Raw genomic sequence first — 115,343 nt, 5'->3', positions numbered from 1 at the left:
GAATACGGTCTGATCGCCGCTCTCATCGCGCTCGCCATCATGGTCGGCGCCGGCTCGCTGGGCGACGCGCTGAACGCGAAGTTCAACGGGATCGCCACTTCGATCAACAATTCGTAACAGATCACGAAGTCCGGTCGTTTTCCAGAACAGGGCCGCCTCACTGGCGGCCCTGTTTCGTCGTACCGGCAGTTTTTCAGCTCGCAACCTCATCAATCGTTAATCGAACATGTCTAAGCTGGGCTAGGCATAGTTGACCATAGGCCCGCGCCGATGCTTGAAGCCCTGATCTTCGTCGTCTTTCCGTTCTGCATGCTCTTTGCCGCGATCTCCGACATGCTGTCGATGACGATCGCCAATCGCGTGCCGGTGCTGCTTGTGGCCGTCTTCGCCCTGGTCGCGCCGCTGACGGGCATGGACTGGGCAACCTATGGCTGGCATTTCGCCGCCGGCGGCCTGGTTCTCGCCGTAACCTTCGCTCTGTTCGCGCTCGGCGGCATGGGAGGCGGCGACGCCAAGCTGCTGGCCGCCACCGCCATCTGGATGGGACTGAACATCCATCTCATTCAATATCTCGTAACCTCGACATTCATCGGTGGCCTGCTGACGCTCGCCATCCTCGTCTATCGGAAATCGCCGCTTGCGGCCGTCACAAGCCACAATCCGTTTCTACGCCACTTCGCCGACGAGACATCAGGCGTTCCCTATGGCATCGCGCTTGGCATTGGCGGGCTGCTCACCTTTCCGAACTCGCCGTTGATGGCGTGGGCGCTGGCAAGGCTGGCGGCTTAATTCTCGCCACCATCCTTCCCTCGTCAGGCCAGCCTTCCCTTCTTCGATTTGGCGTTTGAGCAGGCGGCTCGGCCGCCTTTTTGCGGGGCCGGACCGGATGCCTCAAATTTATGTAAACCTTAAATTAATCACGATCGTAAGTATTAAATTAACCTTGTTTTGACGATTGCCGATGCAAGGTCCGGCTTGGCTACGTGGATTTGCCAAGACAAGGTTCGGACAGATGCCAGCATCCCGACTGATCATTCTGGGCGTGGCGGTGGCCGCGGCAGGTGGCGCAGGATATGTCGCAAAAAACATGGCCACGGCTCCGCCGCCTCAAATCGTCGATTCCGGCCCCAAGGCGCCGGCAATCGCGCTGCAGGACGTGCTTGTCCTGTCCGGCGATGTGCCGATGGGCAGCCCGCTCGAGAACAACATCAGCTGGCAGTCCTGGCCGGCCGACGGCATCAACGCGAATTTCATAACCCGCGCCGCGGAGCCCGAAGCGCTTGAGAAGCTGGAAGGCGGCGTCGCCCGTGTAGCGATGTATGCCGGTGAGCCGTTGCGGCGCTCCAAGCTGATCGGCGAGGGACAAAGCTTCATGTCGTCGATCCTGCCCTCCGGCATGCGGGCCGTTGCCACAGCCGTATCGGCCGACACTTCGGCCGGCGGCTTCATTCTTCCCAACGATTTCGTCGACGTCATCATGACCCGCAGAGCCGATGCCGCGGGCGGCGGCAGCGGTTTTACGACCGAGACCATCCTCAAGAACATTCGCGTCCTGGCAATCGACCAGACCATCCAGGAGGACGAGGAAGGCAAGAGGACCAGGGTCGGCCAGACCGCGACACTGGAGCTGACATCGCAGCAGGCGGAAATCATCACCGTCGCCCAGCAGATGGCGGATCGCCTGACATTGGCGCTGCGGTCGATCAGCGACACCCAGGAGAAGAATCTGGACGAGGCCGACTATCTTGTTTCCGGCAATGGGCGGCGCGGCACGGTGCGATTGATCAAGTCGGGCGAAGTTTCCGAAGTGGGAGCAAGGCAATGAGGCTAAACGCTAGACTGCCGGTCGCCCTGGCTGCGGCTATCGGACTGTTCCTCCTTGGGACGAATGCGCAAGGCCCCGTCGAGGCGAATGCGGCAGGCAGGAACGCCGAAGTGTCGGCTTCGACCGCCACCCAGCGCGTCAAGCTCGGTCTCAACAAATCGGTGGTCATCGACCTGCCTAGCGATGCCTATGATATTCTCGTCGCCAACCCGGCGGTCGCCGATGCGGTGACCCGCACCGCCAGGCGCATCTATCTGTTCGGAAAGGCGGTGGGCGACACCAACATCTTCGTGTTCGGCCCCAATGGCGAACAGATCGTCAGCCTGGATCTGGCAGTCGAACGCGACGTTGCCGGGCTGGAAGACTATATTAGGCGCTTCATCCCATCATCGAGCATCACTGTCGAATTGCTGAACGACAACGTCGTCCTGACCGGAACCGTGGACACTCCCCTGGATGCCAAGCGCGCGGTCGATCTGGCCACCATCTTCGTGTCCGGCGGCGAAGCGACCACGGGACAATATTCGCAGACCGCCTCCGGCGGCTCGGCCGAATCCGGTGTCGACATCGACAATCCGGATTCCGAGCGTCGCGTCAGCCAGATCGTCAACCTCTTGCAGATCATCGGCGACGACCAGGTGACGCTGAAGGTGACGGTCGCGGAAGTCAGTCGCTCGGTGATGAAGCAGCTGGGCGTCAACCTGATCGGCAACGGCGACAGCAATGGCATCAGTTGGAGCGCATTGAGCAGCCCTGCATACGGATTGGGAAAGCCACTGTCGCAATATTCGGGAGCTGCGATCGGCGGCAGTTCGCTTCAGGCGTACATAAACGCCATGGAGCAGAGCGGCGTCATGAAGACACTCGCCGAGCCGACGCTGACCGCGGTTTCGGGCGAAAAAGCGACATTCAAAGTCGGCGGCGAATTCAATCTCATCACAAGCCGGACGAGCAACGTTTCAGAAGACAACATAACGGGCCAGGTTACTTACAGCAATGAAAAGCTCGAATATGGAATTGGCCTCGAATTCCAGCCTGTCGTGCTCTCGGCGGGCCGCATCAGCCTTAAGGTGAGAACGTCGGTTTCGGAGCCTACGACGGAAGGCGCCACAGTGCTCGAAGCGGCCGGTGACTTGCCCGGCACCACTTTGCTGTCGATCCGAAAGCGACTGGCAGACACCACCGTTGAACTGCCTTCCGGCGGTTCGATGATGATCGCCGGCCTGGTTCGGGACGACATCAGGCAGGCGGTCGCCGGGCTGCCCGGGCTGACCAAGATCCCAGTGCTTGGCACGCTGTTCCGCAGCCGGGACTTCGTCCGCAACGAGACCGAGCTGGTCATCATCATCACGCCTTATTTGGTGAAACCGGTGACGCGCAACGCTCTTGCCAAGCCGGACGACAATTTCAACGCCGCCAGCGATGGCGCCGGCATGTTCCTAGGCCGTGTCAATCGCGTCTACGGCACCATGCAGACCGACAAGCCCAACGGCCGTTATCACGGCGTTGTCGGCTTCATCTACAAGTAAGCGGGGAAGCGGACATGTCTCAGTCAGCGTTGAAGCCCAGGACGGTCACCGTAGCGGTGCGGTCCGGCCGTTCGCGGATCTGCCGGCCGGCCATTCCGATCCTGGCGGTTGCGGTCGCGGCATTGCTGGCGGGCTGCGCCAACCGGGACAGCATCACGGTCGGCGCTGTTCCGGACGACTATCGCACCAACCATCCGATCGTCATTGCCGAGAAGAACCTGAAGATCGACCTTCCGGTCGGCGCCGGCGATCGCGGCATGACCGGGTCACAGCGCGACACGCTTCTGGGCTTTCTGGACGGCTACGACAAGAGCGCCGCTCCGACCCTGACGATCTCGATCCCGAGCGGTTCGGCCAACGAGATCGCCGCGACCGCGGCCGGTCGCGATTTCGCCAGACTTGCGATTGCCAGCGGCATCAGCCGGAACCGGATCGTCATCACCACCTACCAGTCGGTTTCGGCCGAAGCGTCCGCGCCGATCCGCGTCGCCTATGTCTCGGTGAAGGCGCAGACCGACAGATGCGGGCGCTGGCCCGAAGACCTGCTGCAGACCTCGGAAAACAAGCACTATGCCGATTTCGGCTGTTCGTATCAGAACAATCTTGCCGCCCAGATGGCCAATCCGACCGATCTGCTCGGGCCGCGTAAACAGACACCCATCGATGCCGAAAGGCGTGACGTCGTCATTGATGGCTATCAAAACGCCCCGTTCTATTCGCCGATCCCGGCAACAGAAGTCGACTACTGATCGATCGCAGGTTGGAGCACGCGGACATGAGCAATCTAGCCTACGACACGGCGGTAGATGGCGGCGAAACCTCGCAGCAGGATGTCGCCGCCATGCAGGCGTTGCGGCCGATTCCGCGCATCTCGATTCAGGCATTTTGCGAGACCGAGGGCGTTGCCAATCCGGTCGAGCGCGCCGGCGAGGATCGTCGCATGGCGAAGGCCCATCTGAAGGTTCATATGGGCGGCGTCGCCACCGCCATCGAATTCTATCAATCGGCGCCGACGCCGAACCTGATCCTGCTGGAATCGCGCAGCGAGCCGACGCAATTGCTGGAGCAGCTCACGCAGCTCTCCGAATATTGCGATCCGGCCTCGAAGGTCGTGGTCATCGGCCACTACAATGATGTCGGGCTTTATCGCGAGCTCATCCGCTCCGGCATTTCCGAATATGTCATCGCGCCGGTGTCGATGGCCGATATCGTCAGCGTGATATCGTCGATTTTCGTTGATCCGGAAGCCGAGCCGATCGGCCGCTCGATCGCCTTCATCGGCGCCAAGGGTGGCGTCGGCTCCTCGACCATTGCCCACAATGTGGCTTGGGCGATGTCGTCGCTGTTCAAGTCCGAAGTGGTTGTCGCCGATCTGGACCTGGCTTTCGGAACGGCCAACATCAATTTCGATCAGGATCCGGCGCAAGGCATTGCCGAAGCCGTTTTCTCACCGGAACGCATCGACGAGGTCTATCTCGATCGGCTGCTTGCCCAGTGCGCCCAGCATCTGTCGCTGCTTGCAGCGCCTTCAACGCTCGAGCGGGTCTACGATTTCGATCCCGACGCTTTCACGCAGCTTATCGACACGGCGCAGCGCAGCGTGCCGCTTCTGGTGCTCGATGTTCCGCACGTCTGGACAGGCTGGACCAAGAGCATACTGGTCAAGGCCGACGAGATTGTGATCACGGCGACGCCGGAACTGGCCAATCTGCGCAACACCAAGAATCTGGTCGACATGTTCAAGCGGCTTCGCCCGAACGATCCACCGCCGAAGCTGATCATCAATCAGGCCGGCGTGCCAAAGCGTCCGGAGATTGCGTCATCCGACTTCGCCGACTCGCTCGGCCTGTCGCCGATGTCGGTTATTCCCTTCGAGCCGCTGCTGTTCGGAAACGCCGCCAACAACGGGCGCATGCTCGGCGAAATGGATGCCAAGAACCCGGTTGTCGGCACGATCAACGAGATTGCGCATGTGCTGACCGGGCGCAGCGAAATCAAGGCAAGAAAGAAAGCGGGCCTCGGCAATCTCCTTGGCAAGCTCTCGCGCAGCAAGAAGTGATGCTTTCGGAGCGGGATTGGTAGTCGATCATGTTTGGTAAAAGAGGCAGCGACGACGGCAGCCGGTTCACCCCGGAATTCCGTCAGCCGGCACCTGCGCCTGCCGCGCCGGCGGCAAACCCTGCAGAAACGTCGGTTCTTGCCAAGCCCGCACCGCCGCCGTCGCTTGGCGCGTCTGCTGCGCCGCCCGTGCGCCGTGCGGTCGAGGCGCCGCCATTGGCGCCGGAGCCGAAAAAGGTCCAGCGCCAAAAGAGCGAAACCTACTACGATACCAAGAGCCAGGTCTTTTCCGCGCTCATTGATACGATCGACCTGTCGCAACTCGCCAAGCTCGATCCCGAAAGCGCACGCGAGGAAATCCGCGACATCGTCAACGACATCATCGCGATCAAGAATTTCGCGATGTCGATCGCCGAGCAGGAAGAACTGCTCGAGGACATCTGCAATGACGTGCTGGGTTACGGGCCGCTGGAACCATTGCTCGCCCGCGACGAGATCGCCGACATCATGGTCAACGGTTCCAAGAACGTCTACATCGAGGTCAACGGCAAGGTCGAGCAGACCGGCATCCGTTTCCGCGACAACCAGCAGCTCCTCAACATCTGTCAGCGCATCGTCAGCCAGGTTGGCCGCCGCGTCGATGAATCGAGCCCGATCTGCGACGCACGCCTTCCCGATGGCTCCCGCGTCAACGTCATCGCGCCGCCGCTCGCCATCGACGGCACCGCGCTCACCATCCGCAAGTTCAAGAAGGACAAGCTGACACTCGACCAGCTGGTCAAGTTCGGCGCCATTTCGCCGCACGGCGCCGAAATTCTCAAGATCATTGGACGCGTCCGCTGCAACATCGTCATTTCGGGCGGTACCGGTTCCGGCAAGACCACGCTGCTCAACTGCCTGACCAATTATATCGACCGCGAGGAGCGCGTCATCACCTGCGAGGACTCGGCCGAGCTGCAACTGCAGCAGCCGCATGTCGTACGTCTGGAAACCCGCCCGCCCAACCTGGAGGGTGAGGGCGAGGTGACCATGCGCGACCTGGTCAAGAACTGCCTGCGCATGCGGCCCGAGCGCATCATCGTCGGCGAAGTGCGCGGACCGGAGGTGTTCGATCTTCTGCAGGCGATGAACACCGGTCACGACGGCTCGATGGGCACGATCCACTCGAACAGCCCGCGCGAATGCCTGAACCGTATCGAATCGATGATCGCGATGGGCGGCTTTACGCTGCCGCAGAAAACCGTCCGTGAAATCGTCGTCGGTTCCGTGGACGTGATCATCCAGGCCGCACGCCTGCGCGACGGATCGCGGCGCATCACCCACATCACCGAGGTGATCGGAATGGAAGGCGACGTCATCATCACGCAGGACATCGTCCTCTACAACATAAAGGGCGAGGACGTGAATGGCAGGCTGCTGGGTGAGCACGTGTCGACAGGTATTGGGCGCCCGCATTTCTGGGACCGCGCCCGCTACTATGGCGAGGAACAGCGCCTCGCCAACGCGCTCGAGGCGATGGAGAAACGCGCTGACTGATGCATTTGGAGGCGTAGGGGCCAAGGTCGATGTTCGGGATTGACGGCACCGTATTGGCATTCATCGTGCTCGCCGGCTTCAGCGCCGGCGCGGTGGCCTATGCTTTTCTGTTCAAGCAGATCAGCACCGAGAAGCAAGTCGGCAGGCGGCTTGAAACGATCAAGACCGCCGAGACTGATCATGCAGTCGTCAAAGCCGCGCGCGACCGTACGGCGGAAGCAACCAAGCGGCGCAAATCGGTTCAGGATTCACTGAAGGACCTCGAACAGAAGCAAAAAACCAACCAGAGTGTCGTCAAAAAGCCGCCACTGAAGGCCCAGATTCGCCAGGCGGGCATGAAGATGTCGCTTGAGCGCTTCTATCTCTACTCGGCGGTTTGCGGCGTCGTCCTGACGTTTCTTGCCTATTTTACCGGCGCGCCGCTTTATGTCTTGCCCGGTGCGCTGCTGGTCGGCGTCCTCGGCCTGCCACGCTGGTTCGTCTCGTTTTGCCGCGCCCGCCGGGTGAAGGCGTTCCTCAACGAATTTCCGAACGCGCTCGACATCATCGTGCGTGCAGTCAAATCCGGCCTGCCGCTGAACGACGCCGTCCGCCTGATCGCCAACGAAGCCCCTGAACCGGTCAAGACCGAGTTCCGCCGCATCGTCGATTCGCAGCAGATGGGGCTGTCGATCCCCGACGCCAGCATGCGTATGGCCGAAACGATGCCGTGCACGGAAGCGAGCTTCTTCGGCATTGTCATCCAGATCCAGTCCCAGGCCGGCGGCAATCTTTCCGAGGCGCTGGGCAATCTTTCGCGCGTGCTTCGCGACCGCAAGAAAATGAAGGCCAAGGTCCAGGCGCTGTCCATGGAAGCGAAGGCGTCCGCCGTGATCATCGGCGCGTTGCCGTTCGTTGTCGCCTTTCTCGTCTACCTGACAAGCCCGAACTACATCATGCCTCTGTTCACCACCAGCGTCGGCAATCTGATCCTCGGCTGCTCGGCGGCCTGGATGTCGATCGGCATCCTGGTGATGCGCAAGATGATGAACTTCGAAGTTTAGGATTTCGAGCGTATGACTGAGAACGTCGTCAAGACCCTTACCGACCCGGCGTTCCTGATTGCCTTGCTGGTCGGCATCGCGGTGTTTGCGACCGTCTTCACGCTGCTGCCTGCCTTTGGCGGAAACCAGCTCAAGGCGCGCATGAAATCCGTGGCGCTGGAGCGCGACGAATTGCGCGCCAAGCAGCGTGCGCGGCTTGCCGTCGAGGCCGATCGCCGCCGCAAGGGCCTGCGCGAGGAACAGTCGATAGGCATGCGCAATATTGTCGATCGGCTGGACCTGAGGCGCGCCTTGGCCGATGAAGGCACCTTGCAGAAACTCAAGGTGGCTGGCTTTCGCGGGCAGAATCCGCTGACGCGTTTCCTTTTCTTCCGTCTGGTCCTGCCCTTTGTCGGCTTTGCCCTGGCAGCGATGTATCTGTTCGTGCTCGGGGGTTTGCCGGAGCAGCCGCCTCTCATCAAATTGTTCGTGTGTATCGTCGTCGCCTATGCCGGTTTTTACGCGCCGGTGCTCTATGTCAACAACCGCGCCACCAAGCGCAAGCAGTCGATCCAGATGGCGTGGCCGGACGCGCTCGATCTGATGCTGATCTGCGTCGAATCCGGCATGTCGGTGGAGGCGGCGTTTCGCAAGGTCGCGGACGAGATCGGCACGCAATCGGTGGCACTTGCCGAAGAGTTCATCCTGACCAATGCCGAGCTTTCCTACTTGCAGGAACGCAAGCAGGCTTACGAAAACCTTGCAAGCCGCACCGGCCTGGAATCGGTCAAGTCGGTGTCGCAGGCGCTGGTCCAGGCCGAGCGCTACGGCACGCCCGTGGCGCACGCGCTGCGCGTGCTTGCCGGCGAAAGCCGCGACATGCGCATGAACGCTGCCGAGAAGAAGGCCGCGGCCTTGCCGCCGAAGCTCACCGTGCCAATGATTCTGTTCTTCCTGCCGGTGCTGTTCGCCATCATCCTAGGCCCCGCCGGCATCCAGGTGAGCCAGCGCGGCATCTTCGGCGACCAGCCGACATCGAGCAGCCAATAGCCAAGGCGACAATACATGCGAAAGCCGCGATGCTGATGCAACGCGGCTTTGTATTTCCGGCATGTGATGAATTGAGGGAACTGGCCGGTTCGAAGCAAGGCCGGCGTAGTTAGTTGGTGGCAGGCTTTGCCTTGTCCTGGTCCTTGAGCTGGCTCCAGGCGTTCTGCTGGGCGAGCATCTGGCGAAGGTAAGCCACGTTCGCCTGCGCCTGGTCGGGCGAGAGCTCCTGAGAAGCGATTTTCTCGGCCTCGTCGAAACGGCCCTGCAGACCGACGACTAGCGCCAGGTTCTGGCGGACGCGGCTGTCGGCGTTCGGCTGCTGGGCGGCCGAGCGCATATAGGTTTCAGCCGTGCGCAGATCACCTTCCAGCACATAGGACATGCCGAGATTTGAAAGGATCGAAGGTTCGTTCGGCTTGAGGTCAAGCGCCTTGCGGTAATTCTGGCGCGCCTCGTCTCTCTGGCCAAGCTGGTCGAGAATCGCCGCTTCCGCCGACACCAGCTTCCAGTCGGGATATTCCGGTGTCTGCGCGCGGCGCACCGCGTCGAGCGCCGGCTCGAACTGCCCATTGGCGGCCAGTGCCTTGCCATAGGCGGCGAGGACGTCGCGGTCCTTCGGCAGGGCGATCGCCAGTTTGCGCATCACGGCGAGCGATTGGTCGGCGTCTCCATCCATTTGCAGTGCCGCGGCATAATTCGTCGCGATCCGCTTGTCGTTGGGGTTCTTGGCGTAGGACTGACCGAGCGCGATCGTCGCCTTGTGCAACTCGCCGGTCGACATGGTTTCCAAGGGTTTGCCGCTGGTGCGTCCGATCGAGCCGGTTGTCAACTTGCTGGTCCCGCAGCCTGCAACGCTTGCAGCGAGCGCTATTATGAGCGCCGTGGTGATCAGCCGCTTCCCCGTGGCGTTCGTCATGCGCTTGGTCGGCATCTGCACCAGGGCCTCCATTCGTGTACGTGGCCATTGCATGGCCATCTTCCCTCCCGCAGAAATATTCTGTTAACCCTAACGGACAGTTAAAAAAGCGCCGACTCGGAACCCGGAGGCCATCGAATGCCAGTCGAACTCATCGAGGGAAAACTGAAGACCACGCTGCCGGTTCACCTGGTGGCGAAGGATAGACTGGATTCAGCGGGCCTTGCCTCGTCCTCGCTCGCCTGGGCCAAGGCCAACGGCTTTTCCGGTGAGGCCGGCAGGACGCTGATTGTACCCGACGAAAACGGCGCGCTTGCCGGCGCCCTGTTCGGCACGGGCGATGGCGAAGGCGCGCTTGCCATCGGTGCGCTGGCGAGAGCCTTGCCCGAAGGCGACTGGCATTTCGCCTCGGCACCCGCCGAACCGGAATTGGTGGCCGTCGCACTGGCGCTCGGCGGCTATGTCTTCACCCGCTACGGCAAAAAACCCGGCAAGGCGCTGCGTTTTTCGCTGCCGTCCGGCGCCGATGCGGCGCGTGTTCGACGAACTGCCGAAGGTGTCTTCCTGACGCGCGATCTGGTCAACACGCCGACCAGCGACATGGGACCTGAACAGCTGGAGCAAGCGGTGCGGACGCTGGCCAGGACGTACAAGGCCGAAGTGTCGGTGACCAAGGGCGACGATCTGCTCAAGAACAACTTTCCGATGATCCATGCCGTCGGCCGCGCTTCCGTCGGTGCGCCGCGGCTGATCGACATGACATGGGGACCGAAGAACGCCCCGAAGGTGACGCTGGTCGGCAAGGGCGTCTGCTTCGACACCGGTGGCCTCGACATCAAGCCGTCCTCGGGCATGCTCCTGATGAAGAAGGACATGGGTGGCGCGGCCAACGTATTGGGCCTCGCTTCGATGATCATGGCCGCCGGGCTGAAAGTCCGGCTGCGTGTGCTGATCCCGGCGGTCGAGAATTCGATCGCCGGCAACGCCTTCCGGCCCGGCGACGTGCTGGTGAGCCGCAAGGGCATCACCGTCGAGATCGGCAACACCGACGCCGAGGGACGGCTGGTGCTGGCGGACGCTTTGGCGCTGGCAGACGACGACGAGCCGCAGCTGCTGATCGACATGGCGACCTTGACCGGGGCTGCGCGCGTCGCGCTCGGTCCCGATCTGCCGCCTTTCTACACCGGCGATGAAGCGCTGGCGTCCGACCTGACGGCGGCCTCTGTCGCAGTCGAGGATCCTCTGTGGCGCATGCCGCTGTGGAAACCCTATGACGCAAAGTTGTCGTCGAAGATCGCCGACATCAACAATGTCACGTCAGACGGTTTCGCCGGCTCGATCACTGCGGCGCTATTCCTGAAGCGCTTCGTTGAGAGGACCGCCGCTTGGGCGCATTTTGACATCTTCGCCTGGAATCCGTCCGATCGTCCGTACGGTCTCGTCGGCGGCGAGGCGCAAGGCATCCGCGCGCTGGAAAGGGTCATCTCGAAACGCTACGCCTGACGCTAGCGGTCCGACAGGAAGGTATCGAGACTGAAACGGAACCGAAACAATTTTCCGCCATGCTGGCCGGATGTCGATTTCGATGCGCCCGAGCCAGGCCTTGCGACTGTGGCAGCAGGTGACGCTGTCTCAGGTGCGCGACGACGCACCGGACCTCACCATGCGCCAGACAGCGATCCTGTTCACCATCTATCTCGATCCGCCGCCGCACACGGTGCGCGGGCTCGCCGCCCGCCTCAATGTCACCAAGCCGGTGATCACCCGCGCGCTCGACACAATGGGCGCGATGAAGCTGGTGTCGCGCCATCGCGATGAACTCGACAAGCGCAACGTGCTGGTCAAGCGAACCGTAGAAGGTGCTCTCTTTGTCGAGCGCTTCGGCGATGTTATCATCGCCAGAGCCCAGGAATTGCCCATCTGACCGAAACGCCATTCTGAACGAGTTGCCGATTTGACCGCCAGGGATGCTCGCCTTCACGCCTTCCGTTCCGATCTCGCCGATGCCAGGCTGGAGGGCGAGGTCGCCGCCGATCGCTTCGTCGCCGGGCGGCCAGCGCGGGTTTCAGCCGCAGTGGCCGATATCCGCAAGGCGCCGCGGCCGGATGCCGGCGTCAACACGCAAGCCCTGTTCGGCGACGATGTCCTCGTCTTCGAAGACGCTGAGGGCTGGGCCTGGATCCAGGCCGAACGCGACGGCTATGTCGGCTATGTCGCCGACACCGTGCTAAGCGCGCGGGACCATGCGCCAACCCATGTCGTCTCCGTGCCGCGCACTTTCCTCTATCCCGGACCGGATTTGCGGCTTCCGCTGAGCGGGCACCTGTCGATGGGATCGGCGGTGACGGTGGCGGGCGCGACAGAAACGCGCGGCACGCATTATGCGCTGCTGCCGTCCGGCGAGGCTATCATATCAGGCCATCTCAGGCCTCTAGGAGAGCCGGCTGCCGACTATGTCGCGGTCGCGGAGGCTTTTCTCGGCACGCCCTATCTGTGGGGCGGCGCCTCCGGCTTCGGCATCGATTGCTCCGGCCTCGTGCAACTGGCGATGCACATGGCCGGCAGGCAAGTGCTGCGCGATTCCGACATGCAGGCGGCGACCATCGGCGAGCCACTCAACCCAGGGCCGGATTTTGCCGGGTTGCGGCGCGGCGACCTGGTGTTCTGGAAAGGCCATGTCGCTGTTATGACCGACCCAGAAACGATGATCCATGCGAACGGCCACACCATGCTGGTCTCGCGTGAAGGGTTCAAGGACGCTGTCGCCCGCATCGGCTACCTCTATGGCGGCCCGACAGGGTTTCGCCGGCCGTAGCGCAACAGCGGCCCTTCTCAAGCGAGGGGGAGGCGCTTCGATCACCTTTTGTTCTGATTCTTCTTGGCGATTGCGCGCCGCCGCGCTACCTCTGGCAGGTGACAGAGCAGCCGCGCCTTGCCGATCAGAATGCCGCCGTGCACTTGCCCGAGCCATTCCTCAAATGGTTCGCGGAAAAAGGTTGGTCGCCGCGCGCCCATCAGATCGAGCTGCTGGCAAGGGCCCGGGCCGGGCAGTCGGTTTTGCTGATCGCGCCGACCGGCGCCGGCAAGACGCTGGCCGGATTCTTGCCCTCGTTGACCGAGCTGGCAGGCCGGCCAAGGAGAAGGCCGGGACAGGCTCATCGCGGCATCCATACGCTCTATATCTCGCCGCTGAAGGCGCTGGCCGTCGATATCGAGCGCAATCTCGGCAGGCCGGTGGAAGAAATCGGCCTGTCGGTTACCATCGAGACTCGCACCGGCGACACGCCGGCGCACAAGCGCCAGCGGCAAAAGCTGGTGCCGCCCGACATTCTCCTGACCACGCCCGAGCAGCTGGCGCTGCTGATTGCGGCGCCCGACGCCAGGCGCTTCTTCGAGGACCTGCACTATGTCGTGCTCGATGAACTGCATTCACTGGTGACGTCGAAACGCGGGCATCTTCTGGCGCTCGGGCTGGCGCGGCTGCGCAGCTTCGTGCCCGGCCTGCAGACGATCGGCCTGTCGGCAACGGTCGCCGAGCCCGACGACTTGCGCCGTTGGCTGGTAAGCCAGAATCCACCCAGCGCGATGGCAGGTCTGATCACCGTTGCCGGCGGCGCCAAGCCCGACATCTCCATCCTCGATTCAGAACAGCACGTGCCGTGGTCCGGACACTCGGCCCGCTACGCCATTCCCGAAATCTACGAGGCGATCCAGCGCCATCGCACGACGCTCCTGTTCGTCAACACACGCAGCCAGGCAGAGCTGCTGTTCCAGGAGCTGTGGCGGGCAAACGAGGACTCGCTGCCGATCGCCCTGCATCACGGCTCGCTCGATGTCGGTCAGCGCCGGCGGGTCGAAAAGGCGATGGGCGAGAATGCACTGCGCGCCATCGTCGCCACTTCTACGCTTGATCTCGGTATCGACTGGGGCGACGTCGATCTGGTCGTGCATGTCGGCGCGCCGAAGGGCGCGAGCCGGCTGGCGCAGCGTATCGGCCGCGCCAACCACCGCATGGACGAGCCTTCGAAGGCCATCCTGATCCCGGCCAACCGCTTCGAGGTGCTGGAATGCCGGGCGGCGCTCGACGCCAACTATCTCGGCGCCCAGGACACGCCGCCGCTGGTCAATGGCGCGCTCGACGTGCTGGCGCAGCACGTGCTGGGTTGCGCCTGCGCGGCACCCTTTGACGCCGACTTTTTATTCGAGGAGGTGCGCGGTGCCGCGCCCTATGCCGAGCTGGAGCGCGCAACCTTCGACCGTGTCATCGATTTCGTCGCCACCGGGGGCTACGCGCTCAAGAGTTACGATCGCTACGCTCGCATCCGAAAGACAAGCGGTGGGCTGTGGCGCGTCTCGCATCCGCGCATCGCCCAGCAGTACCGGCTGAATGTCGGCACCATCGTCGAGATGCCGGAGCTGAATGTGCGCTATGTCAGGCAAGGGCGTGGCCTTGCCGGCCGCGGCGGGCCGGTGCTCGGCAAGATCGAGGAGTATTTCGCCGAGACGCTGCGCCCCGGCGACAATTTCATGTTCGGCGGCAAGGTGCTGCGCTTCGAGGGCATTCGTGAGAACGAGTGCATCGTCTCCAATGGCGCCGGCGCCCGCATCATCGTACCGTCCTATGCCGGCGGAAAGTTCCCGCTGTCGACCTATCTCGCCGACCAGGTGCGCGGCATGCTGGCCGATTCCAATCGCTGGCAGGCGCTGCCCGAACAGGTCGCCGACTGGCTGAGGTTGCAGAAGGAAAAATCGGTGCTGCCGAAGCGCGGTGACCTGCTGGTCGAGACCTTTCCGCGCGGCAACCGGCACTACATGATCGCCTATCCGTTCGAAGGCCGGCTCGCGCACCAGACGCTCGGCATGCTGCTGACGCGGCGGCTGGAGCGGGCAGGCGCGCGGCCGCTCGGCTTTGTCGCCACCGACTATTCGCTGGCCGTCTGGGCGCTGGATGACATGGCCTCGCTATTCAAGGCAAAGAAGCCTTCTCTGACTGCCCTGCTCGATGAAGACATGCTGGGCGACGATCTCGAAGCCTGGCTGAACGACAGCTGGATGCTGAAGCGCACCTTCCGCACCTGCGCTGTAATCGCCGGACTGATCGAGAAGCGTTTCCCAGGGCAGGAGAAGAGCGGGCGGCAAGTGACGGTGTCGGCCGATCTGATCTACGACGTGCTGCGCAGTCACGAACCGGACCATATACTGCTGCAGGCGACGCGGACGGATGCGTCGGCCGGCCTGCTCGATGTCAGCAGACTTGCCGAGATGCTCTCGCGTGTCCGCGGTCGAATCGTGCATAAGCATCTTGAGCAGATTTCGCCGTTGGCCGTGCCGATCATGCTGGAGATCGGCAAGGAATCGGTGAATGGCGGCGCCAACGAGACGCTGCTGATGGAGGCGGCGGATCTGGTCGAGGAGGCCATGGGTCCAGGAATGAGCTTGGTTTGATATGAATTTCGCGGCGAGGGCATCGGCATTCGCGGAGGCCGACCGGGTCGGCATCGCTGATGAGCGCGCGGTCTGTGATCCGCGCGGCGTGCTCTATTTCCCGGAGCTTCGGCTTCTGGCGGTGTCGGACCTGCATCTGGAAAAGGGCTCGTCCCTGGCACGACGCGGCGCGCTGATCCCGCCTTACGATACGGGCGCGACTTTGCTCCGATTGCAGGCAGTGATTGCCGATTATCAGCCGGCGATCGTCATCAGCCTCGGCGACAGCTTTCATGATGGCGGCGGCGCCGAGCGGATGCATTCGAGCTTTCGCGAACGGTTGGAAGGGCTGATGGCTGGCCGCGACTGGTTCTGGGTCGCCGGCAATCACGACCCGGATGCGCCAGCCGACCTGCCCGGCGAGACGGTGCGCGAGCTGGCCGTAGGCTCTCTCGTATTCCGGCACGAGCCTTCGGCGGTGAGGGTGGAGGGCGAGGTCGCCGGCCATCTGCACCCTTGCGCCCGCATCGTGCAGCGCGGCCGCTCGGTGCGGCGACGCTGCTTTGCCGGCGATGGCGGCCGCATGATCATGCCGGCCTTCGGCGCCTATACCGGCTCGCTTAATGTGCTCGACCGCGCCTATGCCGGGCTGTTCCGCCGCGAAACGCTGATGGCCTATATGCTCGGCGCTGAGCGCATCTTCGCGATTTCCCACGCGATGCTGCGGCCAGGCTGAGCTGGTCTACCTGCCGTAGTAGAGGGTGACGGTGTGCTTGGCTTCGGCAAAGAACAGCCAGCGTTCGACCAGCATGCCGGCGAATTGGACGATTGCTGCTATTGCCGACAGCACCGCCGCATAGGGCCATGGCAAGGCGAACGCGGCAATCAGCAGCAAGACGGGCGCGGCGAAGGCCAGCACTTGTGTGATCTGGCGCAGCCGCGCCTTGTGCTTGCGCGCGACGCGAAAGCCCATCTCCTTGAGCAGATAGTTTTCCTCGGTGTGCGGCCATTCCAGCGACCGCACCGTACCGCCGGCAAGCCCGGTCGCGGTGTTGGCGTTGGTCGGGATTTCCAGCCCGTCATTGTATCGCCAGGTTGCCAGCTTCCAGCCCCAGCCGAGCAACGTCAGCAGCACGCAAGCTGCCAGAAGGATGGTCGAGCCGAGGGCGAAACCCTGCAGCAGCGCGTTGAGAAGCACGCTGCCGCTCATCGCTGAAAAGATCAGATAGCCGGGCAGAGTGAAGCGGCTGTGCCACTGGGCGATCGGCTTCAGCGATGCATAGATCATGCCGGTGGTGCAGACGGTGGCGACCGCGCCGACCGCAGCCAGCAGCCCGGCGACGGCCACCCAGCCGTTTGTGCGGCCGAGGAACACCCAGCCGATGGCGAACAGTCCCGCCGGCACGAAGGTCGCGACCGACGCAATGCCTTCGCGTGACAGCCACGAACTGCGCCATTGCGAGAATGCCCGCCAGGCACGTTCGGGCCGGCCGAGATGGCCGGCCGACGACAACAGGCCGGCCGAGATCAGGCCGAACGCCAGGCCCATGCCGACGAGGCCGAGCCAGAAATCGGGCGGGACAAAACCTTGCCCGGCCAGCACGCCGAGCAGCGCAAGCAGGCCGTAACCGGCGCCGGTGGCGGTGGTGAAAAAGACGACGGAGAAGGCTGGATGCATGGAGGCGCTGGTCAGTGCGAAAGCATGCGGTCGACCCAGCCGAGGAAACCGCCTTCGGCCCGCACCGGTTCGAGCGCCGGCGCCGGCACCGATGCCGCACGCTGCGTGTGGGCGCGCGGCGGCAAATATTTGTTGGTCGGGTGATAGCCGAGTTCGGGCATCAGGTCGACACCGCCGCGCTCGGCCACCAGTTGCGAGATCGCCGACGCCGGGTCGCCGAGATCGCCAAAATGCCGCGCGCTGGTTGGACAGGCGGCGACGCAGGCCGGCACGCGGTCTTCTTCAGCCAGATTGTCGTTATAGATGCGGTCGACGCACAACGTACATTTCTTCATCACGCCGACATCGGTGTCGAATTCGCGGGCGCCATAGGGGCAGGCCCAGCTGCACAATTTGCAGCCGATGCACTTGTCCTCGTCGACCAGCACGATGCCGTCCGAGGCTCGTTTGTAGGAGGCTCCGGTCGGGCAGACGGTGACGCAGGCCGGCGTCTCGCAATGCAGGCAGGAGCGTGGGAAATTGACCGTGCGCCCGCCCATCTCCGTGATGTGCTCATAGCTGTGCACGCGGTTGAACCAGACCCCGTCGGCATCGCCGCCGTAGGGATCGATGTCGGTCAGCGGCGCCATGTGGCCGCCGGTGTTCCATTCCTTGCAGGCGGTAACGCAGGCCTGGCAACCGACGCAGGTGTCAAGGTCGATGACGAGGCCGAGCTTTTTGTCGGTATGGGCGGGGAGACAGGTCATGGTCTGGCGGCTTCTCTTTCCCGGCGAAACTCGGCGCCGAAACTGAGCTTGTCGGGCGAGGGTTCGAAATGCGGCGGCTGCCGGAAGCGCTCGAACTGCGGTTCGGTGAAGCCGGCTTCTTCAGCCGCGCATTTGACGATGCGGACACGCAGGTCGAACCATGCCGCCTGGCCGGTGACCGGGTCGGAATTCGAGTAGCGTTTACCATTGGCATCGGCAGAGGTCTGGTCGCCGATAATGTGATTGAGCAGGAAACCGCGGTTGGATTCGGCGGCGTCGTCCTTCAGCCCCCAGCTGCCGCGCCGTTTGCCGATGGCGTTCCAGGTCCAAACCGTATCCGCGTTGACGCCGTCGACCAGCTTGATCTGTCCCTTGACCTTGCCGTTGATGCTCTCGATCCACACCCAGTCATCGTCGACAAGGCCGAGGCCGGCGGCGGTCCGGTTGTGCACGAACAGCCGGTTCTGGCTGGTGATCTGCCTGAGCCAGGCGTTCTGCGAGCCCCAGGAATGATACATGTGCATCGGTCGCTGTGTCAGCGCGTGCAGCGGGTATTTCTCGAGGTCGACAGCCGCCTCCTCGAAGGGCGTGTACCAGAACGGCAGCGGGTCCATATAGGTCTCGATGCGGCTGCGCTCCGCCTCCGGCGGCAGCACCCGCCCATGGCCGCGCGCGGCGAGGCGAAACCGCTGAATCGGTTCCGAATAGAGCTGGAAGACGATCGGCTCGGCTTTCGGGATGAAGCCCATGTTCTCGGCGAAGTCGAGATAGGAGCGGTTGGCCATTTTGTAGTAGCGCTGGTCGTCCGCAAAATCATGGTGCCAGAAGCCGCCATTGTCGATGTAGCGCTGAAGCTGATCAGGATTGGCCTCGCCTTTGCCGATCGAGGTTCCGTCCTTGCCGCGCCAGCCGGCGAGCGGGCCGATGCCCGGCGTGCGCTCATGATTGACGATGTAATCGGCATAGTCGCGGTATTTGGCCGAGCCGTCGTCGTCGACGAAGCCGGGCAGGCTGAGGCGCGCGCCGAGCTCGATCAGCACCGTCTGGAACGGCCTGACATCACGATCCGGCTCGACGACGGGATGGCGGATGGCGTCGCCCGGGCCGTCGGCATGGCTGATCGGCCGATCGAGCAGGCTGATGCAGTCGTGACGCTCGAGATAGGTCGTGTCGGGAAGCACGAGATCGGCGAACGGCACGGTCTCGGAATAATAGGCGTCGGAATAGATGATGAAGGGGATCTTGTAGTTTCCGGCCTCGTCGCTGTCGGTCAGCATCGCCATCGTCTCGACGGTGTTCATCGACGAGTTCCAGGCCATGTTGGACATGTACATCATTAGCGTATCGATCCTGTAAGGATCGCCGGCCCAGGCATTACGGATGACCGTGTGCATGAGCCCGTGTGCTGCCAGCGGCGCATCCCAGGAATAGGCCTTGTCGATACGGATCGGCGTGCCGACGTCGTCGACCAGCAGATCCTCCGGGCCGCAGACGAATCCAAGCGGCATGCCTTCGAGCGGCGTCATCGGCCTGACGTCCTTGCCCGCCGGCTTCGGCCCCGGCGGCGCCGACCGCGGATAGGGCGGCTTGAAGCGAAATCCGCCGGGCACGTCCACCGTACCCAGGAGTACTTGGAGCAGGTGGATGGCGCGGCAGCTATGAAACCCGTTCGAATGGGCCGAGATGCCGCGCATCGCGTGCATCGACACCGGCCGGCCCTTGATCGTCTCATGCCGGCGGCCGGCCCAGTCGGTCCACTCCACCGGCAGTTCGATCGCCTGTTCGAAGGCGACATGCGCCAGTTCGGCGGCGGTCCGGCGGATGGTGTCGGCGGGGACGCCGCAGCGTTCGGCGACCGCATCGGGAGAATAGCTCTCCTGCAGATAGCGGTCGGCAACGAGCTGGAAGACCGGAACGCAGCGGCGGCCATCGACCTGGAAGTTGCCGGTCAGCGCCGGCTTTGCGTCGGTATCGGTGACGCTGACGGGCACTTTCGCCACCCTGTCCCAGGCCAGCGGATTGCCGTTACCGTCGCGTGCGAACAGCCCATCGTCGGCAGCATTCGGCTCCTGGATGACGAGGACATGAGCATTGGTGTAGCGCAGCAAATAATCGAGATCGACGCGGCCGGCCTTCAGCAGTTCATGGATGAGGGCTAACACGAACAGTCCGTCGGTACCGGGCCGGATGCCGATCCAGTCATCGGCAATGGCGTTGTAGCCGGTGCGGCACGGATTGATCGAGACCACCTTGGCGCCGCGCGCCTTGAGCTTGCCGAGACCGATCTTGATCGGATTGGAATCATGGTCCTCGGCAACGCCGAACAGCATGAAGTATCTCGTGTTGTCCCAGTCGGGTTCGCCGAACTCCCAGAACGAACCGCCGATCGTATAGAGCCCGCCGGCCGCCATGTTGACCGAGCAGAAGCCGCCATGGGCGGCGAAATTCGGCGTGCCGAACTGGCTCGCCCACCAGCCGGTCAACGATTGCGACTGATCGCGCCCGGTAAAGAAGGCGAGTTTCTTCGGATCGGTCCGGCGGATTTTCGAAAGTCGTTCCGTCGCGATTGAGAAAGCCTCCTCCCACTCGATCTCACGAAATTCTCCCGAGCCGCGCGGACCTGTGCGCAGCAATGGTTTCTTCAACCGGGCCGGACTGTAGTGCTGCATGATGCCGGCACTGCCCTTGCCGCACAGCACGCCGCGATTGACCGGATGGTCCTTGTTGCCGTTGATGTAGCGGACCTTGCCGTCCTTGATGTGGACGTCGATGCCGCACCGGCAGGCGCACATGTAGCAGGTGGTCTTGGCGATGCTGTCGGAGATATCGGGCGAAGTATCGACGCCATCGCCCTCGTCGGGCGCGCGCGTGTCGGCAAGCGACCGTTGGGACGGTGCGGAATTGGCGCCGCGCAGCGGTCCGTGGCTCATGATCTGCTTTTGTGGTCCGAGTATTTGGCTCGCGTTTTCGGCCCGGGGCCGCGCATGTAATGCTCTTCCGGATGATAGCCGTTGCCGGTGAGCCGCCGCCGCAAGCTGCGCGTCCAATGGGAAAACAGGGATTTGAAGCGCCTGATCACTTTCTGCCTTTTGCGGACTGGCCGCGATATTTTTCCAATTTCCTGCAAAAACTTAGAACAAAATGATCGATCTGTCTAACAAGTTGCTCTTGTAATTCCAATCGAATTTCTTTCTTAATTCTCTCATGACCCTGGACCAATTGCGGATCTTCGTTGCTGTCGCCGAACGAGGACACATGACCAAGGCAGCCGAGCTGCTGGGTATTTCCCAATCGGCCGCCTCGGCCGCCATCCGCTCGCTCGAACGGCAGCATGGCGTCCAGCTATTCAACCGGGTCGGTCGCAACATCGAGCTGGCGCAGACCGGGCGCCGGTTCCTGCCCGAGGCCAAGGCCGTGCTTGAACGGGCGACTGCCGCCCACGACGTGCTGGAGCACGTCTCGCAGACGATCACCGGCAGCCTTTCCATCGCCGCCAGCCAAACCATCGCCAGCTACTGGCTGCCGCGCCGGCTGGCCTCCTTCCACGAGGCCTATCCCGCCGTCAGGCTGAGCGTGACCATCGGCAACACCAGGCAGGTTGAGACCACCGTACTGGACGGTACGGCTGATTTTGGCCTGGTCGAGGGGCGCACTGATTCGGACATATTGCGGCGCGCCAAGGTCGATGTGGATCGCCTGATGCTGGTTGTGGCGCCTTCGCATCCCGAGATCGCTGAAGTCTCGCGCGGGCATCCCGATATCAGCGAGCTCCGCTGGATCATCAGGGAGGGCGGGTCGGGCACCCGCGAGGTGCTGGAAGATCTTGCCCGCCGCGAAGGGATCTCGTTCGCGGAACTGCGAATATTCCTGGTGCTGCCGAGCAACGAGGCGGTCCGTCAGGCGGTCGAGGCTGGCGCCGGCGCCACCATCATTTCGGAACTCGTTGTCGAACGCGCCGTTGCCGAAGGCAGCTTGCGTTCCGTGCAGATCGATCTGCCGAAACGTGATTTCGCCATGATCACGCACCGTGACCGGCAGGCAAGTCTGGCCCAGATGGCGCTCAAGGCGCATCTGGGCGCGAAGGCCGGCGAGACCGTCCGCGGGTAAGCCGGGTCAGCCGAATTTCCGCTGCGCATCGAGCGCCAGCCCAAGCCCGACCGAGCCGAACATATCCCCTTCGATGACGGACGCCTGCGGCACCAAGGCTAATATCTGCTGCCTTGCCAGCGGGATGGCGGTCGATCCGCCGGTTAGGAACACCGCGGTGATGGCGGACGGTTTCACCTGCGCGTCGCGGATCGTCTCGCCAACCGTCGCGGCCACCCGTTCGATATCCCTGGCAATCGTGGCCTCGAGCCCGGCGCGGGAAATTTCTGCCGCGAAACTCGCTCCGGGCAGCGCGACTACGACATCACCAGAACGTTGCTGCGTCAGCGCGATCTTGGCCCTCTCGACCAAAGCGGCCAGCGCGTGCCCGTAACGATGCTCGACGATGTGGATGAAACGGTCGACCAGGTCGGCGCGTTCCGCCTCGTAGCGGATCTGGCGCAGATGCGTCATCGCCCTGGCGGTGTAGACCAGATTGATGCGTTGCCATGTCGCCAGGTCGATGAAGTAGCTGGCCGGCAAGTTGCGCTTGCCGTCCTTGGTCGGCGAGAGGTAGCCGAGCTGCGGCATCACATGGGTGATGCTCAACAGCCGATCGAAGTCGGTGCCGCCGATGTGGATGCCTCGGCTCGCCAGGATGTCGTCCTTGCGATCGAGGGAGCGGGCGCGCTGCGGCGAGACCCGCACGATCGAGAAGTCGGACGTGCCGCCGCCCATGTCGACGATCAGCGCCAGTTCTTCCCGCGTGACCTTCTGCTCGTAGTCGAGCGCCGCCGCGATCGGCTCGAACTGGAAGGCGATATGCTTGAAGCCCTGGGTGCGGGCCGCGTTTTCGAGTTCACCTTCGGCCTTGGCATCGGCCTCGGCATCGTCGTCGACGAACTGCACGGGACGACCGAGCACCACGCTTTCAACCGTGTCGTCCGCATCCTCTTCCAGCCTTTTCCTGAGATGGCCGACGAACAGACCAATGATCTCGGTGAAGGCGATCGATCGGGACTTGATGCGCGTCTTTTCATGGACAAGCGTACCGCCGAGTACGCTCTTCAGCGAGCGCATCAGACGACCATCGATGCTGTCGGTATAGTTGGCGATGGCGCGGCGCCCAAAATAGGTGCGGTTGTCCTCGAAGTTGAAGAACACCGCGCTCGGCAGCGTCACCTGACCGTCTTCCAGCGCCACCAGCCGTGGCTGCCCGTTCCTGACCACGCCCACTGTGGAATTCGAAGTGCCGAAGTCGATACCGCCGAATGCTGATCGCATCGTGAAGCCTGTATTCTGATTGTGGGGGAGCGACAGCTCGTGTCCGGTCGGGCCGGCGTCGCGGTCTAACCCATGAGCCCCAAAAGGGGAACAACCTTTCGCAAGGGGGCTAGTCCTTTCGGAAGACCAGTCTTCCGAGCCAGCCGGTCAGCATGGCCAGCGATACAGCGAAGACGCCGTAGAGAAAGGAATAATCGTGGGCGACGCGGAAGATCGACTGTTCGAAACCGGATTTGCGGATTTCGAGTTGGGCGGAGCTTTCCTTGATGAACAGGCCGCTCTTGAACAGGAACGCGCGTGCCTTGTGGGTGCCGACCGGAACATTGGGGGCAAGCCTGACGGTGGCGCGGAACAGGTTCTGCGACAGGAACTGCACGCCGCCGACGTTCACGCTGTAGAGGCCGGTCGCCGTCTTGCGCTCGCGCAGCGCCGCGGTGAATTCCTGGACTGTCGCCGGATTGTCGCCATCGTCGGCAGGCTGCATGTAGATGTTGGCGGCGCCGAGCGACAGTTGCTTGTAGCTGTTGGGGTCGGTGACGTCCTGAAGTGGGCGCGTCGTCGCCACCGAATAGGACACCGGCACGTTCTCGAAGGTCTCGGACTCCAGATTGATCCAGATGCCGAGCACCCGGTCCTTGCGGCGCACGACGACCGGCCGGGCCGGACCCTCAAGCACGACGATGATGTCGTAGCGCCCTTGGCGCGCGACAAGCGGGTCGGCATTTTCCAGTGAGCCGAAGATGGTGAGGTCGGCGCCGGAAAAGCCGGCGGTGATTGAGACATGGTCGGTGGACAGGCCGATCTGGATGTTTTCGGTAACCGGCGTCTGCGCTTTTCCCGGTGACGCGGCGGCGAACAGCGACAGCGAGGCAGCGGCCAGGAACGCTCTCAAGCACGCCATCAGGTCGGGTCCACGCCGGACAGCGAGTAGAGGCTGGGAGGCGTCACGAACAGATCGATGGCGAGCCGAATGGCGACCGCCAGAACCAGCAGTGCCAGCAGAGCCCTGAGCTGCTCGCCACGCAGCCTTTGGCCGGCCTTGGCGCCGTATTGCGCGCCGGCGACGCCGCCCGCCATCAACAGGAAGGCGAGCATGACATCAACCGTCTGGTTGGTGGTGGCATGGACCAGCGTGGTGTAGGCTGAGGTGAAGATGATCTGGAACAGCGAGGTGCCGATGACGACGTTGGTCGGCACTTTCAAGAGATAGATCAGCGCCGGCACCATGATGAAGCCGCCGCCGACGCCCATGATCGACGACAGGAAACCGATGCCGGCACCGAGGCCGAGCACCGGGATGACGCTGACGAAAAGCTTCGAGGCCCTGAACCGCATCTTCAGCGGCAAGCGGTGGATCCAGTTGTGCTGGCCGGATTTCTTCAGCACCGGCGCCGCGCCGCTGCGCGTGGCGCGCAGCGCATTGACGCTCTCGACCAGCATCAGCCCGCCGACGGTGCCGAGCAGCACGACATAGAGCAGCGAGATGAACAGGTCGAGCTGGCCGAGCCTGCGCAAGAAACCAAAGACAAAGATGCCGCCCGTTGAGCCAACGATGCCGCCTGCCAAAAGCACACCGCCGAGCTTGAAGTCGAGCGTGCCGCGCTTCACGTGCGACAATGCGCCGGAGAAGGAGGAGGCGATGACCTGGTTCGCGCCGGTAGCGACCGCGATCGCCGGCGGAATGTTGTAGAAGATCAGCAGCGGCGTGATGAGGAAGCCGCCGCCCACTCCGAACATGCCCGAAAGGAAACCCACCGCCGCGCCCATGGCCAGCAGCACGAAAATGTTGACGGAAATTTCCGCGATCGGGAGATAGATGCCCACCCGTCAGTCTCGATCAGTTTGCCTCTCGACGAATGCAACCGTTGCGGGCATTTCGCGCCTAAAAGCCTATCTCGTTCTTGCGCCGGCCGGGCGGCGAAGTCAAACCTCGCCACGCCGCCGAAACAAAAAACAACTCAATCAGTTAACAGGCAAATGTGTGGCAAAGGCGTCGCGGAAACGACGCATCTGACGTTATTTGCGCGCAAGCAGCGCCTTGACCAGTTTTTCGTCGACCGCGCCCGTCGGCTTCAAGTCGTTGTCGGTCTGGAAAGCCATGATGGCATCCTCGGTTTTCTGGCCCATCACGCCGTCGGCATTGCCGGCCTCATAGCCGTTCTTGTTGAGAATGCGCTGGATGTTCTGAACGACCTTCTTCATGTCGACGCTGGCGGTTGTCTGCGGCGTGCCGTCCTGCCACGATTCGGGAATGTCGGCCGAATTGGCCGCAGGATCGAGCGGCTTCGCCTTCCACAGTTCGGCGGCGGTACGGGCGCGTTCGAGCTGCTCGGGCTTGAGCGCCCTGGCGATCTCGTCGCGCTTTGCCGCCGCATCCTTGTCGCCGGTCTTGGCAACGAGCGCGAACCATTTGTAGGAATCTTCGAGATTCTGCTTCATGCCGACGCCCTTCGCCGCCAGGATGCCGAGATTGAATTGGCTGTCCTTGACACCGAGATCGGCGGCCGCCTGGAACCAGTGCGCGGCCGATTCATTGTCGGTCACGCCGTCCGCAGCCATGGCAAAGAGCACGGCGAGATTGTGCATGGCGCTGGCGTTGCCTTGCTCCGCGGCGAGCTGGTACCACGTCTTCGCCTTCTTGACGTCGCGCGCGACGCCGGTGCCCTTCTCATAGAAGTTGCCGATGCGGTATTCCGCCGGCGCGAAGCCGAGCTCGGCGGCCTTTTCATACCATTTGGCGGCCGCTGCCATGTCTTGCTTGACGCCGCGCGATTCGGCGTAACGCGAGCCGATCTCGAACAACGCCTTGGCGTCGCCGCCGGCCGCTGCGTCACGCAAGGCAGCCGGGCCGGCATCGGCTGGGATGTCGATCTTGGCAGCGGCCGCCGTCGTCGAAGCATCCGCGGGCGTGACCGTGCCGGTCATGTCCGGGGTCGCGGGCGTGGCGGCCGGCGCTGTGGCCATTGGCTCGGTGTCCGCAGCCGTCGGGCCCGCATGTGCCGAGGCTGTCACGTTCGCCGCCGCCGGATCGGGCGACGCCGTTGGAGTGATGGGCGCAGGAACAGGTTCGGCCTCGGGTCCGATTTCCATCGGCGTTTCGGCGTCCGGCGGCGCGGCGAGGGCGGTCTGCGCCGGCATGTCGTCTTCGGTTACCGATTCGGACGGCTCTGCCTGCCGGACGACGCGGGCCGGCGCGCTGTCCTGCGCTGCAGTTTGCGCGTCCGTCTTCGGCTCGCTGGCGGTACCGGCCGACGCGGTTTTCGCTGGCTGCGCGGCCGCGATCGGCGCCGCATCGTTGCTCGCCATTTCGACGGGGTCGGAGAAAAAGGCCGCGCCCAGTTGCAGGCCGGCGAGCGCCAGCATGACTGCGGCGGCCGCCATCAGGATCGGCTTGCGCCGCGCCTTGAGCAGGTCGCCGATCCTGAGCGCCTTCACCGGGCCGCTCATCTTCGATTGCCGCTTGAGAGCGTCGGCCTCGGCGGCCGCCGCTTGCGCCGCGCGTCTGGCTGCGGCGATGAAGTCGGCTTTCGATGCATCGGCACTGCCGGGCCTGACCGGCGGTCCGCGTTCGTCGCGCACGCGTTTCAAGATGGCGTTGAGGTCGGGTGGGCCGGAGCCGGGCTCCAGCGGCCGGTTGGCAACCTTCGGATCCAGCGGCTCGTCGAGATCGACGCTCGGTATCTCGACATCAGGCGCCGAGCCGGCAAGCGGTGGAACGTCTGCCTCCTTCTTACCCTTGAAGACGCGCGCCAGTCCGCCGAGCATCGACTTCCGGCCGCCGGGCTGCTCACTTTTCTCCGTCACAGTATCCGAACCAAGCGCCGCCATGGCCGCGGCCGCAGCGGCTTCGGCCGGCGTACGCGTGCCCGGTTCGCTACGCGAACCTGGTTCATTGCGCATGATGGCCGTGGCATGGCTGTCGAGGTCGGCCATGTCACCCGTCAGCGGCAATGGCTGGTCGATGTCCATGGACGGCGCGTCACGTACGGCCATCTTTGACGATCGCGCGCCGCGCCAGCTGTCCGGCTCGGCCGATTGCGTATTAAGAAGTTCGCTCACCGCGTCGGTCGGCTCGCCGGTTTCCAGTGAGCCCAGCCGGTCGACGATCTTGAGCAGGGTGTCGTGGATGGCCTCGAAGGTCCTCGAATTGCGCTCGTCGGAACGGCGCGTCAGTGATTCGAGCGTCTTCAGATCCTGGGCGAGGCCAGAAACGGCCGCCGTGTTGGCACTGGAGTCGGCCAGTGAGCGGACGGCGCTCTCGGCTGCCTCGCGCGCAGCGCTGAGGATGGAATCGCGGGTGCCAGCCAGCGACTTCTCGATTTCGTCGAGACGAGGGCTGATGTCCTCGAATTCCGGCAATGGCGTGCCGGGCTTCGAAAGATGCGCCGACAGAGCCGCGACTTGCGTCTCCAGGCTGCGGATCAGGGCCGGGTCGATGCCGGCGACTTGTGCCGCCGATGAATCCAGCCGGCTTGAAATATCTTCGAGGCGGCCTTCCAGGCCACGGATCGCCGCTTCGCTTGCGGAATCGGGAACGCGCGTTTCCATGCGCTGGGCCAGCGCGCTGAAGCGGGCGTCGATGGCATCCATGATGCCGGCGCCGTCGATCTGCGGCATGCGCTGGTCCAGCCTGTCGACGACTTCGTCCAGCCGGCGCTCGAGATCACGAAACAGCAAGTTGCCTTGTTCGATCGCGTCGCCTTGGCGGCGCTCCATCATGCCGGACAGCACGTCGAAACGTTGCTCCAGCCCCTGGAAGATATAGTCGGCATCCGGCATTGCAGGCGCCCTGTCGATCTTGTCGGCAATGAGCGCGATCTGCTTGTCGAGACGCTCCATCGCCTGCTCCGGCAAATTGGCCCGGCCGGCAAGATCGTCGACCCGGCTCGACAGCATGTTGAGGCGGTCGATGACCTCGCCGCTGGGGTGAACTTGCGTGACTTCCTCGATCTGCTGGGCAAGCGAGGCGATCCGCTTCTCGATGCGTTCGAAGGGTTCGGGGTCGAATGAATTGGCCTGCGCGGCGACGGTGGATGCGACGATAGCGCGGGAAATCTCGTCCAGCCGCTCGTCGATCATACCGAATGTGCTGCTGCCGCGATTGTCCTGCTGCCTGGCGAAATGATCGACGGCGCTGGCAAGCGTGCGGACCTTCTCTTCGATCGACCGCAGCGACAGCGACTCCGGCAAATTGTTGACGGCGTTGCTGATCTGCTCGAGCCGGTCGGTCAGAATCGAAAGACCGGGTGCGTCCGACCGCTTGCGGTGATCGGCATCGACACGATCCTCGAACGCGGTCCAGCGGCGGTCGAAATCGTCCCAGCGGCGGCCAACCGCCTGCACGCTCTCCTCGCGCGCCAGCGTGTCGAGCGCGGCCTTGACCTGCTCCAGTTCGAGCCGGAGCATGTTGACGCTTCTGTCGTCGCTCCTTTCGGCCAGAGTCTGGATGGCGCCGGAAAGCCGCTCAAACTCGACGCCGAGTTCGGCGCTGCCTTTGCCGCCTCCCGATTGACCACCCGGCTCGGCGCTTGCCTGGAAAGCCCGCTCGATGTCCTTGCGCAGCGCTTCGAATTCGCGCTGCAGGCCGGCGGTCATCTGGTGGCGCAGTTCCTCGCGCAGGCCGCGCAATTCGCCGGCGATCTTGCCGACCACGGCGACGCCGTCTTCTTGGCCGCGCACACGGTCGATATCGCGGGCGATCGCCTGGTAAGTCTGGTCAAAGGCAGCCGGCTCCGGGCTTTTCGGCGGCTGCGCCGGGCGCGGATCCTCATAGGGCCGGGCGCTGGCATAGCGCGGCTCCGCGCTCGGCCGGCGCGAATCGGGACGCTCGCTCAGGTCCTCGCGCGTCCGCTCCAGCCGCTGCTCCAGCGTTTCCAGGGAACGGTTGAGCTGTTCAAGCGTGGTGTGCGGCCTGCGCTGCCTGCCGACGTTGAGTGTATCGAGATAGGACCGCTTGCTGTTCATCGATGCGCCCGTTCAGAATTACTGCTGGCTTATGACCAGTTTCCCAAAGTCCTGCCGGAAACGAAGGCGGCCGCGCGGCTTGCTGCGGTGGAAGACGAGCTTCCCGGGTTTCACCCACGCTCCGAAAAACCGTGAAAAATTCGCTACAGGATAAACACGGGTAACCGACATGCGCACATTTCGCCCAACGTGGTAAACAACGCGTTAACCAAGCTTAAGAAGTTGCAACGTTGTTGGCGGGCTGCCTAAGCCCCGCCGGGCCATGCGCTGGCGGATGCGGCAAAAAGTTCCTCCCCCACAACGCCCTTGCTTCGTGAGGCGGCTATCGGTATAGAATTGACGTAAACGTAAAGGTGCACAGACTGTGCCGTTTGCGATTTGTTTGTTGAAACCACGAGTGGAAGCACGCCCCCGCTTCCGCTCAGGCGACGCAAGGTCCGGGACCGCGGCGCCACCAGATGGGGAAAGCCAGTGACCATGAAACTTGTTTCGCCCGGCGAAGCCGCGGCCAATACCAATGACATGTCTGACAAAGCCGGCGAGGATCTTGTCCGCATCGGCGAGATGGCCAAGAAATACGGAGTAACGCTGCGCACGCTGCGTTTCTACGAGGACAAGGGTCTTCTCACTCCGCAGCGCGACGGCTCGACCCGTCTCTACACGCGACGCGACAAGGCTCGGCTGAAGCTGATCCTGCTCGGCCGCAAGGTCGGATTCTCGCTGCGCGACGTCAAGCAGATGATGGATCTGTATGACCCGACTGGCTCCAACACCAAGCAGTTGCGACTGGCGCTCGACAAGTCGGAGAAGCAGCTTGCCCGTCTGCAGAAGCAGCGGGCGCTGATCGACGATGCCATCAACGAGTTGAGCAACTCGATGGCGGCGGTGCGTCAGATGTTGATCGAACGTTCGGCGCCGCAGGCCAGCGCCGCCGGATAATTCGGCCTCGCCGGCTTCCGGTGAACGGCCTTCTGACGAAAGAGAGCCGCGGGGCGTTGGCCGCGCGGCTCTTTCTGCCATCCGGCTGCGTCGGGATGAATACACATTTCAATCGTTCCGCACTGGCTTCAATGGTGTAGCGCCGCTACGCTCGCGGGTGAGGCCCGGAAAAATTTGCGACATCGAAAAATTGACGTTTACGCAAACGTCAACTTTTGCTATCCCGACCTGAACATTGGTCCGCATGCTGTCCCTGATTCATTTTTTGGGGCTTGATTTCGGAGCCAAGGCCGCATGGTGGAGGAAACGCATGCCGATCTACAGGGCGCCGGTCCAGGACACGCTGTTCGTGCTGAACGAGGTGCTGGGCTACCAGCGCTATTCCAATCTTCCCGGATTTTCCGACGCGACGCCGGATGTGGTCGAGGCCATCCTCGCCGAAGGCGCCAAGCTCGCCGAAAACGTCATGCAGCCGCTGAACCGCGTCGGCGATATGCAAGGCTGCGTGCGCCATGACGACGGTTCGGTGACGACGCCGAAAGGCTTCAAGGAGGCCTTCGACCAGTATCGCGAAGGCGGCTGGATGGGGCTGGCCGCACCCGTCGAATTTGGCGGCCAGGGCCTGCCTTACGCGGTGCATACCGCTGTTTCCGAATATATGATTTCGGCCAACATGTCGCTGATGATGTATCCCGGCCTGACGCAGGGCGCGATCGCGGCGATCATTACCCATGGCACCGACGAGCAGAAGGCGACATGGCTGCCGAAGCTGGTCGAGGGCATCTGGACCGGCACCATGAACCTGACCGAGCCGCATTGCGGCACCGATCTCGGCCTGCTGCGCACCAAGGCGGTTCCCAATGGCGACGGCACCTACAGGATTTCAGGCCAGAAGATATTCATCTCGGCCGGCGAGCACGACATGTCGGACAACATCGTCCACCTCGTGCTGGCCCGCATCGAGGGCGCACCGGGAGGCGTGAAGGGCATTTCGCTGTTCATCGTGCCGAAGCTCAAGCTCGATGCGTCCGGCAATCCGGGCGAGAAGAACACCGTCTCCTGCGGCTCGATCGAGGAGAAGATGGGCATCCATGGCAATTCGACCTGCGTCATGAACTATGACGAGGCGCAAGGCATGCTGCTCGGCGACGCCAATGGCGGGCTGAAGGCCATGTTCACGATGATGAACGAGGCCCGGCTCGGAGTCGGCCTGCAAGGGCTTTCTCTGTCGGAAGTCGCCTACCAGAACGCTGTGTCCTATGCCAAGGATCGCCTGCAGGGCCGCTCGCTGTCCGGGCCGAAGGCGCCGGACAAGAAGGCCGATCCGATCATCGTCCATCCCGACATCCGCCGCAGCCTGATGACTATGAAGGCCTTCAACGAGGCCGGCCGCGCGCTGGCGCTGTGGACGGCGATCAAGTCGGACATCGCGCACCGTGCCAGTGACGACAAGGACCGCCAGGCCGCCGACGACTACACCGGCCTGATGACGCCGGTGGTCAAGGGCGTGCTCACCGACAAGGGCTTCGACCACGCGGTGATGGCGCAGCAAGTGTTCGGCGGCCACGGCTATATCGAAGAGCACGGCATGAGCCAGTTCGTACGCGATGCCCGCATCGCCATGATCTACGAGGGCGCCAACGGCATCCAGGCGCTCGACCTCGTCGGCCGCAAGCTGGCCTTGAATGGCGGCCGCGCCGTGCAGGCCTTCTTCAAGGAGGTCGGCGAGTTCTGCGAGGAGAACCGCACTGATGAGAAGATGGCGCCCTTCACCAAGGCGCTGAAGAAGGGCCTCAACGATCTGCAGGCGGCGACGATGTGGCTGATGCAGAACGGCATGGCCAAGCCCGACAACGCCGGTGCCGCCTCGACCGACTACATGCATCTCTTCGGCTTGGTGGCGCTGGGCTATATGTGGGCGCAGATGGCCAAGGCAGCCGGGGCGAAATTGGCGAATGGCGCCAACGGATCTTCGGCCTTCTACGACAGCAAGCTGGTGACGGCGCGCTTCTTCATGGAGCGGATCATGCCGGAAACGTCGGCGCACCTCGCCCGCATCTCCAGCGGCGCGGACACGCTAATGGCGCTGCCGGCGGAAGCGTTCTAAGCTCGACGTTCCCCTCCCCCTTGAGGGGAGGGGAGCGTTGGCGCGGGAGAAATAGCATGACCAACCCCGCCGAAATCCTCGGCCTCCCCAAACCCGCCTGGGCGGCGGACGAGGTGGGCATGCTCTACGACATGGCGCACCGCTTCATGTCGGAAGAGATCGCGCCGCGCTATGAAGAGTTCGAGAAGAACGAGATGGTCGACCGCGAGAGCTGGCTGAAGGCAGGTGCGGCCGGTCTGCTTTGTGCCTCGATGCCGGAGGAATATGGCGGTTCGGGCGGGACATTCGCGCATGAGAGCGCCATCATCGAGGCGATCGGCCATGTCGGCGTCGACGGTTTCGGCATTGGCTTGCACAATTCGATCGTCGCCCCTTACATCCTCCACTACGGCTCGGAGGAGCAGAAGAAGAAATGGCTGCCGAAACTGGCGACCGGCGAGTTGATCGGCGCCATCGCCATGACCGAGCCCGGCGCCGGCTCCGACCTGCAGGGCGTCAAGACGCGAGCCGAGAAGGATGGCAACCAATACAAGGTCAACGGCTCGAAGACCTTCATCACCAACGGCCAGCTCGCCAACTTCATCATAATCGTCACCAAGACCGATCCGGAGAAGGGCGCCAAGGGCACTTCGCTGATCGTCATCGAGACCGACGAGGTGGAAGGGTTCGAGCGCGGCCGCAACCTCGACAAGATCGGGCTCAAGGCCAACGACACGTCGGAACTGTTCTTCAACGATATGCGCGTGCCGACCTCCAATCTGCTCGGCCACGAGGAAGGCCAGGGCTTCGTCCAGCTGATGCAGCAATTGCCGCAGGAGCGGCTGCAGATCGGCACCGGCGCCATCGCCATGATCGAGCGGGCGCTGGCGCAGACCATCGACTACGTCAAGGAGCGCAAAGCCTTCGGCAAAGCGATTATCGAATTCCAAAATACCCAGTTCAAGCTGGCCGAACTGAAGACCGAAGCGACCATCGGCCGGGTCTTCTACAATGACTGCGTTGCCCGCCATATCGATGGAGGCCTCGACCCGGTGACGGCCTCGATGGCCAAATACTGGCTGTCCGACCTGCAGGGAAAAGTCGTCGACGAATGCCTTCAATTGCATGGCGGCTATGGCTACATGAATGAGTATCCGATCGCCCGCATGTTCCGCGACGCCCGCGTCCAGCGCATCTACGGCGGCACCAACGAGATCATGAAATTGCTGATTGGACGCTCTCTCTGAGAGACTTTCAGCAAACCAAGGAGCAAGAAAATGGCCGAAGCTTATGTCTATGATGCCGTGCGCACGCCGCGCGGCAGGGGCAAGAAGGATGGCTCGCTGCACGAGGTGCCGGCGGTGCGGCTCGGCGCCAAGGTGCTCGAGGCGATCCGCGACCGCAATGGGCTGGATACCGGCACCGTCGACGACATCATTTTCGGTTGCGTCGACCCGGTCGGCGAGGCGGGGTCTGTTATTCCGCGCGCCGCCGCCTTCGAGGCGGGCTACGACACGAAAGCGCCCGGCATGCAGATCTCGCGCTTCTGCGCCTCTGGCCTGGACGCCATCAATTTCGGCGCAGCCAAAATTGCGCAAGGCGCCGACGAGATTGTCATCGCCGGCGGCGTCGAATCGATGTCGCGCGTCGGCATGGGCGCATCCGGTGGCGCCTGGTTCATGGACCCCTCCGTTGGCCTGCCGGGCTGGTTCGTGCCGCAGGGCATCTCGGCCGACCTGATCGCCACGAAATACGGCTTTTCGCGCGACGACGTCGACGCCTATGCGGTCGAGAGCCAGAAGCGTGCTGCCAAAGCCTGGGGCGAGGGCCGCTTCAAGAAATCGGTGATCTCGATCAAGGACCAGAACGGCCTGACCATCCTCGACCACGATGAGCACATGCGGCCGGCGACCGATATGCAGTCGCTGGCGGCACTCAACCCGTCTTTCGTCATGCCCGGCGAAATGGGCGGCTTCGATGCCGTCGCGGTGCAGAAGCATCCCGAGGTGGAAGAGGTCAACCACGTCCATCACGCCGGCAATTCGTCCGGTATCGTCGACGGCGCGGCGGCCGTTCTGCTCGGCTCGAAAAAGGCTGGAAAGACGATCGGCCTGAAGCCGCGCGCGCGCATCCGTGCATTCGCCAATATCGGTTCGGAACCGGTGCTGATGCTGACCGGTCCGGTAGACGTGACCGAGAAGCTGCTGAAGCGCGCCAGGATGAAGCTGTCGGACATCGATCTGTTCGAGCTCAACGAGGCTTTCGCCTCGGTGGTGCTGCGCTACATGCAGGCTTTCGATATTTCGCACGACAGGATCAACGTCAATGGGGGTGCCATCGCCATGGGCCATCCGCTCGGCGCCACAGGTGCGATGATCTTCGGAACGGTGCTGGACGAACTTGAGCGTCGCGACCTCGATACCGCGCTGGTGACGCTCTGCATCGGCGCCGGCATGGGCACCGCAACGATCATCGAACGCGTCTGACGGGAGAGAGACCGATGAGCTATACCAATTTCACGCTGGACATCGACGCCGACGGCATCGCGCTGGTCACCTGGGACATGCCCGACCGGTCGATGAACGTTTTCACCGAAGAGGCGATGCTGGAGCTGAATTCCATCGTCGACAAGGTGGCGAGCGATGCAGCAATCAAAGGCGCGGTCATCACCTCCGGTAAGGATACGTTTTCCGGCGGTGCAGACATCACCATGCTGCAGAAGATGCTGTCGAAGTTCGCAGCCGACAAAGCCAAGGACCTGGACAAGGCGACCAAGGCGCTGTTCGACAATGCCGGTTATATGACCGGCCTGTTTCGCAAGCTGGAAACCTCAGGCAAGCCATGGGTGTCGGCGATCAACGGCACCTGCATGGGCGGCGCGTTCGAGCTGTCGCTTGCTTGCCATGGTCGTGTCGCGGCCGATTCCGACAAGGTCAGGATGGCGCTCCCCGAAGTGAAGATCGGCATCTTCCCAGGCGCCGGCGGCACCCAGCGCGTGCCGCGGCTGACCGACCAGCAGCAGGCGCTGCAGATGCTGACCTCCGGCCAGACGCTGTCGCCGCAGAAGGCCAGGTCGATGGGCCTGATCCACGAGATCGCCGAGCCGCAAAAGCTGGTCGAAACCGCCAAGGCCATGATCAAAAATGGCTTGAAGCCGGTGGCGCCGTGGGACGAGAAGGGCTTCAAGCTGCCCGGCGGCCCGATCTATTCGGTGGCCGGCGCCAATCTGTGGCCACCGGCCATCGCCATCCTGCGTCGCGAGACCTATGGCAACTATCCTGCTGCCGCCGCCATCCTGAAATGCGTCTATGAAGGCCTGCTGGTGCCGTTCGACACCGCTTTGCGCATCGAGCAGCGCTATTTCACCGAGATCATGCAGACAAGAGAAGCGGCGGCGATGATCCGCTCGCTGTTCGTGTCGCTGCAGGAACTGAACAAGGGTGCGCGCCGCCCGGCCGGCGTGCCGGAAACCAGGTTCAAGAAGATCGGCGTGCTCGGCGCCGGTTTCATGGGCGCCGGCATCGCCTTTGTTACGGCCAAGGCCGGCTTTCCGGTGGTGCTGCTCGACCGCGACATGGAAGCTGCCGCCAATGGCAAGGCGCATTCGGACAGCTTGATCTCGGATCAGGTCAGGAAGGGCCGCGCCAAGCCGGAGGACAAGGACAGGCTGCTGTCGCTTATCACGCCGACGGCCGACTATGCCGACCTCGCAGGCTGCGACCTGGTGGTCGAGGCGGTGTTCGAGGATTCGGGCGTCAAGAAGGACGCCACCGAAAAGGCGGAGGCCATGCTGAAGCCGGCGGCGGTCTTCGCGTCGAATACGTCCACCATCCCGATCACGTCGCTGGCGAAGAATTCGGCGCGGCCGAAGAATTTCATCGGCATCCATTTCTTCTCGCCGGTCGACAAGATGATGCTGGTCGAGATCATTTTGGGCAAGAAGACGGGCGACAAGGCGCTGGCCACAGCGATCGACTTCGTCCGCGCCATCAAGAAGACGCCGATCGTCGTCAACGACACGCGCGGCTTCTACGTCAACCGCTGCGTGCTGCGCTACATGTCGGAAGCCTACAAGATGCTCATCGAGGGCGTTCCGGCGCCGATGATCGAGAATGCGGCGAAGGCCGCCGGCATGCCGGTCGGTCCTTTGGCGCTCACGGACGAAACAGCGATCGACCTCGCGCAGAAGATCATGAAGCAGACCATGCGCGATCTCGGCGAAAACGCGGTCGACCCGAAGCAGATGGCGCTGATCAACACGCTGGTCGATACTCATGGCCGCTTTGGCCGCAAGAACGGCAAGGGTTTTTACGACTATCCGCAAAAGCCTGCCAAGAAGAAGTTGTGGCCGGGCCTGAAGGATCTCTATCCGCAGTTGGCGCCTGAAAAGGTCGACTATGAGGAACTGAAGCAGCGGCTCCTGGCCACCATTGCATTGGAGGCGGCCCGGGTGATGGAGGAGGGCATCGTCACCGATCCGCGCGAAGCCGATGTCGGCTCGATCCTCGCCTTCGGCTTCGCGCCCTTTACCGGCGGTGTGCTGTCTTACATCGACGGCATCGGCGCAAAGAAATTCGTCAAGATCGCCAAGGGTCTGCAGAAGAAGTACGGCGCCGAGTTCAAGGCGCCGAAGCTCCTGCTCGATATGGCGGAAAAGGGCGAGACTTTCTACGAACGCTTCGATCCCTATGCCAGGAGTGAGGCCAAGAAGGCGGCGTGACGCCGCCTTCTTGGTGGACAAGATCGCGGCCACCGGTTAGAACAGAAAAGGTATTTTTTCCTGTTCTGAAGGAGAGCAAAAGTGCTCTCGCATGACCGCGTATGGGCCGCAATCGATGCTCTCGCCGAGCGCTATTCGCTCTCGGCCTCGGGGCTGGCGAAGCGTGCGGGCCTCGATTCGACAGCCTTCAACAAGTCGAAGCGGCTGTCCTCGGACGGGCGGCCGCGCTGGCCGTCGACCGAATCGCTGGCCAAGATCATTGAGGCGACGGGCGCCTCGCTCGACGAATTCACGGGACTGGTCGAAGGCCGGGGCAAGCCCGGCCCCGGACCCCTGCCCGCACGGCGGTCTTCGGTGCCGCTGCTCGGCTTCGCCCAGGCCGGCGCCGGCGGTTTCTTCGATGATGCCGGCTTTCCGGCGGGGCAGGGCTGGGACCTGATCGAGCTTCCGGCACAGGCGACCGGAACCTCCTATGCGCTGCAGGTCCAGGGCGATTCCATGCTGCCGCTGTACCGCAACGGCGACGTGCTGATTGTCGAGCCGGGCGCTGCCACCCGCAAGGGCGACCGGGTCGTCGTCAAGACCAATGCCGGCGAGGTGATGGCCAAGGTGCTGGACCGTCAGACGGCGAAGTCGATCATGCTGGTCTCGCTCAATCCCGATCACCCGGACCGCGACATCCCCATGCGCGATGTCGAATGGGTGGCGCGGATTGTCTGGGCAAGCCAGTAAGGGCCGCCGGTGCGCCCGCTTCATGCAGCCGCTGCGGTGTCGACGATCCTGGTGATGGGGGCCGCCATCGCCGCCGGCGGCCGCGCCGTTCTGCATGACGAAAACAGCCGTGTCGCAGCTCGAGCGCAGGCCGGCATGGCGGCGCAATCCGAAGCGCCTGCTATATCAGCGATCCCGCGACCCAAGGCGGCGAGGCCGGAGGCGCATTCCAGGGCCATCGATCCCGAGGTCGTCGCGCCGCCGCAGCTTCAACCCGAAGAGCTTGAACGGGTCGAGCCGCGCGCGCCGCTGAGTGATCTGGCGCTGGCCAGACCGCCCAAATCGAAAATGCCCGACGACTGGAACGGGACAAAACTGTTCCAGCCGATTGCAACTGCCGCCGGTGTGATCGAGGCCAAGGGCTACTCGGTCGCGGTTTCGGGTATCGACATCGTCACGCAGGACGAGACTTGCGCCGACGGCGGCAAGTCCTGGACGTGCGGCAGCCGGGCGCGAACGGCGTTCCGTGCTTTCCTGCGCGGCCGGGCGGTGGTTTGCGCGGTGCCGCCCGAAGGCGGCCGCGACCTGATCGCCGCCGAATGCCGCGTTGGCAACCAGGATGTCGGTCAGTGGTTGATCGAAAACGGCTGGGCGCGCGCAGCCAAAGGTGGCCCTTACGTCGAGGCCGGCGAGAAGGCGCGTACGGCGAGGAAGGGCATTTTCGGGCCGGCGCCCAGTCTCTCTGGCCTGCCTCCAGCACCAGCCCCTGTCGCGGCAACGCAGCCGTCGCAGCCGATTCTCGATCCGTCTGCGACGACTACGCCGCCAACCGAGACGACGGCTACGCCGCCAGCTGACCAGCCAGTGCCTTCTGAATGAGCGCGCGGGTTTCTGCGATGCCGTAAAGGGCGGCGAAGGAACCGAAGCGCGGGCCGCGCTCCTGTCCGATTAAAACCTGGTAGATCATCTGGAAGAAGGCGACGGAGACGCCCGGCCCGCCCTCCGGGCTCTGCTTCGAATGGTCCTGATAGCGTTCGATCTTTCGCGCAACGTTGAGGGCGGCATTCTGGATCACCTCGCCATCGGCATCTGGCGGCAAAGCGGCGAGCGCGTCAGAGAGTTTCGTCAGCGCCTCGCGCTCGACCGCGTCGGCGGCCCGATACACCTTGGCCGGCTTCACGAAATCGTCGAAATAGCGGATCGCATACTCGGCCAGCCGGTCGAGCTCGGGATGGGTCTTCGGCGTCACGCCTGATGTGTGGCGCGAAATGAACCCCCACAGCACGTCCTTGTTCTGGGCGTTCGAGGCACTGACCAGATTAAGCAGCAGCGCGAACGACACCGGCAGGTCGACGACAGGCGGGTTACCGTCATGCATGTGCCAGACGGGATTTCCCAGCCGCTCCTTCCACTCCTGCCGGCGATAGGCGGACAGAAAGGCGTAATACTCGTCCACCGCCTTCGGAATGACGTCGAAATAGAGCTTCTTGGCCTGCCGCGGCCGCTGGTACATGTAGAGCTCGAGGCTTTCGGTCGGCGCGTAGGTCAGCCACTCGTCTATGGTCAGTCCGTTGCCCTTCGACTTCGAAATCTTCTGGCCGTTTTCGTCCAGGAACAGCTCATAGACGAAATGCTCAGGCGCGCGCCCGCCCAGGATATTGCAGATACGGTCGTAGATCACCGCATTCGTTTGGTGGTCTTTGCCGAACATTTCGAAGTCGACGCCGAGCGCCGCCCAGCGCATGCCGAAATCCGGCTTCCACTGCAGCTTCACCCTGCCGCCGGTTATGGGCAGCGTGGTTTCGGTGCCGTCATCATCGAAGGTGATAGTGCCGGCCTTGGCGTCGACATGCTTCATGGGGACGTAAAGCACGCGGCCACTTTTGGGGGAAATCGGCAAGAACGGACTGTAGGTCGCCTGACGCTCCTCTCCGAGCGTCGGCAGCATCACGTCCATAATCTTATCGAAGCGTTCGGCAGCGCGCAGCAGAACGTCGTCGAAACGGCCAGCCTTGTAGTATTCCGTCGCGCTGGCGAACTCGTAGTCGAAGCCGAACGTGTCCAGGAAACGGCAAAGCATTGCGTTGTTGTGGTCTGCGAAGCTCGCATAGTCGCCGCCGAAAGGATTGGGGACGGACGAGAGCGGCTTGTGCAGGTGCGGCTCGAGTGCGGCGCGATCGGGGACGTTGTCCGGAATCTTGCGCATACCGTCCATGTCGTCGGAAAAGCACAAGATCTTGGTCTTGACCGTGTCCCGGGTAAGGACGCGGAAGGCGTGGCGCACCATCGAGGTGCGTGCGACCTCGCCGAAAGTACCGATGTGCGGCAGCCCCGACGGACCGTAGCCGGTCTCAAACAGGACGGTCTCGGGAAAGTCAGTGTCTTTGTAGCGCTCGACGATCTTCCTGGCTTCCTCGAACGGCCACGCCTTGCTTTCAGCCGCTGCCGCAAGCACCTCGGGATTGAGATCGATGATGTTTGATCCCGCCATGTCACTGTTTTCCAAATTGTTCGCCGGCATCGCCGCAAATAGGGGGCCGGAAGAGATTTTTTCCACCGGTCTCTAGGCGTGCCTGCCGTAGGCGTCAACGATCGCGGCTCTTTTTCCTTGCAGCGTCGGTGCCGCGTTCCTAACTTCGGAGCCCGTTTGAGGAGTTTTAAATGTCGTTGCCGCCGCATGAAGCCCTGATCTATCTGATGGTCATCACCTCCGCGTCCGATCGCGACATGACCGATGTCGAACTGGCGCGGATCGGCGACGTCGTCCGCTCATGGCCGGTGTTCGAGGACTTCGACAATGACCGGCTGGTCGGCGTCGCCCAGGACTGCCAAAAGATGCTGCACGAAAAGGACGGGCTGGAAGGCGTTTTGGCGCGCGTCGCTGAAGCACTGCCCGAACGCCTGCTTGATACCGCCTATGCCGCAGCCTTCGAGGTTGCGGCCGTCGACCTCGAAATGCGCTTGGAGGAGGTGAGGGTGCTGCAGCTTATCCGTCGCCAGCTCGATCTCGACACGCTCACCGTCGCAGCCATCGCCCGCGCCGCCAAAGCCCGCCTTCGCACGCTGACTTGATCCGGGCCCTGAAGGGTCAGAAGAAGCTGACCGGACCGGATCAGAAAAAACTGACCGGACCGGATCAGAAAAAACTGACCGGGAAATAGCGCAAATAAAATTCGGCGAAGATGCCCTTCACTGAGATCTGCTGCAGCGCGTAGTTGAATGCCGCGGCCAGCGCCGGATCGTTGGCCCTGGTGGCGATGGCCATTCCCGAGCCCAGATATTCTGGCGCCAGATAGGGGCCGCCGGCGAAGCGGCAGCATGCTGCGGCATCCGAACCGCCCAGCCAGAAGGCGAAGCGCATGCCGTCGCCGAAGGCGGCGTCGACCTTGCCGGCCTTAAGATCATCATAGAGTTCTTCCGGCCGGCCGAAGGGTACGACCTGAACGGTGCTGAAATAATCGCGCAGCATGCGCTCATGCGCGGAGCCGGCCACCACGCCGACGCGCCTGCCGCGCAGCCTGTCGAAGATCGGTTCCGCGAGCGCCTTTGTCTTCGGCATGATGAAGCGTGCCGGAAACTGCAGGTAGGAGCGCGAGAAGGCATATTTCGACCGCGACTCCGGCGTGGCGGCGATGCCGGCAATGATCGCTTCGCCTTCGCCCTTCTGCAGCGCCCCTTCGAGCTCGGCCCAGGGCAGTGCCTGGATCTGGCATTTTTCCGCGATGCCGAGTTCGGCGCAGATGGCGCGCGCCAGATCGACGTGGAAGCCGGACAGGCGGCCCGCCCCGTCGAGGAAGTTGAACGGCGGGAAATCGGTGGTGGTCAGGAATCTCAGACGCGGCAGCGCGGAAAGGTCAGGCTTCGGCAGCCGCTCCTTTGCATCCCACAGCACCGGCACTTGCGGCTCCGCGGCACGCGCTGCCGTGAGCCACTGTGCCCCCGTCATTGCCAGCATCAAGACGACGGGTATCCACCGAATTGCCACGATCGAGCTCCGCCCTGTCCTGTCCAATGTGGCTTTTGGTACGAAAATGACACAGGCACAACGGTTTTTGATTTCATCACGCCGATTTAGGGTTATGCTTCAGCGAGCTTGCAAACATGTGTGGCGTCGGCTGGAGGGTAGCTGCAAGGCGCTGCAAACAGAGAGGAGCAGGTTTGTAATCCGGGGTCGATGGCAAAGTGCAGGTAGCACTGGACCGTTGATCTTAACGCGGAAGGCAACATGGGGTAGATGTTGCGATGGGCCACTTCGATCGTACACTGGAATTCATAGATCAGCTGCAGCACGCCAACACGGCGGCCGCGGTCTGCGAAAAACTGCTTGGCATAACCTCGGAGTTCGGCCTGACGGCGCTGATGGCCGGAACGGTTCCGCAACCGGGCACGCCAAGAGGCCAGCAAAAGGACCATGTGCTGCTTTGCGAGTGGCCGGGAGAATGGCTCGAGCGCTATGTGGCGCGCAACTATGTCGACCACGACCCCGTCGTCAGCCACATGAAGCAGCTTCAGGCGCCGTTCCAGTGGCGGGAGGCGTCCCAGAGCATCCGCATCGACAAGAGCAGCGGCGAAGTGATGGGCGACGCCGGCGAATTCAAGCTGCGCGACGGTTTGGCCTTCCCGCTGGTTACGCTCGATGGCCAGATCGTCATGGTGTCGCTCGGCGGCGAAGCCGTCGAATTGTCTGGCGCCGATTTCGGACTGGTGTCGCTGGCCGCGACCTATGCGATAGGCCGTGCCATGCAACTCCACACGATGGCGGCCCAGACCATCGACCACGTCGAACTGACGCCGCGTGAGCGCGAATGCATGCAATGGGCCGCCGTCGGCAAGTCCGAATGGGAGATTTCACAGATTCTCGGCATTTCGGAACACACGTCAGAGAAACACCTTCTTAACGCCAAAAGCAAACTCGGTGCCGTCAACCGGGTGCAGGCGGTCGCGGAAGCGATAAGGCGCGGCTATATTACCTAGCTCGGCCGTGCCGGCCTAGAAATTCTTGCCTACGTGATCGCGTAATTTTCTCGGGACAGCCCGGCCGTATCTTCCTATTGAACCTAGGAGACGGCAGATGCTTTTTTCCCTTACCACACAGGAACTTATGGAACGTCCCGACCTTTGGGAGGCCGTTCATCGTTTGCGCTACAAGATTTTCGTCGAGGAGATGGGCTGGACCGACCTGCAGCGCCCCGATGGCCTTGAGATCGATCAGTTCGACCATGACGAGGCGGTGCATCAGCTCGTCGTCCGCAATGGCGAACTCGCCGGTTATCAGCGGATGTTGCCGACAACGCGGGCGCATCTTCTGACCGAGGTGCTGGCGGACCTCTATGAAGGGACGCCGCCGTCCGGCCCGAACGTTTGGGAATTGACCCGCTACGCGGTGGCGCCGGGCTTTCGTGACGGCAAGCGCGGCGTCTCGACGGTCGGCACCGAGCTCATTGCCGGCTTCGTCGAGTGGGGGCTGAAGCGGAACGTCAACCAGGTGATCATCGAGTTCGAGCCGATGTGGGTCCTGCGGGCGCTGCAGTTGCACTTCCTGGCGAAGCCGCTTGGCTACCAGCGCACCTATGGCAACCAGCAGGTCGTCGCCACACTGCTCACCTTCAACGAGCATACGCTTGAGGTGGTGCGTTCTCGTCGCAGTCATTTCGCGCCGGTGCTGGCCAGGGGATATCCCGACAGGCTCGGAATGAGGCAGGCCTCGTGAGAATTGGAGACAGCCATGAACATCCACCCGCAAACAGAGTTTCGGAATCATACCCTGATTGTCACGGTGTCGTCGGAAGACGGCCGGCCGGTGCTGGACGGGCGAGCTTATGAAAGCCTGGCCAAGATCTTCCACGAAGCCGCAATCGACGATGATGTGCGCGTCGTGGTGCTGCGCGGCCTCGCCGGCTGCTTCTGCCTCGGCGGCGATTTTTCCGAATTCCTCGACGCCACCAAGCATCAAAGATTGATCGCCGCCGTCACCGACATGTTCCGCACGTTGGCGACGTTCCCGAAACCGGTCCTTGCCTGTGTCGATGGCGACGCCGTCGGCGTCGGCTGCACCATCCTGTTCCATTGCGACATGGTGATCGCATCTGATGAAAGCACGTTCCGGGTGCCGTTCGTCGATTTCGGCCTCGTGCCGGACGCGGCGACCAGCATCCTGGCGCCGCAGAAACTCGGTTATGCCGGCGCTTTCCGCTTCTTCTGCCTGGGCGACACGCTCAGTGCCGAGGACGCCAGGTTGCTTGGCCTGGTCACGGAGATCGTGGTTGGCGATGTCGAGGAAGCCGCACTTGGCAGAGCCAGGCAACTCGCCAAGAAGCCGGTCGCCGCACTGCTGCAGACGCGCGACCTGCTCAAGGGCGACACGGGCGCGCTCTGCGATCGCATTGACCAGGAGATTTCGCTGTTTCAGCAGGCTTTGCAGGACGATACCACGCTGCGGCGGCTGCAGCGGATTGCTCGGCTGGCGGCATGAGAAGTCATTCGGCAGAATGACAGGAACATCTGGAATCGTGCCGCGCGTCCTTGGGGCGCGCGGCACTGCTTCAGGCCTGTATTCCCAGGAACGAAGGCCCTTCCCCGATGATCTTCTTGTCTTCCTTGCCGATGGCGTCGAGATCGCGGCCGTCATAGGGAAGCGACAACAGGATGCGCCGGATGATGGCAAGTCGCGCGCGCCGCTTGTCGTTGGCACGCACGATGATCCAGGGCGCGAATTCCTCGTGCGTGCGTTCGAACATGAGATCGCGCGCCTTGGTGTAGTCGTCCCATTTGGTGATGCCGGCAATATCGATCGGCGAGAATTTCCAGCTCTTCAAAGGACTCCAGCGGCGATCGTGAAATCGCTCAAGCTGTGTTTCCCGACCGATGTTTAGCCAGAACTTGAAGAAATGGATGCCCTCGTTGCAGATCATCCGTTCAAAATACGGCGTCTCGTCCAGGAATTTCTCGTGCTGCTCCGGCGTGCAGAAGCTCATGACCGGCTCGACGCCGGCGCGATTATACCAGGAGCGGTCGAAGGTGACGAACTCGCCGGATGTCGGGAAGTGCGCGACATAGCGCTGAAAATACCATTGCCCGAGTTCGGTTGGGCTAGGCTTGGTCAGCGCTACGTTGCGCGCTGTCCTGGGGTTCATGTACTGGCGCAGCGCGAAGATCGTGCCGCCCTTGCCTGCGGCATCGCGTCCTTCGAACAGCGACATCACCCGCTTGCCCGTCGATTGCAGCCATGCCTGCGCCTTGACCAGCTCGATCTGCAGCCGCTCGAGCGTCTCGTCATACTCGTCGCTTTTCATTTTCTTGTCGTAGGGGTAGCCGCCGGCGCTCAGCTTGTTGTCTTCGACCCAGTCCGGAAGCTTTGGATCCTCGATGTCGAACTCGCGCTCCTTGCCGTCGATGCGGATCTTCAGCGGACCTGGAACGGGCGCGGCGGCATCTTCCTTGGGGTTTTTCATCGAGACGAACCTTTCCAGTTTCCGGACTCATGCTATTGGGAGCCTTACTGCATCGGCCTGAAAATCGGAATCGTTTTCGGAACGAACGATGCAGCAGATTAACAGTGGCAGGGCGTCCTCTGTGCGTCCAATTGGACGCACGGCGCTCTAGGCCGGTCCAGCGGGAAGTTTGCACCCGGCCGGACCGGGTGGAGGAGTGCGCGCGAATGGCTGACATGGGCGGCACAGAACAGCGAAGCACGGCGCAACTGGTCGCCACCCGGTTGTGGAACAGCCGCTGGCTGCTGGCGGCCGGCATCGTCGCGGTCCTGACGGTCTATGGTTTCGCAGACATGACCGGCTACGTGGTGCTGCTGGCATGTGCCGTGCTGCTGTTTGCCGCCGCGATGCTGCCGGCCGGCGTTGCGCGCCAGCCCGCGGAGGATGCCGCGGCGATCGAGGCGGGCGGGCTACAACAGCTGTCGGGAGAATATCTGGCGGCCGCCGTTGCCGATCCGCTGATCATCTTCGATCGCACCGCCACGATCGTCCATGCCAACGCCGCCGCGTTCGCCGCCTTCGGTGGCATCGCACCGGGCATGTCGCTGTCGCTGAAATTCCGGGCGCCCGAGATGCAGGCTTTGCTGGACAGTATTTTATCGGGCGCAGCCGCTTCGGATGTCGTTGACTATACCGAAAAGCTGCCGGTCGAACGGGCCTACCGGGTGAGTGCGTCTTCGGTCGGTCACGGTACCGACTTCTATGTGCTGGTCTTCAAGGACCAGAGCGAGGCACGCCGCATCGACCGGATGCGGGCCGACTTCATCGCCAATGCCAGCCATGAACTGCGCACCCCGCTCGCCTCGATCTCCGGTTTCATCGAGACGCTGCGCGGCCCGGCCCGCCACGACCCGGCGGCGCGCGAGCAGTTCCTGCAGATCATGCAGAACCAGACCGGCCGCATGGCGCGCCTGATCGACGACCTGCTGTCGCTGTCGCGACTGGAAATGAAACCTTATCTGAAGCCGGGAACTGAGGTCGATCTCCGCCAGACCCTCGACAGCGTCATCGATTCGCTGGGGCCGCTTGCCAGGGAGAACGGTGTTGCCATAGAGCGGGATTTCGCGGAAGGGCCGCTCAATGTGCCGGGGGATCGCGATGAACTTTTCCAGGTTTTCGAGAATCTGCTGGAAAACGCCTGCAAATACGGACAGTCGGGTGGACGTGTCGTGGTGACGATTTCTCATAGCGACGACGGTCCCGAACCGGGCATCGACGTCACCATCCGGGACTTCGGTCCCGGCATTCCCGAGGAGCACATCCCGCGCATCACCGAACGCTTCTACCGCGTCGATGTCGAAAACAGCCGGACCCAGAAAGGCACCGGGCTTGGCCTGTCCATCGTCAAGCATATCCTGACGCGCCACAACGCCAGGCTCTCAATCAAGTCGGAGGTCGGCAAGGGCGCAGCTTTCACGGTGCATTTGCCGGCGCACTGACGCCTCACTACCTAAGAACGCGTCGGCCAAAAACCGGAAGATTTTAGGACAGCCGGATGCGTGGATAAGGAACTTAGGGCGTACTCTGTCTCCAAGTGGACGCACGTCGCTCTAACGGTTTCTTTTTTCTGTCATCCGGCTAGCGTATCAGCGGGGATTCGAGGAAACGACTCGGACCAGAAGACCCCGGGAAGGCATCTCTATGCAGTCCGTGCACATCGTCAGCGCCTATGACGAGGAGCTGAAATATCTGTCGAAGCGCATCGCCGCGATGGGCGGGCATGCCGAACGCATGGTCGAACAGGCGATCGCGGCCCTGGTCAACGCCGACCCCGGTCTTGCCCAGAAAGTCATCCGTGACGATGCCGTTCTGGACGAAGGGCAGCGCGAGATCGACGACAAGGCGATCATCATCATCGCCAAGCGCCAGCCGATGGCGACGGATTTGCGCGAGATCGTCGGCGCGATCCGCATCTCGGCGGACCTCGAACGGGTCGGCGACCTCGGCAAGAATGTCGCCAAGCGCGTGGTTGCCGTCATAGAAGGGCGCCAGCCGACCAGCCTGTTCCGCGGCATTGAGGCCTTGGCCGACCTGGCGTTGACGCAGCTCAAGGAAGTGCTCGACGTCTACGCGTCGCGCTCGGTGGAAAAGATCGGCTTGGTGCGTGATCGCGATGATCAGATCGACGCCGTGTACACCTCGCTGTTTCGCGAGTTGCTGACGTACATGATGGAAGATCCGCGCAACATCACGCCTTGCACGCACCTGCTGTTTTGCGCCAAGAATATCGAGCGGATCGGCGATCACGCCACCAATATCGCCGAGACGATCTACTACATCGTCACCGGCGACCAGATGCCGGCCGAGCGGCCGAAGGGCGACAAGACAGACAAGATTGTGCTTCCCGTAACGCTACCGGCGAAGTGAACGGCTGCCTCTCGAACCCATTGCTGATTTAGGCTAAGCTTTACCGAACGTTCCTGATCCTGACCCGAGGCCATGCCTCCAGGAGGTAGCGATGGAAACCGTTCGGAACCTGACGCCGGCCCCGCCGACATCGGCCATCGTCGCTTCCAGCGTCTATACCGCCGGCCGGCGTGTCGCCGACATTCCGATCGAGGAAGCTGGCGAATGGGCCAAGAAGCCAGGCCATGTCGTCTGGATCGGCCTGCTGGAGCCGGACCGCAACCTGTTGCTTCGCGTCCAGGCGCAATTCCACCTGCACGATCTGGCGATCGAGGACGCCGAGCATCCGCATCAGCGGCCGAAGATCGAGCAATATGGCGATGCGTTGTTCATCGTTGCCCGCACGGCTCAACTGATCGACAGGCGCGTCACCTTCGGCGAGACGCATCTGTTTGTCGGCGCCGGCTACATCGTCAGCGTCAGGCACGGTCCGTCGACTTCTTATGCCGCCGTTCGCCAGCATTGGGAAAGCTGCCCGCATTCGCTAGCCAAGGGCGAGGATTTCGTCCTCTATGCCATTCTCGATTTCATCGTCGACAACTACATGCCGGTGCTCGAGCAGATCGAGGACGAGGTCGAGGCGATCGAGGACAGGGTTCTGCTGAAGCCGATGACCGGCTCCGACATAGAGCGGCTCTACATGCTGCGCCGCGATCTCTTGCGCCTGCGCAACGCCGCGCTGCCACTGGTGGAAGTCTGCCGCCGGCTGACCAGCGCCGACCTGCCGCAGATCCATGCGGCCATGCACCCGCTGTTCCGCGACGTCACCGACCACATCCGCACCGTCCAGGAGAAGATCGACAGCTTGCGGGAGGTGCTCGCATTTGCCTTCGAGGCGAGCCTCCTGGTTGGCCAGAGCCAGGAAACGGCGATCACCAAGAAGCTCGCCTCATGGGCTGCAATCCTGGCGGTGCCGACGGCGCTCGCAGGCATCTACGGCATGAACTTCAACGACATGCCGGAACTTAGGATGGAATATGGCTACCCGGTCGTTCTGGGAGCGATTATTTTGGTCTGCTCGGTTCTCTACTGGCGCTTCCGCAAGAGCGGCTGGCTGTGAAGAAAAGAAAGGGAATAGGGCAAGAAACGACCTTGCGCTTTTCGCAAAGGCTATTCGCTATTCAGCGACTGCGCCGCCGCTCCGAAGCGGGCTGAAACGCAATGCGAGCGTGGTACTTGCAATAGGGTCCGGTTTCGGCCGCGTCGTTGCCGCAGAAATGGAACTCTTCCGAAAGCGGATCGCCATTCGGCCATTTGCATGTCCGCTCGGTCAACTCGACGAGTTGCAAATGCCGCGAGATCGGCACGACGACGTTCTCGACCGGACGGACGTAATGACGCGCCACCGGTACGGTGTCGAATTGCGCCTGCAGCGCGGTCGCGCCGATCGACGTGGTGATATGTCGCGCGGTGCTTGCCGCCCGCGACACCGATTTCTGGACGCTCGATCCTTGCACGCTCTTCTTCTGGCGTGCCGGCGTGGCGGTCGAGCGTCCGCGGCCCGACAGTTTCAGCCGATGCACCTTGCCGATGACGGCATTGCGGCTGACGCCCCCGAGCTGTGCCGCGATCTGGCTGGCGCTCAGTCCCTCCGACCACAATTTTCTAAGAAGTTCGACCCGCTCGTCAGTCCAATTCATGAGACCGCGCTCCTGCTGAAATGTGCGGCGATCGGAATCCTTCCACGATCCGGCTTCCGCCGGGCAGACACCACATATATCGGGTGATTAGGTCCGCCGCACGAAATCTAGTTATTTCTCGACTACAATTACCTTATGCGCTGACTCAGTGACAAGAGTCTGAGGGCCAACACGAATCAGTTTTTTCGGTTTTCCCCAACTTGCCCGGTCGCTGATGAGCCGGCGTCTCGCTGGAGAGCTTGCCGCGCGTCCTTGCGCGACGTTTTCGTTGACTTCATGGCCGAAAAACACGATAAGCCGCAAGGCCGCCGCTTTGGCGGCTTTTTGATTTTCCGGTTCCGGAGACGCATATAATGAGCGGTTCGGCGCTTTTCGAGACCTTTACCCGCGCACCCCTGGCCTTCGACCATGGGGAAGGCACTTGGCTGGTCACCGACAAGGGCGAGCGATATCTCGATTTTGGCGGCGGCGTCGCCGTGAATTCGCTGGGCCATAGCCATCCGCATCTGGTCTCGGCACTCACCGAGCAGGCGGCCAAGGTCTGGCATGTCTCCAACCTCTACGAGATTCCGGGGCAGAGCCGTCTGGGCGAGCGGCTGGTCGACGCCACCTTCGCCGACAAGGTGTTCTTCACCAATTCCGGCGCCGAGGCGCTGGAATGCGCCATCAAGACGGCGCGGCGCTATCACTTCGTCAAGGGCCATCCCGAGCGCTTTCGCATTATCAGCTTCGAAGGCGCCTTTCATGGCCGCACGCTGGCGACCATCGCCGCCGGCGGCCAGTATAAATACCTGGAAGGCTTCGGACCCAAGGTCGAAGGTTTCGACCAGGTCGGCTTCGACGACATCGACGCCGCCGAAAGGGCGATCACATCAGAGACCGCCGCGATACTGATCGAGCCGGTGCAGGGCGAGGGTGGCATCCGCCCGGTGCCGACGCAGTCGCTGAAGCGGCTGAGGCAGCTCTGCGAACAGCATGGCCTGCTCCTGATCTTCGATGAGGTCCAGTGCGGCATCGGCCGCACCGGAAAACTGTTCGCGCATGAATGGGCTGGCGTCACGCCCGACATCATGGCGGTTGCCAAGGGCATCGGCGGCGGCTTCCCGATGGGCGCCTGTCTCGCCACCGACGAGGCGGCCGTCGGCATGACCGCCGGCGTGCACGGCACGACTTTCGGCGGCAATCCGCTGGCGATGGCGGTCGGCAACGCCGTGCTCGACGTGGTGCTGGAAGACGGCTTCCTGGAGGATGTCCAGCGCAAGGCGTTGCTGCTGAAGCAGGGGCTGGCGGGCGTCGCCGACGAGTTTCCTGACATCATCGAAGACATCAGGGGCTCCGGCCTGATGCTCGGCCTGAAATGCGCCGCACCCAACACCAAGGTGAACATGGCGTTGCGCGACCAGCATCTGCTTGCGGTTCCGGCCGGCGACAACGTTCTTCGCCTGCTGCCGCCGCTCACCGTCACCGACGCCGAGATCCATGAGGCGCTCGACCGCATCCGTGCCGGCGCCCGGGGCCTGGCCGATGCCATCGCCGCGGCTGCCGCGAAGTAACAGTCGAAAGACCCCAAATGAGCCTTCGCCATTTCACTGACCTTTCCGCTGTTTCCGAGGGCGATCTGCGCTTCATGCTGGACGATGCCGTGGTGCGAAAGGCAAGGCTCAAGGCGGGCGAGCGGACAAAACCGCTCGAAGGCAAAGTGCTGGCGATGATCTTCGACAAACCGTCGACGCGCACGCGCGTGTCCTTCGACGTCGGCATGCGCCAGCTCGGCGGCGAGACCATCATGCTGACCGGCACCGAGATGCAGCTCGGCCGCTCCGAAACCATCGCCGACACGGCCAAGGTGCTGTCGCGCTATGTCGATGCGATCATGATCCGAACCACATCGCATGACCGGCTGCTGGAGCTGACCGAGAACGCCACCGTTCCCGTCATCAACGGGCTGACCGACGATACCCACCCCTGCCAACTGATGGCCGACATCATGACCTTCGAGGAGCATCGCGGTCCGGTCGCCGGCAAGACAATCGCCTGGACCGGCGACGGCAACAACGTGCTGCATTCCCTGCTGGAGGCCTCGGCGCGGTTCCGCTTCAACCTCAACGTCGCCGTGCCGGAAGGCAGCGAGCCGGCGCAGAAGCATGTCGATTGGTCGACGGCGCATGGCGGCAAGTTGCACTTCACCCGCTCGCCGGAGGAGGCGGTCCACGAGGCCGACTGCGTCGTCACCGACTGCTGGGTGTCGATGGGCCAGGAGCACCGTGCTCGCGGCCACAATGTCTTCTCACCCTACCAGGTCAATGCGGCGCTGATGGCGAAGGCAAAGCCGGACGCATTGTTCATGCACTGCCTGCCGGCGCATCGCGGCGAGGAGGTCACCGACGAAGTCATCGACGGGCCGCATTCGGTAGTGTTCGACGAGGCCGAGAACCGGCTCCACGCCCAGAAGGCGGTTTTGGCCTGGTGTCTGGGCGCTTGATCCGGGCCACCTTGATCCGGCACTGCGTGGTGCCTATCTCAGGCGCATCACGCAAATCGAGCGCGTTTCGACGCATGCGCCCCGGAGGGCGGCATGGCCGCGCCCTGGAGCTTTGTCATGTTGGAAACTCATCAATTGGCTGAACAACAACCCAAACTCGGCGAATTCGGCTACGCCGGCGACGATTATGTCGTGCCCTTCGAGGTCGGCCCGCTCGACGTGCGCGGCCGCACCGTCCAGCTCGGGCCGATGCTCGACGCGATCCTCAGCCGTCATGACTATCCCGAGCCGGTCGCTCGCCTGCTGGCGGAAGCCTGCGTGCTGACGGTGCTGCTCAGCACCTCGCTCAAGTTCGAAGGCAAGTTCATCCTGCAGACCCGCACAGACGGACCGGTCGATATGCTGGTGGCGGATTTTTCCACGCCGCATGCGCTACGCGCCTACGCGCGCTTCGACGCCGACCGGCTGGAGGCTCTGACGTCTGCCGGCGAAACTTCGCAGCAGACGCTGCTCGGCAGCGGTGTCCTGGCGCTGACGATCGACCAGGGCGCCCACACGCAGCGCTATCAGGGCATCGTCCAGCTCGACGACGAGACGCTGGAGGAGGCCGCGCGCACCTATTTTCGGCAGTCGGAACAGATCCCGACCGATCTCAGGCTCACGGTGGCCAAGCTGTTGACGCCCGGCGTCGGCGGCGCCCGCGAGCAATGGCGTGCCGGTGGCATCCTGGCGCAGTTCCTGCCGCAATCGCCGGACCGCATGCGCGTGCCCGATCTTCCGGGCGGCGACGGCGATCCGCGCCAGGAGATCCACGATCCGGCCGACAATTCCTGGCAGGAACTGCTGGCGTTGCTTGGCACCATCGAGCCGACGGAACTGATCGACCCGACGATCGGCGCCGAGCGGCTGCTTTACCGGCTGTTCCACGAGCACGGCGTGCGCGTCTTCGGCGGCGTACCGGTTGCCGACCAGTGCTCATGCTCCAGGGACAAGATCCGCGGCATTCTCGGAGGCTTCTCCGCCGACGAGATCAGGGACAGCACCGAGGATGGCGGCATTCACGTCGCCTGCGAATTCTGCTCGAAACAATATGACTTCGACCCGGCGGAGTTTGCCGCCGCGCAATAACGAGCGTCAGTGCTGCTGATCTGCCCGCTGGCATTCTTCCAATGGAAGTAGGAATCGCCAAATACCGGGTGCGGTGCCTTCGCAGAGTTTGGGTTCCTCGCCCCCACGGAGTGGGGCCACCTCTCCCCGCTTCGCGAGGGCGAGGAACCCAAGTGAGCGTCAATTGACGGTGCGCCGCGTGCCCGGCAGGTCGAGCGAAAAGGCGGGGATGGCGATATCGAACGTCTCGCCCCGCTTGTTGCGCATCGTGTAGTGGCCGACCATGATGCCGGATGGCGTTGAGAGCGGGCACCCAGACGTGTATTGATAACTGTCGCCGGGGTTGAGTTCGGGCTGGTCGCCGACAACGCCGGCGCCGCGCACTTCCTCGACCCGGCCGGTGCCGTCGGTGATGTGCCAATAGCGTGACAGAAGCTGCACGAATTCATCCGACTGGTTGTCGATGGTCACCTGGTAGCCCCAGACATAGCGGTTCTCCGACGGGTCGGAGCGATCTTCCAGATAGAACGGCCTGACCTGTACTTCGATGTTGCGCGTAACGGCGCTGTACATAGACTACTCCACAATATGTAGACGGAACTCTCGACGCTCTCCGCAGTTTGGTCAACGGGGTGCTTCCCGTCGCTGCCCGCCTGCTTTGCGCGCAGGTGCCGAAGAACAATGTCATTTAAGTGACACATGACAATGATGGTGTGCAGGGCCGGGCGACTCAGCATTCTGTCGAACTGTTGAAACGGCTTTCATGCGGCCGGTTTTTTCTGGAGTGACCAGATATCGATGGAATTGACAGTCACAGCCGCCTTGCTTTCCACAGCTCTGCTTCTTGTCAATCTCGCCAGCATCCTGCTCGCTTCGTTGAAGCTGAAGCGGCCTGGCAGGATCACGCCGGCAGCCGGCAAGGCGCCGCCGGTGTCGATCGTCGTGCCGTCGCGCGGCGTCGAACCGTTTGCCGAGGAAACGCTCGAGCGCGCCTTCTCTCTCGACTGGCCGCGCTATGAGCTCATCTTCTGCGTCGCCCATGCCGATGACCCGGTGGTCGGGCCGATCACCGACGCGATTGCCCGCTTTCCAGCCGTGCCGGCCCGGCTGCTCGTCGGCGACGACCGCATCAGCGGCAATCCGAAACTCAACAATTGCGTGAAGGGCTGGGAGGCCGCGCGCCACCGCTGGGTCATCCTTGCCGATTCCAACGTCCTGATGTCGAGGGACTATGTCCAGCATCTGATGGCGGCATGGCGGCCGGACACTGGCCTTGTCTGCTCGACGCCGATCGGCTCGCGGCCGGACGGGTTCTGGGCGGAGGTCGAATGCGCTTTCCTCAACACGCTGCAGGCGCGCTGGCAATATACCGGCGAGGCGCTCGGCCTCGGTTTCGCCCAGGGCAAGAGCATGTTGTGGAACAAGCCCATGCTCGACGCCAATGGCGGCATCCGTGCGCTTGCCGCCGAGATTGCCGAGGATGCCGCCGCGACCAAGCTGGTCAACGGGCTTGGACTGCGCGTCAATCTTGTCGCCTCGCCCTTCGAGCAGCCGCTCGGTTTGCGCACATTTGGCGAAATCTGGTCGCGTCAGGCCCGCTGGGCACGCCTGCGCCGCGTCACCTTCCCCCTGTTCTTCGCGCCCGAGATCCTGATCGGAGCGGCGCCGCCGCTGGTGCTTGCGCTGGTTGCTGCAGCAGGCGCCGGCTTCAGCCTGTCGGCAACCGCCGTTGCCGTGCTGGTAGTCGCCTATCTCCCGGAATGCGCTCTCGCCTCGGCCAAGGGCTGGCACCTGTCGCTGCGCATTATCCCGGCGATGGTTGCGCGGGACGTGATGCTTCCCGCCATCTGGGTGCGCGGCTGGCTCAGCGGTGCCGTCGACTGGCGCGGCAACACGATGACCATCCACACCAGCGCCGGTGCGGAATTGGAAGAGACCCCGTCGGGCGCCTGACCGCGCTTGGCTTGACGATTCGAGCGAAGCTGTTCGGCGCGTATCCCTATCTGGCGGCTTTCAGTGCCTGCTCGATGTCTTCGAGCAGGTCGTCTGTGTCCTCCAGGCCGACGGACAGCCTGAGCGTGCCTGGCCCGATGCCGAGTTCGGCACGCGCCTCATCGCTCAGATTCTTGTGCGTCGTCGTCGCCGGATGGGTGATCAGGCTCTTGGCATCGCCGAGATTGTTAGAGATCAGCACGATATCGAGCGCGTTCTGGAAGGCGAAAGCCGCCTGTTTGCCGCCCTTGACGTCGAGGCAGATCAGCGTCGAGCCGCCCGACATCTGCTTCTTGACGACCGCCGCTTGCGGGTGATCGGCGCGGCCGGGATAGATGACGCGGGCGATCTCCGGCTGCTCGGCGAGGAAGTCCGCGATCCGGCCGGCACTTTCCGTCTGCTGGCGCACGCGCAGCGGCAGCGTTTCCAGGCCCTTCAGCAGCGTCCAGGCATTGAACGGCGACAGGCTGGGACCGGTGTGGCGGAAATAGTCGTGCAGGTTCTCGTCGATCCACTTCTTGTCCGACAGGATGACGCCGCCGAGACAGCGCCCCTGGCCGTCGATGTGCTTGGTCGCCGAATAGACGACGATATGGGCGCCGAGCTGCAACGGCTTCTGCTGTAGGGGCGTGGCAAAGACGTTGTCGACGATCAGCCGCGCGCCGATCGAATTCGCAAGTGAGGCGACGGCTGAGATGTCGACGACTTCCAGCGTCGGATTGGTCGGGCTTTCAAGGAAGAACAGCTTTGTGTTGGGCCTGACCGCCTTTTCCCAATTGGCGATTTCGGTGCCGTCGACCAGCGTCGCCTCGATGCCGTACTTCGGCGCAAGCGTTTCGACCACCCAGCGGCAGGAGCCGAACAGCGCGCGCGCCGCCACGATGTGGTCGCCGGCCTTGGCGCTGCACAGCAACGCCGCTGTCACCGCCGCCATGCCGGATGCGGTGGCGCGGGCATCTTCGGCACCTTCCAGCGCACACATGCGCTTCTCGAACATGTCGACTGTCGGATTGGCATAGCGCGAATAAATGAAGCCCGGTTCCTCGCCCTTGAAGCGGGCTTCCGCCGCCTGCGCCGTGTCGTAGACATAACCTTGCGTGAGATACATCGCCTCGGAGGTTTCGCCGAAGCCGGAACGCAGCGTTCCCGCATGCACGAGGGCGGTCTGAGGCTTCCAGTTGCGCTTGTTGCTCGTCATCACCTTGTTCCAAACACCAGAAATGGTCCAAACACAAAAAAACCGGCCGCGAAAGTCGCAACCGGTCCATACGGCCTTTCGGCCCGACGGTCCTTTAGCGACTTGTTTAACGTGGCTGCAAGCCGACCGGCCAAATCACCACGGGATAACGACCCTTTAGACCTGCACCGCGCTTGCGTCAATTGCCGGCATGATTAAGAGGTTTGTACCAGCAGATTCCGTGGCAAGGACCTGCAACAAAACGAGACCTCGCCCGGCCTTCGAGCGGAGCCAGACTTGCGGCAGACAGGCATTCTTCCCGATCAGGACATTTCCGCGCTGTTCCAGTCGGGCGCGCTGAAGTCGCCGCGCGCGCTTGATGCCGACCAGGTCCAGCCGGCCAGCCTCGACCTCAGGCTTGGCGACAAGGCCTGGCGGGTGCGCGCCTCCTTCCTTCCCGGCCCCAGCCACAGGGTTGCTGAAAAACTCGACCGTCTGAAGCTGCACGAAATCAATATCGCCGATGGTGCGGTGCTGGAGACGGGCTGCGTCTATATCGTGCCGCTGCTCGAGAGCCTGGCGCTTCCGGCAAACATCTCCGCCTCCGCCAACCCGAAGAGCTCGACCGGACGGCTCGACATCTTCACCCGCGTGATGACCGATCGTGGCCACGAGTTCGACAAGATCGCTGCCGGCTACGACGGCCCGCTCTATCTGGAGGTCAGCCCGCGCACCTTTCCGATCGTCGTCCGCGCCGGCTCGCGGCTGTCTCAGATCAGGTTCCGCACCGGCAATGCGCTTTTGTCGGAAAGCGAGCTGCACGAATTGCACCGTGCCGAGACGCTCGTCGCCACCGAGCCACCGAATATTTCCGGCGGCGGTATTGCGCTGTCGATCGACCTCGATGGCGACAAGGACGGGCTGGTCGGCTACCGCGGCAAGCACCACACCGGCCTGGTCGATGTCGACAAGCGCGCCGCACAGGATGTCGTCGATTTCTGGGATCCGCTCTACAAGAGCGGCGCCGGCGAACTGGTGCTCGATCCGGACGAATTTTATATCCTCGTCAGCCAGGAAGCGGTGCATGTGCCGCCGCTCTACGCCGCCGAGATGACGCCCTTCGATCCGCTGGTTGGCGAATTCCGTGTTCACTATGCCGGTTTCTTCGATCCGGGCTTCGGCCATTCGGCGGCCGGCGGTACCGGCAGCAAGGCGGTGCTCGAAGTGCGCAGCCACGAAGTGCCGTTCATCCTCGACCACGGCCAGATCGTCGGGCGGCTGGTCTACGAGCACATGCTGAAGCGGCCGCAGGCGCTCTACGGCACTGATCTCGGCTCGCACTACCAGGCACAGGGCCTGAAACTGTCCAAGCATTTCCGCGTCGCGCGCTGATCGCCGATTAAATCAGACTGTGCTTGCCTGACCTTGTAGGCCGTGCTTGGTTGTGCCCAACCGTCAAGGTGGTTGGAACCAAGGGAACAAGAAATGCAGATTTCAAGATGGATCGCATCGGCAGCAGCAGCTGCCATGCTGGTGATGGCTGCCGGGTCCTTGTCGGCGCAAGCACAGGAAAAGTTGAAGATCGCCACCGAAGGCGCTTATCCGCCGTTCAACACCATCACCGCGGATGGCAAGCTCGTCGGCTTCGACATCGACATTGCCAATGCGCTTTGCGCTCAGATGAAGGTCGAATGCGAACTTGTCACGCAGGACTGGGACGGCATGATCCCAGCGCTCCAGGCCAGGAAATTCGACGCCATCATCGCGTCCATGAGCATCACCGAGGAGCGCAAGAAGCAGGTCTCCTTCACCAACAAATACTATACGACGCCGCTTTCGCTGGTGGCCTTGAAGGACAGCGATATTGCCTCGACCGAACCCGCAGCACTCGCCGGCAAGACAGTCGGCGCGCAGGCTTCGACCACCCAGGCCGACTATGCCCAGGATGTCTATAGCAAGGCCGGCGCCGAGGCGAAGCTCTACCCGACCCAGGAGGAGGCGGTCGCCGACCTGATGAACGGCCGTCTCGATGCCGTCCTTTCAGACAAATTCGTGCTGATGGACTGGATGAAGAAGTCGAGCGACGGCTGCTGCAAGATGGTCGGCGACGTCAAGGGCACCGAGACCGAAGCCGGTATCGCCGTGCGCAAGGAAGACAGTGCGCTGCGCGAAAAGCTCAATGCCGCGATCGATGCGATCGTCGCAGACGGCACCTACAAGAAGATCCAGGCCAAATATTTCGATTTCGATATTTATTGAGGTCGGTATGCTTCGCGCGTCCTTCTCTTCTCCCCTTGTGGGAGAAGGACGCGCGAAAAGCTCAATGCCGCGATCGATGCGATCGTCGCAGACGGCACCTACAAGAAGATCCAGGCCAAATATTTCGATTTCGATATTTATTGAGGTCGGTATGCTTCGCGCGTCCTTCTCTTCTCCCCTTGTGAGAGAAGGTGGATTGGCGCGCAGCGCCAAGACGGTTGAGGGGTGCTGGACGGAATGATGGGTTGGCGTTCCCTGCAACACCCCTCATCCGACCGAGCGGAGCCTGTCCTCGGGCTTGCCGGAGGCAAGACCCGTGGGCTCGGCCACCTTCTCCCACAAGGGGAGAAGGAGAGGTGCCACCTTACAGCGCCTTCACCGCCACCTTCACCGGCTGCTCGATTTCAAGCGGGTTGCGTAGCGGCAGGCCGAAATCCTTGGCCTCGATCTCGAACACGTCGCCGGCCTCGGTCCTGACGCCGTCGGCGAAGGACAGCGTTGCCGTGCCGAACATGTGCACATGCACGTCGCCCGGCTGGCGGAAGGCCGAATATTTGAAGTGGTGATGTTCGAGATTGGCGATGGTATGCGACATGTTCGCCTCGCCCGACAGGAATGGCTTTTCCCACAGCAGCTTGCCGTCGCGGACGATGCGCGAGGTACCCCTGACGTCGGACGGCAGTTCGCCGATCAGGATCTCCGGCCCGAACGAAGCGTTGCGCAGCTTGGAATGCGCGAGGAAAAGATAGTTCACGCGCTCGGTGACATGGTCGGAAAACTCGTTTGACAGCGTGAAGCCGACGCGGAAAGGGGCGCCGTCGTCGCCGATGACATAGATGCCGGCGACTTCCGGCTCCTCGCCGGCATCCTCGGCGAAGGCGGGCGACAGAAGTGCCGCACCGGGCGCCACCGCCATGGTGCCGTTGCCCTTGTAGAACCATTCCGGCTGCACGCCCGTCTGGCCCTTGGCCGGCTTGCCACCTTCCAGCCCCATGCGGAACATCTTCATGGAATCGGTGAGCTGCTCCTCGCCGTCGGTGCTGAGCTTCTTGTGCATGGAATCGCGGGTCGCGGCGGAGCCGAGATGTGTCAGCCCGGTGCCGGTGAGGTGGAGATGCGCCGGGTCGGGATGGTTGATTGGTGACAACAGCCGCCCCTTCTTGTAGGCGGCATCGAGGTCGACCGCTTCACCGAAGCCCTTGCGCTCGATGAGGGCGACAAGTCCGGTGCCTGTGCGCGCGGCCTCCATCGCCAGCGAATAGACGCTGCGGGCGCCGTTGATGATTCGGGTCTTGCCGCCGTTGCGGGCAACGACGCGGATGGTCTCTGCGTCGTCGAGGATCTGGGAGATCAGCATGATGTACCCTCTCTCAATTGCCTTTGGCCTGGCTGCCGGGTTGGCAAACCTTGACCAGCGCGGCTCGGATAGTATCCGCGCCACTGGTGAACTGTTCGTCCGGATTGCGCTCGCGGGCCCGGTCCCTGAGGGACTTCTTTGCGCCGCCCGGCAGCGCCGCGATGTGACCCGTGCCTCCTAAACGCGCGCCGCGTTTGAAAGGCGGCCCGCTTTAATCCTTGTTTTTATGCATGTCGTTGTCCCAACACGCTGCACACGTTTGGCGACCTGCATGAGTTCCCTCGCCCTCAAGCCTTGTTCTTGTTGTAGACGTCGAAGACCACGGCGCCGAGCAGCACCAGGCCTTTGACCACCTGTTGCCAATCGACATTGACGCCCATGATCGACATGCCGTTGTTCATGACGCCCATGATGAAACCGCCGACCACCGCGCCAATAACCTGACCGACGCCGCCCATCGCCGAAGCGCCGCCGATGAACACGGCGGCGATGACGTCGAGCTCGCTGCCGAGGCCGGCCGCCGGCACCGCCTGGCCAAGGCGCGCCGCAATGATCAGCCCGCCGAGCGCCGAGAGCACGCCCATATTGATGAACACCATCAGGGTCAGCCGCTCGGTCTTGATACCCGATAGCTGCGCCGCCTTGGCATTGCCGCCCATTGCGTAGATACGGCGGCCGACCGTCATGCGTTTGGTGACGAAGACGAACAGCGCGATCAGCACGCCCATCACCACGAGAACGATTGGCAGACCTCTGTAGGTGGCGAATTGGTAGACCAGAAACAGCGCCAGAGCGCTGGTCACCAGGGTCTTGACGACGAACAGCGTGAAGGGTTCGGCTTGGTAGCCATGCCGCTCGCGGCTGCGCCGTGCCCTGAGTCCGAAATAGGCATAGGCGAGCACGGCAACGAGGCCGATCACGATCGTCGTCATGTGCAGCGTCAGCCCGCTGCCGACGATGGTCTTGCCGGCAGCGTTCACGACCGGCGGGATCAGCGTCAACGAGCCGATCACGTCCGGAATGAAGCCGGAACTGAGCGCCTTGAAGCCGGCTGGGAGCGGCCCCACGGAAGACCCGCCACCCAGCAGCGCCTGGCAGATGCCGCGGAAGATCAGCATCCCCGCCAGCGTGACGATGAAGCTCGGTATTCGGTGATAGGCGATCCAGTAGCCTTGTCCCGCGCCGATCGCGCCGCCGATGATCAGGCAGATGATCGACACCACCAGCGGATTGCTGAAAGGGCCGAGAGGCCAGATGACCATCATCATCGCCGCCAGCGCGCCGATGAAACCGGCGACGGACCCGACGCTGAGATCGATATGGCCGGAGACGATCACCAGCAGCATGCCCAGCGCCATCACGATGATGAAGCTGTTCTGCTGCACCAGGTTACTCAAGTTCACCGGCTTGAACAGCGTTCCGGACGTCGTGTACTGGAAGAATACCATGATGGCGATAAGCGCCAGGATCAGGCCGTATTCGCGCAGGTTGGTGACCAGCGCCGAGACGGCAACGCGCGGACCCTGCTGCACATCTTCGGCGACGCCGCTTTTCGGGACGGGAGCGCTTTCGGTGCTCATGATGCTTTTCCTTCTCCGCGAACGATGGCGCGCATGATCTTTTCCTGGCTGGCATCGCTCGCCGCCATTTCGCCGACGATACGTCCTTCGTTCATGACATAGATGCGGTCGGTGATGCCGAGCAGTTCGGGCATCTCCGACGAGATGACGATGATCGCCTTACCCTCCGAGGCGAGACGCGCGATGATCGTGTAGATTTCATACTTGGCGCCAACGTCGATGCCGCGCGTCGGCTCGTCGAGGATCAGCACCTCCGGATTGGCGAACAGCCACTTCGACAGCACCACCTTCTGTTGATTGCCGCCCGATAGATTGCCGGTCATCTGATAAACGCTGGACGAGCGGATGTTGGTTTTGGCCTTGTAGTCGTTGGCGACGGCGAGCTCGCGCATGTCATCGATCACGCTATGGCGCGACACGCCGGGAAGATTGGCCAGCGTGATGTTGTGCTTGATGTGATCGATCAGGTTGAGACCGTAGGTCTTGCGGTCCTCGGTGACGTAAGCAATGCCGTGTTCCACTGCCTTGCTGACAGAGGAGACATCGATGGGCTTGCCCTTGAGCAGCACCTCCCCCGTGATGCGGCGGCCATAGGAGCTGCCGAACAGGCTCATCGCGAATTCGGTGCGTCCGGCGCCCATCAGCCCGGCGATACCCACCACCTCGCCCTTGCGGACGTCGATGTCGATGCCCTTGATCACTTGCCGCTCGGCATGGATCGGGTGATAGACCGACCAGTTCCTCACCTGGAGCACGATCTCACCGATCTCGGGCTCGCGCGACGGATAACGGTCGTCTAGCGAGCGGCCGACCATCGAGGTGATGATGCGGTCTTCCGAAATGTCTTTCTTAGGCAGCGTCTCGATGGTCCGCCCGTCGCGGATGATCGTGACCTTGTCGGCGACCCGGTTGATCTCGTTGAGCTTGTGCGAGATCAGGATCGAGGTGATGCCCTGCCGCTTGAATTCGAGCAGCAGGTCGAGCAGCGCCTGGCTGTCCTTTTCGGACAGGCTCGCCGTCGGTTCGTCGAGGATCAGCAGCTGCACTTCCTTGCTGAGCGCCTTGGCGATCTCGACCAATTGCTGCTTGCCGACACCGATATTGGTAATCAGCGTCTTGGGGTCTTCCTTAAGGCCCACCTTCTTGAGCAGAGCGCTGGTGCGCGTCTCGTTGGCGTTCCAGTCGATGACACCGTATCTGGCGTGCTCGTTGCCGAGAAAGATGTTTTCGGCGATCGACAGCATCGGAACCAGCGCGAGTTCCTGGTGGATGATGACGATGCCGCGGCGCTCGCTGTCGTGGATGCCCTTGAAATGGCACTCATCGCCGCGATAGATGATTTCGCCGTCATAAGTGCCGGATGGATACACGCCCGACAGCACCTTCATCAGCGTCGACTTGCCGGCGCCGTTCTCGCCGACAACGGCGTGGATCTCGCCTTCCTCGACGCTGAGGTTGACATTCGACAGCGCCTTGACGCCGGGAAACGTCTTGGTGATGTCACGCATCTCCAAAATCGTCGAGGCCATCAGGAATACCACTCCTCCGAGGTCCGGAAACAATACCGGTGTCGCTCGCTAACGAAAAGGGGTCCTGCGCAGCGCAGGACCCCGGTTTTTACAACTGCGGTTACTTCAGCTCTTCGGCCTTGATGTAGCCGGAATCGACCACCAGCGCCTGGTAGTTCGACTTGTCGACCTCATGCGGCGTCAGCAAGATCGAGGGGACGACCTTGACGTCGTTGTTGTAGGTCGTGGTGTCGAGGCCTTCCGGCTTGCCGCCCGAGAGCACCTTGTCGACGAGTTCGACCGTCGCCTTGGCGAGTTCGCGGGTGTCCTTGAACACCGTCGAGTACTGCTCGCCGGCGATGATCGCCTTGACCGAAGCGGTTTCGGCGTCCTGGCCGGTGACGATTGGCCAGGGCTGATCGGCCGTGCCGTAACCGACGGCGCGCAGTGAGGCGATGATACCGCGCGACAGACCGTCATACGGCGAGAGCACGCCATCGACGCGGCTGCCATCCGAGTAGTTGGCGGAGAGCAGATTGTCCATGCGGGCCTGGGCGGTCGCTGCCAGCCAGCGGAGCGTGCCGACCTTGTCCATGCCCATCTGGCCGGACTTCACCACGAGGGTCTTGTCGTCGATCAGCGGCTGCAGAACGGACATCGCGCCGTCGTAGAAGAAGAAGGCGTTGTTGTCGTCCGGCGAACCGCCGAACAGCTCGATGTTGAATGGACCCTTGTTTTCGGGATAGCCGAGGCCCTTGAGCAGCGATTTCGCCTGGATGACGCCGACGCCGAAATTGTCGAACGTGGTGTAGTAGTCGACATTCGCGGTCTTCTTGATCAGCCGGTCATAGGCGACGACGACGACACCGGCGTCAGCCGCCTTCTGCAGGGCGTCCGACATCGTGGTGCCGTCGATCGAGGCGATGATCAGTGCCTTCGGGCCTTTGGTGATTTCGTTTTCCAACTGGCTGAGCTGATTGGGGATATCGTCCTGCGCATATTGCAGGTCGACAGTGTAGCCCAGAGCCTCGAGCTGGGACTTGACGGCGTCGCCGTCGTTGATCCAGCGCTGCGAGGTCTTGGTCGGCATCAGCACGCCGATGAGGCCTTCGCCTGCCTGCGCCGGGACCGTCATGGCCGCGATGCTAAGGGCCGCGACGGCGGCCAGTGTCTTGATGATCTTCACATTAACTCTCCCTGGTTGATGGACGCGCACCCTGGGTTTCGTGGGCCGCGCGATCGCGCAGGAGCGCCAAACGCGCCGCTGCCGTCATATCGATCTCCGGTATCCTCCCAATCGGCCCTGAGACTCCGGTTCCAGTCGATGCGATTTTTCTCGCTGGCGACGGTCAAGCCTCAGGACGCGCCAAGGGTGTGGCTCTTTGCCATAACTGTCAAATGCGATCTTTGGTGGTTGCTATACCCAAACTGATATACTGAAAGTGGACAAAAGATCTGGCCGGATTGCCGGCCGGCCACGAGCGAGGAGCAAACGGAGATCATGGCGGCGCTATGGGATCCTAACGGACTTTCAGATGGTTATGGCGAAAGTCCCGGCAGGAGTGAGACCCTGCTGCGCAGCGGCCTCAGTCTTCGCCACATGCGCATGATCGCAGCCCTCGATGACCATGGCCGGGTCAGCGCGGCAGCCCAGGTCATGAACATTTCCCAGCCCGCCGCCTCGCGCATGATCGCCGAGATGGAGGCGGTGCTCGATGTCAAGCTGTGCGAAAGGCTGCCGCGCGGCATCACGCTGACGCCCTATGGCAAGGCGTTGGCGAGGCGCGCGCGTTCGATCCTGCTCGAGATGCGTGAAGTCGACCGCGAGATATCGGAGCTCAAGGCGGGCAAGGGCGGCTCGGTGTTCTTGGGCGCGGTGACGGCCCCTGCGATCGAGCTCGCCGTGCCGGCGATCCGCGAAATCCGGCGCATCTATCCGCGTATCGAGATCACAATGCAGGTCGAGACCTCCAATGTGCTGGCGCGCGAGTTGATCGCCACGCGTCACGATTTCATCATCGCGCGCATCCCCGACGACCTTAATCCACGGCTGTTCGAGGCCCGCGTCATCGGCGTCGAAAAAGCCTGCCTGATCGTGCGCCGCGGCCACCCGCTGGCTAAGGGCAAGGCGGTGCGGCTGGAGGAGACCGCCGCCTACGACTGGGTTTTCCAGTCGGGCGGCTCGCCGCTGCGCCAGGCGATGGAGAGCAATTTCCTGAACCGCAACATCGCGCTGCCGGACCGCATCCTCAACACCAGCTCGCTGCTCCTGACCCTGGTCATGGTCGCGCAGTCGGACGCCATCGCGCCGGTGTCGATCCAGGTGGCGAAATTCATCCAGAACCCCGAGGGGCTGGCCGGCGCCATCGACGTCGTCCAGACCGAGTTCGACATCGAGGTCAGGCCTTATAGCCTGATCACAGTAAAAAATCGCGCGCTGTCGCCGGCAGCCAAGATGCTGCACGACTTCATTTTGAGAGAGGTAGGCTGACGGCGTTAAATCAAGCAATCCATTGCCGATCCACTGCATAGCTATCGCAGCTGCACGGTCTTCGGTCATGTCGCTTCAATTCAGAATATCCTCGAGCGAAGGAACCACACAGGGCCGTGCCGCGTCATAGAAGCGGGCTCCTGTTGCAGCCCCAGCGAGACTATCGATGATCAGGCTCCTCCTCGTTTTCGCCGCGATGCTTGCCCTGGCTTGCGGCGGAGCGCGGGCAGCCAAGCTGGACCTAACCACCGTCAATCAAGCCCAGTTCGCCGCCGGCGAACCGAAGGATGCCGATCCGACCGTGTTGAAGGCGCAGATTCTCTTGGATCGCGCCCGCTTCTCGCCGGGCCTGATCGACGGCCGGCTTTCAGAGAACTTCGCCAAGGCGATCGGCGCCTTTCAGGCGGCGAACGGACTCCATTCCGACGGCAAGCTCACTCGGGAGACCTGGGACAAGCTCATGGCAACTTCCACCGACCCGGTGCTGGTCACCTATGAGGTGACGCGCAAGGATGTGCGCGGACCCTTCACCAGGCGTATCCCGGCTCGCATGGAGAGGATGGCCCGTCGGCGGCGGCTCGGCTATCGCACCGCGGTGGAGAAGCTGGCGGAGCGCTTCCATGTCAGCGAACAGTTGCTCAGGATGCTCAATCCGGGCAAAGGCTTCAGGAAGGCCGGCACGACCTTGGTGGTGCCTGATATTGGCCGGGGCGATCCTCCCGCTGGTGTTGCCCGCATCGAGGTCGACAAGGGCGCTCGCCTGGTGCGCGTGCTCGATTCTTCCGGCAAATGGCTCGCAGTCTACCCCGCCTCGATTGGCAGCGATGAAAACCCGGCGCCAAGCGGCATGGCGGAGGTCAAGCGCGTGGTGCGCAACCCCACCTATCACTACGATCCGGACTTCGCTTTCAAGGGAGTCCGGACCAAGCGGCCCTTCACCATCGCTGCCGGGCCGAACAATCCCGTGGGATCGGTCTGGATCGATCTCTCCATCGAAAGCTACGGCATCCACGGTACGCCCGACCCGGGCAAGATCGGCACGACCTTCTCGCATGGCTGCATCCGACTGACCAATTGGGATGCCGAAGACCTTGGCTCTATCGTGCAGCCGGGCACGAAAGTCGAGTTCAAGAACGAGATCGCCCATGCCGTCGACGAGCTCGCTCCGTAGCCAGCAGACCTGCTCTTGCAGGCTATTCCTGAGGAAAATCGCAGATAATTTGTGAACCTTCGAGATCCCAAGTCGAAAGGGACGGGTCGGGAGTTCCAGGCACAAACCCTTTGCGAGCAAGGTGGAGCGGGTAGCGGGAATCGAACCCGCGCGTTCAGCTTGGGAAGCTGACAAGCTACCATTACATCATACCCGCGCAGCAGCCTCGTTACCACGCAGGCCGGCGTTCGGGCAATGGTTAAGCGCGCACTCGTGCCTTGCCAGCCGCCCGACTGTTACTCCGTCGTGGCAAGGGCATCGTCTGCGGCAAAAGCCGGCCAGTATTTCGAAATTGCCAGCGTGGCGCCGATTGAAGAGAAATGGCCATAGTCGAAATAAAGAAACTGGCCTGCGTCGGCGTAGGAGCAGCGTCCTGCACTACAGAGGAAATTCAGCGGATCGATAAAGGTGGCGCCTTTGGTAAATGCGCGCACACGGTTGTTGATGCCGGGATCCATGGCCATTGGCCACGATGTATCATCGAGATTTTCGCGCTTTGCGAAGAACGCGATTTTTCGAACATCGGTTATGAACTGCGGGGACTGGCCGATGACAAACACGCGCACGCCCAGACCACGAAGCGTATCGATCGTTTGCTGGAGACCGTCGAAACTTCTGGCCTCGTAGTCGGTCCACCGACCGCTGAGTACAACCGTCTTGATGCCGGCGTCCTGGACGATCTTCAGGGCTTGCTGATTGAACGGCATGCAATCCGGGCGTGCATAGGAGAAGTAAGAGAGGATCGGTGGACAGCCTGCGTAAGTATACTCCACGATGTTGGCCTGGAGCTGATTTATGTTGGCGTCCAGGCCTGAAACATAGTGGGCGGCGAACGAGTCGCCCCACAACAAAACGGTTGTTGGGAAGCCGCGAGTGCGCGTGCAATCCTCGATATTCCAGCTTTCGATCCGGCTGGAGCCCTCGTTGAAACAGGTGCCATTGCCCCAGTCCCCGACAGGAATCCGCTGTTGGGCATAGTCCGGAAACCGTTGCGGAAAGCCGTTGCCGAGCGCCCCGGCCGCCCCGCCAACGCAAAGAAGAGCGATTGCGCCCGCTGAAAAGGCGAAGATCGGCACCGGGGCGGTGAAGCTCCTTTTCTGCCGAAACGGCTGCTCGATGTACTTCCAGGAAAATGCAGCCAATGCGAAGCTTGCAACCGTCATCGCAACGGTCATCGACAGGTCGAGTTTTTGTAACGAAAGATAGTGCGCGAACGCATTGATCGGCCAGTGAACAAGATACAGCGAATAGGAGATGAGGCCGATCCAGACCAGCGGCCGAATTTCGAGTATGCGGCTGGCGATCGTCGAGGGGCTATTTTGGCCGACATAGATAAGGAGGGCCGTTCCGAGGCAAGGATACAAAGCGTTGTAGCCCGGGAAGGGGTCGCTCTCCGAGATCGCAAAGAACCCGATGGCGAGAAGGCCAAATCCGGCAAGCCCGACCAGTTCCATAAGGAACCGGTTGCTCAAGGGCGGGGGCCGTTTCAGCATGAGCACCGCGCCCAGCATGAGTTCCCAGACTCGTGTCGGCAGCAGGTAGAATCCCGCGTTTGGCGCCAGCCATGTCGCCATGACCGCCAGCACGAAGCTGCCGAGAATGATCGGCAGGAGTATCGTCAGCCAGCGCTTGGCAAAATAGCGATAGATCAGGAACATCAGGATTGGGGCAAAGATATAGTACTGCTCCTCGACCGAAAGCGACCAGGTGTGCAACAGCGGTCGGAGCTCGGCATCGATGGAGAAGTAATTTGACGTCTTCCAAAAATAGATGTTCGACCAGAAAGTCGAGGCCGCTATGACGCTGAGACTGAATTCGTGCAGATCTGACGGCAGAAGAATGAACAATGCCGCAATGCAGCTGAGAAGCGTGACAAAGATCAGAGCCGGCAGGATGCGCCGGGCACGGCGCCAATAGAAGCTGATGATCGAAAACTGGCCGCGTTCAAGGTCGTCCAGAAGGCTTCCGGTGATCAGGTAGCCGGATATGACGAAGAAGATATCGACGCCGGTAAAGCCGCCTGGAATTGCCGAGATTCCGAAATGGAAGAGTACAACCGGCAGGACCGCAACGGCCCGAAGACCATCGATATCGCGCCTGTACTTCATTCAAAAAGTCCTGTGTTCGCAGGTCACGGCGAGACGGCGCAGTCCGTCCATCACCGGGCGATACGAGTGGGTCTGGCAGATCGATATCAACGGGTCACCCTCTGTCGCCTAATTTTGCTGCACTGCAGCATCGGTGTCAAGACTGGCGAGCAGACAATCCGGCCAACCCGCTGTCCGGGGCAACTGGAGTTGGTGACCGCCTTGATGCCAGCGCGGCAAGTGCGTATTTCTGGACCTGTAACCGAATCTGGAGACACGCCTTGTCCGCACTAACGCGCTTTCTCGGCGATACGCCGCTCCGGGTTTTCCTGAAGCTGCTGGTGGTATCGTTCCTCGTCGGGCTGGTCATGAACGCATTCGGCTGGTCGCCGATGGATGTGCTCTACGGCATCCGGAATTTCATCGTCGATCTCTGGAATCTGGGCTTCCGTGCTATTGACCGTTTTCTCGGTTATATCCTGCTGGGCGCGGCGATCGTCATTCCGGTCTTCATCCTGCTCAGGATCGCCAACTATCGGAAATAGAGCATGATCCCGAACCGAAGGTCAGCGTAGCAAAAAGTGGAACCGGTTTTCGGAAAGGATCATGCCCAAACGATAGGCGCTCAGGCGAAGCCTGAGGCCACTTCGAACAGGATGGCATGGCGCGCGGCGAGGGCCGCCACGTCAGTCGAATAGCCACCGCCGATAACGCCGCAGACCGGGATGCCGAGCGCGCGGAAATGACGGATCACCATGTCGTCGCGGGCACGCAGCCCCTCGTTCGACAGCGACAACCTGCCAAGCCGGTCCTCGGCATGAACGTCGACCCCTGCATTGTAGAAAACGATGTCCCAGCGCGCCCTGGCGGTGAGTTCCGGCAGGATGCCGACCAACCTTTCGAGATAGGCCGCATCGCCGCTGCCGTCGGGCAGGGCGATGTCGAGGTCGGAAGCGACCTTTCGTGTCGGATAGTTGCGGTCGCCATGCATGGAAAACGTGAACACGCGCCGCTCGTCGCCGAGAATGTCCGCCGTGCCGTCGCCCTGATGCACGTCGAGATCGACGATCAGGATGTTGCGGGCGGCAGCTTCGGCAAGCAGTACCAGTGAAGCCACCGCAACATCGTTGAAGGTGCAGAAGCCGGCGCCTTGCGCGCGCCGCGCATGATGGCTGCCGCCGGCGGTGTTGCAGGCGATGCCGTCCAGCAATGCCAGCCGCGCCGCCAGCACGGTGCCACCCGTTGCGAGCTGCGCCCTGAGCGAGACGCGCGGGCTCACCGGAAAGCCGATGTCGCGCTCGATTTTTTCAGGCACTTCGCAGGCCAGCACCTGGTCGACATAGCCGGTGTCATGGGCAAGCTTCAGCCATGATGCCGGCGCCGGTTCGGGCACGTTGAGCGCGGCGGGGCCGGTCAGTCCGCGCGCGCCCAAGGCTTCCATCAGCAGCTTGTATTTGCTCATCGGGAAGCGATGGTTGACGGCGAAGCCGGCGTCGTAGTCGGGATGATGAACGATCTGCAGGAGCATGAGCGGCAGGTGAGCCAGAGGCGGGTTTCGGTTGGCCGTAGTGGGATGAGTGGTTGCGCGGCGTCCGGAAACTGGGGCACATCGGCTGTTCGATCAAGCCGCAATGGGGAAGCGGGATCCTGGATCAGGTGTCAGCAACGGCCAACAGCCGGTCTTTCGTCGTCACCAATCGCTCGGTGCTCGCCATCGCGGTGCCGATGACGCTCGCCTATCTGACGACGCCGCTGCTCGGCATCGTCGACACTGCGGTGGTCGGGCAGTTGGGCGACGCTGCCCTTCTCGGCGGCCTGGCGGCTGGCGCCCTGGTCTTCGATGTCGTCTTCACCTCCTTCAATTTCCTGCGCTCCGGCACCACAGGCCTCGTCGCCCAGGCTGTCGGACGCGGCGACGAACTGGAGGAACAGGCGGTGTTCTGGCGTGCTGTGCTGATCGCGGTCGTCGCCGGCATCGTGCTTGCCGCACTTGCGCCACTGGTCGCCATCGCCGGACAATGGTTCATGAGCGCTGAGCCGCGCGTCAGCGAAGCGATGGCCGTCTACATCCGCATCAGGCTGCTTGCAGCACCGTTCTCGCTGATCAACTACGCCATCCTCGGCTATGTGCTGGGGCGTGGCGAGGGCGGGCTGGGACTGATGCTGCAATTGGTGCTGAACGGCATCAACATTGCGCTCTGCATCCTGCTGGGGCTGGAACTCGGCTGGGGCGTTGCCGGCGTCGCCTGGGCGACCGTCACCGGTGAATTCGTCGCCATGCTGCTTGGTCTGGCGATCATCGGCCGGCGTTTCTGGGCAGCGCCCCGGCTGCCGCGCCATCGCATCCTCGACCTGTCGGCATTCCTGCGCATGATGTCGCTCAACCGTGACATCATGATCCGGTCGTTCTCGCTGCTCGCCGCTTTCGCGCTGTTCACCCGCCAGGGCGCACAGTTCGGCACGGTGACGCTGGCCGCCAACGCCGTGCTGATGAACGTCTTCCTCATCGCCGGCTATTTCCTCGATGGTTTCGCCACGGCAGCCGAACAGCTCGCCGGGCGGGCCGTCGGTGCGCGTGCCGCAATGCAATTCCGGCAGGCGGTTCGGCTGACCCTGTTGTGGGGCTTCGGGCTGGCCGCCACGGCGACGCTTGTCCTTTTGCTGGGTGGAATTGATCTGGTCGCCCTGATCACGACCTCACAAGACGTTCGCGCCATTGCTGACATCTACCTGCCTTGGGCGGCGTTCACCGCGCTCAGCGGCGTGCTGGCGTTCCAGATGGATGGCGTCTTCATCGGCGCGACCTGGTCGCGCGACATGCGCAACATGATGCTTTTGTCGTTCCTTGTCTTCAGCGCGGCCTTGCTCATCCTGGCGCCGGCCTTCGGCAATCACGGCCTGTGGGCGGCGCTGCACGTCTTCCTGCTGGTGCGCGGCTTCAGCCTGCTTATCATTTTGCGTGTGCGGATGCGGACGGCGTTTTAGAGCGACTTCGGGTCAGAGCGGCTTGGACGACCATTGATCGAGGCTGCTATCGCGCAACTCGCGCAGCGACTTGAGCCGTTGCATATCCGCAAAACGCGCCATCCCCGCAAGAATGCGGCCCGGCAGTGCCGGCCCGGCATAGATCATGCCGGTGTAGAGCTGGACGAGATCGGCGCCGGCGCGGATCTTTTCAAGTGCCGTCTCAGCGGAATCGACACCGCCGACGCCGATGATGGCGCGGTCCGGGCCAAGCAGTTTGCGTATCTTGGCCAGCACGATGGTCGAGCGCTCGAACAGCGGCTTTCCCGAAAGCCCGCCTGTCTCGCCGGCAAGATCGGCTCTGCGCAGCCCCGGCCGCGCGATGGTGGTGTTGGAGACGATGACACCGTCTATTGCCTTCTCGGTGACCTCGGCGGCGATATCCTCCAACTCGGCCTCGACCAGGTCCGGCGCTATCTTCAGGAAGACGGGCGGCTGCGCTGCAGCTGCCGTACGTGCGGCCATGACGCGCGACAGGAGTTCGCCGAGCTGTTCACGCGCCTGCATGTTGCGCAGACCCGGCGTGTTCGGCGAGGAGATGTTGACCGTCAGATAGCTGGCGTATGGCGCAAACCTGACAACGCCGCGTTCATAGTCGCTGATGCGGTCGGTGCTGTCCTTGTTGGCGCCGATATTGACGCCGACGATGCCGGCGCGGCCCTTGCGGGCGGCAAGCCGTTGTTCGGCGGCCTCGTGGCCCTCATTGTTGAAGCCCAGCCGGTTGATCACCGCCTCGTCCGATGTCAGCCGAAAGATGCGCGGCTTCGGGTTGCCGGCCTGCGGCAGCGGCGTGATCGTGCCGACCTCGGCAAAGCCGAAGCCGAGGCCAAGCAGCGCATCGGGAACCTCGGCGTTCTTGTCGTAGCCGGCAGCCATGCCGAGCGGATTGGGAAAATCGATGCCGCAGACGCTGACTTTCAGCCTGTCGTCGCGCACTGGGCGCCGGGTGACCGGCAGCCCGCATTTCAGCGCGGCGATTGACAGGCCGTGGGCGGCTTCCGGATCGAATGCGAACAGGAACCTCTGGCCGAGCCGGTCGAGCACGCTCATTCGGCCTCCAGCGCCGGGAATTGGTGCAGGCCATCGGTGCCGAGCGGCAATGATTGCACCCAGACGACGGCCTTGAGGTCGAGCGGGCCGTAAAGATGCGGGAACAGCGCACCGCCGCGCGAGACCTCGTATTTCAGCGCATCACCGAGTTTGGCTCCATCAATCGCGACCAGCAGCAGCCCGGTCTGGCCGGCAAAGTGTTTTGCCGCCGTTTCCTTGGCTTGGCCGGCGGTGGAAAAATGGATGAAGCCGTCGGCGACGTCGATCGGCGCGCCGGTGAAGCGGCCATTTCTTTCGGCCTCGCGCCACAACGCTTCAGGCACTATCTTGTAGATAATCTGAGACATGGTTGCGCTATAGTCCGAACCAACCATACGGGAAAGAGCGGGCCAGGGTTCTTCCCCATTTCCGGCGCAAACATGCGATAAATTGCGCTTACTGGCCCATGGAGGACAATATGCGTCCGCAGCACGTCTTGATTCCCGCAGCACTCGTCTCGCTCGTCGCGGCATCAGCCTTTTCGGAGGAGACCGAACGCTACCGGCTGGAAAAGTCGGCCACCGGTTATGTCCGCATGGACACGCAGACCGGTGCGATGTCGATCTGCGAGGAGCGTTCCGGCCAGCTCGTCTGCAAGATGGCGGCCGATGAACGCGCCGCCTTCCAGGACGAGATCGACCGGCTGCAAAATTCGGTGAAGGCGCTCGACCAGCGCGTCGTCAAGCTCGAAAACTCGCTTGCCGCCCGCTTTGAGTCGACATTGCCCAGCGAGGAGGATTTCAACAAGACGATGAGCTATATGGAGCGCTTCCTGCGCAGCTTCATCGGCATCGTCAAGGACATGGAAAAGGATAGCGGCGAGGATGCCGCCAAGCCCAATCCGCAAAAAACCTGAGCAACCGTTCACCGGGGAAACCCGGCGCATAGCTTTGCGCTTGAAAACGGCTGATATCGCCGCATAATCGTTCGACTGATCCCGTAAGAAGCAGACAATCATCAATGGGATTTGGGGAGGGCCATGTGCCGTCGGGCTACACTTTCGTCATCGCCGACGATCATCCGCTTTTTCGCGGTGCGCTGAGAGAGGCGCTTGCCGGCATCGGCAACGTCGCCGGCATTCACGAGGCCGGCGATTTCGAAAGCGCCAAGGCGCTGGTCGTGGCCAATGAGGACGTCGATCTGGTGCTGCTCGACCTGTCGATGCCGGGCGCTAGCGGCCTTTCCGGCCTGATCTCGCTGCGCGGCATCCATCCGACGGTGCCGCTGGTGGTGGTGTCGGCACATGACGACCCGGTGACTATCCGGCGCGCGCTCGACCTCGGCGCTTCGGGTTTCATCTCCAAATCGGCCAGCATGGAGGAGATCCGCAGCGCCGTGCAGTCGGTGCTTGCCGGCGACATCGCTGCGCCAGCGGGCATCGATCTCGGCGTCGAGCGCGATCCCGAGATATCCGATCTGATCAAGCGGCTGCAGACGCTGACGCCGCAGCAGACGCGCGTGCTCGGCATGTTGGCGGAAGGGCTGCTCAACAAGCAGATCGCCTACGAACTCGGCGTCTCCGAGGCGACGATCAAGGCGCATGTCTCGGCCATCCTGCAGAAGCTTGGCGTCGACAGCCGCACCCAGGCGGTGATCCTGCTGTCGAAGATCGGCAGCGACCCGTTGCCGGCGACGGGTTGACCCCTTCCGGCTCTACTCTGCCGCCGACGCCAGCGGCCTGACCCTGGCCATCATCGAGCGCAGCACCGCCGGCTTCAGCGGCTTGTTGATCACCGGCACGTCGAGCCTGCCGGCGCTGGCGCGCACCTCGCTCGAGCGGTCGGCGGTGACCAGCACGGCCGGCATGTCCTGGCCGTGGATGGCGCGCAGTTTGGCGATCGCATCAAGGCCGGTCTCGCCGTCGAGATGGTAGTCGGCAAGCACGATGTCGGGTCGACGCATTCCGGATCGCTCGAGATCCCCCGAGCCGGCAAGCGTGTCGACGCTGCAGCCCCAGCCTTCGAGCAGCAGGCGCATGCCGTCGAGGATACGGGCATCGTTGTCGATGCAGAGCACGCGAAGCCCGGCAAGCGAAGCAGCAGTGCGGACCGGCGCTTTCGCCGTGACCACGCGCCGTGGCTCCTGCGCTGCCGCGACCGGCAGGATGACGGAAAAGCGCGTGCCTTTGCCCGGGCTTGAAAAGATCCGGATTTCGAGGCGCAAGACGCGAGCGATGCGGTCGACGATGGAGAGGCCGAGGCCGAGGCCTTCAGCTTCGCGTGCGCCCTCATCGAGCCGGGTGAATTCGTGAAAAACCGTGTTTAGCTTGTCGGCGACAATGCCGATGCCGGTATCGATCACCTGGATCTCGACCAGTTCGCCGCGCCGCCGCACACCGACCAGGACGCGGCCGCGGCGCGTGTATTTGATGGCGTTGGACACCAGGTTCTGGATCAGGCGGCGTAGCAGATTGCGATCCGTCATCACGCTGAGTGACGAGGGCATGATCGTCAGGCCAAGCTTCCTCTCGGCGGCAAGCGGCTGGAAGTCGTTGCCGATCTGCCGCAGCAGCTCGTCCAGGCTGAAGACGGTGTCGTCCGGTTTCATCGCGCCGGCATCGAGGCGGGAGATGTCGAGCACCGCGCCGAGAATGGTCTCGACCGATTCCAGCGAAGATTCGATGTTGTTTGCGGCCTTGCCGGTCGGGCCCTTGCCGGCCTTTTCGATCAGCGACGAGCAATAGAGGCGGGCGGCGTTCAGGGGCTGCAGGATATCGTGGCCGGCGGCGGCAAGGAACCGCGTCTTGCCGAGATTGGCCTCCTCGGCCAGCATCTGCGCCTGTGCCAGTTCCTCGTTGACGCGGGTCAATTCGACGGTGCGGTCCTTGACGCGTTGTTCCAGCGATTCATTGGCGCGCTTGAGCGCCAGATCCTGCTCGACGCGTCCTGAGATGTCGGCATAGGTGGCGACGATGCCGCCATCAGGCATTGGGTTGGAGCGCAACTCCAGGATGCGGCCGCTGGTCTTCAGCTCCATCTGCCAGGGGCTGACGAAACTGGTGAGGCGGTTGAGCATCGCCACCCGCTGGTCGGCCGGAATGTCGCCGCGCTCGGCCAGGTGGCGCAGGATGCGGTCGAGCGAGACGCCGACCTGGCCCATCTCGTCGGGCAGGTCGAACAGCGCCCGATACTGGCGATTCCAGCAGATCAGCCGGAAATCCCTGTCGAAGACGGTGATGCCTTGTTCCATCTGGTCGAGCGCGATCTGCAGCAGGTCGCGATTGTGCTGCAGCGCCTCGGTAGCGTCGTCGAGCAGGCGGAAGGCATCCTTGGATTCGCGGTCGTTGCGGCGCAGCAGCAGCGACAGGATCAGCCGCGCCGAGGAGGAGCCGACGGCACTCGCCAAAAGCTGCTCGGAGAAGCGGATGACGTCCATGCTGGCTTGTTCGTTGCCGTGCAGCGAAGCGCCGCTGCTCTCTTCAAACGACTGGAAGGACCGCTCGGTGCGTTCGACGCCAAGATATCGCGCGATGGTGTCCTTGAGGTCGTTGACGGTGACGGTGGTGCGGAAGCGGCGCAGGCTCGGCATCGGGCTCGCCTCGCGCGGCACGAAGATCGACGCCTGGATGCGTTCCAGCGGCACCGACGCGCGCGACAGCGAGCCGAGCACGAAGAACAGCGTGTTGATCGACAGGCTCCACAAGACGCCGTGGTTCAGCGGCTCGGCGATGGTGCCGAACAGCGCTTGCGGCCGCAATGCCTCGAAGCCGAACAGGCCGTGGACGACAATGCCGGTGTCGGACGCGGCGAGCGAAGGAAGCAGCAGCGTGTAGCTCCAGACGACGATGCCGGCGACCATGCCGAGTGCCGCACCCCTGCCGTTGGCGCCGCGCCAGATCAACCCGCCGATCAGGGCCGGCGCGAACTGCGCGATCGCGGCGAACGACATCAGGCCGATAGAGGAGAGCCGCGCGCTGTCGGTGCTCTCGCGATAGTAGAGGAAGGCGATGAACAGCATGATGAAGATCGCCGCACGTCGCACGTTCAGGATGAGCGCTGACCAGTCCTCGTTCTCGGATGTCGTGGTCTTGAGCAGGCGGCGAACAAACAGCGGAATGACGAGGTCGTTGGAGATCATGATCGACAGCGCGACGCTTTCGACGATCACCATCGCGGTCGCCGCCGACAGGCCGCCGATGAACGCCGCCATGGCCAACAGATCGTGACCGCTGAGCAGCGGCAGCGACAGGACGTAGAGATCGCTGCTGGTTTTGGTGCCGACCAGCGCCAAGCCGGCGAGCGCGATCGGCAGCACGAAAAGATTGATCGCCACCAGATAGCTCGGAAATACCCATGTTGCGGTACGCAACTCGGCCTCGCTGCGGTTCTCGACGATGGTGACGTAGAACTGGCGCGGCAGCATGATGATGGCGAACCCGCTCAAACATGTCAGCACCAGCCAGGTGGCGAGCGAGGTGCTGTAGCTCATCGCCTGCTGAACTTGCGAATTCTCGGCGAGCTTGTCGACCATATCGCCCGGGCCGCCGAAGATCAGGAACGTCACCATCAGGCCGATCGCCAGGAAGGCGGCGAGCTTGACCACGGTTTCCACCGCTATTGCCAGCACCAGCCCATCCTGGTGCTCGGTGGCGTCGGCGTGGCGCGTGCCGAACAGCACCGCAAACAGCGCAAGCAGCATGGCGACGACCAGCGAGATGTCGCTGACGAACGGATCGAAGGAAGGCGGCGAGCCGGTATAATGCTCGACCATCAGGCTGACCGAGCCGGAAATCGCCTTCAACTGCAGCGCCATGTAAGGCACCGCGCCGATCGTCGCGATCAGCGTGGCGATCGCTGCAACGGCAAAACTCTTGCCGTAGCGGGCGCCGAGGAAATCGGCGATCGAAGTGATCTTCTCTGTCTTGGCCAGCCTGACGATGCGCCGAAGCAGCGGAAAGCCGAACACGAACACCAGAACCGGGCCGATATAGATGCCGAGGAATTCAAGGCCGCGCTCGGAGGAAAGGCCGACCGAACCGAAGAACGTCCAGGAGGTGCAGTAGATCGCCAGGCTGAGCGCATAGATGAAGGGCCGGGCCCGGTCGGGCCCGGATGTCGTTGAGCGCCGGTCGCCGAGGCTGGCGATGACGAACAGCAACGTCACATAGGCGATCGCGATGATGACGATGAACCAGCCCTGCACGGCCCTATAATCCTCCCTTGCCGGTTTTGCTTCCGGCCTGCTGAGACGCAATCACAGCTTGGCGATCAAGTCCATCGCGGCTTTCGGCGCAGGTTGGCTGCGGCTTCGGGAATTTTTGGCCGGTACCGGTCTTTTGCCGATGCTGCAACCGCAGGTTTTTGCTATTGTGCCAGTTGGGCCGAACGAAGCGGGCAGCGGCCTGGCCGCCAGGACAAGGAGGGTCGGATGCTGAAAGAATTCCAGGAATTCATTTCCAGGGGCAATGTGATGGACCTGGCCGTCGGCGTCATCATCGGCGCCGCCTTTGGCAGGATCGTCGATTCCCTGGTCAATGACATCATCATGCCGATCATCGGAGCGATTTTGGGCGGACTCGACTTCAACAATTATTTCCTGCCCTTGTCCTCAGCAGTCAACGCCACGTCGCTGGCGGAGGCCAAGAAGCAGGGCGCGGTCTTCGCCTATGGCAGTTTCATCACCGTGGCGCTGAATTTCATCATCCTCGCCTTCATCATCTTCCTGATGGTCAAGGCCGTGAACAATCTGCGCAGGCGTCTGGATCGTGAGAAGCCAGCTGCGCCTGCGGCCGCTCCGCCGGCCGATGTTGCGTTGCTCACCGAAATTCGCGATCTCCTCGCCAGGAAATAGCGCAGGGCAAGATCTCTGGACCAAAACCCCGGCCGTTTGCGGCCGGGGTTTTCTATTTTCGCCGGTCGTAAAACACGCTAGCTGTCCAGAAGACGAAAACGGATCTATCCATGACCCTGATCGAGAATTTGCGCGCCGAGGCCCGGGCCGCGCCGGAAAGCGGCATTGTCGCCGTCATGAACCGCGGCCGCGACCGCGACGGCATGATCCCGCTCTGGGCCGGCGAGGGCGACCTGCCGACGCCCGCCTTCATCACCGATGCCGCTGCCCGGGCGCTGGCCGGCGGCGAGACCTTTTATACCTGGCAGAAGGGCATCCCCGAGCTGCGGCAGGCGCTCGCCCGCTACTACGTCAGGCATTTCGGCAAGAGCTTCGCCGAGGAAGAATTCATCGTCACCGGCTCGGGCATGCATGCCATCCAGCTGGCGATCGATGCCGTCGCAGGGAAGGGGGACGAACTCGTCTATCTGTCGCCGGCCTGGCCGAACTTCGCCGCAGCCGCCGGCGTGGCGGGCGCGGTCCCGGTCGCTGTCACGCTCGACCAGTCCGGAAATGGCTGGTCCTGCGACGTCGGCAAGATCGAGGCGGCGATCACGCCAAGGACAAAGGCGCTGTTCGTCAACTCGCCGTCCAACCCGACCGGCTGGACCGCCGACAGGGAGACGCTGCAGGCGATCCTCGACCTTGCCCGCGAAAGAGGCCTGTGGATCATCGCCGACGAGATCTATTCGCTGTTCCACTACGGCGATAGTCGCGCGCCGTCCTTCATCGACATCATGGCCGACGAGGATCGCATCCTGTTCGTCAACAGTTTTTCCAAAAACTGGGCGATGACCGGCTGGCGGGTCGGCTGGATCAAGACCCATCCTTCGCTGCAGCAGGTGTTCGAGAACCTGGTCCAGTATTCGACCTCAGGCGTTGCCCAGTTCATGCAGCGCGGCGCGGTCATCGCCCTCGACGAGGGTGACGCCTTCATCGTTGAGCAGGTGGAGCGGGCGAGGGCGGCGCGTGACCTGGTCTGCGGCATCCTGGCTGCGACCGGCAAGGCACGCTTCACCGTGCCGCAGGGGGCTTTCTATCTGTTCTTCGCGGTCGACGGCATCACCGATTCACGCGCCGCCGCCTTCGACATCGTCGACCGCGCCAATGTCGGCCTGGCGCCCGGAACCGCATTCGGTCCCGGCGGCGAAGCCTTCCTCAGGCTGTGCTTCCACCGCCGCCTCGACCAGCTCGAGGAAGCCGCACACCGGCTGGCGAAGTGGATGACGAGTGTGTGAGGTTTGTTGAGGTTCGCGCCAGGTCGGACAGCGCGAACCGTTGCACTCCTCGGCCAACGTCACGGCATGGATCCATGCCGTGACCTTCGAATGCCGCGGCGTCGAAGAACAAGACGGCACCGGGAGCGGAAACCGCCATCATGCCCTCGGCTGAAGATCAGCCGCCCGACTTCGGCACCAGCAGCGGAATGACGCGGTCGCTTTCCCTCACCGCCGGCCGGCCCGCAGAACCGTAAGAGATACCCAAGGCATCCCAGGTCTCGACCAGAGCGTCCTGAAGTTCCGCGATCAGTTGATCCGAATGGAATGGCGTCGGCGTGATCCGCAGCCGTTCGGTGCCGCGCGGCACGGTCGGGTAGTTGATCGGCTGGATATAGATGCCGTGGACGCCGAGCAGGCGGTCGCTGGCCATCTTGCAGAGCTCGGGATCGCCGACGAGCAGCGGCACGATGTGGGTGGCGGAGTCCATCACCGGCAGGCCGGCGGCGGTAAGAACCTGCTTGGTCCGCGTCGCCTGGCGCAGCTGCGCGTCGCGTTCGGCCTGCGAGCGCTTCAGATGGCGGATCGACGTGGTCGCCGCGGCGGCGATGGCCGGCGGCAGCGCCGTGGTGAAGATGAAGCCCGGCGCATAGGAGCGCACGGCATCGATCACCGCATTCGTGCCGGTGATATAGCCGCCGAGCGTGCCGAACGCCTTGGCCAGCGTGCCTTCGATGATGTCGATTCGGTCGGCCAGCCCTTCGCGCTCGGTGATGCCGCCGCCGCGCGGTCCGTACATGCCGACGGCGTGGACCTCGTCGATATAGGTCATGGCGTTGTAGCGCTCGGCAAGATCGACGATCTGCTTGATCGGCGCGATGTCGCCATCCATCGAATAGACGCTCTCGAAGACGATCAGCTTGGCGCGTTCGCGGCCCGCTGCCTGCAGCAGGCTTTCGAGATGCGCAACGTCGTTGTGGCGGAAGATCTTCTTCTCGGCGCCCGAACGCCGCACGCCCTCGATCATCGAGGCGTGGTTCAACTCGTCCGAGACGATCAAGCAGTTGGGCAGCAGCCGCGCAATGGTCGAGATCGACGCTTCATTGGAGACGAAGCCGGAGGTGAAGACAAGTGCGGCTTCCTTGTCGTGCAGGTCGGCCAGTTCCAGTTCGAGCTCGACCAGCGGGTTGCTGGTGCCGGAGATGTTGCGGGTGCCACCGGCGCCAGATCCCATCTTGCCGGCGGCGTTCTGCATCGCGGCGATGACGTCTGGATGCTGGCCCATGCCGAGATAGTCGTTGGAGCACCAGACCGTGATTTCCTGGGCGCGGCCGTTGGCACGCCAGATGGCGCGTGGGAATTTCCCCACGATGCGCTCGAGGTCGGCGAAGATGCGATAGCGACGCTCTGCGTGGAGCTGGTCGATCGCGTCTTCGAAGAACCGCTGATAGTTCATTTCGGCTTCCCAATTTTTGCGAGGGATCATAATCATTGCCCTATTCGACGTCTACTTGGCCTTTTTGGTCAAAATGCCACGCCCCAAGCCTGTTCCTAACGGCCACGGATCATGGCCTATTCCCTTGATGTGCATGAATTTTGTTTCAGGGCGATGCCACGCGCCGATGAGACTGGTTACCGCAGACACTAATGGTACTAATGGCCTAGTAGCAGGCTTTCCAGTAAGGCGGGTGTGGAGACAGTTTCCGATAAATCTTGAGCAGCGAGGACACGGATGACGGTTTTGGTGACAGGCGGTGCCGGCTATATCGGCAGCCATATGGTCTGGGAGTTGTTGGACGCGGGCGACAGCGTCGTCGTCCTAGACCGGCTTTCGACCGGCTTCGAGTGGGCGGTGGCGCCGGAGGCAAAGCTGGTCGTCGGCGATGTCGCCGACAAGGAACTGGTCGGTTCGATCATCCGCGACAATCATGTCGACGCGATCATCCATTTCGCCGGCTCCATAGTGGTTCCCGAATCGGTCGCCGACCCGCTCGGCTACTACGAGAACAACACCTGCAAGACGCGCACGCTGATCGAGACCGCCGTGCGCGAAGGCGTGCCCAATTTCATCTTCTCCTCGACCGCCGCCGTCTATGGCGGCGCCGGGCTGGAGCCGGTGCGCGAGGATGCCCGCCTTGCACCGGAATCGCCCTACGGCCTGTCCAAGCTGATGAGCGAATGGATGCTGCGCGACGCCGCAATTGCCTATGGTTTGCGCTATACGGCGCTGCGCTATTTCAACGTCGCCGGCGCCGATCCGAAGGGCCGCACCGGCCAGTCGACGCCGGGCGCCACGCATCTGATCAAGGTTGCCGCCGAGACGGCGCTCGGCAAGCGACAGTTCATGCAGGTGTTCGGCACCGACTATCCGACACCGGACGGCACCTGCATGCGCGACTACATCCATGTCAGCGATCTGGCGGCGGCGCATCGGCTGGCGCTGGAACGGCTGCGCGCCGGCGGGACAAGCCTCGTCGCCAATTGCGGCTACAGCCACGGCTATTCGGTGCTCGAGGTGATCGACAGCGTGCGGCGCGTCTTTGGCCATGATTTCGACGTGCGGATCGGCGAACGCCGTCCGGGCGACGCCGCTGCGGTGGTTGCCAACTCGGAGCTGGCGCGCAGCGAACTCGGCTGGACCCCGCAGCGCGACGACCTCGACCGGATTGTCGCCGACGCGCTGGCTTGGGAGCGCATCCTGACCGGCAAGAATTCGGCGCGGAGCTGAAGTCCCGGTTTTCATCCGTGGGCTCGTAGATCGAACTTAGAAGCGCTATTGAAGGAGCTGCGCGGCTGAAGCGTGAAGGCGTTTCGGCCGTATTTGATCCTTTGGGGGCGGCATGAAGATATTGGTCCTTGGCGCTGGCGTCGTCGGCATGGCGGCGGCCTACTATCTGGCCAGCGACGGCCACGAGGTGACCGTCATCGAGCGCCATCCGATGGCGGCGCGCGGCACCAGCCAGTCGAATGCCGGGCTGGTGTCGCCCGGCGACGCCACCGCCTGGGCCTCGCCCGCTGCGCTGAAGACGTTCCTGCGCGCGCTCTACAACCACGATCTCGGCATCAAGGTCCGGCTGCGCTTCGATCCTTATTTTTTCGCCTGGAGCCTGCGCTTCCTGCGCCAGTGCACGCAAGCCCGTCTGCGTGCCAACACTGACATCAAGCTGCGCCTGGCGCTTTATTCGCGCGACTGCATCAACGCCATTTCGGCCGACACCGGCATTCACTATGACGAGCGCAAGAAGGGCATTCTCTATTTCTTCCGCTCGCAGCAGAGTTTTGATACCGGCACCGACAATTACCGTTATCTCGCCGAGCATGGCCTGCCGATCGAGATCGTCGGCCGCGACCGGCTGGTCGAGCTCGAGCCCGGCCTCGCCGGGGCCAGGGACAGAATAGCCGGCGGCGTCTATTCGCCGATCGACCAGACCGGCGACTCCAGCCTATTCACCCGAAACCTCGCCGCCTATGCCGCCGAGAAACTCGGCGTCCAATTCCGCTACGGCACGATGGTCGAAGGCCTCGACATCGAAGGCGATCGGGTGCGCGCGGTGATGACCTCGGCCGGTCCGATAGCAGGCGACGCCGTGGTCATCTCGATGGGACCGGAAAGCGGCCTGCTCGGCCGCCGCTACGGCATCGACCTGCCTGTCTATCCCGTCAAGGGCTACACCGCGACCGTGCCGCTGGAGGATGAGGGCAAGGGGCCGACCATGGGCGGCGCCGACGAGGATCAGCTGATCGCCTATTCCAGGCTCGGCAACCGGCTGCGGCTCGCTTCAACCGCCGAGTTCACCGGCTTCGACCGCAGCCACAAGCCGAGCGATTTCGCCGCCATGTTCAGGACCGGCAAGGAGCTTTTTCCCGGCGCCTTCGACGAGAACAAGGCCGAGCTCTGGGCCGGTCTGCGGCCGATGATGCCGAACTCGGTGCCGGTCATCGGCCGGGCGCGTTACAAGAACCTCTATCTCGACACCGGCCATGGCCATGTCGGCTGGACCATGGCCTGCGGCTCCGGAAAATTCCTAGCCGATGTGGTCGCTGGCCGCAAGCCGGAGATCGACCCGCAAGGGCTGGTCTACGTCAATTGAGGGAGAATTAATCGTCGTGTCGGCACCGGGTCCATTTGCCCAGCACCCATTCGGCAAGCCAGCCGCATTCAAGCTCGCCAATCTGCGTCAGATTACCTTGCCTGGCGGTGAGGTGCCTGAAGCCGACAACTTCGAAATCTCCGCAGTCTGCGGGATGATCGTGCTCGCCACAGGTTAGTTGCCACTCCCCATCGAGATGACGAATGACCAATGTGACGGGCCTCTCTGAGCGAAAGACGTGCCCACATACAAGAGCCCTTGTTTCCGGCATAACACGACCCCAATGCGGATTCATATTGATTGTCGCCAGCTAGACGACACCGAGAAGATAAATGCGCCTAGTACCGTGCACAATTTCTGAGTAAAAAATGTCCGGACCGCAAGTCGCAATCGACCTTGGCCGTATCGAGCGCAATGCGCGCACGATCGTCGACCGCTGCGCCCTGTCCGGCATCAAGGTATTCGGCGTTACCAAGGGCACCTGCGGCATGCCGCAGGTGGCGCGTGCCATGCTGCGCGGCGGCGTCGCCGGCATCGCTGAATCGCGGTTCGAAAACATCCGCCGGCTGCGCGACAGCGGCATCAATGCGCCGATCATGCTGCTGCGCAGCCCACCGATGGCACGCATCGAGGAGGTGGTCCGGACCGTCGACATCAGCCTGCAATCCGAGCTCGCCACCATCCGCGAGCTATCGCGCATCGCCGAGCGCATGGGCCGCGTCCACGACATCATGCTGATGATCGATCTTGGCGACCTCAGGGAAGGCATCTGGCCGAACGACCTCATCCCGACGGTCGAGCAGATACTGGCGCTCAGGGGCGTGCGCATCGCCGGCATCGGCACCAATCTCGGCTGCTTCGGCGCCATTATGCCGACGGAGGAAAATCTCGGGCAACTTGTCGCCCATGCCTACAAGACCGAGCGCCTGTCCGGCGCCAGGCTCGACTGGATATCGGGCGGGGCGTCATCGTCGCTGACGCTGCTGCTCGAAGGCAGGCTGCCCGCCGGCATCAACAATCTGCGCGTCGGCGAAGCGATCCTGCAGGGTGGTGTTGAAACCTTCCGCGAGACGCCGTGGGCCGAACTGGAACCCGATGCCTGCCGGCTGACCAGCGACATCATCGAGGTCAAGCTGAAGCCGTCGCGGCCGATCGGCCAATCCGGCTACGACGCTTTCGGCAACCAGCCTGTGTTTCCCGACGAGGGCGACAGGCTGCGCGCCATCGCCAATATCGGCCGCGAGGACGTCTTGGTCGAAGGTTTGACGCCGATTGCCAGGGGTGTGCGGGTGCTCGGCGCCTCCAGCGACCATCTGCTGCTCGACGTGACCGATGCCGAGCCGCCACCCGCCGTCGGCGACCGTGTCGCCTTCCGCATGAGCTATGGCGCCATGCTGCTGGCGATGACCTCGGAATATGTCGAAAAGGCCCCGATGCACGACGTCGAGGATTTCTCCGGCCGCAAGATGGTGTCGATATCAGCCGAACCGGCGGCCGCCGGCATCCTGGCCAGGGAAGCGACCGGCGCCCGGCTGGAGGCGATGAATTTCGACGTCGTCGAGCTGGCCGATATCGAGCGGCCACCATCCGGTCTGGTCCGGTTTACCGCCGGCGGTGACCGGCGCATCGCCCACAAGGCGCTGACGACGACCGCGCGGGCGACACACTCCTTCGGTTTGATCTGGATCGATTCCATCGCAGCACTTATGCCCGAGGACGAGGACGGCATCGATCTGCCGGAACGTTCGGTGCTGGCGCGGGCGCTCGGCCTCGATCACAAGTCCGGCGCGCTGCAGCCGCAGCTGTCGCCGGAAAACGTCGTCATCGTCGGGCTGCGCCATGCCGATCCGGCCGAGGCCCGGGTGCTGAAAGATTCGCGCGTCTCCGCCTTCACCATGACCGACATCGACGCCATGGGCATGCGCGACGTGATGCACGAGGCGATCCGCATTGCCACCTCCGGCACGCAGGGCTTCCATGTCAGCTATTCCCCTGATGTCACCGAATTCGCCGGCTGGGCGGCTGGCTCCGGCGGCATCACGGTGCGCGAAACGCATCAGGCGATGGAGGCCATCGCGCTGTCCGGCGGGCTGTTGTCGATGAATGTTTCCGGGCTGACATCAGGTTTCGAACCGCGATTGGCGACGGAAACGGTCAATTTCGTCATGTCGGCTTTCGGCAAGCGGATTCTCTAGGCATGATCCCGAACCGAAGGACCGCGTCAGCGAAAAGTGGACACCGGTTTTTGCTTCGCTGACCTTCGGTTCGGGAAAGATCATGCTCAAGAAATGTCAGCCCTGCGCGTCGACCGCCGCATGCCACGAGCGTCCATAGTTTGCCCAGGCTGGGCCGGCCGGTTCGATCCTTTCGCCTTTGCCTTGGACTGTTCCTTGGTCCGACGCTAGCAAGGCGGCGCCAATGCTGGTGCCGGTCCCTGCCTCGGACGCTATGACGGCCCGCCCCGTCGCCGCAGCGAGCATCTGCATGAAAAGCCGGTTGCGGCCGAAAGGGCCCTCGACGATGGCCGGGCCTTCGGCGCCGATCAGATCGAGGCAGGCTGCGGTCATCAGCGCCAGATAAAAAGAGATAGCGGCAAAGCGCTGGCCGTTGTTGATCCCGTCGGCGTTGAGCCATGCGGCGGTATGATGCGGGAACGGCCCAGAACCTTGTTGCGTCGCCGGCAGCAGCAGGGTTGACCTGGCGAATACCGTCCCAATATCCTCTTCGGTCCAGTCTTCCGATTGGCCTTCCGTCAGCACTGAAAATTCGCGGCCGCCCATGAAACGCGCCGAGGGAACTGGATCACCGAGCGCATTGACGTTGACCAGCGTGTCGCGGGCCGGGTCGAGCGCGATCTTGTTGCCGCCGACCGCCATCGACACCACCCAGGTGCCGGTCGAGACGACGGAGAAAGGCGGTCTGTCCGACAGGAGATGCGGCAGCAGCGAGGCGTTGGAATCGTGCAGGCCGCAAAACACCGGAGTCTGCGGATCGAGCCCGGTCCGTGTCGCAAGCGCGGGTAGGATCGGGCCGAGGCGATCCTTCGCCGGCCGCACCGGCGCCATCAGGCGCCGCCATTGCATCTTGTCGACCAACGTCGAAAAATCCGCTTTCCAGGGGTTCCACAGATCCGTGTGGCAGCCCAGCGAGGTCACTTCATTGGCGGCGACACCGGTCAGGCGCAAGGCCCAGTACTGCGGATACATCAGCATCGCGGCGGCCTTGGCGAACTCAGCCGGAAACTTCCTCTGCTGCCAGAAGAACTGCGCGCCGAGATTGAGACCGACCGGCAGGCGCGGTGTGCCCGTCTCGGCGAAGGCCGGACGGATCGCGTCATAGTCCTTGGCAACGGCGTCGGGCCCGGTGAATTCATAGTCGAGCACCGGCAGCGCCAGCTCACCGGCAGCGTCCACCAGCACGCCCGTCGCGCCATGGGTGGTGATCGATATCGCATCGACGCGCTGTTCGCGATTGATCCCGGCGAGGCTGTCGAGGACGAACGACCACAGAAGCTCGACATCATGATGCGGGTAGGGACCGTCGGCAACGGGTGCGTTCGCCATACGGCGCAGCGCGACTTCGCGCATGCCGGCAAGATCGACCAGCGCCACCTTGGCATTGGTCTTGCCGATATCGATGACGGCGACGTGACGGGTCATTCCATATGGAACATTGTTTCCAGCGGCACCGCCACCGGCTCGTTATCAGGCTTGGTTTCCATGATGTCGGCCATCTCGGCCCACCAGCGCTGCATCACCGGGTGCTTCGGCAATTCGTCCATGCCGTGGTCGTCGAGCCGCCACAGCACGCCGAACAGTATGTTGGTCTCTTCGTCGAGATGGATCGAATAGTCGGAAACGCCGGCCTGTTTCAGCAGTGCGACCAGCGACGGCCAGATGTCGTCATGGCGCCTTTTGTATTCGGCCTTCATGCCGGGATTGAGCTTCATCTTGAACGCGTATTTCTCGGCCATCAGGTAAAACGCTCCCGCCGCACCCGCCGCCAGACGATGGGCAGCGCGATGACGATGATCAGCAGCAGGCCGATGAAGATCGACATGACGATCCCTGGCACATTGAGCAGCCCCAAGCCAAAAGTCACCAGCCCCATGATGAAGGCGGCGAGCACCACGCCCACTATACTGCCGGCGCCGCCCAGGATGCTGACGCCGCCGAGCACCACCATGGTGATGACTTCCAATTCATAGCCTTGCGCGATCGATGGCCGGGTCGAGCCGAGCCGCGAGGTGATCAGCACAGAGGCGATGCCCGCCATTAAGCCGGTCAGGCAGAACAGGGTAAACTTGATGCGGCCGACCCGTACGCCGGAAAACTGCGCCGCAACCGGATTGTTGCCGATGGCGAAGACGCGGCGGCCGAAGCTCGTCCTGTGCAGAAGGAGCCAGTAGATGACGGCCGCGACAAGGAACAGCGTCAGTTCGAACGACACCACCCACCAGACATAGCCCTGGCCGAAGAACGCGAAGCTCGAGGGATAGCCCTTGTAGGCCTGGTCGCCGAGGACGATGAAGGCGATGCCGCGAAACAGGCTCATCGTGCCGATGGTGACGACGATCGACGGCAATCCCAGCCTTGTGACGAGCAGCCCGTTGACGGCGCCGCAGCCGAGCCCGACAACGATGCCGATCGCCGCCAGCACCGGCGTGCCGGCGCCAGCCTGCACCGCCATGCCCATCATCGTCGAGGCAAGCGCAATGATGGCGGCGACCGACAGGTCGATCTCGCCGGAAATGATCAGCAGCGCCATGGCGAGCGCGATCAGCGCCTTTTCAGTGAAGTTGAAGGTCAGGTCCGACAGCGACCACGCGTCGAGGAAATAGGGCGAGGCGAAGCTGTTGACGGCAAAGATGGCGACCGCCACAGCGACCAGCAGCGCCTCCCATGAGAAGATCGCCGAGTTCAGCGGCTTGTCGAGCCGGTCGGGAATGTGGCGTGGAGCAGGAGTGTCGGTCATGCCGCTTCCGCCTTTTTGAGGATGATGCGACCTTGCCGGCGTTCGCCGCGCGCGTTGAGCACCACGGCCAGGATGATGGCGCTGCCCGAAATCGCCATCTGCCAGAAGGGTGAGATGTTGATGACCGGCAGCGCATTGGAGATGATGCCGAGGAACAGCGCACCGAGCACCGCGCCGCCGACCGAGCCGATGCCGCCGGCGATCGAAATGCCGCCGATAACGCAGGCGGCGATGATGTTGAGCTCGTAGCCGTTGGCGACCTCGACCGAGGCGATGACGTAGCGCGAAATCCAGAGATAACCGCAGAGACCGCCGATCATCCCCGAGATGCAGAAGACGATGAATTTGGTCCGGCCGACATCGATGCCGGCATAGACCGACGCGGTCGGGTTGACGCCGATGGCGTAGATCGAGCGGCCAAGCGCGGTGCGCGTCATCAAGAGGAAGAACAAGGCGATGGCCAGTATGGCAATCCACGACAGGACCGGAATGCCGAGGAAAGCCGCACGCTGCAGGCCGATGAAATCAGGGCTCATCTGGTCGGCATTGACCCAGGCGCCGCCTGATATGACGAAGGTGGCGCCACGGTAGATGGTGAGCGTGCCGAGCGTCACCACGATCGACGGGATGTTCAGCCGCCATACCAGCAGGCCGTTGATGGCGCCCAGCACCAGTCCGACCAGCAGGGCGATGACGATCAGCAGCGGGATCGGGATTGCCGGATGCGCGGCGTTCAGCATCGCCACCACCATGCCGGTGAAGCAGAGGTTGGACGCCATCGACAGGTCGATCGAGCGGGTCAGGATCACCACCATCTGCCCCAGCGCCAGGATCATCAGGATCGAGGTGTCGTTGAACACTTGGCGCAGATTGGCCGGATTGGCAAAACCCGGAAAGCGCATCGAGATCAGCCCGATCAGCACGACGATTGCGGCGAGCAGCCAGACTTCGCGATACTTGAGGAAGACCTTCATGCTGCGATCCCCGCTGCTGTCTTGACCAGCGTCTCGGCGTCGAGCCCCTTGTTGTCATAGACCGCGGCGATGCGGCCCTCGCGCATGACGACGACGCGGTCGGACATGCCGAGGATTTCGGGCAGTTCGGACGACACCATGATCACCGACAGGCCTTGTGCGACGAGCTCGGCCATAAAGCCGTGCACAGCGGCTTTCGAGCCGATATCGATGCCTTTGGTCGGCTCGTCGAGGATGATCACCTTGGGCGCTGTCGCCAGCCATTTGGCGATGACGATCTTCTGCTGGTTGCCGCCCGAAAGCGTGCCGACATCCTGGCTCAGCGACGAGGCGCGCAAATCGAGCCGCTCGGTATAGGAGCGGGCCAGCGCGAACTCCTCCGCCAGCCGCAACATGCCTGATTTGGACGTGCGCTTGAGCGAGGGCAGCGAGATGTTCTGGAAGATCGGCAGGTCGATCACCACGCCTTGCTTGCCGCGTTCTTCCGGCACGTAGACGATGCCGGCGTCGATCGAATCCGCCGCCGATTTCGGTACGATCGCCTTGCCTTCCAGCGTGATCGTGCCGCTGCTGGTGCGGGTGATGCCTGATATTGCCTGCATGACCTCGCTGCGGCCGGCGCCGACGAGGCCGTAAAAGCCGAGGATTTCGCCCTTATGCAGCTCGAAGCCGATGTCGTCGAACTCGGTCGGATGCGACAGGCCGGAGACAGTGAGTACCGGCGCGCCGATCTCGGCCTTGCGCTGCGGAAAGATGTGATCGACGGCGCGGCCGACCATCATGCGCACGATCTGGCTCTGGCCGGCGTCCCTGATCAGGCCTTCGCCAACCATCTCGCCGTCGCGGAACACGGTATAGCGGTCGGCGATGCGGTAGATCTCGTCGAACTTGTGGCTGATGAACAGGATCGCCTTGCCTTCGCTCTTCAGGAACTCGACCAGCAAAAAGAGCTCCTCGATCTCCTTCAGCGAAAGGGCTGCGGTCGGCTCGTCCATGATGACGATCTGCGCATCGATCGACATGGCGCGGGCGACGGCGACGAGGTGCTTGTTGGCGATGCCGAGATCCTTCAGCCGCGCATCGGCGTCGATGTGGCCAGCGCCCATGGTGTCCAATACTTCACGGGCTTGTTTGCGCATGGTGCGCCAGTCAATGATGCCGAAGCGCGATCGCGGCGCATGGCCGAGAAAGATGTTCTCGGCCACCGTCAGATCGTCGAACAGCACGGTTTCCTGATGGATGGCGGTGATGCCATGCCCGAAGGCGGCATGGGCGCTGGGCAGTGTGACGGCCTGGCCATCGATGCTGATGGTACCCGCGTCGGGCTGGTAGATACCGGTCATGATCTTGACCAGCGTCGACTTGCCGGCGCCGTTCTCGCCGATCAGCGCGGTCACCTGGCCGGGGTAAAGCGACAGGCTGACATCGTGCAGTGCGCGCACGCCGGGAAAACTCTTCGAAATGCCTGACAGGGTCAGGCGCGGAACCGGAGCCAGAGGCTGCTCGGTCGTCGGGCTGAGTTGGGCTGTCGTGTCCATAGTCGTATCAAGCCCTGAAGCAAGGTTCGTTTGAAGGCGCGGCGGAACCTCTGCCCCGCCGCGCCGGCTTGAAGGCTCCAGGATCAATAGATCTTGGAGAACTCTTCGATATTCGACTTGTCGAACTTGAAGGGCGGAGCCATCGCAGCCGAATTGGTGTCGTCGAGCGTGACTTTTCCAACGCGGCCGATCGACAGCGTCGCACCCGGCTTGGCTTCTTCCTTCTTCACCGCCAGATCATGGGCGAGGTAGACGGCTGAGTAGCCGAGATCGATCGGGTTCCACAGCGCAACCGCTTGGCTGGCGCCGTTGTCGATGAACTTCTTGAACTCCGACGGCAGTGCCAGGCCGGTGACGTTGACCTTGCCGATCAGGCCCTGGTCGGTCACCACCTGCGCGGCGGCAACGACGCCGACCGTGGTCGGTGCGATGATCGCCTTGAGGTTCGGATAGGATTTTAGCAGGCCCTTGGCCTCGTCCGTGCTCTTGGCCGAGTCGTCATCGCCATAGACGGTGGCGACGAGATTGATCTTGGGGAATTTCTCCGGCAGCACCTTCTTGGCCGCGTCGATCCAGGCATTCTGGTTGGTCGCGGTCGACGAAGCCGACAGGATGGCGACATCGCCGCCTTCCGGCAAATAGTCGGCGGCAAGCTTGATGATGGTCTCGCCGATCAGGTTGGTGTCCGAGGGGTTGAGGTGGAGCTGGCGGCCTTCCGGAGCGACACCCGAATCCCACGAGATGACAGTGATGCCGCGATCCATCGCCTTCTTCAGCGCCGGAACCAGCGCGTCGGCGTCATTGGCCGAAATGGCGATGGCGTTGACCTTCTGGGCGATCAGCGAATTGATCACTTCGATCTGGGCTTCGGCGGTCGCCTTGGTCGGGCCGGTGTAGATGATGTCGACGTCGCCGAGCTCCTTGGCCGCCTCTTCGGCGCCCTTGTTGGCGGCGTCGAAGAAGCCGTTGCCGAGCGACTTCACCACCAGCGCGATCTTGACGTTCTCGGCATAGGCCGCATTTACGAACATAGCGGCGGAGAACGCCGCCGTGACCATCAATTTCTTCAGAAAGCTCATCGAATATCCTCCCTTGAGCGTTGCATTCCATCGCCGCTGCGGGCCTCAGGCCTGCAGCGAAGATTCTTCCTTATTGCCTAGCGTTGTGCGGGCGACGATCAGCGTCACACCGGCGGTCTCCAACATCTTGGCCTCGCGGTCCTCGATGCCGTCGTCGGTGATGACGGTCGCGATGCGCGACAGGCCGCACAGGATCAGGCTCGAGCGTTTGCGGAACTTCGACGAGTCGACCAGCACCACCAGTTCGTCGGCCTGATCGATCAGTTTCTGCTCGGCCTGGATCAGCAGCGGATCGCCTTCCATCAGGCCCAACGGCCCGAGCCCTTGCGCGCCCATGAACATGCGGCGCGCATAGAAATTGCGCGTCACGTCATTTTCGAAGGGGGACAGGATGATGTTCTGCTCGCGGTAGATGGTGCCGCCCGACAGCATCACCGTGTTCTTGGAGTGCTTGAGCAGGTGCTCGGCGATCGGAAAGGAATTGGTGAAGATCGGCATCCGGCGGCCGGTCAGGAAATGCACCATCTGGAAGGTGGTGGTGCCGCCATTGATGATGATCGGCTCGCCGTCCTTGCACAGTTCCACGGCGTCCCGCGCGATCGCCCGCTTCTGCGCAGCGTTGATCGTCTCGTTGACGGAGAAAGGCCGGCCGGCAAGGCCGATGAACTGCGGTGGGGTGATCGCCTCGGCGCCGCCACGCACGCGGCGCAGGCGCTTTTGCACATGCAATGCGGCGATGTCGCGCCGGATCGTCGCCTCGGACGAGTCTGTCAGGTCGACCATCTCCTGCACCGTCACCACAGGCTTTTCCTGGACGGCGGACAAAATGATCCTGTGGCGCTCTTTTTCGTGCATGGTTCCTCCCTGCCAGCACATCTAGGCACTCAAAACGCGCAGTGTCAATCATTTCCGATCAGATAAATCCATTGTGCAGTGCAATATGATCGATGTTGATCGTTTGTGATTGACAACGCCGCCGCTTGCGTAGAAATTCGGACCAAAGGGACCGCGCCTTTTTGCGCGTCTCACGTCACGGGAGGATTACCTATGCTCGACAAGCGCTCCGGCACGCGCCTCGCCAATCTTTGGAATGAGGCGAAAGCCCTGGGGATGAGCGAGCCGGAACGTCTCGTCTATCGCTCGAATGTTCTTGGCTCCGACAAGCGCGTCACCAACTATGGCGGCGGCAACACCTCTTCCAAGATCTGGCAAAAGGATCCGCTCACCGGCGAGAGCGTGGAAGTGCTGTGGGTCAAGGGCTCGGGCGGCGACAGCGCCTCGATCAAGCTCGACGGTTTCGCCACGCTCTACATGGACAAGCTTAGGGCGCTGAAGGGTCTCTACCGCGGCCTCGAGCATGAGGACGAGATGGTCGGCTATTTGCCCCATTGCACCTTTAATCTTAATCCACGCGCGGCCTCGATCGACACGCCGCTGCACGCCTTCGTGCCGAAGCCCCATGTCGACCACATGCATCCCGACGCGATCATCGCGATTGCCGCCGCCAAGGATTCGAAGGCGCTGACCAAGGAGATCTTCGGCGACGCGATCGGCTGGTTGCCGTGGAAGCGTCCGGGCTTCGAACTCGGCCTGTGGTTGGAAAAATTCTGCCTCGAGAACCCTGAAGCCAAAGGCGTTGTGCTGGCAGGCCATGGCCTGTTCACCTGGGGCGACACCCCAAAGGAATGCTACGAGACGACGATCTCGGTGATCAACCAGGCGATCGAATGGTTCGAGCGCAAGTCTGAAGGCAAGCCGATCTTCGGTGGGGAAGTCGTCAAATCGCTCGACGCGCCGGCGCGTCGCGCCGTGGCGGCAAAGCTGATGCCGAGGATCCGCGGCCTGATTTCAGAAAAAAGCCACAAGCTTGGCCATTTCGACGATTCGCCCGCCGTGCTCGAATTCGTCAATTCGAAGGATTTGCGCCCGCTCGCGGCGCTCGGCACATCCTGCCCGGACCATTTCCTGCGCACCAAGATCCGGCCGCTGGTCATCGAGTTCGATCCTAAGGACCCCGATGTCGATGCTGTCATTGCCCGCCTCGCCGACGACGTGGCGGAGTATCGCGTTGGCTATCAGGCTTATTATGACAGGTGCAAGCATGCTGATTCGCCACCGGCGCGTGATCCGAACGCCGTGGTCTATCTGATGCCCGGCGTCGGCATGTTCACCTTCGCCGGCGACAAGGCGACGGCGCGCATCTCAAGCGAGTTCTACGTCAACGCCATCAATGTCATGCGCGGCGCCTCGACGGTGTCGACCTATGTTGGACTGCCCGAGCAGGAAGCGTTCGACATCGAGTACTGGCTGCTCGAAGAGGCAAAGCTGCAGCGCCTGCCCAAGCCGAAGGCGCTTGCCGGCCAGATCGCGTTGGTCACCGGCGGCGCCGGCGGCATCGGCCGGGCGACGGCCAACCGGCTGCTGCGCGAAGGCGCCTGCGTCGTGCTGGCCGATATCGACGAGACAGCCCTTGCCAGCACCAATGACGAGTTGGCGAAAGCCTATGGCAAGGATTTCGTGCGACCGGTGGTGATCAACGTCACGTTAGAGGACCAGGTGATCTCCGGTTTCGCCGAGACCGCGGTCGAGTTCGGCGGCATCGACATCCTGGTGTCGAATGCCGGCCTGGCAACCTCGGCGCCGATCGAGGAGACGACGCTGGCGCTGTGGAACAAGAACATGGACATCTTGTCGACCGGCTATTTCCTGGTTTCGCGGGAAGCATTCAGGCTGTTCCGTGCGCAAAAAATCGGCGGCAACGTCGTCTTCGTCGCCTCCAAGAACGGTCTTGCCGCATCGCCCAACGCCGCGGCCTATTGCACTGCCAAGGCCGCCGAAATCCATCTGGCGCGCTGCCTGGCGCTGGAGGGCGCCGACGCCCAGATCAGGGTCAATGTCGTCAATCCCGACGCCGTGCTGCGCGGCTCGAAGATCTGGACCGGCGAGTGGAAGGAACAGCGCGCCGCCGCCTACAAGATGTCGACTGACGACCTCGAGGAGCATTATCGCTCGCGCTCGATGCTGAAGCGTTCGGTATTCCCCGAAGACATTGCCGAGGCGATCTATTTCTTCGCCTCCGACATGTCGGCCAAGTCGACCGGCAACATCGTCAACGTCGACGCGGGCAACGCGCAGAGCTTTACGCGATAATAGTTTGAAGGCGGCGCTGCCCCTCACCCTTACCCTCTCCCGTGACGAACGGGGAGAGGGGGTCGCCAGCGCCGGCGCACTTCCCTTCTCCCCGTCTCTATACGGGGAGAAGGTGCCGGCAGGCGGATGAGGGGCAGCGCCAACCGAACGCATTTGGGAGGAAACGCAGTGTCCGAAACCATCATCTCAGCCGACATCGTCGACAAGGACAACGCCGCGCGCGCGGCCGACCTCAAGCGCGATTACGACTCGCTCGGCGAGCGCCTCGACCGCCGCGGCATCGCCATCGACGCTATCAGCGACAAGGTCGAAAAATTCGCCGTGGCGATCCCGTCCTGGGGCGTCGGCACCGGCGGCACCCGCTTTGCCCGCTTTCCCGGCGCCGGCGAGCCGCGCGACATCTTCGACAAGATCGAAGACTGCGCCGTGATCCGGCAGTTGACGCAGGCGACGCCGACAGTCTCGCTGCACATTCCGTGGGACAAGGCCGACCCGAACCGGCTGAAGCAGGCGGCCTCCCGCTTCGGCCTCGGCTTCGACGCCATGAATTCGAACACGTTCTCCGACGCCAGGGACCAAAAACTTTCCTACAAATTCGGCTCGCTGTCGCATGCCGATGCCGCAACGCGCCGGCAGGCGGTCGAGCACAATCTCGAATGCATCGAGATCGGCAAGACGCTGGGCTCGAAGGCGCTGACGGTGTGGATCGGCGACGGCTCGAATTTTCCCGGTCAGGTCAATTTCGCCAAGGCGTTCGAGCGTTATCTCGACGCGATGAAGGAGATCTACGCCGGACTGCCGGACGACTGGAAGCTGTTCACCGAGCACAAGATGTACGAGCCGGCCTTCTATTCGACGGTCGTGCAGGATTGGGGCACCAACTACATCATCGCCAAAGAGCTCGGCGACAAGGCGTTCTGCCTGGTCGACCTCGGCCATCACGCGCCCAACGTCAACATCGAGATGATCGTGTCGCGGCTGATCCAGTTCAAGAAGCTCGGCGGCTTCCATTTCAACGATTCGAAATATGGCGACGACGATCTCGACGCCGGCTCGATCGATCCCTACCGGCTGTTCCTCGTCTTCAACGAACTGGTCGATGCCGAGCTTTCCGGTGCCGAAGGTTTTGATCCGGCTCACATGCTCGACCAGAGCCACAACGTCACCGATCCGATCGAAAGCCTGATGTTGTCGGCGGTCGAGGTGCAGCGCGCCTATGCGCAGGCGCTGCTGGTCGATCGCAAGGCACTGGAAGCCTATCAGGACGCCAATGACGCGCTGATGGCGACGCAGACGCTGAAAGCCGCCTATCGCACCGACATCGAGCCGATCCTCGCCATGGCGCGGCTGAACACGGGCGGCGCCATCGATCCGGTTGCCGCCTACCGCGCCGCCGGCTATCGGGCCAAGGTCGCGGCGGAACGGCCGCCGGTTGCGGGTGGCAGCGGTGGGATTGTTTGATACCGGCCTGAAACGAAAAACCCGCCAACGGCGGGTCGCGGCCCAAATCAGCACCGTGCGGAAACCACTAGCATAACTGCCGGCACAAAGCAAGAACAAAATGGCTGAAGGTTGAGGTAGGGGCTTGCCATCGACGCTGCGACGCTGAGAGGTCACGGCATGGATCCTAGGGTCTCCGCGACGTCGCTTCGCGACTGCTCGCCCTAGGATGACGAAGGGAAAATCGTATCGGCCAATCTCCAAGGTTGCCATTAGCCGCCAATCTCCAACATCCGCGATTAGCCACAAGCCAACACGCTTTCGTCATCCTAGGGCGGAGCAGGAGCGAAGCGACGTCGCGGAGACCCTAGGATCCATGCCGTTACATCAGCCGAAGATCGCAACGGTGGTTACGAAGCGGCCGGTGAGGGCTGCACCAATCCCTTTCCGTTCTATTGCCATGGACTCAGCCTCTCCAAGCGGCTTTCCTACGGCGCATCGCCACGCCTCGGAGAACGGCCATGCATCGCCGCACCCTAATCGCGATCAGTCTTTCCCTCACCTTGGCCTTTGTGCCGCTGACGGCCATCTTCGCCGCCTCGCCGCAGCCGGCGAAGGGCGAGCATGGCATGGTGGTGACCGCCCAGCATCTTGCGTCTGAAGTCGGCGTCGAGGTGCTGAAGAAGGGCGGCAACGCCGTCGATGCGGCGGTCGCCGTCGGCTATGCGCTGGCTGTCGTCTATCCGAACGCCGGCAATATCGGCGGTGGCGGTTTCATGACCATCCGCTTCAAGGACGGCCGCTCGACTTTCCTCGATTTCCGCGAGCGCGCGCCGCTCGCCTCGACGAAAACCATGTATCTCGACAAGGATGGCAAGCCGGTGAAAGGCGCCAGCCTCGACGGCTATCTCGCGGTCGGCGTGCCGGGCTCGGTGGCCGGCTTAGAGACGGCGAGGGAAAAATACGGCACGCTGACGCGGCAGGACTTGATGGCCCCGGCAATCCGATATGCCAAGGACGGGTTCGTGCTGGAGCAGGGCGATGTCGCCTCGCTCGAAGGCGGTGCCGCGCGGCTGGCCAAGGACCCGGCCGCCGCCGCCATATTCCTGAAGCCGGACGGCAAGCCTTATGCCGTCGGCGAGCGCCTTGTTCAGGCTAATCTCGCCTCCTCGCTCTCAGCTATTTCGGAACGAGGTCGCGATGCCTTCTACAAAGGACCGATCGCCGCCGCCATCGTCAGGGCGAGCGGGGAGAAGGGCGGCATTCTGGCCAAGGCGGATTTCGAGAACTACGCGGTTCGCGAACTCGAGCCGGTGACCTGCAATTACCGCGGCTATGAGATCACCTCCTCGCCGCCGCCGAGCTCGGGCGGCGTCATCATCTGCGAGATCCTCAACGTGCTGGAATTCTACCCGCTGTCCTATCTCGGCGCGGGTTCCGCCGAAACCGTCAAAATCATGGTCGAGGCAATGCGCCATGCCTATGTCGACCGCAATTCGGCGCTCGGCGATCCCGACTTCGTCGACAACCCGGTCGAAAAGCTGCTGGATAAGAACTACGCGAAGGAAATCCGCGAAAAGATCGATCCGTTCCGGGCCGGGGTGTCGCAGGACTTGATGCCGAAGGGCTTTGGTGAGAGCCAGGAGACGACGCATTATTCGATCATCGACAATGATGGCAACGCCGTCGCGGTGACCTATACGCTGAACGGTTCGTTCGGCGCCGGCGTCGTCGCCGACGGCACCGGCATCCTGCTCAACAACGAGATGGACGATTTCACCCAGAAACCGGGCGTGCCCAATCTCTACGGCCTCGTCCAGGGCGAGGCGAATGCCATCGTGCCGAAAAAGACGCCGCTGTCGTCGATGAGCCCGACCATCGTCGCCAGGGACGGCAAGCCGTTCATGGTCATAGGCAGCCCCGGCGGCTCGCGCATCATCACCATCACGCTGGAGGCGATCGTCAACGTCGTCGACCACGGCATGAACATCCAGGAAGCGATCGACGCGCCGCGCATCCACCACCAATGGCTGCCCGACACGGTCTATATCGAGCCGTTCGGCCTGTCGCCGGACACCGAAAAACTGCTTGCCAGCATGGGCTACCACCTCGATCTCGCCGACGCGAGCTGGGGTGAGGCGGCCGGCATTCTGGTCGGCGGCAAGAGCCTGGCGGAAATCGAGAAGGGCGGCGGCGGCCGCTACAACGGCGCCATCGACAGCCGCGCCGCTTCCGGCGAGGCCATCGGATATTAGGTTATTCGCTTGAGTTAAGTGACCGGCGCAATGGTCGACGCGATCCCCCCGCTTCGCGGCGGGCGAGGAACCCAGGCCTTGAGAGGTCGAGGGACAGCACCCTGCCAGCCAATTTCCCCCGCGGGGAAATTGGCAGCTTCGCGGAAGGTGCAAGCGGTGTCCAGTTCTCCGGCTCTAGCCTTCGAGGCGAGGAAAAATGCCGCCGCAATGACGACCAGGAGGCCCGTTCCCGATAATGAAGGATCCGCCTGTAAACCGTGCCAGCTTCCGTTGTCGGAGAAACGCCGCAAACCACCTGGGTCACTCACATCAGGGGTCACAGATGGCTCTCGTTGCGCCGAAGCTCCTCTGGACAGTTGCGAAACGTAGGAGCAAGTTTGTCAGGCCGAAGGGTGATCAGCCAAGGAGCGCGACGATGTTCATGAAGCATGTCATTCGACTCGCACTGTTTGCCACGTTATTGGCCTCGATGGAGGCCAGAGCCGAGACGTTGCCACTGCCAGCAAATCTCATCGGGGCGGCTTCCGATGCCGGTGAAACGCTCCTGATCGAGGCCGATGCCCGGGAAGCCTATTTTCCGCTGGCCATAAATTTCGTCACCCAGAAGAACCAAGCTTTTTGTGGGGTGGCCAGCAGTGTCATGGTTCTGAATGCCATTGGCGTTCCAGCCCCACCAGTGCCCGAGTACGACCCCTACAGCACCTTCACTCAGGACAATCTTCTGGATGCCCGCAGCGAGCAGGTCATTCCGGCTGAGACAATCAAAAAGCAGGGCATGACCTTAGATGAATTGGGTGGCCTTCTTGCCTTGCAGCCCGTGCAGGTTGAAGTGCGACATGCTGCTGACAGCAGCCTGGACACCTTCCGTAAGGAAGCCCGAGGCTATCTCGCGACCAAAAAGCAGTTTGTCATCGTCAATTACTTGCGCAAAGCCATGGGCCAGGAAAAAGGCGGCCACATCTCGCCCTTGGCCGCCTATGATGCCGAGACCGACCGTTTCCTCATCCTCGACGTTGCCCGCTACAAATATCCCCCCGTCTGGGTGACGACAGCCGACCTATTTAACGCGATGAACACGCAAGACTCGGACAATGCCAACCGTACGCGGGGTTATGTTCTGATTGCTGCCAAGCCCTGATGTTGGCTAGCCCGGGTTGCAAATCGATTCTATGAGGGGTCGGAATAAGAACTGTTCCCCCCAGACACGCTAAGGTCGAACGGATCGTGAGCTTTCGTCACGAATGCTCATGATCGTCTGCCGGCTGGTCGCAAACCTTCTGGCGGCCGCCGAAACACTCATTCCCGTCGCCAGATCGTCGCGCACGTCCTGCTTCTGCTTTTCGCTGAGGGTCGAGGGGCGACCGAGAGCCTTGCCTTCCGACTTGGCGCGTTTGAGGCCGGACTGGGTGCGTTCGATCAGCAAATCCCGCTCGAACTGTGCGACAGCATTGAGCACGTTCATGGTCGCGTCCCGGCTGAGCTGGTAAGGTCGACGCCGCCAAGAGCGAGGCAATGAACGCGCTCGCCCATTTCGGCCAGCGTCCGGACCGTGGAGCTGACGTCGATGGCGTCGCGGCCGAGACGATCAAGCTTGGTCACGATCAGTACGTCCCCTGATTCCAGCCGATCGATAAGCCGCGTGAAGCCCTGCCGTTGCGCAATGGCCGTGCTTCCGGAAACCGTCTCGGTGATGCTGCGGCGCGGCTCGACGTGGACACTAGATTTCGTGCGCCCCGACTCTGTTGAGATTCAGGTCAGGCCTGCATCACCTGAATATCGGCAGACCCGTCAGATGACCAGCGTGATGGTGGACGCAATCAGCATCACCGCCGCGATGCCGACGAACAACGCATAGATGCGCGGCCGATCGAGCAGAAGCGCATTTCCCGATATCCACGCCGCGGTGGCGCCGCCAAGCGCGTACAGGAAGCCGTTACGGTGCCCCAAGGCCAGGGTTGCGGCCATCAAGCCGCCAATGATGAGAGCGCCGAACACGATGATCACGGCGACCGCGTATTTCTCGAAATCGTTACTGGCCACCCCCGGACCCATCACGTTCAACGTCGTCAGGTCGTCCGGGTCGAAGGGGTTGGCCGACCCATATTCGTCTTGACCGACAGGCTCGCGCATCATTCATTCTCCTTGAAGCGGCAACAAATCATCAAGCCTCGCCGAGCGCAACCGGATCGCGCCGCGTTCAATGCGACCGGCACGGTCTTCAACACTTTCTGGCCGCGGCTTGCTAGCGGTTTCTTGGATTTATGTCGGATCGTCCCGGAGTTCCAGGCGATCTGTGGGATCGTCCTGCCGTTCCAGGCGATCTGTCGGATTGGAATCGCCAGCCGGGCGTTTCGAGTTGAACGTCCGCCCCTCTGCAGGCGGATTCGAACCGCTGCCCTTGACTGTCGGGCCTGACGACGATCACGCGCAAGCTTCGCCATCGAACGGCGTGCCTGACGATATCGGTGTGGCGAAGATTGGGTCGGCGGGGAGGTTGGCCGGCGCCACTTTGGGGGGGCGTTGGGGTAGATTGCCTGATGGGCGCCGGCCAAGCGGAAATCAGGTCCGCCGCAAGAAAATATAACAGGAATGGCGCGGTATGGCAGTGGTGTGATCGCGGAAGATGGTTCGCGCTTTCCGGTGCGGTGACCCATTATGGCCAGTCGTCTGGCACCTGAATTGCACCGTAAGCAATGCCGGCCAACTGCCCGGAAGTTGTCCCCAAATATGGGGCCTCGCCGCTTCGCAAATGGCGCGGCGGGCCTTTTTGCTGGCGCATCGGGGCGGCGGCACGATTGAATTCAATCATCGGCACGCCGATATAAGCGCGGCGCCACCGGAACTCGATGGCAGGTTTCGCAGCACGCCGAGATTTTTAGGCTGCGGGAGCCGGCGGCAGTTCGAACAGGTTGGCGCCATTCTCCTGGCCTCGCTCGACATAGCCGATAATCCGGAACCATTTTGCGACGTCCGGTCTCTGGAGCCAGCTGCGCGAGTGAATGGGGAGGTTGCCGGCGAGCGCCTGGATATGGCGAATGTGCCGCTTGCAGAAGCGAACGGTCGCGGCGCTGAAGAAATCCTCCTGCGCGGCGAACAGCGTATCAGCAGCGTCGCTATTCTCGTGCCACGCTATGAGCGCTACCGTTTTTTCGCCCTGCACGAGCGCATGAGCACGGCCTTCTTTCAAGTTCATCATCAGATTGTCGTAGGCGATCTTGCTGTCCTTGCCGGCCGCGACGTACTCGTCCGATATCCGCTTGGACAGATCACTGAAAACATTTTCCAGATCTCCAACCGTTGCTGCGCGTGCTCTCATTTCGCCTCCTAGAGCCCCAGCAGGCAGTTTGCCCTAAGGATAGGGGATCACCAAGCAAATCAAATCCGTCATCCGCCTAACGTGAGCAAAGACGTTTCGCCGGGCGAGGCCGCCATTCTCTACTATGAACCAAGTCCGGCGCGCGCTTTCCTTATGCCTACGGGTAGACCTCAAAGTGCTCAAGAGAGGACGACTCAATTAACGCCTTTTCATCGCCCATATAGATCGATTGATTCCAGCTTGGTCCAACGGCCGCCTCTATGGCCTCGACGCTCTCCCAGACCATGCACATGCAAAAGGTTCGGCTCCCGCTCTCAACCATCGGTTTGCCCGGATAGAATGCTACCAATCCGGCTTGCTTCTTCAGCCAGGGTATCGAAAGCCTTTCGACACGATCCTGCCAGAGGTGTTCCTTGCCGGCGAAAACCGTGCCCCTGTAAATTCGGATGATCATCGCTAAGCCTTCCTGCTCAGCCTGACGCCAGCCCCGCCGCCATCGCACATGGCACCAAGCCATCGAGACGCAGCTTAAACGACCTCCTGGACCGTTCTATGTCGCTCCATCACGGCACTGGATCTCATGGAGGTCGACTGCGACCTAGAAGACAGCGCTGACGACGAGCGTTCGTCAGGCTGGCCGGATCGCGGTCCAGGCAGCGCGATGACCGCGAACTTGACAACTGCGACGACGAGGACAGCCACGACGCAGAGCCGTCCGAAGATGGGGAAACGGTTATGTGGACCGAGAACCCAGACGCGCCGCAGGAAGGTCAGCGCTGGCACGGCCACTTCTGATCAAAACTGCAAATTTGCAGGATTGCCCGCTGCCTCACGCGATTTTCTCGACGTGCCGGTTTATGTCGCCGATCGGACCGCTCTGAAGGCGATCGACCCGGCCAAGGACACTGCGGCCTTTCTGAAAGAGCCGGGCCGAGAGGGAATGCTCAAATGGATGGCTGGCGCGGCGCCGTTCTCCGACCTGGGTGAGGCCTATTTCGTCATCAGTGACGTGTCGGGCTACCGGCAACGCCGCCGGACTGCAGCACGTCGGCCGATGACGCCAATAGCCCTCAGTGCGTGGTGACGCCGACCATAGGGCAGGTGACGCCCACAGGAACCTTTTGGCGCTGGCGGGACAGCGCGCCCCTCTTCCGTCGTGCCGTCAAAAACAGCCGCCGGGCGAAACCCGGCGGCTTGGTCGTTCGACTGGGTCGTTTCAGGCGCGATCGGCTTTACGGCGCCGGAGCCAGCTTGGCGGCCGCCTGGTCGATCTTGTCGGCAAGCACACCCTTGGCCCAGTCCGTGACCTCGGCGTCGACGGGCTTGTTGGCCATGTCGGCCAGTGCCGCGTCGAGCGATGCATCGTCGGTGCCGACAGCGGTCTGGTCGGCAGCCGTCTGGGCTGCGGCAGCCGCTGCTTCGGCATCCGAGACCGTGGTTTCCTGGGCCGCGACCTGCGCTTCCAGATCCGCGATCTGTCCCGGCAGGGCCGCCTGGTCCTCGGGCGTCATGGCTGCAATCTGGTCAGGCGTAAGCCCGTTCAACGTGTCGAGCTGCGCGTTCAGGGCATCCAGTTGGGTCTGAGCGTCGACCGCCGCCGCGGCCGCCTTGTCAGCCGCGGCCTGCGCGTTCTGGGCGTTCGCCGACGCCGCCGCAAAGGCCTGTACGGCAGCGAACTTCTTGCTCTTGGAGTTCATGTAGGCGTTGACGTTGCGCTGCAGCGAGTTCAACCGGCCGAGCTTGGCACGGATATTCTTTTCCTTGGACACAGGGGCGGTCTGCTCAGTGTCGTCAACGCTTGCAACAGTCTCCGTTTCGGCCTTGGCCACCTGCCCCTTGGCTGACGCCGACTTGCCGTGCGACCCGCTATTGCCGGAATTGCCGCCAGCATTGCCGTTGCCGCCGCCGTTACCGTTGCCGCCACCATGGCCGTTACCGCCACCATGGCCGTTGCCGCCACCATGGCCGTTACCGCCTGCACCGGCCAGCGCCGGAGATGCCAGAAGCGCGAACACGGCAAATGCGGCGAAAAGAGTCTTTCGGGATGTCATAATTCCTCCTTTTGAATCGCACCTCCGCATATAACTGCCAAATATAACGAAGAGCTAATTTATATCTGAGAAACTTTATGCAAATGCGAAAGTCCGGCGGGTTGCGACGCCGACCTGCACCGAGGCCCTCGAAATTCCCCCGGGCAGAACTGTCTCAATCAAAGCCAAAAAGACTCTAACCGTTCGTTTCTGCTAAATTCCGGACGGAAGACCGTTCTTGGAATTGCGCTAGAGCGGATGCAGGATATCGGCGCCGCCCGTTCGTCGAACAGAACCGCGCAGCCGCGCTTGAGTGCCACCGCTGAAAGGGCGTTCGCCATCGCATCATCCGGCGACACAAAATCCACCGGTCAGCACCCTCAGCTCTTCCACCGCCCTGACTATCGAGCGGCGACCGTCCTCTCACAACGTCTGGTCCGTAGGTCGCGCAGGCAATCGCCATCCGCCGGCCTAGTGGCGATGATACGCCAGAACTGTACTGCCGCGTGGCGATTTGTGGCGATCAGATAAGGTGAACCCAGCACCCTCGATCAAAGACTGAAGCCGGATGTCGTCTTCGTCGGGAACTCGCGCCACAATCGTCTGTGCGCGGTTGATGATGTCGGTGAAGATGCGATCGGCCTCCTCCTGACCCAACCCCCTGCGGACATGCTGGTACACAGCGAGAAGAAGCACGATATCGTAACTGTCATTTAGAACAGATTGAAGCTTTCGGCTGCCTAGGTTCATGGCGTCAAATCGGCTTTCTACGTTCGATCCTAGAAAGATGGAACGCGCCACGCGGGTGTGTGGCTTCAGAATGTCAATGCCGTGGATGTAGGCCGGTCTGCGTTTGGCGATTTCATAAGCGACGATGCCCATATTGCAGCCAACATCAAGGATCGTCTTACCGGAGTAGTTTACCCCGCATGAAAATAATCCATCGAGCCGATCGTCCCACGTTCCTGCGCTATATTTCTTGTGCGATTTCCAAAAAGGCACGACTATCCTTCCGTGTCCTGGACCAAAGTCGAATTTTATCTGCGCCCGTTAGCATTTTCCGGCAAAGTCCAACGAAACGTCTGTCGGACGGTTAAGCAATTGCCATGGAAAATGGTGCCCAGAGGCGGAATCCAAAAGATGGAAAACTCTCTCTGTTTCCAAATCGTTAGGACTCACGCTATAGCAGGACTAGCCAACAAAAATACCAACAAAATATTTCTGTGGATTGGTTCGGTTCCCGGATATCGCTCTATTCGCTCAATGCCATCGCGTCCCAACCTTATCTCAAAGCCCATTGCTGTCGTTACTCGAGCTTGGTCCAGATAAGTCCTCTCGATCGCATTCCATGCTGCGTGAGCAAATAGAGGGTCCGCTGCCTCCGATTTCCCGACCTCTGATCGCTCTACCAATTGAAGATGGCGGAAACAAAGCGGCAATTCAGGATATGCGTCGTCCATAACTTTGATGTTTAGAACACACCGATGCGGAACGGTACGGCGGAAAAGTCCCCTTTTGTCCTGGTCGGAAGCCTCATCTGAGGTGAAAGCGAGCTTGGGGGGTGTGACGGTGCGGGCGTGAAGAGCATCGTCAGATTGTGCAGATTGCCCCCTATCATCGCCCCGCATAGGACATGATGGTTGCGCAACCGCACGCAGCAGCAATGCGCCTCATTGAGCCATGGCCACAATCACTTCTGATACCGTATCGGACATACTCGCGTTTGGGTTTAGTGAGCGATGGTTGAACCCGACCCCTATGCACACGACCCCTTCTTCAAGATGGTGGACGATTCTGAATGGATTGCCTGCATTGGCAGGCAGGTCGAGGAGGCAAACTATGGCGATGGCTACAATCGAGGCAGCGATGGAGCTTGTTGACGCGGTCATCGAGAAGCAATTGTTTGGCAAACGCAACACGCTTGTCCTGCCCATGCTTTACAATGCGCGCCATGCCATCGAGCTGGCGCTGAAATTCGCGACCGATCGGCTGGTCGCCGCGCAAATTGTCCGCGGTGACAGGAAGCGCGATCACAACATCAAGGCCCACCGGGAACGCCTTCACGCCACCGCGATTGGCGACGAGGCGCTTTCCAAGACGATCGCCGCGCTTGAGCGTTTCATCGAAAATCTGTCGCGCATCAGACGGGCAGGAACTGCGCTATCACAGAAACCGTGACGACGATCCCAGCCTAGCGGACTACGCGCTAGCCAATTTGAAGGTTACCCAGACCAGCCCTCAGCAAACTGAAAACGCTCATCGATGATTCGCAGTATCGTCTGGACGAAGCTACCGGCACGATGCGGGCCAGGGCGCGCTTCGGCAACAAGGACGGCGTGCTGCAGCCGGGCATGTTCGGCCGCATCAACGTGCCCGGCTCGCTGCCGCATCCGGGCGTGCTTCTGCCTGACGAGGCGATCGGCGCCGACCAGAACCGCCGCATCGTCTTCGTTGTCGACGAGGCAGGCCTGATCTCGGCCAAGCCGGTCCGCATCGGCCCGCGCATCGACGGCTATCGCGTTATCCGCGAGGGCCTCACCGGCGAAGAGACCATGGTAATCAACGGGCTGGTGCGAGTGCGGCCGGGCGTCACCGTCAAGTCCGAGATGACCACGTTGCCGCCCAAGGTTGAAGCCGAAGGGCAGACGCAATGAACTTCGCCCATTTCTTCGTCAACCGCCCGATCTTCGCGGCGGTGCTGTCGATCGTGCTCGTCGGCGGCATCGCCTATACGCAGCTTCCGGTCGCGCAATATCCCGAAATCGCGCCACCGACAATGGAGTTCTCATACTCCATCAAGGGTTAGGGTGATCGGACGCAAAGCCTGTTGGTGCTGGGTTCTTGCGAGCGCTGGACCGGTCGCGGCGAGCGGCCGCGCTACGTGCGCACCTTCGAAAAGGGCAAACGGCGAGCTCTACGGGGGATCGAGCGCATGCGTTGCGGCTTGCCAAACAGGTCATCAGAGCCCTCGACCAGAAACCGCTTGAGCCGATCGTCGCAGCGATGCTGGCGGATGGTCACAAGGCTGTGCTTTCGGCAATGGCCGTGTTGCGAGACAAGCCGAACCTGTTCGAACAGTTCCTCGTCCTGTGCGAAGAGGCCGGGCCGTTGAGCGAGCGGACTGCGATCAGCTGGGCGATGTCTATGTCGAAGCAAGGCGTGCCCGTGCCGCTTGATGAGTGACGCCTATATTTACCCGGGCACCACAGTCCTCATCAATCATTTCAACATCAGGGATCAGGCCAAACTCCAAGGAGCGTAGGGAGACCCTGAAGGCGTTCAGCCGCGACCCGATCGGAGCGCTCGGTCGCAGGATTTTATCGCCTCCGGGCCGCGCAGCCCGCAATTTGGCACGCCTTACACCTACGTCACGACCAAGACCTTCCTGTTGCACTTCGGCCTCGACACACTGCGGGACTTGCCCGATTTCGAGGCGCTTGACGTTGCCGCGCTGCTCAGCAAGGAGAAGCTGCTGGCGGGCGATATTCCCGTCGGGCTGGTGAGTGGTGGAGGAGGTGAGGAGCGACACTCCAACGCTAGGACTAGGATAGCGCAGCAGATACATGGAAGTAATCGCTTCATATGAGCGGTTAATAGTCGAATCAGCGAACTATTCGATCGATATCGATAAGAGGTCATTATCGATAGTGAGCTTCACGCCCGGGATTATCGCCTGTGACGGAAGTAAATGGCGGTATAGCTACCGTTACGCAAATCGCATACAACAGAATCAATGGCTTACGACACCGCAAATTTGCCTCTCACCACCCTGCTATCGCCGCTCGCCCGCGCCGAAGACCTTCTGGCCCTGTGGCTTTTACTTCCCGATTTCAATTGAAGTCCTAAGCTGAAAACCCAACCCTCGATTTTTTTATGTTGCAGCTTCAATCAGGGGAGGGGAGGGGCTCTTCAGAGCCCGGACGCCTTGGTGAGGTTGACGCGGAATCGGTCACGGCGTCGCTGATATTTTCGGGTCATCTCCGCTGACGCGTGACCGAGTTGCTTCTGCACGTAGCGTTCCTCGATCTCGGCCGAGGAGGCGAGGCCGGCGCGCAGGGAATGCCCGGCAAACAGCTGTTCACGCTCGCCCTCTGCAAGATCGGCGCGGACGCCGGCGGCCAGTGCGGTCTTTTTGACCAGGCGGGCGACGTGCTTGTCGGAAAGCCGCTCGACATCGACGGTCTTGTTGTCCTTGAAGATGCGCCGGAACAGTGGCCCGCGGGCGATCCTTCCCAGTCTGATCCAGGTCTCCAGCGCGACAACCGGACAAGAAAAATCGCTGGAGCCGCGGCCGACCTCGACCTCGCGCCAGCCGGTCTTGCAGCGCAGCGTGACCAGCACCCCTTTGTCCGGAAAGATCTCGATCCAGCCAGCCCCATCGCTCTTTTCCTCGCGCGTGACGTCGAGCCCGACGATTTCCGAGCGCCGCAAGCCGCCGGCGAAGCCGAGCAGCAGGATGGCGCGGTCGCGCAGGCTCCTGAGATCGTGGCCGAGCGTGGCGATCATGGCGAGCAGATCTTCGCCCAGCAGGGCTTCCTTCACGCGCGGCGGCTTGGCATGCTTGCGGCGGATGCCGGCGAGCACCGTTGCAATGTGGCGGTCCGCTCGGTCCATGGAAAGGCCGCGCTGGGTAAAATTCCAGGCGAGGCCGGAGAGACGGCGCTCGATCGTCGAGACGGACAGCGCCGGGGCGCCGAGCTTCGGTCCACCAGCCGCGCAGGCGCTGATATAGAGCCCGATCACCTTCGGATCCGGGGGCAGGGGATCGAAGCCGTTGCGCCGGCACCAGGAGGTGAAGTGACGCCAGTCCTTGGCGTAGGCGTCGCGCGTGTTCTCCGAACTGGCGTTGTTGGCGTAGTCCTTGGCGGCTTCGACCAGGTCCTCGACGTGCGCCGGGACACGGGGTGTCGGCCGGCCCATCTCCATGACGAGATCGACGATATCGGGCATCTCGCAGTCGAGCGGATCCTCAGCCGGAAGATCGTTTTTGGCGGGTTTGGACGGGGGATTTTCCATGATTTGGCAGCCTAGCGCCATACGTCCGATAATGCAACCTTACCGGACATTATCTGGCCACGACAGGCGCGGCGGTTTGTTCGTATTGTCGTTGTTAAAAGCGCCGCCATGATTCATGCTGTCGACGATGATTCTCCACGCCAAACCGCCTTCGCGACACGCAGTCCAGCCGCTCGGCGCCGCGCCGATCGGGCCCATGGCGACTGTGCCATCCTAGCTGCGCAGGGCAGTCGAGACGGCGCAAACCCTTGAGATGCTGCGCTTGCCGCCGGCGCGGCGCTGACCGCGCTCGATGCTGTCGTGCGCCGGGACGAAAAATGGGCGGGCGCCTGGCGGCAGCGCCTCGCGCTGGCGGCGGCCGCGACAACGGCGCGGCAGGCGGGGCGCACCGAGGACGAGGCCGCGCTGCGCGACACCGTGCTGCTCACCCGCCCGGGCGATTTTTCGTCCGTCGGTCCCGCCGGTCTTTTGCTCCTCGCCTGGCGGCGGCTGGCGGCCCGGCCCGCGGAGGAGTTGCTGACGGAGGCAAGTCTCACCGCCGTGCACGAGAAACTCGGCCATGCCGGCGACGACGAAGCCGTCACCGATCTGGTTGACGAGATCGGCCAGCTGTCTGCGGCAGAGGGGGTTGTCGAGATGCTGACCGGTGCTTTCGCGAGCGCCGGGCGCCATGGCTTCGGACGCTATTTGGGTTCGTGGCTCGCCGACGCCCTGCTCGCGCAAAGACTGGGATGGCCGCATGCGGTGCCGCTTCTGGGAGCGCAGCCTGCATCGGGCGGAAGCACGCGTGGCGTGCGAGTGAGAACAACCAGTCTGACGGAGAGGGATCAGGCGCCAGGCGGGGAGAGGGTGCAGGGCCTGCTCGTGGCTCAGGCGCGCGCCGCACTGCGCGCCATCGACCTCTCGATCGAGCTCGGCCGCCGCGCCGAGCGGCTCATTGCCGTCACGCCGAAGCTGCGCGCGAAGGGTGCGGATCTCGTCGTCGAAAAGCTGCTGTCCGACGACGCGCTGGTTGCCTCGCGCGGGGACAAAAAAACCGGGATGAGCGACCGCGGCCTGCGCCGCTTGTTCGACCGACTGGTCGATCTCGGCGCCGTGCGCGAGCTGTCCGGCCGCACCACGTTCCGCATCTACGGGCTTTAGGAAATGGCTGAAGCGGACCGCAAGAGGCGAGGGCAGGGCCGATCAGATGACCATCGATCAGGCGACCGCCTGTTCGATCGCGATCTCGACCACCTGCCGGCGGAGGTTCGTTGGCGGGAGTGGATGAACCGCGTCGAAGCGACGATCTTCGCGGCCAGCGAGCCGGTGACACGTGACACCCTGGCGCGTATCGTCGGCAAGAGCTGCAATATCGATCTCATCATCGATGATATCCGCGAGGAACTGCGCGGCCGGCCCTATGATCTGGTGGCGGTCGCCGGTGGCTGGAAGCATCTGACGCGGCCGGCCTATGCCGACGCCATCCGCAGTGCATTTGGCACCGCCGTCGGCGCCAGCCGAGCGGACGCTAGACCTTTCGCAGTCGGAGGTACTCGTGCTGTTGACGATCGCCTACTTCCAGCCGATCACCCGTGCCGAACTGTCCTCCTTCTTCGGCAAGGAAATCGGCCGCGACCTGATCGGCAATTTGCGCGGCTTCGGCCTGATCGCCTCAGGCCCACGCAGTCCGACCCCAGGCGCGCCATACACGTATGTCACGACCAAGGCGTTCCTGCTGCAGTTCGGGTTCGACACTCTGCGCGATCTCCCCGACATCGAAGCGCTCGAGGATGCAGGCCTGCTGTCGAAGGAGAAGCTGCTGGCGGGCGACATCACGCCGGGGTTTTCCAGTGACTGGGAAGAAGATGCGGGCGTTGCCGGTGATGAATAGCATGCTGCTCACCAGGGATGGGTGGTTCGCGGGCAGCAATCCTATCCGCGTGGGACCGCAAGAACACGGTGACGCTTCGTTTTGATCGCATCGTCAGTGGCGCGCGAATAGGCCGCGAGCAGAGCAGCAAGGTCGGCGCCGGTCGAGGGTGACCGCACAGACCTCGGCGATCCTTGATGCGTGTCCATGAAATCCGAGAAGTGCGCAATCAACCGGTCATGGCCGCCTGCAGCCAGGACGAGCCGACGCCGCCGGGCAACAAAGAAGAGTGTTGGGGTCGAGCCAATCAATGTCGCCCTTGGCGCGAGAACAGGATGGTACGCTCTTGGGGTACCGCATTTCCGCTACGACACTAGGCGACCTGTCGGCTGATCTTCACCAGGTGCAGTGACGCCGGAGCCTGCGGCAGTTCGTGGATCGTCACGCTCGGACACAGCCTTCCGCGCGAGGTCGCACAGGTGCTGATGGTGGGTGAAGTACACCACCTGTCCCACCTTCGCCATTCCCGCGAAGAGCCGGAAGGCTTCCTCTGCGCGGAAATCGTCAAAGGTCTCCATGATGTCCTCGGCCAGGAATGGCACCGGCCGATGCGAAGAAGCGAACTCATGATATCCGGCGACGCGAAGGGCCAGATAAAGCTGGAACCGCGTTCCCTTCGACAGCGCGGCCGCCACCTTTGATCCGCCGTCCGCGCTTACGGCGACGAGCATCTCGGTGTCCTTGTCAGGCTGGGTCACGAGCCCCGGTAGTTGCCCCTGCTGATCGTATGAAACGCCTCAGACGCTTGAGCCATCATGGAACTCCGGTGGCGGTCCCGGTAGAGGCGAAGTGCCTGTTCGGCCGCCACGACACCAATCCGCAGCTTGAGATAGCGGAGAGCCTTCTCGTCGATCTCGAGCGACGCGGTCCGGCGACGCTCTTCGATCCGGGCAGCGGCATCGTCATCTCCTATCGCATTGACCGCGTCTGCCGCCTTGCTGTGTTCGGTGAACAGTCCCGGCTCCGTTGATCCTGATCCTCGAAGCGGCCTTTGAGTTCTGCCGCTTCCGTTTCAAGGTCACTCTTGTCAACCCGAGATACACCCAAGGTCAATGTGACTTGGGGTTGTCCGAGCTGTCGGATATGCGACGTCAATGTCGGTCATCCGACACAGCCGGTCCGATCGATCGCCTTGATCTAAAGGGATTTTCCTTTGGCGCGCATATTGCATCGTTCATCCGGACAGGGATCAACGGACTGACGCCAGCCATGCAGAGAATGTCGATCGCCAACGCTTCGTGCCGGGCCCCGTTCCGGCCGTTTCCGGTGCAGGAACAGCAAGGGAGTGTGATTGCAAGGCGCCATCGGGCTTTGAAGATTCCATCATGTGGACATGGAAAATACTCTGCTGGCTCGGGTGCCAACTCTTCAGTCTGGTTCACCCGGCCAGTTCCTGGATATCGGCGTAGGGCGCACGGGTCATGTTGACTGCCGTCTCGGCCGCACCCCGCGTGCTGACGCCTTCGAGCAACGCTCAACGCTGTTGCAACCGGCGATGAGAAGCCAAATCCAAAAACGCGTATTCCGAAAACCGAAAAGGGTGAACAGGTATGTATAGAATCGGCGCTTTGACGCTCGCGCTATTGATTGGGGGAGCATCGGGATCGGCAACCGCTCAGGCGCTGGCCAACGATTCGAATGGTGCACATCCACCGCTGGCGCTGGCGGATTTCGAGCGGGCACTTACGATCAACGATCGCTATAGCGGACTCAGTGCCAATGTCCCCGAAATGCCTTTTTGGCTGACTGGGGGTGAAGCCTTCGTCTACCGCCGGACTAGCCACGGCAAGCGCCAGTTCATGCTGGTCGATGTCGCCACGGGCGTGAAGCGGCCGCCCTTCGATCAGGCCCGTCTGGCGGCGGCACTTAACGGGGCGAGCCATAAGCGGTATCAGGCCGACGATCTTCCCTTCGAACGTTTCGAACTGACCGAGGATGGTCGCAGGCTCGACTTCCTGATTGAGCAGGTCCGGTGGAGCTGCGACGTTGCAAGCTATGCCTGCACCAGCACAAAATTGGATGCGGACGCCCCGTCCTTTCAGCTCAGCCACGACTACACGCCACCAGCTGAGAATAACCCCGACCAGAGGAGCGTCTCGCCCGACGGGAAGTGGATCGTCTATATAAAGAACTACAATGTTTTCCTGCGCAGCAAGGACGGATTGCAGAATGTTGCGCTGAGCCGGGATGGATCAGAGGGCAATTACTACGACTTTTCGACACTGAGCTGGTCGCCGGACTCGCGCCACCTCGCGGCCTACCGTGTTCGTCCCGGCTTCAAGCGGGAGCTCCACTACCTCGATTCGTCGACGGACCAGTTGCAGCGCGAACATTCAACACTGGTCTATCCCAAGCCGGGCGATGTCCTTCCGCTACCCCAGCCGGTCCTGTTCGAGATTGCCGGCCAGCGCCAGGTCGCGATTGACGACGCCCTGTTCTCGAACCCCCTCGAACTTTCCCCTCCCCGGTGGTGGGCGGACGGTCGCGGCTTTACTTTCGAATATAACCAGCGCGGGCATCAGCTCTATCGGCTGGTCGAGGTAGACGCCGCCACGGCCCGTGCGCGCTCGATCATCGACGAGACCAGCAAGACATTTGTTGATTACCAGCCTCTGGTGATGGATCAGGAGGATGCCGGGAAAATCTTTCGTTACGATGTCGACGACGGGAAGGAGATCATCTGGGCATCCGAGCGCGACGGGCATGAGCACCTGTATCTGTTCGACGGCCGGACGGGCGCGCTGAAGAACCAGATCACCTGCGGTGAGTGGGTGGTCCGGGCGGTCAACCATGTCGATCCGGTCAAGCGCCAGATCTGGTTCGAGGCGAGCGGGATGCACCCGGGGGAGGATCCCTACTTCGTCCATGGCTACCGCATCGGCTTCGACGGGAAGGGGCTGACTGAGCTCACGCCCGAGCCGGCCAATCACCATATCGAGTTCTCTCCTGACGGCCGCTATTACGTCGATCTCTGGTCACGCATCGATCTACCGCCCCGCATGACGCTCTACCGCGCCATCGATAATGCCAAGCTCATGCAGGTGGAGACCGCCGACATGTCCGAGCTCGTCGCCGCCGGCTGGCAGCCTCCACTCAGCTTCCACGCCAAGGGGCGCGACGGCAAGACTGACATCTGGGGCGTGATTCACCTGCCCGCCAATTTCGATCCGAAGAAGAAGTACCCGGTGGTGGAGAATATCTATGCCGGGCCCCAGGGCTCCTTCGTCCCAAAATCCTTCTCAAGACGGACAGAGCCGCTCACGCAGCTGGGCTTCGTCGTTGTGCAGATCGATGGCATGGGTACCAACAACCGCTCGCGCGCCTTTCATGACGTTGCCTGGAAAAATCTGAAGGACGCAGGCTTTCCCGATCGCATCCTATGGCACAAGGCGGCCGCCGCGAGGTATCCATGGTACGATATCTCCAATGTCGGCATTTTCGGCGGGTCCGCAGGCGGCCAGAACGCGGTGGGCGCGCTGCTCTTCCATCCCGAATTCTATAAGGTCGCGGTCGCCAAAAACGGCTGCTACGACAACCGGTTATACCAGATCTGGTGGAGCGAACAGTGGATGGGGTGGCCAGTCGGCATTGAATATTCCCAATCCTCCGCCATCGACAATGCTTACAGGCTGCGGGGCAAGCTGATGCTGGTCGTCGGCGAAATGGACCGCAATGTCGACCCGTCCTCCTCGCTGCAGCTTGCCGACCGACTCATCAAGGCGGGAAAAGATTTCGCCATGGTCTATGTGCCTGGTGCCGATCACGGCCCGCCAGGCATCTACACTGAGCGCAAACTCCTGGACTTCTTCGTTCGCAACATTCTCGATCAGACCCCACCCGACTGGAACGCTAAACGAACCGAGCTGCAAAAGAGCAAATCGTCACGATGATGGCTTCGGCAGCTTCTGCCTATAGCAATCCTCGCCCCCTTTTGTTGGCTGTGATCGAGGCGGCGAGCGAGCGGAGAACCGCTCGGACGAGGGCCTGTGCCGATTCCTGCGCACGGGCCTTCGCAAGACGGAAACAGGCGCGATTCCGACGCTCGACGG

95 protein-coding genes, 1 tRNA gene, 5 pseudogenes and 1 riboswitch (1 of these 102 running past the window's edge) are annotated in these 115,343 nt (G+C 62.5%); of the genes and pseudogenes, 60 read left to right on the top strand and 41 right to left on the bottom strand.

Features of this window, described 5'->3' with window-relative positions; translation table 11 throughout:
• From AC0NIE_RS00505 to AC0NIE_RS00465, 9 genes are all read left to right on the top strand, one after another.
• Nucleotides 1–117 carry the 3' portion of a Flp family type IVb pilin gene (locus AC0NIE_RS00505; RefSeq protein ID WP_473483807.1) on the top strand. It extends 54 nt beyond the left edge of the window, so 117 of the gene's 171 nt are visible here — the last part of the coding sequence; its start codon lies off the left edge, out of view; the stop codon is at nt 115–117.
• A 153-nt stretch (nt 118–270) separates the two neighbouring features.
• Nucleotides 271–789, top strand: coding sequence for an A24 family peptidase (locus AC0NIE_RS00500; protein ID WP_473483805.1), 519 nt, complete (start codon nt 271–273; stop codon nt 787–789).
• A gap of 223 nt (nt 790–1,012) precedes the next feature.
• Nucleotides 1,013–1,825, top strand: coding sequence for a Flp pilus assembly protein CpaB (gene cpaB, locus AC0NIE_RS00495; RefSeq protein ID WP_473483804.1), 813 nt, complete (start codon nt 1,013–1,015; stop codon nt 1,823–1,825).
• Entirely contained in the window at nt 1,822–3,354 is a 1,533-nt protein-coding gene (locus tag AC0NIE_RS00490; protein WP_473483802.1) for a type II and III secretion system protein family protein, read from the top strand. Before cpaB ends, AC0NIE_RS00490 begins: the two co-directional genes overlap by 4 nt.
• A gap of 14 nt (nt 3,355–3,368) precedes the next feature.
• On the top strand, nt 3,369–4,103 hold the full coding sequence (locus AC0NIE_RS00485; RefSeq protein WP_473483799.1) for a CpaD family pilus assembly protein: 735 nt from the start codon (nt 3,369–3,371) through the stop codon (nt 4,101–4,103).
• Between the two features lie 26 nt (nt 4,104–4,129).
• Nucleotides 4,130–5,413, top strand: a complete 1,284-nt coding sequence (locus AC0NIE_RS00480; protein WP_473483797.1) for a CpaE/TadZ family protein — start codon at nt 4,130–4,132, stop codon at nt 5,411–5,413.
• A gap of 29 nt (nt 5,414–5,442) precedes the next feature.
• Nucleotides 5,443–6,948: a CpaF family protein gene (locus AC0NIE_RS00475; protein ID WP_123146543.1), complete on the top strand. Its 1,506-nt coding sequence runs from the start codon at nt 5,443–5,445 to the stop codon at nt 6,946–6,948.
• A gap of 29 nt (nt 6,949–6,977) precedes the next feature.
• Entirely contained in the window at nt 6,978–7,991 is a 1,014-nt protein-coding gene (locus AC0NIE_RS00470; protein WP_473483795.1) for a type II secretion system F family protein, read from the top strand.
• A 12-nt stretch (nt 7,992–8,003) separates the two neighbouring features.
• The gene (locus AC0NIE_RS00465) at nt 8,004–9,020 is read left to right on the top strand and encodes a type II secretion system F family protein (RefSeq protein WP_123146545.1); all 1,017 of its coding nucleotides are present in this window, start codon (nt 8,004–8,006) and stop codon (nt 9,018–9,020) included.
• Between the two features lie 109 nt (nt 9,021–9,129).
• Here AC0NIE_RS00465 and AC0NIE_RS00460 read toward each other — a convergent pair whose 3' ends face one another.
• Entirely contained in the window at nt 9,130–9,951 is an 822-nt protein-coding gene (locus AC0NIE_RS00460) for a tetratricopeptide repeat protein (protein ID WP_473484517.1), read from the bottom strand.
• 123 nt (nt 9,952–10,074) lie between these two features.
• Between AC0NIE_RS00460 and AC0NIE_RS00455 the strand changes: the two genes are divergently transcribed.
• From AC0NIE_RS00455 to pdeM, 5 genes are all read left to right on the top strand, one after another.
• Nucleotides 10,075–11,439, top strand: coding sequence for a leucyl aminopeptidase family protein (locus AC0NIE_RS00455; protein WP_473483793.1), 1,365 nt, complete (start codon nt 10,075–10,077; stop codon nt 11,437–11,439).
• A gap of 70 nt (nt 11,440–11,509) precedes the next feature.
• On the top strand, nt 11,510–11,860 hold the full coding sequence (locus tag AC0NIE_RS00450; protein ID WP_473483791.1) for a MarR family transcriptional regulator: 351 nt from the start codon (nt 11,510–11,512) through the stop codon (nt 11,858–11,860).
• A 30-nt stretch (nt 11,861–11,890) separates the two neighbouring features.
• Nucleotides 11,891–12,751 carry a C40 family peptidase gene (locus AC0NIE_RS00445; RefSeq protein ID WP_473483788.1) on the top strand — a complete coding sequence of 287 codons (861 nt, stop codon included), beginning with the start codon at nt 11,891–11,893 and terminating at the stop codon, nt 12,749–12,751.
• Nucleotides 12,752–12,849: 98 nt separating this feature from the next.
• Nucleotides 12,850–15,381, top strand: a complete 2,532-nt coding sequence (locus AC0NIE_RS00440; RefSeq protein ID WP_473483785.1) for a ligase-associated DNA damage response DEXH box helicase — start codon at nt 12,850–12,852, stop codon at nt 15,379–15,381.
• A 1-nt stretch (nt 15,382) separates the two neighbouring features.
• The gene (pdeM, locus tag AC0NIE_RS00435) at nt 15,383–16,096 is read left to right on the top strand and encodes a ligase-associated DNA damage response endonuclease PdeM (protein ID WP_473483783.1); all 714 of its coding nucleotides are present in this window, start codon (nt 15,383–15,385) and stop codon (nt 16,094–16,096) included.
• Nucleotides 16,097–16,102: 6 nt separating this feature from the next.
• Here pdeM and AC0NIE_RS00430 read toward each other — a convergent pair whose 3' ends face one another.
• Genes AC0NIE_RS00430 through AC0NIE_RS00420 form a run of 3 tightly spaced genes read right to left on the bottom strand, consistent with a single transcriptional unit; the run spans nt 16,103 to nt 20,714 of the window.
• Nucleotides 16,103–17,038 (bottom strand): dimethyl sulfoxide reductase anchor subunit family protein, encoded by a 936-nt coding sequence (locus AC0NIE_RS00430; RefSeq protein ID WP_473483781.1) that lies wholly within the window; start codon nt 17,036–17,038, stop codon nt 16,103–16,105.
• 11 nt (nt 17,039–17,049) lie between these two features.
• Nucleotides 17,050–17,784, bottom strand: coding sequence for a 4Fe-4S dicluster domain-containing protein (locus AC0NIE_RS00425; protein ID WP_473483778.1), 735 nt, complete (start codon nt 17,782–17,784; stop codon nt 17,050–17,052).
• Nucleotides 17,781–20,714 carry a molybdopterin oxidoreductase family protein gene (locus AC0NIE_RS00420; protein WP_473483776.1) on the bottom strand — a complete coding sequence of 978 codons (2,934 nt, stop codon included), beginning with the start codon at nt 20,712–20,714 and terminating at the stop codon, nt 17,781–17,783. Before AC0NIE_RS00420 ends, AC0NIE_RS00425 begins: the two co-directional genes overlap by 4 nt.
• Nucleotides 20,715–20,988: 274 nt before the next feature.
• Here AC0NIE_RS00420 and AC0NIE_RS00415 point away from each other — a divergent pair, with 274 nt between their 5' ends.
• Nucleotides 20,989–21,891, top strand: a complete 903-nt coding sequence (locus tag AC0NIE_RS00415; RefSeq protein WP_473483774.1) for a LysR substrate-binding domain-containing protein — start codon at nt 20,989–20,991, stop codon at nt 21,889–21,891.
• A gap of 6 nt (nt 21,892–21,897) precedes the next feature.
• Here AC0NIE_RS00415 and AC0NIE_RS00410 read toward each other — a convergent pair whose 3' ends face one another.
• From AC0NIE_RS00410 to AC0NIE_RS00395, 4 genes are all read right to left on the bottom strand, one after another.
• Nucleotides 21,898–23,154, bottom strand: coding sequence for an Hsp70 family protein (locus AC0NIE_RS00410; protein WP_473483772.1), 1,257 nt, complete (start codon nt 23,152–23,154; stop codon nt 21,898–21,900).
• A 109-nt stretch (nt 23,155–23,263) separates the two neighbouring features.
• Nucleotides 23,264–24,055 carry a TIGR02186 family protein gene (locus tag AC0NIE_RS00405; protein WP_473483769.1) on the bottom strand — a complete coding sequence of 264 codons (792 nt, stop codon included), beginning with the start codon at nt 24,053–24,055 and terminating at the stop codon, nt 23,264–23,266.
• Nucleotides 24,055–24,978 (bottom strand): sulfite exporter TauE/SafE family protein, encoded by a 924-nt coding sequence (locus AC0NIE_RS00400; RefSeq protein WP_123146557.1) that lies wholly within the window; start codon nt 24,976–24,978, stop codon nt 24,055–24,057. Before AC0NIE_RS00400 ends, AC0NIE_RS00405 begins: the two co-directional genes overlap by 1 nt.
• A gap of 192 nt (nt 24,979–25,170) precedes the next feature.
• Complete coding sequence (locus tag AC0NIE_RS00395) at nt 25,171–29,118, bottom strand: peptidoglycan-binding protein (protein ID WP_473483767.1); 3,948 nt, start codon at nt 29,116–29,118, stop codon at nt 25,171–25,173.
• A 477-nt stretch (nt 29,119–29,595) separates the two neighbouring features.
• Between AC0NIE_RS00395 and AC0NIE_RS00390 the strand changes: the two genes are divergently transcribed.
• The 7 genes from AC0NIE_RS00390 (at nt 29,596) to AC0NIE_RS00360 (ending at nt 38,453) form a co-directional block, all read left to right on the top strand.
• Entirely contained in the window at nt 29,596–30,057 is a 462-nt protein-coding gene (locus AC0NIE_RS00390; RefSeq protein WP_095493558.1) for a MerR family transcriptional regulator, read from the top strand.
• Nucleotides 30,058–30,367: 310 nt separating this feature from the next.
• Complete coding sequence (locus AC0NIE_RS00385) at nt 30,368–32,164, top strand: acyl-CoA dehydrogenase (protein WP_473483765.1); 1,797 nt, start codon at nt 30,368–30,370, stop codon at nt 32,162–32,164.
• 56 nt (nt 32,165–32,220) lie between these two features.
• Nucleotides 32,221–33,390, top strand: a complete 1,170-nt coding sequence (locus tag AC0NIE_RS00380; protein ID WP_473483763.1) for an acyl-CoA dehydrogenase family protein — start codon at nt 32,221–32,223, stop codon at nt 33,388–33,390.
• 30 nt (nt 33,391–33,420) lie between these two features.
• Nucleotides 33,421–34,629, top strand: coding sequence for an acetyl-CoA C-acetyltransferase (locus AC0NIE_RS00375; protein ID WP_258120557.1), 1,209 nt, complete (start codon nt 33,421–33,423; stop codon nt 34,627–34,629).
• Nucleotides 34,630–34,643: 14 nt separating this feature from the next.
• Nucleotides 34,644–36,863: a 3-hydroxyacyl-CoA dehydrogenase NAD-binding domain-containing protein gene (locus AC0NIE_RS00370; RefSeq protein ID WP_473483760.1), complete on the top strand. Its 2,220-nt coding sequence runs from the start codon at nt 34,644–34,646 to the stop codon at nt 36,861–36,863.
• 81 nt (nt 36,864–36,944) lie between these two features.
• Complete coding sequence (locus AC0NIE_RS00365; RefSeq protein ID WP_123146562.1) at nt 36,945–37,595, top strand: S24 family peptidase; 651 nt, start codon at nt 36,945–36,947, stop codon at nt 37,593–37,595.
• Between the two features lie 9 nt (nt 37,596–37,604).
• Nucleotides 37,605–38,453 carry a thermonuclease family protein gene (locus tag AC0NIE_RS00360; protein WP_473483758.1) on the top strand — a complete coding sequence of 283 codons (849 nt, stop codon included), beginning with the start codon at nt 37,605–37,607 and terminating at the stop codon, nt 38,451–38,453.
• Here AC0NIE_RS00360 and AC0NIE_RS00355 read toward each other — a convergent pair.
• The gene (locus AC0NIE_RS00355) at nt 38,416–40,065 is read right to left on the bottom strand and encodes a lysine--tRNA ligase (RefSeq protein ID WP_123147398.1); all 1,650 of its coding nucleotides are present in this window, start codon (nt 40,063–40,065) and stop codon (nt 38,416–38,418) included. The two genes, AC0NIE_RS00360 and AC0NIE_RS00355, sit on opposite strands and share 38 nt — an antisense overlap.
• A 170-nt stretch (nt 40,066–40,235) precedes the next feature.
• On the opposite strand from AC0NIE_RS00355, the gene AC0NIE_RS00350 reads away from it, so the two are divergent.
• Complete coding sequence (locus AC0NIE_RS00350; protein ID WP_473483755.1) at nt 40,236–40,646, top strand: tellurite resistance TerB family protein; 411 nt, start codon at nt 40,236–40,238, stop codon at nt 40,644–40,646.
• A gap of 64 nt (nt 40,647–40,710) precedes the next feature.
• Here AC0NIE_RS00350 and AC0NIE_RS00345 read toward each other — a convergent pair whose 3' ends face one another.
• On the bottom strand, nt 40,711–41,529 hold the full coding sequence (locus AC0NIE_RS00345; protein ID WP_473484515.1) for a transporter substrate-binding domain-containing protein: 819 nt from the start codon (nt 41,527–41,529) through the stop codon (nt 40,711–40,713).
• A 287-nt stretch (nt 41,530–41,816) separates the two neighbouring features.
• On the opposite strand from AC0NIE_RS00345, the gene AC0NIE_RS00340 reads away from it, so the two are divergent.
• From AC0NIE_RS00340 to AC0NIE_RS00330, 3 genes are all read left to right on the top strand, one after another.
• The gene (locus tag AC0NIE_RS00340; protein WP_473483753.1) at nt 41,817–42,548 is read left to right on the top strand and encodes a helix-turn-helix transcriptional regulator; all 732 of its coding nucleotides are present in this window, start codon (nt 41,817–41,819) and stop codon (nt 42,546–42,548) included.
• 97 nt (nt 42,549–42,645) lie between these two features.
• On the top strand, nt 42,646–43,284 hold the full coding sequence (locus AC0NIE_RS00335) for an acyl-homoserine-lactone synthase (RefSeq protein ID WP_095493548.1): 639 nt from the start codon (nt 42,646–42,648) through the stop codon (nt 43,282–43,284).
• A gap of 15 nt (nt 43,285–43,299) precedes the next feature.
• A complete protein-coding gene (locus AC0NIE_RS00330; protein WP_123146566.1) occupies nt 43,300–44,046 on the top strand; it encodes an enoyl-CoA hydratase-related protein in 747 nt (248 codons plus the stop codon).
• A 70-nt stretch (nt 44,047–44,116) separates the two neighbouring features.
• Here the strand turns inward: AC0NIE_RS00330 and ppk2 are convergent, their stop codons facing one another.
• Nucleotides 44,117–45,025 carry a polyphosphate kinase 2 gene (gene ppk2 / locus AC0NIE_RS00325; RefSeq protein ID WP_123146567.1) on the bottom strand — a complete coding sequence of 303 codons (909 nt, stop codon included), beginning with the start codon at nt 45,023–45,025 and terminating at the stop codon, nt 44,117–44,119.
• A 206-nt stretch (nt 45,026–45,231) separates the two neighbouring features.
• On the opposite strand from ppk2, the gene AC0NIE_RS00320 reads away from it, so the two are divergent.
• The 3 genes from AC0NIE_RS00320 (at nt 45,232) to AC0NIE_RS00310 (ending at nt 48,530) form a co-directional block, all read left to right on the top strand.
• Complete coding sequence (locus AC0NIE_RS00320; RefSeq protein ID WP_473483751.1) at nt 45,232–46,503, top strand: sensor histidine kinase; 1,272 nt, start codon at nt 45,232–45,234, stop codon at nt 46,501–46,503.
• A gap of 202 nt (nt 46,504–46,705) precedes the next feature.
• Complete coding sequence (gene phoU / locus AC0NIE_RS00315) at nt 46,706–47,431, top strand: phosphate signaling complex protein PhoU (protein ID WP_473483750.1); 726 nt, start codon at nt 46,706–46,708, stop codon at nt 47,429–47,431.
• Nucleotides 47,432–47,522: 91 nt separating this feature from the next.
• Nucleotides 47,523–48,530, top strand: coding sequence for a magnesium and cobalt transport protein CorA (locus tag AC0NIE_RS00310; RefSeq protein ID WP_473483748.1), 1,008 nt, complete (start codon nt 47,523–47,525; stop codon nt 48,528–48,530).
• Between the two features lie 61 nt (nt 48,531–48,591).
• Here AC0NIE_RS00310 and AC0NIE_RS00305 read toward each other — a convergent pair whose 3' ends face one another.
• The gene (locus tag AC0NIE_RS00305; protein WP_095493542.1) at nt 48,592–49,110 is read right to left on the bottom strand and encodes a GcrA family cell cycle regulator; all 519 of its coding nucleotides are present in this window, start codon (nt 49,108–49,110) and stop codon (nt 48,592–48,594) included.
• 353 nt (nt 49,111–49,463) lie between these two features.
• Between AC0NIE_RS00305 and AC0NIE_RS00300 the strand changes: the two genes are divergently transcribed.
• The 3 genes from AC0NIE_RS00300 to AC0NIE_RS00290 all read left to right on the top strand — a co-directional run bounded on the left by AC0NIE_RS00300 (nt 49,464) and on the right by AC0NIE_RS00290 (nt 52,720).
• The gene (locus AC0NIE_RS00300) at nt 49,464–50,663 is read left to right on the top strand and encodes an acetylornithine transaminase (RefSeq protein ID WP_473483746.1); all 1,200 of its coding nucleotides are present in this window, start codon (nt 49,464–49,466) and stop codon (nt 50,661–50,663) included.
• Between the two features lie 17 nt (nt 50,664–50,680).
• Nucleotides 50,681–51,592: an ornithine carbamoyltransferase gene (gene argF / locus AC0NIE_RS00295; RefSeq protein ID WP_123146572.1), complete on the top strand. Its 912-nt coding sequence runs from the start codon at nt 50,681–50,683 to the stop codon at nt 51,590–51,592.
• A gap of 93 nt (nt 51,593–51,685) precedes the next feature.
• Nucleotides 51,686–52,720 (top strand): Hsp33 family molecular chaperone, encoded by a 1,035-nt coding sequence (locus AC0NIE_RS00290; RefSeq protein ID WP_473483744.1) that lies wholly within the window; start codon nt 51,686–51,688, stop codon nt 52,718–52,720.
• A gap of 159 nt (nt 52,721–52,879) precedes the next feature.
• On the opposite strand, the gene apaG is transcribed toward AC0NIE_RS00290, so the two are convergent.
• A complete protein-coding gene (gene apaG / locus AC0NIE_RS00285) occupies nt 52,880–53,272 on the bottom strand; it encodes a Co2+/Mg2+ efflux protein ApaG (protein WP_095487997.1) in 393 nt (130 codons plus the stop codon).
• Between the two features lie 225 nt (nt 53,273–53,497).
• On the opposite strand from apaG, the gene AC0NIE_RS00280 reads away from it, so the two are divergent.
• Nucleotides 53,498–54,652 (top strand): ceramide glucosyltransferase, encoded by a 1,155-nt coding sequence (locus AC0NIE_RS00280; RefSeq protein WP_473483741.1) that lies wholly within the window; start codon nt 53,498–53,500, stop codon nt 54,650–54,652.
• A 46-nt stretch (nt 54,653–54,698) separates the two neighbouring features.
• On the opposite strand, the gene AC0NIE_RS00275 is transcribed toward AC0NIE_RS00280, so the two are convergent.
• On the bottom strand, nt 54,699–55,889 hold the full coding sequence (locus tag AC0NIE_RS00275) for an O-succinylhomoserine sulfhydrylase (protein WP_473483739.1): 1,191 nt from the start codon (nt 55,887–55,889) through the stop codon (nt 54,699–54,701).
• A gap of 74 nt (nt 55,890–55,963) precedes the next feature.
• Nucleotides 55,964–56,041, bottom strand: a riboswitch (SAM riboswitch).
• Nucleotides 56,042–56,165: 124 nt separating this feature from the next.
• Between AC0NIE_RS00275 and AC0NIE_RS00270 the strand changes: the two genes are divergently transcribed.
• Nucleotides 56,166–57,260, top strand: coding sequence for a 2'-deoxycytidine 5'-triphosphate deaminase (locus AC0NIE_RS00270; protein WP_473483737.1), 1,095 nt, complete (start codon nt 56,166–56,168; stop codon nt 57,258–57,260).
• A 93-nt stretch (nt 57,261–57,353) separates the two neighbouring features.
• Nucleotides 57,354–58,127, top strand: a complete 774-nt coding sequence (locus tag AC0NIE_RS00265) for an ABC transporter substrate-binding protein (protein ID WP_473483735.1) — start codon at nt 57,354–57,356, stop codon at nt 58,125–58,127.
• A gap of 364 nt (nt 58,128–58,491) precedes the next feature.
• On the opposite strand, the gene araD1 is transcribed toward AC0NIE_RS00265, so the two are convergent.
• From araD1 to chvE, 4 genes are all read right to left on the bottom strand, one after another.
• Nucleotides 58,492–59,484 carry an AraD1 family protein gene (gene araD1, locus AC0NIE_RS00260; protein WP_123146576.1) on the bottom strand — a complete coding sequence of 331 codons (993 nt, stop codon included), beginning with the start codon at nt 59,482–59,484 and terminating at the stop codon, nt 58,492–58,494.
• A 287-nt stretch (nt 59,485–59,771) separates the two neighbouring features.
• Complete coding sequence (gene mmsB, locus AC0NIE_RS00255) at nt 59,772–61,064, bottom strand: multiple monosaccharide ABC transporter permease (RefSeq protein ID WP_123146578.1); 1,293 nt, start codon at nt 61,062–61,064, stop codon at nt 59,772–59,774.
• Complete coding sequence (mmsA, locus tag AC0NIE_RS00250; protein ID WP_473483733.1) at nt 61,061–62,593, bottom strand: multiple monosaccharide ABC transporter ATP-binding protein; 1,533 nt, start codon at nt 62,591–62,593, stop codon at nt 61,061–61,063. Before mmsA ends, mmsB begins: the two co-directional genes overlap by 4 nt.
• Before the next feature lie 100 nt (nt 62,594–62,693).
• Nucleotides 62,694–63,758, bottom strand: a complete 1,065-nt coding sequence (chvE, locus tag AC0NIE_RS00245; protein WP_473483731.1) for a multiple monosaccharide ABC transporter substrate-binding protein — start codon at nt 63,756–63,758, stop codon at nt 62,694–62,696.
• Nucleotides 63,759–64,073: 315 nt separating this feature from the next.
• Between chvE and AC0NIE_RS00240 the strand changes: the two genes are divergently transcribed.
• Together AC0NIE_RS00240 and AC0NIE_RS00235 are read left to right on the top strand one after the other, a co-directional pair.
• Complete coding sequence (locus AC0NIE_RS00240) at nt 64,074–65,063, top strand: LysR family transcriptional regulator (RefSeq protein ID WP_473483729.1); 990 nt, start codon at nt 64,074–64,076, stop codon at nt 65,061–65,063.
• Nucleotides 65,064–65,229: 166 nt separating this feature from the next.
• On the top strand, nt 65,230–66,234 hold the full coding sequence (locus tag AC0NIE_RS00235; protein ID WP_473483727.1) for a L,D-transpeptidase family protein: 1,005 nt from the start codon (nt 65,230–65,232) through the stop codon (nt 66,232–66,234).
• 122 nt (nt 66,235–66,356) lie between these two features.
• Here the strand turns inward: AC0NIE_RS00235 and AC0NIE_RS00230 are convergent.
• Nucleotides 66,357–66,430, bottom strand: a tRNA-Gly gene (locus tag AC0NIE_RS00230).
• 79 nt (nt 66,431–66,509) lie between these two features.
• Nucleotides 66,510–68,381 carry an acyltransferase family protein gene (locus AC0NIE_RS00225; RefSeq protein WP_473483726.1) on the bottom strand — a complete coding sequence of 624 codons (1,872 nt, stop codon included), beginning with the start codon at nt 68,379–68,381 and terminating at the stop codon, nt 66,510–66,512.
• Between the two features lie 260 nt (nt 68,382–68,641).
• On the opposite strand from AC0NIE_RS00225, the gene AC0NIE_RS00220 reads away from it, so the two are divergent.
• The gene (locus tag AC0NIE_RS00220) at nt 68,642–68,905 is read left to right on the top strand and encodes a DUF6460 domain-containing protein (protein WP_473483724.1); all 264 of its coding nucleotides are present in this window, start codon (nt 68,642–68,644) and stop codon (nt 68,903–68,905) included.
• 80 nt (nt 68,906–68,985) lie between these two features.
• On the opposite strand, the gene AC0NIE_RS00215 is transcribed toward AC0NIE_RS00220, so the two are convergent.
• Nucleotides 68,986–69,888: a histone deacetylase family protein gene (locus AC0NIE_RS00215; RefSeq protein ID WP_473483722.1), complete on the bottom strand. Its 903-nt coding sequence runs from the start codon at nt 69,886–69,888 to the stop codon at nt 68,986–68,988.
• A gap of 128 nt (nt 69,889–70,016) precedes the next feature.
• Here AC0NIE_RS00215 and AC0NIE_RS00210 point away from each other — a divergent pair, with 128 nt between their 5' ends.
• The gene (locus tag AC0NIE_RS00210) at nt 70,017–71,345 is read left to right on the top strand and encodes an MATE family efflux transporter (RefSeq protein ID WP_473483720.1); all 1,329 of its coding nucleotides are present in this window, start codon (nt 70,017–70,019) and stop codon (nt 71,343–71,345) included.
• 12 nt (nt 71,346–71,357) lie between these two features.
• On the opposite strand, the gene AC0NIE_RS00205 is transcribed toward AC0NIE_RS00210, so the two are convergent.
• Both AC0NIE_RS00205 and AC0NIE_RS00200 read right to left on the bottom strand, forming a co-directional pair.
• Nucleotides 71,358–72,434, bottom strand: coding sequence for a quinone-dependent dihydroorotate dehydrogenase (locus AC0NIE_RS00205; RefSeq protein WP_473483718.1), 1,077 nt, complete (start codon nt 72,432–72,434; stop codon nt 71,358–71,360).
• A complete protein-coding gene (locus tag AC0NIE_RS00200; protein WP_473483715.1) occupies nt 72,431–72,781 on the bottom strand; it encodes a DUF952 domain-containing protein in 351 nt (116 codons plus the stop codon). Before AC0NIE_RS00200 ends, AC0NIE_RS00205 begins: the two co-directional genes overlap by 4 nt.
• A 110-nt stretch (nt 72,782–72,891) precedes the next feature.
• On the opposite strand from AC0NIE_RS00200, the gene AC0NIE_RS00195 reads away from it, so the two are divergent.
• Together AC0NIE_RS00195 and AC0NIE_RS00190 are read left to right on the top strand one after the other, a co-directional pair.
• A complete protein-coding gene (locus AC0NIE_RS00195) occupies nt 72,892–73,329 on the top strand; it encodes a hypothetical protein (protein ID WP_473483712.1) in 438 nt (145 codons plus the stop codon).
• 125 nt (nt 73,330–73,454) lie between these two features.
• Nucleotides 73,455–74,114 (top strand): response regulator transcription factor, encoded by a 660-nt coding sequence (locus AC0NIE_RS00190; protein WP_473484513.1) that lies wholly within the window; start codon nt 73,455–73,457, stop codon nt 74,112–74,114.
• Nucleotides 74,115–74,126: 12 nt separating this feature from the next.
• Here AC0NIE_RS00190 and AC0NIE_RS00185 read toward each other — a convergent pair whose 3' ends face one another.
• Nucleotides 74,127–77,615, bottom strand: coding sequence for a PAS domain-containing hybrid sensor histidine kinase/response regulator (locus AC0NIE_RS00185; RefSeq protein ID WP_473483710.1), 3,489 nt, complete (start codon nt 77,613–77,615; stop codon nt 74,127–74,129).
• 225 nt (nt 77,616–77,840) lie between these two features.
• On the opposite strand from AC0NIE_RS00185, the gene mscL reads away from it, so the two are divergent.
• Together mscL and AC0NIE_RS00175 are read left to right on the top strand one after the other, a co-directional pair.
• Nucleotides 77,841–78,263, top strand: coding sequence for a large conductance mechanosensitive channel protein MscL (mscL, locus tag AC0NIE_RS00180; protein ID WP_473483707.1), 423 nt, complete (start codon nt 77,841–77,843; stop codon nt 78,261–78,263).
• Between the two features lie 110 nt (nt 78,264–78,373).
• On the top strand, nt 78,374–79,540 hold the full coding sequence (locus AC0NIE_RS00175; RefSeq protein ID WP_473483704.1) for a pyridoxal phosphate-dependent aminotransferase: 1,167 nt from the start codon (nt 78,374–78,376) through the stop codon (nt 79,538–79,540).
• Nucleotides 79,541–79,697: 157 nt separating this feature from the next.
• On the opposite strand, the gene hemA is transcribed toward AC0NIE_RS00175, so the two are convergent.
• Nucleotides 79,698–80,975: a 5-aminolevulinate synthase gene (gene hemA / locus AC0NIE_RS00170; RefSeq protein ID WP_473483702.1), complete on the bottom strand. Its 1,278-nt coding sequence runs from the start codon at nt 80,973–80,975 to the stop codon at nt 79,698–79,700.
• A 276-nt stretch (nt 80,976–81,251) separates the two neighbouring features.
• Between hemA and galE the strand changes: the two genes are divergently transcribed.
• The 3 genes from galE to AC0NIE_RS00155 all read left to right on the top strand — a co-directional run bounded on the left by galE (nt 81,252) and on the right by AC0NIE_RS00155 (nt 85,805).
• Complete coding sequence (gene galE, locus AC0NIE_RS00165) at nt 81,252–82,247, top strand: UDP-glucose 4-epimerase GalE (protein ID WP_473483700.1); 996 nt, start codon at nt 81,252–81,254, stop codon at nt 82,245–82,247.
• Nucleotides 82,248–82,359: 112 nt separating this feature from the next.
• Entirely contained in the window at nt 82,360–83,610 is a 1,251-nt protein-coding gene (locus tag AC0NIE_RS00160; protein WP_473483699.1) for a D-amino acid dehydrogenase, read from the top strand.
• Nucleotides 83,611–83,978: 368 nt separating this feature from the next.
• Nucleotides 83,979–85,805, top strand: coding sequence for an alanine racemase (locus tag AC0NIE_RS00155; protein WP_473483697.1), 1,827 nt, complete (start codon nt 83,979–83,981; stop codon nt 85,803–85,805).
• A gap of 96 nt (nt 85,806–85,901) precedes the next feature.
• Here AC0NIE_RS00155 and AC0NIE_RS00150 read toward each other — a convergent pair whose 3' ends face one another.
• The 7 genes from AC0NIE_RS00150 to AC0NIE_RS00120 form a co-directional block, all read right to left on the bottom strand.
• Nucleotides 85,902–87,269 carry an FGGY-family carbohydrate kinase gene (locus tag AC0NIE_RS00150; RefSeq protein ID WP_473483694.1) on the bottom strand — a complete coding sequence of 456 codons (1,368 nt, stop codon included), beginning with the start codon at nt 87,267–87,269 and terminating at the stop codon, nt 85,902–85,904.
• Nucleotides 87,266–87,583 carry an L-rhamnose mutarotase gene (gene rhaM, locus AC0NIE_RS00145; protein WP_123146597.1) on the bottom strand — a complete coding sequence of 106 codons (318 nt, stop codon included), beginning with the start codon at nt 87,581–87,583 and terminating at the stop codon, nt 87,266–87,268. Before rhaM ends, AC0NIE_RS00150 begins: the two co-directional genes overlap by 4 nt.
• Nucleotides 87,583–88,584: an ABC transporter permease gene (locus AC0NIE_RS00140; protein WP_473483692.1), complete on the bottom strand. Its 1,002-nt coding sequence runs from the start codon at nt 88,582–88,584 to the stop codon at nt 87,583–87,585. The genes rhaM and AC0NIE_RS00140 overlap by 1 nt, the downstream gene beginning before the upstream one ends.
• A complete protein-coding gene (locus AC0NIE_RS00135; protein WP_123146599.1) occupies nt 88,581–89,558 on the bottom strand; it encodes an ABC transporter permease in 978 nt (325 codons plus the stop codon). Before AC0NIE_RS00135 ends, AC0NIE_RS00140 begins: the two co-directional genes overlap by 4 nt.
• Nucleotides 89,555–91,096 carry a sugar ABC transporter ATP-binding protein gene (locus AC0NIE_RS00130; protein WP_473483690.1) on the bottom strand — a complete coding sequence of 514 codons (1,542 nt, stop codon included), beginning with the start codon at nt 91,094–91,096 and terminating at the stop codon, nt 89,555–89,557. The genes AC0NIE_RS00135 and AC0NIE_RS00130 overlap by 4 nt, the downstream gene beginning before the upstream one ends.
• 83 nt (nt 91,097–91,179) lie before the next feature.
• Nucleotides 91,180–92,175 carry a rhamnose ABC transporter substrate-binding protein gene (gene rhaS, locus AC0NIE_RS00125; RefSeq protein WP_029356748.1) on the bottom strand — a complete coding sequence of 332 codons (996 nt, stop codon included), beginning with the start codon at nt 92,173–92,175 and terminating at the stop codon, nt 91,180–91,182.
• 45 nt (nt 92,176–92,220) lie between these two features.
• Nucleotides 92,221–93,030, bottom strand: coding sequence for a DeoR/GlpR family DNA-binding transcription regulator (locus AC0NIE_RS00120; protein WP_473483688.1), 810 nt, complete (start codon nt 93,028–93,030; stop codon nt 92,221–92,223).
• Nucleotides 93,031–93,222: 192 nt separating this feature from the next.
• Here AC0NIE_RS00120 and AC0NIE_RS00115 point away from each other — a divergent pair, with 192 nt between their 5' ends.
• From AC0NIE_RS00115 to AC0NIE_RS00100, 4 genes are all read left to right on the top strand, one after another.
• Complete coding sequence (locus tag AC0NIE_RS00115) at nt 93,223–95,325, top strand: bifunctional rhamnulose-1-phosphate aldolase/short-chain dehydrogenase (protein ID WP_473483686.1); 2,103 nt, start codon at nt 93,223–93,225, stop codon at nt 95,323–95,325.
• Between the two features lie 168 nt (nt 95,326–95,493).
• Nucleotides 95,494–96,786 (top strand): L-rhamnose catabolism isomerase, encoded by a 1,293-nt coding sequence (gene rhaI, locus AC0NIE_RS00110; RefSeq protein WP_473483684.1) that lies wholly within the window; start codon nt 95,494–95,496, stop codon nt 96,784–96,786.
• A gap of 500 nt (nt 96,787–97,286) precedes the next feature.
• Nucleotides 97,287–99,020, top strand: a complete 1,734-nt coding sequence (gene ggt, locus AC0NIE_RS00105) for a gamma-glutamyltransferase (RefSeq protein ID WP_473483681.1) — start codon at nt 97,287–97,289, stop codon at nt 99,018–99,020.
• Nucleotides 99,021–99,435: 415 nt separating this feature from the next.
• On the top strand, nt 99,436–100,158 hold the full coding sequence (locus tag AC0NIE_RS00100) for a phytochelatin synthase family protein (protein ID WP_244602620.1): 723 nt from the start codon (nt 99,436–99,438) through the stop codon (nt 100,156–100,158).
• Nucleotides 100,159–100,227: 69 nt separating this feature from the next.
• Here AC0NIE_RS00100 and AC0NIE_RS00095 read toward each other — a convergent pair.
• The 4 genes and pseudogenes from AC0NIE_RS00095 to AC0NIE_RS00080 all read right to left on the bottom strand — a co-directional run.
• A pseudogene (locus AC0NIE_RS00095) lies at nt 100,228–100,730 on the bottom strand (recombinase family protein); the annotation flags it as partial.
• 78 nt (nt 100,731–100,808) lie between these two features.
• A complete protein-coding gene (locus AC0NIE_RS00090; RefSeq protein ID WP_036267505.1) occupies nt 100,809–101,153 on the bottom strand; it encodes a hypothetical protein in 345 nt (114 codons plus the stop codon).
• 742 nt (nt 101,154–101,895) lie between these two features.
• A complete protein-coding gene (locus AC0NIE_RS00085; RefSeq protein ID WP_095493505.1) occupies nt 101,896–102,336 on the bottom strand; it encodes a hypothetical protein in 441 nt (146 codons plus the stop codon).
• A 157-nt stretch (nt 102,337–102,493) separates the two neighbouring features.
• Nucleotides 102,494–102,790 carry a hypothetical protein gene (locus AC0NIE_RS00080; protein ID WP_287307752.1) on the bottom strand — a complete coding sequence of 99 codons (297 nt, stop codon included), beginning with the start codon at nt 102,788–102,790 and terminating at the stop codon, nt 102,494–102,496.
• 126 nt (nt 102,791–102,916) lie between these two features.
• Here AC0NIE_RS00080 and AC0NIE_RS00075 point away from each other — a divergent pair, with 126 nt between their 5' ends.
• Complete coding sequence (locus AC0NIE_RS00075) at nt 102,917–103,420, top strand: hypothetical protein (protein WP_474045539.1); 504 nt, start codon at nt 102,917–102,919, stop codon at nt 103,418–103,420.
• A 148-nt stretch (nt 103,421–103,568) separates the two neighbouring features.
• Here AC0NIE_RS00075 and AC0NIE_RS00070 read toward each other — a convergent pair whose 3' ends face one another.
• Nucleotides 103,569–104,387: a hypothetical protein gene (locus AC0NIE_RS00070; protein ID WP_473483678.1), complete on the bottom strand. Its 819-nt coding sequence runs from the start codon at nt 104,385–104,387 to the stop codon at nt 103,569–103,571.
• Nucleotides 104,388–104,837: 450 nt separating this feature from the next.
• Complete coding sequence (locus AC0NIE_RS00065) at nt 104,838–105,368, bottom strand: class I SAM-dependent methyltransferase (protein WP_133254699.1); 531 nt, start codon at nt 105,366–105,368, stop codon at nt 104,838–104,840.
• Between the two features lie 837 nt (nt 105,369–106,205).
• Between AC0NIE_RS00065 and AC0NIE_RS00060 the strand changes: the two genes are divergently transcribed.
• The 5 genes and pseudogenes from AC0NIE_RS00060 to AC0NIE_RS00040 all read left to right on the top strand — a co-directional run.
• Nucleotides 106,206–106,544: a hypothetical protein gene (locus AC0NIE_RS00060; RefSeq protein WP_473483677.1), complete on the top strand. Its 339-nt coding sequence runs from the start codon at nt 106,206–106,208 to the stop codon at nt 106,542–106,544.
• Nucleotides 106,545–106,612: 68 nt separating this feature from the next.
• Nucleotides 106,613–107,020, top strand: a complete 408-nt coding sequence (locus AC0NIE_RS00055) for an efflux RND transporter periplasmic adaptor subunit (RefSeq protein WP_474047342.1) — start codon at nt 106,613–106,615, stop codon at nt 107,018–107,020.
• Nucleotides 107,017–107,169 (top strand): annotated as a pseudogene (locus tag AC0NIE_RS00050) (efflux RND transporter permease subunit); the annotation flags it as partial. The gene AC0NIE_RS00055 and the pseudogene AC0NIE_RS00050, both read left to right, overlap by 4 nt.
• A 134-nt stretch (nt 107,170–107,303) precedes the next feature.
• Entirely contained in the window at nt 107,304–107,549 is a 246-nt protein-coding gene (locus tag AC0NIE_RS00045; protein WP_473489985.1) for a hypothetical protein, read from the top strand.
• 89 nt (nt 107,550–107,638) lie between these two features.
• Nucleotides 107,639–107,952, top strand: a pseudogene (locus tag AC0NIE_RS00040) (hypothetical protein); the annotation flags it as partial.
• Between the two features lie 323 nt (nt 107,953–108,275).
• Here AC0NIE_RS00040 and AC0NIE_RS00035 read toward each other — a convergent pair.
• Complete coding sequence (locus AC0NIE_RS00035) at nt 108,276–109,382, bottom strand: tyrosine-type recombinase/integrase (protein ID WP_473489984.1); 1,107 nt, start codon at nt 109,380–109,382, stop codon at nt 108,276–108,278.
• Nucleotides 109,383–109,599: 217 nt separating this feature from the next.
• Here AC0NIE_RS00035 and AC0NIE_RS00030 point away from each other — a divergent pair.
• Nucleotides 109,600–110,525: pseudogene (locus AC0NIE_RS00030) on the top strand (DUF1403 family protein).
• A 57-nt stretch (nt 110,526–110,582) separates the two neighbouring features.
• Here AC0NIE_RS00030 and AC0NIE_RS00025 read toward each other — a convergent pair.
• On the bottom strand, nt 110,583–110,819 hold the full coding sequence (locus AC0NIE_RS00025; protein ID WP_473489986.1) for a hypothetical protein: 237 nt from the start codon (nt 110,817–110,819) through the stop codon (nt 110,583–110,585).
• Between AC0NIE_RS00025 and scpB the strand changes: the two are divergent.
• A pseudogene (gene scpB, locus AC0NIE_RS00020) lies at nt 110,706–111,255 on the top strand (SMC-Scp complex subunit ScpB). The gene AC0NIE_RS00025 and the pseudogene scpB overlap by 114 nt on opposite strands.
• A gap of 344 nt (nt 111,256–111,599) precedes the next feature.
• Here the strand turns inward: scpB and AC0NIE_RS00015 are convergent.
• Nucleotides 111,600–111,965 carry an ATP-binding protein gene (locus AC0NIE_RS00015; protein ID WP_473489983.1) on the bottom strand — a complete coding sequence of 122 codons (366 nt, stop codon included), beginning with the start codon at nt 111,963–111,965 and terminating at the stop codon, nt 111,600–111,602.
• 95 nt (nt 111,966–112,060) lie between these two features.
• Here AC0NIE_RS00015 and AC0NIE_RS00010 point away from each other — a divergent pair, with 95 nt between their 5' ends.
• Nucleotides 112,061–112,264, top strand: coding sequence for a hypothetical protein (locus AC0NIE_RS00010; protein ID WP_473489982.1), 204 nt, complete (start codon nt 112,061–112,063; stop codon nt 112,262–112,264).
• 580 nt (nt 112,265–112,844) lie between these two features.
• On the top strand, nt 112,845–115,184 hold the full coding sequence (locus AC0NIE_RS00005; RefSeq protein ID WP_474045526.1) for a S9 family peptidase: 2,340 nt from the start codon (nt 112,845–112,847) through the stop codon (nt 115,182–115,184).
• Nucleotides 115,185–115,343 lie beyond the last annotated feature (159 nt).

Source organism: Mesorhizobium sp. WSM4842 (assembly GCF_055901575.1).
Note: the sequence above shows the minus strand (reverse complement) of the source record. Positions and strands in the feature narration are given on the sequence as shown.

Excerpts from the sequence above, each read along its gene's own strand:
- AC0NIE_RS00500 (WP_473483805.1), top strand. The coding sequence starts at position 271 with ATGCTTGAAGCCCTGATCTTCGTCGTCTTTCCGTTCTGCATGCTCTTT.
- cpaB (WP_473483804.1), top strand. The coding sequence starts at position 1,013 with ATGCCAGCATCCCGACTGATCATTCTGGGCGTGGCGGTGGCCGCGGCA.
- AC0NIE_RS00490 (WP_473483802.1), top strand. The coding sequence starts at position 1,822 with ATGAGGCTAAACGCTAGACTGCCGGTCGCCCTGGCTGCGGCTATCGGA.
- AC0NIE_RS00485 (WP_473483799.1), top strand. The coding sequence starts at position 3,369 with ATGTCTCAGTCAGCGTTGAAGCCCAGGACGGTCACCGTAGCGGTGCGG.
- AC0NIE_RS00480 (WP_473483797.1), top strand. The coding sequence starts at position 4,130 with ATGAGCAATCTAGCCTACGACACGGCGGTAGATGGCGGCGAAACCTCG.
- AC0NIE_RS00475 (WP_123146543.1), top strand. The coding sequence starts at position 5,443 with ATGTTTGGTAAAAGAGGCAGCGACGACGGCAGCCGGTTCACCCCGGAA.
- AC0NIE_RS00470 (WP_473483795.1), top strand. The coding sequence starts at position 6,978 with ATGTTCGGGATTGACGGCACCGTATTGGCATTCATCGTGCTCGCCGGC.
- AC0NIE_RS00465 (WP_123146545.1), top strand. The coding sequence starts at position 8,004 with ATGACTGAGAACGTCGTCAAGACCCTTACCGACCCGGCGTTCCTGATT.
- AC0NIE_RS00460 (WP_473484517.1), bottom strand. The coding sequence starts at position 9,951 with ATGCCGACCAAGCGCATGACGAACGCCACGGGGAAGCGGCTGATCACC.
- AC0NIE_RS00455 (WP_473483793.1), top strand. The coding sequence starts at position 10,075 with ATGCCAGTCGAACTCATCGAGGGAAAACTGAAGACCACGCTGCCGGTT.
- AC0NIE_RS00450 (WP_473483791.1), top strand. The coding sequence starts at position 11,510 with ATGTCGATTTCGATGCGCCCGAGCCAGGCCTTGCGACTGTGGCAGCAG.
- pdeM (WP_473483783.1), top strand. The coding sequence starts at position 15,383 with ATGAATTTCGCGGCGAGGGCATCGGCATTCGCGGAGGCCGACCGGGTC.
- AC0NIE_RS00430 (WP_473483781.1), bottom strand. The coding sequence starts at position 17,038 with ATGCATCCAGCCTTCTCCGTCGTCTTTTTCACCACCGCCACCGGCGCC.
- AC0NIE_RS00425 (WP_473483778.1), bottom strand. The coding sequence starts at position 17,784 with ATGACCTGTCTCCCCGCCCATACCGACAAAAAGCTCGGCCTCGTCATC.
- AC0NIE_RS00420 (WP_473483776.1), bottom strand. The coding sequence starts at position 20,714 with ATGAGCCACGGACCGCTGCGCGGCGCCAATTCCGCACCGTCCCAACGG.
- AC0NIE_RS00415 (WP_473483774.1), top strand. The coding sequence starts at position 20,989 with ATGACCCTGGACCAATTGCGGATCTTCGTTGCTGTCGCCGAACGAGGA.
- AC0NIE_RS00410 (WP_473483772.1), bottom strand. The coding sequence starts at position 23,154 with ATGCGATCAGCATTCGGCGGTATCGACTTCGGCACTTCGAATTCCACA.
- AC0NIE_RS00405 (WP_473483769.1), bottom strand. The coding sequence starts at position 24,055 with ATGGCGTGCTTGAGAGCGTTCCTGGCCGCTGCCTCGCTGTCGCTGTTC.
- AC0NIE_RS00395 (WP_473483767.1), bottom strand. The coding sequence starts at position 29,118 with ATGAACAGCAAGCGGTCCTATCTCGATACACTCAACGTCGGCAGGCAG.
- AC0NIE_RS00390 (WP_095493558.1), top strand. The coding sequence starts at position 29,596 with ATGAAACTTGTTTCGCCCGGCGAAGCCGCGGCCAATACCAATGACATG.
- AC0NIE_RS00385 (WP_473483765.1), top strand. The coding sequence starts at position 30,368 with ATGCCGATCTACAGGGCGCCGGTCCAGGACACGCTGTTCGTGCTGAAC.
- AC0NIE_RS00380 (WP_473483763.1), top strand. The coding sequence starts at position 32,221 with ATGACCAACCCCGCCGAAATCCTCGGCCTCCCCAAACCCGCCTGGGCG.
- AC0NIE_RS00375 (WP_258120557.1), top strand. The coding sequence starts at position 33,421 with ATGGCCGAAGCTTATGTCTATGATGCCGTGCGCACGCCGCGCGGCAGG.
- AC0NIE_RS00370 (WP_473483760.1), top strand. The coding sequence starts at position 34,644 with ATGAGCTATACCAATTTCACGCTGGACATCGACGCCGACGGCATCGCG.
- AC0NIE_RS00355 (WP_123147398.1), bottom strand. The coding sequence starts at position 40,065 with ATGGCGGGATCAAACATCATCGATCTCAATCCCGAGGTGCTTGCGGCA.
- AC0NIE_RS00350 (WP_473483755.1), top strand. The coding sequence starts at position 40,236 with ATGTCGTTGCCGCCGCATGAAGCCCTGATCTATCTGATGGTCATCACC.
- AC0NIE_RS00345 (WP_473484515.1), bottom strand. The coding sequence starts at position 41,529 with ATGCTGGCAATGACGGGGGCACAGTGGCTCACGGCAGCGCGTGCCGCG.
- AC0NIE_RS00340 (WP_473483753.1), top strand. The coding sequence starts at position 41,817 with ATGGGCCACTTCGATCGTACACTGGAATTCATAGATCAGCTGCAGCAC.
- AC0NIE_RS00335 (WP_095493548.1), top strand. The coding sequence starts at position 42,646 with ATGCTTTTTTCCCTTACCACACAGGAACTTATGGAACGTCCCGACCTT.
- AC0NIE_RS00330 (WP_123146566.1), top strand. The coding sequence starts at position 43,300 with ATGAACATCCACCCGCAAACAGAGTTTCGGAATCATACCCTGATTGTC.
- ppk2 (WP_123146567.1), bottom strand. The coding sequence starts at position 45,025 with ATGAAAAACCCCAAGGAAGATGCCGCCGCGCCCGTTCCAGGTCCGCTG.
- AC0NIE_RS00320 (WP_473483751.1), top strand. The coding sequence starts at position 45,232 with ATGGCTGACATGGGCGGCACAGAACAGCGAAGCACGGCGCAACTGGTC.
- phoU (WP_473483750.1), top strand. The coding sequence starts at position 46,706 with ATGCAGTCCGTGCACATCGTCAGCGCCTATGACGAGGAGCTGAAATAT.
- AC0NIE_RS00310 (WP_473483748.1), top strand. The coding sequence starts at position 47,523 with ATGGAAACCGTTCGGAACCTGACGCCGGCCCCGCCGACATCGGCCATC.
- AC0NIE_RS00305 (WP_095493542.1), bottom strand. The coding sequence starts at position 49,110 with ATGAATTGGACTGACGAGCGGGTCGAACTTCTTAGAAAATTGTGGTCG.
- AC0NIE_RS00300 (WP_473483746.1), top strand. The coding sequence starts at position 49,464 with ATGAGCGGTTCGGCGCTTTTCGAGACCTTTACCCGCGCACCCCTGGCC.
- argF (WP_123146572.1), top strand. The coding sequence starts at position 50,681 with ATGAGCCTTCGCCATTTCACTGACCTTTCCGCTGTTTCCGAGGGCGAT.
- AC0NIE_RS00290 (WP_473483744.1), top strand. The coding sequence starts at position 51,686 with ATGGCCGCGCCCTGGAGCTTTGTCATGTTGGAAACTCATCAATTGGCT.
- apaG (WP_095487997.1), bottom strand. The coding sequence starts at position 53,272 with ATGTACAGCGCCGTTACGCGCAACATCGAAGTACAGGTCAGGCCGTTC.
- AC0NIE_RS00280 (WP_473483741.1), top strand. The coding sequence starts at position 53,498 with ATGGAATTGACAGTCACAGCCGCCTTGCTTTCCACAGCTCTGCTTCTT.
- AC0NIE_RS00275 (WP_473483739.1), bottom strand. The coding sequence starts at position 55,889 with ATGACGAGCAACAAGCGCAACTGGAAGCCTCAGACCGCCCTCGTGCAT.
- AC0NIE_RS00265 (WP_473483735.1), top strand. The coding sequence starts at position 57,354 with ATGCAGATTTCAAGATGGATCGCATCGGCAGCAGCAGCTGCCATGCTG.
- araD1 (WP_123146576.1), bottom strand. The coding sequence starts at position 59,484 with ATGCTGATCTCCCAGATCCTCGACGACGCAGAGACCATCCGCGTCGTT.
- mmsB (WP_123146578.1), bottom strand. The coding sequence starts at position 61,064 with ATGAGCACCGAAAGCGCTCCCGTCCCGAAAAGCGGCGTCGCCGAAGAT.
- mmsA (WP_473483733.1), bottom strand. The coding sequence starts at position 62,593 with ATGGCCTCGACGATTTTGGAGATGCGTGACATCACCAAGACGTTTCCC.
- AC0NIE_RS00240 (WP_473483729.1), top strand. The coding sequence starts at position 64,074 with ATGGCGGCGCTATGGGATCCTAACGGACTTTCAGATGGTTATGGCGAA.
- AC0NIE_RS00235 (WP_473483727.1), top strand. The coding sequence starts at position 65,230 with ATGATCAGGCTCCTCCTCGTTTTCGCCGCGATGCTTGCCCTGGCTTGC.
- AC0NIE_RS00225 (WP_473483726.1), bottom strand. The coding sequence starts at position 68,381 with ATGAAGTACAGGCGCGATATCGATGGTCTTCGGGCCGTTGCGGTCCTG.
- AC0NIE_RS00215 (WP_473483722.1), bottom strand. The coding sequence starts at position 69,888 with ATGCTCCTGCAGATCGTTCATCATCCCGACTACGACGCCGGCTTCGCC.
- AC0NIE_RS00205 (WP_473483718.1), bottom strand. The coding sequence starts at position 72,434 with ATGAGCGTGCTCGACCGGCTCGGCCAGAGGTTCCTGTTCGCATTCGAT.
- AC0NIE_RS00200 (WP_473483715.1), bottom strand. The coding sequence starts at position 72,781 with ATGTCTCAGATTATCTACAAGATAGTGCCTGAAGCGTTGTGGCGCGAG.
- AC0NIE_RS00195 (WP_473483712.1), top strand. The coding sequence starts at position 72,892 with ATGCGTCCGCAGCACGTCTTGATTCCCGCAGCACTCGTCTCGCTCGTC.
- mscL (WP_473483707.1), top strand. The coding sequence starts at position 77,841 with ATGCTGAAAGAATTCCAGGAATTCATTTCCAGGGGCAATGTGATGGAC.
- AC0NIE_RS00175 (WP_473483704.1), top strand. The coding sequence starts at position 78,374 with ATGACCCTGATCGAGAATTTGCGCGCCGAGGCCCGGGCCGCGCCGGAA.
- hemA (WP_473483702.1), bottom strand. The coding sequence starts at position 80,975 with ATGAACTATCAGCGGTTCTTCGAAGACGCGATCGACCAGCTCCACGCA.
- galE (WP_473483700.1), top strand. The coding sequence starts at position 81,252 with ATGACGGTTTTGGTGACAGGCGGTGCCGGCTATATCGGCAGCCATATG.
- AC0NIE_RS00160 (WP_473483699.1), top strand. The coding sequence starts at position 82,360 with ATGAAGATATTGGTCCTTGGCGCTGGCGTCGTCGGCATGGCGGCGGCC.
- AC0NIE_RS00155 (WP_473483697.1), top strand. The coding sequence starts at position 83,979 with ATGTCCGGACCGCAAGTCGCAATCGACCTTGGCCGTATCGAGCGCAAT.
- AC0NIE_RS00150 (WP_473483694.1), bottom strand. The coding sequence starts at position 87,269 with ATGACCCGTCACGTCGCCGTCATCGATATCGGCAAGACCAATGCCAAG.
- rhaM (WP_123146597.1), bottom strand. The coding sequence starts at position 87,583 with ATGGCCGAGAAATACGCGTTCAAGATGAAGCTCAATCCCGGCATGAAG.
- AC0NIE_RS00140 (WP_473483692.1), bottom strand. The coding sequence starts at position 88,584 with ATGACCGACACTCCTGCTCCACGCCACATTCCCGACCGGCTCGACAAG.
- AC0NIE_RS00135 (WP_123146599.1), bottom strand. The coding sequence starts at position 89,558 with ATGAAGGTCTTCCTCAAGTATCGCGAAGTCTGGCTGCTCGCCGCAATC.
- AC0NIE_RS00130 (WP_473483690.1), bottom strand. The coding sequence starts at position 91,096 with ATGGACACGACAGCCCAACTCAGCCCGACGACCGAGCAGCCTCTGGCT.
- rhaS (WP_029356748.1), bottom strand. The coding sequence starts at position 92,175 with ATGAGCTTTCTGAAGAAATTGATGGTCACGGCGGCGTTCTCCGCCGCT.
- AC0NIE_RS00120 (WP_473483688.1), bottom strand. The coding sequence starts at position 93,030 with ATGCACGAAAAAGAGCGCCACAGGATCATTTTGTCCGCCGTCCAGGAA.
- AC0NIE_RS00115 (WP_473483686.1), top strand. The coding sequence starts at position 93,223 with ATGCTCGACAAGCGCTCCGGCACGCGCCTCGCCAATCTTTGGAATGAG.
- ggt (WP_473483681.1), top strand. The coding sequence starts at position 97,287 with ATGCATCGCCGCACCCTAATCGCGATCAGTCTTTCCCTCACCTTGGCC.
- AC0NIE_RS00100 (WP_244602620.1), top strand. The coding sequence starts at position 99,436 with ATGTTCATGAAGCATGTCATTCGACTCGCACTGTTTGCCACGTTATTG.
- AC0NIE_RS00090 (WP_036267505.1), bottom strand. The coding sequence starts at position 101,153 with ATGATGCGCGAGCCTGTCGGTCAAGACGAATATGGGTCGGCCAACCCC.
- AC0NIE_RS00085 (WP_095493505.1), bottom strand. The coding sequence starts at position 102,336 with ATGAGAGCACGCGCAGCAACGGTTGGAGATCTGGAAAATGTTTTCAGT.
- AC0NIE_RS00080 (WP_287307752.1), bottom strand. The coding sequence starts at position 102,790 with ATGATCATCCGAATTTACAGGGGCACGGTTTTCGCCGGCAAGGAACAC.
- AC0NIE_RS00075 (WP_474045539.1), top strand. The coding sequence starts at position 102,917 with ATGGAGGTCGACTGCGACCTAGAAGACAGCGCTGACGACGAGCGTTCG.
- AC0NIE_RS00070 (WP_473483678.1), bottom strand. The coding sequence starts at position 104,387 with ATGACATCCCGAAAGACTCTTTTCGCCGCATTTGCCGTGTTCGCGCTT.
- AC0NIE_RS00060 (WP_473483677.1), top strand. The coding sequence starts at position 106,206 with ATGGCGATGGCTACAATCGAGGCAGCGATGGAGCTTGTTGACGCGGTC.
- AC0NIE_RS00035 (WP_473489984.1), bottom strand. The coding sequence starts at position 109,382 with ATGGAAAATCCCCCGTCCAAACCCGCCAAAAACGATCTTCCGGCTGAG.
- AC0NIE_RS00025 (WP_473489986.1), bottom strand. The coding sequence starts at position 110,819 with ATGCTTCCAGCCACCGGCGACCGCCACCAGATCATAGGGCCGGCCGCG.
- AC0NIE_RS00015 (WP_473489983.1), bottom strand. The coding sequence starts at position 111,965 with ATGCTCGTCGCCGTAAGCGCGGACGGCGGATCAAAGGTGGCGGCCGCG.
- AC0NIE_RS00005 (WP_474045526.1), top strand. The coding sequence starts at position 112,845 with ATGTATAGAATCGGCGCTTTGACGCTCGCGCTATTGATTGGGGGAGCA.